108 protein-coding genes, 14 pseudogenes and 2 riboswitches (2 of these 124 running past the window's edge) are annotated in these 114,253 nt (G+C 71.8%); of the genes and pseudogenes, 89 read left to right on the top strand and 33 right to left on the bottom strand.

Features of this window, described 5'->3' with window-relative positions:
* From pdxS to Prum_RS08210, 4 genes are all read left to right on the top strand, one after another.
* Positions 1-156: the 3' portion of a pyridoxal 5'-phosphate synthase lyase subunit PdxS gene (gene pdxS / locus Prum_RS08225; protein WP_173075335.1), read on the top strand. Its footprint begins 756 nt before the window's first position; only the last 156 of its 912 coding nucleotides appear in the window; its start codon lies off the left edge, out of view; the stop codon is at positions 154-156.
* The gene (gene pdxT, locus Prum_RS08220) at positions 153-734 is read left to right on the top strand and encodes a pyridoxal 5'-phosphate synthase glutaminase subunit PdxT (protein WP_173075333.1); all 582 of its coding nucleotides are present in this window, start codon (positions 153-155) and stop codon (positions 732-734) included. The genes pdxS and pdxT overlap by 4 nt, the downstream gene beginning before the upstream one ends.
* Positions 735-743: 9 nt before the next feature.
* Positions 744-1,493, top strand: coding sequence for a YebC/PmpR family DNA-binding transcriptional regulator (locus tag Prum_RS08215; protein WP_173075331.1), 750 nt, complete (start codon positions 744-746; stop codon positions 1,491-1,493).
* 609 nt (positions 1,494-2,102) lie between these two features.
* On the top strand, positions 2,103-3,257 hold the full coding sequence (locus Prum_RS08210) for a YncE family protein (RefSeq protein ID WP_246277739.1): 1,155 nt from the start codon (positions 2,103-2,105) through the stop codon (positions 3,255-3,257).
* On the opposite strand, the gene Prum_RS51165 is transcribed toward Prum_RS08210, so the two are convergent.
* From Prum_RS51165 to Prum_RS08200, 3 genes are read right to left on the bottom strand one after another with little or no spacing between them, the layout of a single operon-like run.
* Positions 3,254-3,634, bottom strand: a complete 381-nt coding sequence (locus tag Prum_RS51165; protein ID WP_246277738.1) for a helix-turn-helix domain-containing protein — start codon at positions 3,632-3,634, stop codon at positions 3,254-3,256. The genes Prum_RS08210 and Prum_RS51165 overlap by 4 nt on opposite strands.
* Positions 3,631-3,927, bottom strand: coding sequence for a response regulator (locus Prum_RS51160; protein WP_246277737.1), 297 nt, complete (start codon positions 3,925-3,927; stop codon positions 3,631-3,633). Before Prum_RS51160 ends, Prum_RS51165 begins: the two co-directional genes overlap by 4 nt.
* Complete coding sequence (locus Prum_RS08200; RefSeq protein ID WP_173075329.1) at positions 3,924-5,504, bottom strand: sensor histidine kinase; 1,581 nt, start codon at positions 5,502-5,504, stop codon at positions 3,924-3,926. The genes Prum_RS51160 and Prum_RS08200 overlap by 4 nt, the downstream gene beginning before the upstream one ends.
* A gap of 147 nt (positions 5,505-5,651) precedes the next feature.
* On the opposite strand from Prum_RS08200, the gene Prum_RS08195 reads away from it, so the two are divergent.
* Positions 5,652-6,944 (top strand): cation:dicarboxylate symporter family transporter, encoded by a 1,293-nt coding sequence (locus Prum_RS08195; protein ID WP_246277736.1) that lies wholly within the window; start codon positions 5,652-5,654, stop codon positions 6,942-6,944.
* Between the two features lie 67 nt (positions 6,945-7,011).
* On the opposite strand, the gene Prum_RS08190 is transcribed toward Prum_RS08195, so the two are convergent.
* Positions 7,012-7,704 (bottom strand): GH12 family glycosyl hydrolase domain-containing protein, encoded by a 693-nt coding sequence (locus Prum_RS08190; RefSeq protein ID WP_173075327.1) that lies wholly within the window; start codon positions 7,702-7,704, stop codon positions 7,012-7,014.
* A 201-nt stretch (positions 7,705-7,905) separates the two neighbouring features.
* Between Prum_RS08190 and Prum_RS08185 the strand changes: the two genes are divergently transcribed.
* The 12 genes and pseudogenes from Prum_RS08185 to Prum_RS08135 form a co-directional block, all read left to right on the top strand.
* Positions 7,906-8,934: an aminotransferase class V-fold PLP-dependent enzyme gene (locus Prum_RS08185; RefSeq protein ID WP_173075325.1), complete on the top strand. Its 1,029-nt coding sequence runs from the start codon at positions 7,906-7,908 to the stop codon at positions 8,932-8,934.
* A gap of 153 nt (positions 8,935-9,087) precedes the next feature.
* Complete coding sequence (locus tag Prum_RS08180; RefSeq protein ID WP_503826923.1) at positions 9,088-10,431, top strand: MFS transporter; 1,344 nt, start codon at positions 9,088-9,090, stop codon at positions 10,429-10,431.
* Positions 10,428-10,604: a hypothetical protein gene (locus tag Prum_RS55865; RefSeq protein ID WP_503826922.1), complete on the top strand. Its 177-nt coding sequence runs from the start codon at positions 10,428-10,430 to the stop codon at positions 10,602-10,604. Before Prum_RS08180 ends, Prum_RS55865 begins: the two co-directional genes overlap by 4 nt.
* An 11-nt stretch (positions 10,605-10,615) precedes the next feature.
* Positions 10,616-11,230: a TetR/AcrR family transcriptional regulator gene (locus tag Prum_RS08175; protein ID WP_173075323.1), complete on the top strand. Its 615-nt coding sequence runs from the start codon at positions 10,616-10,618 to the stop codon at positions 11,228-11,230.
* Between the two features lie 69 nt (positions 11,231-11,299).
* Positions 11,300-11,824 (top strand): crossover junction endodeoxyribonuclease RuvC, encoded by a 525-nt coding sequence (gene ruvC, locus Prum_RS08170; RefSeq protein WP_173075321.1) that lies wholly within the window; start codon positions 11,300-11,302, stop codon positions 11,822-11,824.
* Positions 11,821-12,423 carry a Holliday junction branch migration protein RuvA gene (gene ruvA, locus Prum_RS08165; protein WP_173075319.1) on the top strand — a complete coding sequence of 201 codons (603 nt, stop codon included), beginning with the start codon at positions 11,821-11,823 and terminating at the stop codon, positions 12,421-12,423. Before ruvC ends, ruvA begins: the two co-directional genes overlap by 4 nt.
* Positions 12,420-13,478: a Holliday junction branch migration DNA helicase RuvB gene (gene ruvB, locus Prum_RS08160; protein ID WP_173075317.1), complete on the top strand. Its 1,059-nt coding sequence runs from the start codon at positions 12,420-12,422 to the stop codon at positions 13,476-13,478. The genes ruvA and ruvB overlap by 4 nt, the downstream gene beginning before the upstream one ends.
* Positions 13,479-13,643: 165 nt before the next feature.
* Entirely contained in the window at positions 13,644-13,949 is a 306-nt protein-coding gene (gene yajC, locus Prum_RS08155) for a preprotein translocase subunit YajC (RefSeq protein WP_218577702.1), read from the top strand.
* Between the two features lie 113 nt (positions 13,950-14,062).
* The gene (gene secD, locus Prum_RS08150; protein ID WP_173075315.1) at positions 14,063-15,958 is read left to right on the top strand and encodes a protein translocase subunit SecD; all 1,896 of its coding nucleotides are present in this window, start codon (positions 14,063-14,065) and stop codon (positions 15,956-15,958) included.
* A 4-nt stretch (positions 15,959-15,962) separates the two neighbouring features.
* A complete protein-coding gene (gene secF, locus Prum_RS08145; protein WP_173075313.1) occupies positions 15,963-17,141 on the top strand; it encodes a protein translocase subunit SecF in 1,179 nt (392 codons plus the stop codon).
* Positions 17,142-17,144: 3 nt separating this feature from the next.
* Positions 17,145-17,671, top strand: a pseudogene (locus Prum_RS08140) (adenine phosphoribosyltransferase).
* A 295-nt stretch (positions 17,672-17,966) separates the two neighbouring features.
* Positions 17,967-20,244 (top strand): annotated as a pseudogene (locus Prum_RS08135) (RelA/SpoT family protein); the annotation flags it as partial.
* A 421-nt stretch (positions 20,245-20,665) separates the two neighbouring features.
* On the opposite strand, the gene Prum_RS08130 reads toward Prum_RS08135, so the two are convergent.
* Positions 20,666-21,490, bottom strand: a complete 825-nt coding sequence (locus Prum_RS08130; protein ID WP_173075311.1) for a peptidylprolyl isomerase — start codon at positions 21,488-21,490, stop codon at positions 20,666-20,668.
* Between the two features lie 41 nt (positions 21,491-21,531).
* Positions 21,532-22,437 carry a peptidylprolyl isomerase gene (locus Prum_RS08125; RefSeq protein ID WP_173075310.1) on the bottom strand — a complete coding sequence of 302 codons (906 nt, stop codon included), beginning with the start codon at positions 22,435-22,437 and terminating at the stop codon, positions 21,532-21,534.
* 113 nt (positions 22,438-22,550) lie between these two features.
* Here Prum_RS08125 and Prum_RS08120 point away from each other — a divergent pair, with 113 nt between their 5' ends.
* On the top strand, positions 22,551-23,231 hold the full coding sequence (locus Prum_RS08120) for an MBL fold metallo-hydrolase (RefSeq protein WP_173075308.1): 681 nt from the start codon (positions 22,551-22,553) through the stop codon (positions 23,229-23,231).
* Positions 23,228-24,559 (top strand): histidine--tRNA ligase, encoded by a 1,332-nt coding sequence (gene hisS / locus Prum_RS08115; protein WP_173075306.1) that lies wholly within the window; start codon positions 23,228-23,230, stop codon positions 24,557-24,559. Before Prum_RS08120 ends, hisS begins: the two co-directional genes overlap by 4 nt.
* A gap of 206 nt (positions 24,560-24,765) precedes the next feature.
* Here the strand turns inward: hisS and Prum_RS51155 are convergent, their stop codons facing one another.
* Positions 24,766-24,960, bottom strand: a complete 195-nt coding sequence (locus Prum_RS51155; RefSeq protein WP_246277735.1) for a winged helix DNA-binding protein — start codon at positions 24,958-24,960, stop codon at positions 24,766-24,768.
* A gap of 75 nt (positions 24,961-25,035) precedes the next feature.
* Here Prum_RS51155 and Prum_RS08105 point away from each other — a divergent pair, with 75 nt between their 5' ends.
* The 6 genes and pseudogenes from Prum_RS08105 (at position 25,036) to urtE (ending at position 31,116) form a co-directional block, all read left to right on the top strand.
* A complete protein-coding gene (locus Prum_RS08105) occupies positions 25,036-26,094 on the top strand; it encodes a substrate-binding domain-containing protein (RefSeq protein WP_246277734.1) in 1,059 nt (352 codons plus the stop codon).
* A gap of 204 nt (positions 26,095-26,298) precedes the next feature.
* Positions 26,299-27,539, top strand: a pseudogene (gene urtA, locus Prum_RS54995) (urea ABC transporter substrate-binding protein).
* Between the two features lie 80 nt (positions 27,540-27,619).
* Entirely contained in the window at positions 27,620-28,507 is an 888-nt protein-coding gene (gene urtB / locus Prum_RS08095) for an urea ABC transporter permease subunit UrtB (RefSeq protein WP_173075304.1), read from the top strand.
* Complete coding sequence (urtC, locus tag Prum_RS08090; protein ID WP_173075302.1) at positions 28,504-29,598, top strand: urea ABC transporter permease subunit UrtC; 1,095 nt, start codon at positions 28,504-28,506, stop codon at positions 29,596-29,598. The genes urtB and urtC overlap by 4 nt, the downstream gene beginning before the upstream one ends.
* A 100-nt stretch (positions 29,599-29,698) precedes the next feature.
* A complete protein-coding gene (urtD, locus tag Prum_RS08085; protein WP_173075301.1) occupies positions 29,699-30,424 on the top strand; it encodes an urea ABC transporter ATP-binding protein UrtD in 726 nt (241 codons plus the stop codon).
* The gene (gene urtE / locus Prum_RS08080; RefSeq protein ID WP_173075299.1) at positions 30,424-31,116 is read left to right on the top strand and encodes an urea ABC transporter ATP-binding subunit UrtE; all 693 of its coding nucleotides are present in this window, start codon (positions 30,424-30,426) and stop codon (positions 31,114-31,116) included. Before urtD ends, urtE begins: the two co-directional genes overlap by 1 nt.
* A 43-nt stretch (positions 31,117-31,159) precedes the next feature.
* Here the strand turns inward: urtE and Prum_RS08075 are convergent, their stop codons facing one another.
* Positions 31,160-31,666, bottom strand: a complete 507-nt coding sequence (locus tag Prum_RS08075) for a PaaI family thioesterase (protein WP_173075297.1) — start codon at positions 31,664-31,666, stop codon at positions 31,160-31,162.
* 54 nt (positions 31,667-31,720) lie between these two features.
* Here Prum_RS08075 and Prum_RS08070 point away from each other — a divergent pair, with 54 nt between their 5' ends.
* The 3 genes from Prum_RS08070 to Prum_RS08060 all read left to right on the top strand — a co-directional run bounded on the left by Prum_RS08070 (position 31,721) and on the right by Prum_RS08060 (position 33,250).
* Positions 31,721-32,305, top strand: coding sequence for a winged helix-turn-helix transcriptional regulator (locus tag Prum_RS08070; protein ID WP_371871202.1), 585 nt, complete (start codon positions 31,721-31,723; stop codon positions 32,303-32,305).
* Positions 32,306-32,425: 120 nt separating this feature from the next.
* Complete coding sequence (locus tag Prum_RS08065; RefSeq protein WP_173075295.1) at positions 32,426-32,674, top strand: hypothetical protein; 249 nt, start codon at positions 32,426-32,428, stop codon at positions 32,672-32,674.
* A 6-nt stretch (positions 32,675-32,680) separates the two neighbouring features.
* Positions 32,681-33,250, top strand: a complete 570-nt coding sequence (locus Prum_RS08060; RefSeq protein WP_173075293.1) for a hypothetical protein — start codon at positions 32,681-32,683, stop codon at positions 33,248-33,250.
* Here Prum_RS08060 and Prum_RS08055 read toward each other — a convergent pair.
* The 13 genes and pseudogenes from Prum_RS08055 to Prum_RS07995 all read right to left on the bottom strand — a co-directional run bounded on the left by Prum_RS08055 (position 33,234) and on the right by Prum_RS07995 (position 44,416).
* Positions 33,234-34,013: a serine/threonine-protein kinase gene (locus tag Prum_RS08055; RefSeq protein WP_173075291.1), complete on the bottom strand. Its 780-nt coding sequence runs from the start codon at positions 34,011-34,013 to the stop codon at positions 33,234-33,236. The genes Prum_RS08060 and Prum_RS08055 overlap by 17 nt on opposite strands.
* 181 nt (positions 34,014-34,194) lie before the next feature.
* Positions 34,195-34,977 carry an ABC transporter ATP-binding protein gene (locus Prum_RS08050; protein ID WP_246277732.1) on the bottom strand — a complete coding sequence of 261 codons (783 nt, stop codon included), beginning with the start codon at positions 34,975-34,977 and terminating at the stop codon, positions 34,195-34,197.
* The gene (locus tag Prum_RS08045) at positions 34,974-35,813 is read right to left on the bottom strand and encodes an ABC transporter permease (RefSeq protein ID WP_173075287.1); all 840 of its coding nucleotides are present in this window, start codon (positions 35,811-35,813) and stop codon (positions 34,974-34,976) included. The genes Prum_RS08050 and Prum_RS08045 overlap by 4 nt, the downstream gene beginning before the upstream one ends.
* A complete protein-coding gene (locus Prum_RS08040; protein WP_173075285.1) occupies positions 35,810-36,802 on the bottom strand; it encodes an ABC transporter substrate-binding protein in 993 nt (330 codons plus the stop codon). Before Prum_RS08040 ends, Prum_RS08045 begins: the two co-directional genes overlap by 4 nt.
* Positions 36,799-37,914 (bottom strand): agmatinase family protein, encoded by a 1,116-nt coding sequence (locus Prum_RS08035; protein ID WP_173075283.1) that lies wholly within the window; start codon positions 37,912-37,914, stop codon positions 36,799-36,801. Before Prum_RS08035 ends, Prum_RS08040 begins: the two co-directional genes overlap by 4 nt.
* Before the next feature lie 114 nt (positions 37,915-38,028).
* A riboswitch (guanidine-I (ykkC/yxkD leader) is annotated at positions 38,029-38,145 on the bottom strand.
* Between the two features lie 84 nt (positions 38,146-38,229).
* On the bottom strand, positions 38,230-38,646 hold the full coding sequence (locus Prum_RS08030) for a DoxX family protein (RefSeq protein WP_173075281.1): 417 nt from the start codon (positions 38,644-38,646) through the stop codon (positions 38,230-38,232).
* A 586-nt stretch (positions 38,647-39,232) separates the two neighbouring features.
* Positions 39,233-40,017 (bottom strand): annotated as a pseudogene (locus Prum_RS08025) (urease accessory protein UreD).
* Positions 40,014-40,676, bottom strand: a complete 663-nt coding sequence (gene ureG / locus Prum_RS08020) for an urease accessory protein UreG (RefSeq protein ID WP_173075279.1) — start codon at positions 40,674-40,676, stop codon at positions 40,014-40,016. The pseudogene Prum_RS08025 and the gene ureG overlap by 4 nt, the downstream one beginning before the upstream one ends.
* Positions 40,666-41,292, bottom strand: coding sequence for an urease accessory protein UreF (locus Prum_RS08015; protein WP_173075277.1), 627 nt, complete (start codon positions 41,290-41,292; stop codon positions 40,666-40,668). The genes ureG and Prum_RS08015 overlap by 11 nt, the downstream gene beginning before the upstream one ends.
* Positions 41,292-42,992, bottom strand: a complete 1,701-nt coding sequence (locus Prum_RS08010; protein ID WP_173075275.1) for an urease subunit alpha — start codon at positions 42,990-42,992, stop codon at positions 41,292-41,294. The genes Prum_RS08015 and Prum_RS08010 overlap by 1 nt, the downstream gene beginning before the upstream one ends.
* A gap of 124 nt (positions 42,993-43,116) precedes the next feature.
* Entirely contained in the window at positions 43,117-43,422 is a 306-nt protein-coding gene (locus tag Prum_RS08005; protein ID WP_173075273.1) for an urease subunit beta, read from the bottom strand.
* Positions 43,419-43,721, bottom strand: coding sequence for an urease subunit gamma (locus tag Prum_RS08000; protein ID WP_173075265.1), 303 nt, complete (start codon positions 43,719-43,721; stop codon positions 43,419-43,421). Before Prum_RS08000 ends, Prum_RS08005 begins: the two co-directional genes overlap by 4 nt.
* A gap of 95 nt (positions 43,722-43,816) precedes the next feature.
* Positions 43,817-44,416 carry a hypothetical protein gene (locus Prum_RS07995; protein ID WP_173075263.1) on the bottom strand — a complete coding sequence of 200 codons (600 nt, stop codon included), beginning with the start codon at positions 44,414-44,416 and terminating at the stop codon, positions 43,817-43,819.
* Between the two features lie 96 nt (positions 44,417-44,512).
* Here Prum_RS07995 and Prum_RS07990 point away from each other — a divergent pair, with 96 nt between their 5' ends.
* The 4 genes and pseudogenes from Prum_RS07990 to Prum_RS07975 form a co-directional block, all read left to right on the top strand.
* A complete protein-coding gene (locus Prum_RS07990; protein WP_173075261.1) occupies positions 44,513-45,433 on the top strand; it encodes a hypothetical protein in 921 nt (306 codons plus the stop codon).
* A 77-nt stretch (positions 45,434-45,510) separates the two neighbouring features.
* On the top strand, positions 45,511-47,283 hold the full coding sequence (aspS, locus tag Prum_RS07985) for an aspartate--tRNA ligase (RefSeq protein ID WP_173075259.1): 1,773 nt from the start codon (positions 45,511-45,513) through the stop codon (positions 47,281-47,283).
* A gap of 58 nt (positions 47,284-47,341) precedes the next feature.
* Complete coding sequence (locus tag Prum_RS07980; protein WP_173075257.1) at positions 47,342-47,554, top strand: hypothetical protein; 213 nt, start codon at positions 47,342-47,344, stop codon at positions 47,552-47,554.
* Positions 47,555-47,579: 25 nt separating this feature from the next.
* Positions 47,580-48,937: pseudogene (locus Prum_RS07975) on the top strand (replication-associated recombination protein A); the annotation flags it as partial.
* Between the two features lie 20 nt (positions 48,938-48,957).
* Here Prum_RS07975 and Prum_RS07970 read toward each other — a convergent pair.
* A complete protein-coding gene (locus Prum_RS07970; RefSeq protein ID WP_173075255.1) occupies positions 48,958-50,880 on the bottom strand; it encodes a hypothetical protein in 1,923 nt (640 codons plus the stop codon).
* A 71-nt stretch (positions 50,881-50,951) separates the two neighbouring features.
* Between Prum_RS07970 and Prum_RS53660 the strand changes: the two genes are divergently transcribed.
* From Prum_RS53660 to Prum_RS07920, 10 genes and pseudogenes are all read left to right on the top strand, one after another.
* Entirely contained in the window at positions 50,952-51,860 is a 909-nt protein-coding gene (locus tag Prum_RS53660; RefSeq protein WP_173075253.1) for a hypothetical protein, read from the top strand.
* A gap of 514 nt (positions 51,861-52,374) precedes the next feature.
* The gene (locus Prum_RS54990; protein WP_173083520.1) at positions 52,375-53,061 is read left to right on the top strand and encodes a hypothetical protein; all 687 of its coding nucleotides are present in this window, start codon (positions 52,375-52,377) and stop codon (positions 53,059-53,061) included.
* Positions 53,062-53,118: 57 nt separating this feature from the next.
* A complete protein-coding gene (locus tag Prum_RS07955; protein WP_281368865.1) occupies positions 53,119-53,589 on the top strand; it encodes a DUF948 domain-containing protein in 471 nt (156 codons plus the stop codon).
* Between the two features lie 44 nt (positions 53,590-53,633).
* Positions 53,634-53,921, top strand: coding sequence for a hypothetical protein (locus tag Prum_RS07950; RefSeq protein ID WP_173075251.1), 288 nt, complete (start codon positions 53,634-53,636; stop codon positions 53,919-53,921).
* Positions 53,918-56,601, top strand: a pseudogene (gene alaS, locus Prum_RS07945) (alanine--tRNA ligase). Before Prum_RS07950 ends, alaS begins: the two are co-directional and overlap by 4 nt.
* 272 nt (positions 56,602-56,873) lie before the next feature.
* Complete coding sequence (ruvX, locus tag Prum_RS07940) at positions 56,874-57,305, top strand: Holliday junction resolvase RuvX (RefSeq protein ID WP_173075249.1); 432 nt, start codon at positions 56,874-56,876, stop codon at positions 57,303-57,305.
* Entirely contained in the window at positions 57,306-58,496 is a 1,191-nt protein-coding gene (mltG, locus tag Prum_RS07935) for an endolytic transglycosylase MltG (protein ID WP_173075247.1), read from the top strand.
* A gap of 20 nt (positions 58,497-58,516) precedes the next feature.
* Positions 58,517-59,303 (top strand): annotated as a pseudogene (locus Prum_RS07930) (shikimate dehydrogenase).
* A gap of 78 nt (positions 59,304-59,381) precedes the next feature.
* Positions 59,382-60,559 (top strand): annotated as a pseudogene (gene aroC, locus Prum_RS07925) (chorismate synthase).
* Positions 60,556-61,059 (top strand): shikimate kinase, encoded by a 504-nt coding sequence (locus Prum_RS07920; RefSeq protein ID WP_173075245.1) that lies wholly within the window; start codon positions 60,556-60,558, stop codon positions 61,057-61,059. The pseudogene aroC and the gene Prum_RS07920 overlap by 4 nt, the downstream one beginning before the upstream one ends.
* Here the strand turns inward: Prum_RS07920 and Prum_RS07915 are convergent.
* On the bottom strand, positions 61,049-61,774 hold the full coding sequence (locus Prum_RS07915; RefSeq protein WP_173075243.1) for an alpha/beta fold hydrolase: 726 nt from the start codon (positions 61,772-61,774) through the stop codon (positions 61,049-61,051). The two genes, Prum_RS07920 and Prum_RS07915, sit on opposite strands and share 11 nt — an antisense overlap.
* A gap of 56 nt (positions 61,775-61,830) precedes the next feature.
* On the opposite strand from Prum_RS07915, the gene Prum_RS07910 reads away from it, so the two are divergent.
* From Prum_RS07910 to aroQ, 5 genes are read left to right on the top strand one after another with little or no spacing between them, the layout of a single operon-like run.
* On the top strand, positions 61,831-62,802 hold the full coding sequence (locus Prum_RS07910) for a helix-turn-helix transcriptional regulator (protein WP_173075242.1): 972 nt from the start codon (positions 61,831-61,833) through the stop codon (positions 62,800-62,802).
* A gap of 33 nt (positions 62,803-62,835) precedes the next feature.
* Positions 62,836-63,141 (top strand): prevent-host-death family protein, encoded by a 306-nt coding sequence (locus tag Prum_RS07905; protein WP_173075240.1) that lies wholly within the window; start codon positions 62,836-62,838, stop codon positions 63,139-63,141.
* Positions 63,138-63,680, top strand: a complete 543-nt coding sequence (locus Prum_RS07900; protein ID WP_173075238.1) for a type II toxin-antitoxin system RelE family toxin — start codon at positions 63,138-63,140, stop codon at positions 63,678-63,680. Before Prum_RS07905 ends, Prum_RS07900 begins: the two co-directional genes overlap by 4 nt.
* Before the next feature lie 11 nt (positions 63,681-63,691).
* Positions 63,692-64,771 (top strand): 3-dehydroquinate synthase, encoded by a 1,080-nt coding sequence (gene aroB, locus Prum_RS07895; protein ID WP_173075236.1) that lies wholly within the window; start codon positions 63,692-63,694, stop codon positions 64,769-64,771.
* Positions 64,768-65,205 (top strand): type II 3-dehydroquinate dehydratase, encoded by a 438-nt coding sequence (gene aroQ / locus Prum_RS07890; protein WP_173075234.1) that lies wholly within the window; start codon positions 64,768-64,770, stop codon positions 65,203-65,205. The genes aroB and aroQ overlap by 4 nt, the downstream gene beginning before the upstream one ends.
* Positions 65,206-65,403: 198 nt before the next feature.
* Here aroQ and Prum_RS07885 read toward each other — a convergent pair.
* Both Prum_RS07885 and mptB read right to left on the bottom strand, forming a co-directional pair.
* Positions 65,404-66,258, bottom strand: a pseudogene (locus tag Prum_RS07885) (glycosyltransferase family 87 protein); the annotation flags it as partial.
* Positions 66,255-67,472, bottom strand: a complete 1,218-nt coding sequence (gene mptB / locus Prum_RS07880; RefSeq protein ID WP_218577137.1) for a polyprenol phosphomannose-dependent alpha 1,6 mannosyltransferase MptB — start codon at positions 67,470-67,472, stop codon at positions 66,255-66,257. The gene mptB and the pseudogene Prum_RS07885, both read right to left, overlap by 4 nt.
* Positions 67,473-67,711: 239 nt before the next feature.
* Between mptB and efp the strand changes: the two genes are divergently transcribed.
* From efp to Prum_RS07860, 4 genes are all read left to right on the top strand, one after another.
* Positions 67,712-68,269, top strand: coding sequence for an elongation factor P (gene efp / locus Prum_RS07875; protein WP_173075232.1), 558 nt, complete (start codon positions 67,712-67,714; stop codon positions 68,267-68,269).
* A gap of 16 nt (positions 68,270-68,285) precedes the next feature.
* Complete coding sequence (gene nusB / locus Prum_RS07870) at positions 68,286-68,696, top strand: transcription antitermination factor NusB (protein WP_173083516.1); 411 nt, start codon at positions 68,286-68,288, stop codon at positions 68,694-68,696.
* 267 nt (positions 68,697-68,963) lie between these two features.
* Entirely contained in the window at positions 68,964-69,299 is a 336-nt protein-coding gene (locus Prum_RS07865) for a hypothetical protein (RefSeq protein ID WP_173075230.1), read from the top strand.
* Positions 69,293-70,096, top strand: a complete 804-nt coding sequence (locus tag Prum_RS07860) for a hypothetical protein (RefSeq protein ID WP_173075228.1) — start codon at positions 69,293-69,295, stop codon at positions 70,094-70,096. Before Prum_RS07865 ends, Prum_RS07860 begins: the two co-directional genes overlap by 7 nt.
* 474 nt (positions 70,097-70,570) lie before the next feature.
* On the opposite strand, the gene bldD is transcribed toward Prum_RS07860, so the two are convergent.
* Positions 70,571-71,059, bottom strand: a complete 489-nt coding sequence (gene bldD, locus Prum_RS07855; protein ID WP_173075226.1) for a transcriptional regulator BldD — start codon at positions 71,057-71,059, stop codon at positions 70,571-70,573.
* 272 nt (positions 71,060-71,331) lie between these two features.
* Between bldD and pyrR the strand changes: the two are divergent.
* The 14 genes and pseudogenes from pyrR to Prum_RS07785 form a co-directional block, all read left to right on the top strand.
* A pseudogene (gene pyrR / locus Prum_RS07850) lies at positions 71,332-71,891 on the top strand (bifunctional pyr operon transcriptional regulator/uracil phosphoribosyltransferase PyrR).
* On the top strand, positions 71,888-72,790 hold the full coding sequence (locus Prum_RS07845; RefSeq protein ID WP_173075225.1) for an aspartate carbamoyltransferase catalytic subunit: 903 nt from the start codon (positions 71,888-71,890) through the stop codon (positions 72,788-72,790). Before pyrR ends, Prum_RS07845 begins: the two are co-directional and overlap by 4 nt.
* Positions 72,787-74,051 (top strand): annotated as a pseudogene (locus tag Prum_RS07840) (dihydroorotase). Before Prum_RS07845 ends, Prum_RS07840 begins: the two are co-directional and overlap by 4 nt.
* Positions 74,052-75,161, top strand: coding sequence for a glutamine-hydrolyzing carbamoyl-phosphate synthase small subunit (carA, locus tag Prum_RS07835; RefSeq protein WP_173075223.1), 1,110 nt, complete (start codon positions 74,052-74,054; stop codon positions 75,159-75,161).
* Entirely contained in the window at positions 75,154-78,468 is a 3,315-nt protein-coding gene (gene carB, locus Prum_RS07830) for a carbamoyl-phosphate synthase large subunit (protein WP_173075215.1), read from the top strand. Before carA ends, carB begins: the two co-directional genes overlap by 8 nt.
* Positions 78,465-79,445, top strand: coding sequence for a quinone-dependent dihydroorotate dehydrogenase (locus Prum_RS07825; protein WP_173075208.1), 981 nt, complete (start codon positions 78,465-78,467; stop codon positions 79,443-79,445). The genes carB and Prum_RS07825 overlap by 4 nt, the downstream gene beginning before the upstream one ends.
* 85 nt (positions 79,446-79,530) lie before the next feature.
* Positions 79,531-80,805 carry an adenosylmethionine--8-amino-7-oxononanoate transaminase gene (locus Prum_RS07820; protein WP_218577135.1) on the top strand — a complete coding sequence of 425 codons (1,275 nt, stop codon included), beginning with the start codon at positions 79,531-79,533 and terminating at the stop codon, positions 80,803-80,805.
* Between the two features lie 3 nt (positions 80,806-80,808).
* Positions 80,809-81,650, top strand: a pseudogene (gene pyrF, locus Prum_RS07815) (orotidine-5'-phosphate decarboxylase).
* Between the two features lie 169 nt (positions 81,651-81,819).
* Positions 81,820-82,137 (top strand): integration host factor, actinobacterial type, encoded by a 318-nt coding sequence (gene mihF / locus Prum_RS07810; protein ID WP_173033615.1) that lies wholly within the window; start codon positions 81,820-81,822, stop codon positions 82,135-82,137.
* Between the two features lie 32 nt (positions 82,138-82,169).
* Positions 82,170-82,775, top strand: a complete 606-nt coding sequence (gene gmk / locus Prum_RS07805; protein WP_173075206.1) for a guanylate kinase — start codon at positions 82,170-82,172, stop codon at positions 82,773-82,775.
* A gap of 15 nt (positions 82,776-82,790) precedes the next feature.
* Positions 82,791-83,054 carry a DNA-directed RNA polymerase subunit omega gene (gene rpoZ / locus Prum_RS07800; RefSeq protein WP_173075204.1) on the top strand — a complete coding sequence of 88 codons (264 nt, stop codon included), beginning with the start codon at positions 82,791-82,793 and terminating at the stop codon, positions 83,052-83,054.
* 4 nt (positions 83,055-83,058) lie between these two features.
* Positions 83,059-84,270 (top strand): bifunctional phosphopantothenoylcysteine decarboxylase/phosphopantothenate--cysteine ligase CoaBC, encoded by a 1,212-nt coding sequence (gene coaBC, locus Prum_RS07795; protein ID WP_173075202.1) that lies wholly within the window; start codon positions 83,059-83,061, stop codon positions 84,268-84,270.
* 63 nt (positions 84,271-84,333) lie between these two features.
* Positions 84,334-85,527 (top strand): methionine adenosyltransferase, encoded by a 1,194-nt coding sequence (gene metK, locus Prum_RS07790; protein ID WP_173075200.1) that lies wholly within the window; start codon positions 84,334-84,336, stop codon positions 85,525-85,527.
* 224 nt (positions 85,528-85,751) lie between these two features.
* Positions 85,752-87,634 (top strand): annotated as a pseudogene (locus Prum_RS07785) (primosomal protein N'); the annotation flags it as partial.
* Between the two features lie 15 nt (positions 87,635-87,649).
* Here the strand turns inward: Prum_RS07785 and Prum_RS07780 are convergent.
* Positions 87,650-88,843, bottom strand: coding sequence for an esterase-like activity of phytase family protein (locus Prum_RS07780; RefSeq protein WP_173083512.1), 1,194 nt, complete (start codon positions 88,841-88,843; stop codon positions 87,650-87,652).
* A gap of 35 nt (positions 88,844-88,878) precedes the next feature.
* Complete coding sequence (locus Prum_RS07775; RefSeq protein ID WP_173075198.1) at positions 88,879-89,199, bottom strand: NIPSNAP family protein; 321 nt, start codon at positions 89,197-89,199, stop codon at positions 88,879-88,881.
* A gap of 114 nt (positions 89,200-89,313) precedes the next feature.
* On the opposite strand from Prum_RS07775, the gene def reads away from it, so the two are divergent.
* The 3 genes from def (at position 89,314) to Prum_RS07760 (ending at position 92,170) form a co-directional block, all read left to right on the top strand.
* Positions 89,314-89,880, top strand: a complete 567-nt coding sequence (gene def / locus Prum_RS07770; RefSeq protein ID WP_173075196.1) for a peptide deformylase — start codon at positions 89,314-89,316, stop codon at positions 89,878-89,880.
* A gap of 131 nt (positions 89,881-90,011) precedes the next feature.
* A complete protein-coding gene (locus Prum_RS07765) occupies positions 90,012-90,830 on the top strand; it encodes a methionyl-tRNA formyltransferase (protein ID WP_371871361.1) in 819 nt (272 codons plus the stop codon).
* Positions 90,767-92,170, top strand: coding sequence for an RsmB/NOP family class I SAM-dependent RNA methyltransferase (locus tag Prum_RS07760; protein WP_173083510.1), 1,404 nt, complete (start codon positions 90,767-90,769; stop codon positions 92,168-92,170). Before Prum_RS07765 ends, Prum_RS07760 begins: the two co-directional genes overlap by 64 nt.
* Positions 92,171-92,174: 4 nt before the next feature.
* On the opposite strand, the gene Prum_RS07755 is transcribed toward Prum_RS07760, so the two are convergent.
* Positions 92,175-93,047 carry a septum formation family protein gene (locus tag Prum_RS07755; protein ID WP_173075194.1) on the bottom strand — a complete coding sequence of 291 codons (873 nt, stop codon included), beginning with the start codon at positions 93,045-93,047 and terminating at the stop codon, positions 92,175-92,177.
* Positions 93,048-93,119: 72 nt separating this feature from the next.
* On the opposite strand from Prum_RS07755, the gene rpe reads away from it, so the two are divergent.
* From rpe to ribH, 6 genes and pseudogenes are all read left to right on the top strand, one after another.
* Positions 93,120-93,803, top strand: coding sequence for a ribulose-phosphate 3-epimerase (gene rpe, locus Prum_RS07750; RefSeq protein ID WP_173075192.1), 684 nt, complete (start codon positions 93,120-93,122; stop codon positions 93,801-93,803).
* A pseudogene (locus Prum_RS07745) lies at positions 93,796-94,757 on the top strand (response regulator). The gene rpe and the pseudogene Prum_RS07745 overlap by 8 nt, the downstream one beginning before the upstream one ends.
* A 63-nt stretch (positions 94,758-94,820) precedes the next feature.
* Positions 94,821-94,971: riboswitch (FMN riboswitch) on the top strand.
* A 104-nt stretch (positions 94,972-95,075) separates the two neighbouring features.
* Positions 95,076-96,134 (top strand): bifunctional diaminohydroxyphosphoribosylaminopyrimidine deaminase/5-amino-6-(5-phosphoribosylamino)uracil reductase RibD, encoded by a 1,059-nt coding sequence (ribD, locus tag Prum_RS07740; protein ID WP_173075190.1) that lies wholly within the window; start codon positions 95,076-95,078, stop codon positions 96,132-96,134.
* A 2-nt stretch (positions 96,135-96,136) separates the two neighbouring features.
* The gene (locus tag Prum_RS07735) at positions 96,137-96,715 is read left to right on the top strand and encodes a riboflavin synthase (RefSeq protein ID WP_173075188.1); all 579 of its coding nucleotides are present in this window, start codon (positions 96,137-96,139) and stop codon (positions 96,713-96,715) included.
* A complete protein-coding gene (locus Prum_RS07730) occupies positions 96,712-97,902 on the top strand; it encodes a bifunctional 3,4-dihydroxy-2-butanone-4-phosphate synthase/GTP cyclohydrolase II (protein ID WP_173075186.1) in 1,191 nt (396 codons plus the stop codon). Before Prum_RS07735 ends, Prum_RS07730 begins: the two co-directional genes overlap by 4 nt.
* Entirely contained in the window at positions 97,902-98,372 is a 471-nt protein-coding gene (gene ribH, locus Prum_RS07725; RefSeq protein WP_173075184.1) for a 6,7-dimethyl-8-ribityllumazine synthase, read from the top strand. The genes Prum_RS07730 and ribH overlap by 1 nt, the downstream gene beginning before the upstream one ends.
* Here ribH and Prum_RS07720 read toward each other — a convergent pair whose 3' ends face one another.
* Genes Prum_RS07720 through Prum_RS07710 form a run of 3 tightly spaced genes read right to left on the bottom strand, consistent with a single transcriptional unit; the run spans position 98,373 to position 100,788 of the window.
* On the bottom strand, positions 98,373-99,113 hold the full coding sequence (locus tag Prum_RS07720; RefSeq protein ID WP_281368863.1) for an amino acid ABC transporter ATP-binding protein: 741 nt from the start codon (positions 99,111-99,113) through the stop codon (positions 98,373-98,375).
* The gene (locus tag Prum_RS07715) at positions 99,110-99,940 is read right to left on the bottom strand and encodes an amino acid ABC transporter permease (protein WP_173075182.1); all 831 of its coding nucleotides are present in this window, start codon (positions 99,938-99,940) and stop codon (positions 99,110-99,112) included. Before Prum_RS07715 ends, Prum_RS07720 begins: the two co-directional genes overlap by 4 nt.
* Positions 99,937-100,788 carry an ABC transporter substrate-binding protein gene (locus Prum_RS07710; RefSeq protein ID WP_246277730.1) on the bottom strand — a complete coding sequence of 284 codons (852 nt, stop codon included), beginning with the start codon at positions 100,786-100,788 and terminating at the stop codon, positions 99,937-99,939. Before Prum_RS07710 ends, Prum_RS07715 begins: the two co-directional genes overlap by 4 nt.
* A 42-nt stretch (positions 100,789-100,830) precedes the next feature.
* Between Prum_RS07710 and Prum_RS07705 the strand changes: the two genes are divergently transcribed.
* From Prum_RS07705 to Prum_RS07685, 5 genes are read left to right on the top strand one after another with little or no spacing between them, the layout of a single operon-like run.
* Complete coding sequence (locus tag Prum_RS07705) at positions 100,831-101,385, top strand: SigE family RNA polymerase sigma factor (RefSeq protein WP_173075179.1); 555 nt, start codon at positions 100,831-100,833, stop codon at positions 101,383-101,385.
* The gene (locus Prum_RS07700; protein WP_173075177.1) at positions 101,382-102,338 is read left to right on the top strand and encodes a Gmad2 immunoglobulin-like domain-containing protein; all 957 of its coding nucleotides are present in this window, start codon (positions 101,382-101,384) and stop codon (positions 102,336-102,338) included. The genes Prum_RS07705 and Prum_RS07700 overlap by 4 nt, the downstream gene beginning before the upstream one ends.
* A gap of 27 nt (positions 102,339-102,365) precedes the next feature.
* Complete coding sequence (locus tag Prum_RS07695; protein WP_173075175.1) at positions 102,366-102,629, top strand: phosphoribosyl-ATP diphosphatase; 264 nt, start codon at positions 102,366-102,368, stop codon at positions 102,627-102,629.
* A gap of 38 nt (positions 102,630-102,667) precedes the next feature.
* A complete protein-coding gene (gene hisG, locus Prum_RS07690) occupies positions 102,668-103,513 on the top strand; it encodes an ATP phosphoribosyltransferase (RefSeq protein ID WP_173075173.1) in 846 nt (281 codons plus the stop codon).
* Positions 103,510-104,394, top strand: a complete 885-nt coding sequence (locus Prum_RS07685) for a DMT family transporter (RefSeq protein WP_173075171.1) — start codon at positions 103,510-103,512, stop codon at positions 104,392-104,394. Before hisG ends, Prum_RS07685 begins: the two co-directional genes overlap by 4 nt.
* 92 nt (positions 104,395-104,486) lie before the next feature.
* Here the strand turns inward: Prum_RS07685 and Prum_RS07680 are convergent, their stop codons facing one another.
* On the bottom strand, positions 104,487-104,915 hold the full coding sequence (locus tag Prum_RS07680; protein ID WP_173075169.1) for an Hsp20/alpha crystallin family protein: 429 nt from the start codon (positions 104,913-104,915) through the stop codon (positions 104,487-104,489).
* Between the two features lie 103 nt (positions 104,916-105,018).
* Here Prum_RS07680 and Prum_RS07675 point away from each other — a divergent pair, with 103 nt between their 5' ends.
* The 10 genes from Prum_RS07675 to Prum_RS07630 all read left to right on the top strand — a co-directional run.
* Positions 105,019-105,501 carry a PH domain-containing protein gene (locus Prum_RS07675; protein ID WP_246277729.1) on the top strand — a complete coding sequence of 161 codons (483 nt, stop codon included), beginning with the start codon at positions 105,019-105,021 and terminating at the stop codon, positions 105,499-105,501.
* A 975-nt stretch (positions 105,502-106,476) separates the two neighbouring features.
* Positions 106,477-107,079: a translation initiation factor IF-3 gene (gene infC, locus Prum_RS07670; RefSeq protein ID WP_173075165.1), complete on the top strand. Its 603-nt coding sequence runs from the start codon at positions 106,477-106,479 to the stop codon at positions 107,077-107,079.
* 18 nt (positions 107,080-107,097) lie between these two features.
* Positions 107,098-107,292, top strand: a complete 195-nt coding sequence (rpmI, locus tag Prum_RS07665; RefSeq protein WP_173075163.1) for a 50S ribosomal protein L35 — start codon at positions 107,098-107,100, stop codon at positions 107,290-107,292.
* A 33-nt stretch (positions 107,293-107,325) separates the two neighbouring features.
* Entirely contained in the window at positions 107,326-107,712 is a 387-nt protein-coding gene (rplT, locus tag Prum_RS07660; protein ID WP_173075161.1) for a 50S ribosomal protein L20, read from the top strand.
* Positions 107,712-108,527: a TrmH family RNA methyltransferase gene (locus tag Prum_RS07655; RefSeq protein WP_371871360.1), complete on the top strand. Its 816-nt coding sequence runs from the start codon at positions 107,712-107,714 to the stop codon at positions 108,525-108,527. Before rplT ends, Prum_RS07655 begins: the two co-directional genes overlap by 1 nt.
* Positions 108,528-108,532: 5 nt before the next feature.
* A complete protein-coding gene (gene pheS, locus Prum_RS07650) occupies positions 108,533-109,594 on the top strand; it encodes a phenylalanine--tRNA ligase subunit alpha (RefSeq protein ID WP_173075159.1) in 1,062 nt (353 codons plus the stop codon).
* A 3-nt stretch (positions 109,595-109,597) separates the two neighbouring features.
* Positions 109,598-112,051: a phenylalanine--tRNA ligase subunit beta gene (gene pheT, locus Prum_RS07645; RefSeq protein ID WP_173075157.1), complete on the top strand. Its 2,454-nt coding sequence runs from the start codon at positions 109,598-109,600 to the stop codon at positions 112,049-112,051.
* Between the two features lie 40 nt (positions 112,052-112,091).
* Positions 112,092-113,273: a nucleotide sugar dehydrogenase gene (locus tag Prum_RS07640; protein ID WP_246277727.1), complete on the top strand. Its 1,182-nt coding sequence runs from the start codon at positions 112,092-112,094 to the stop codon at positions 113,271-113,273.
* Entirely contained in the window at positions 113,270-114,070 is an 801-nt protein-coding gene (locus tag Prum_RS07635; RefSeq protein WP_173075153.1) for a glycosyltransferase family 2 protein, read from the top strand. The genes Prum_RS07640 and Prum_RS07635 overlap by 4 nt, the downstream gene beginning before the upstream one ends.
* Positions 114,063-114,253, top strand: partial view of an NAD-dependent epimerase/dehydratase family protein gene (locus Prum_RS07630; protein ID WP_173075151.1) — the start only. It continues 835 nt past the right edge of the window; the window shows 191 of its 1,026 coding nt (coding positions 1-191); the start codon lies at positions 114,063-114,065; the stop codon falls past the right edge of the window. Before Prum_RS07635 ends, Prum_RS07630 begins: the two co-directional genes overlap by 8 nt.

Raw genomic sequence — 114,253 nt, 5'->3', positions numbered from 1 at the left:
CCGGCCCAGCGGGCGGCCGCGATCGTCAAGGCCACCACGTTCCACGACGACCCGGACGTGATCGCCAAGGTCTCCCGCGGCCTGGGCGAGGCCATGGTCGGCATCAACGTCGACGACATCCCGCAGCCGCACCGGTTGGCGGAGCGCGGTTGGTGAACATAGGGGTATTCGCCCTGCAGGGGGATGTGCGGGAGCACCTGCGGGCCCTGTCGTCGTGTGGCGCGACCGCCACTCCGGTCCGCCGCCCATCGGAGCTGGACTCGGTCGACGCGCTGGTCATCCCCGGCGGGGAGTCGACCACGATGAGCAAGCTGTCCGTCGAGTTCGGCCTGCTGGAGCCGATCCGCAAGCGGATCGCCGGGGGCATGCCGGTGTACGGCTCGTGCGCCGGCATGATCATGCTGGCCGACCGGATTCTTGACGGCCGCCCCGACCAGGAGTCCTTCGGCGGCATCGACATGACCGTGCGGCGCAACGCGTTCGGCCGGCAGGTCGACTCGTTCGAAGGGCCGGTGACGCTGGCCGATTTCGACGAACCGTTCCACGCGGTCTTCATCCGCGCGCCCTGGGTGGAGAGCGTGGGCGGGGAGGTGCGGGTGCTTGGTACCGCCGCCGGTAGGATCGTTGCGGTTCGGGAGGGCGGTCTGCTCGCCACGGCCTTCCATCCGGAGTTGACCGGAGACCTGCGGGTCCACCGTTACTTCGTGGAACTGGTGCGCGGGTTTCTGGGATAGGAGGGCTTGATGTCCGGCCACTCAAAGTGGGCGACGACCAAGCACAAGAAGGCGGTCATCGACGCCAAGCGGGGCAAGCTCTTCGCCCGGCTCATCAAGAACGTCGAGGTAGCGGCCCGTACGGGCGGCGGTGACCCGGCTGGTAACCCCACGCTCTACGACGCCATCCAAAAGGCCAAGAAGAACTCCGTACCCAACGACAACATCGACCGCGCGGTCAAGCGCGGCTCGGGCCTGGAGGCCGGCGGAGCCGACTACCAGACCGTCACGTACGAGGGCTACGGGCCCAACGGGGTGGCGATCCTGATCGAGTGCCTCACCGACAACCGCAACCGCGCCGCCACCGAGGTGCGGACGGCGCTGACCCGCAACGGCGGCAACCTGGCGGACGCGGGCTCGGTGGCGTACATGTTCACCCGCAAGGGCGTCGTGATCGTGCCGTCGTCCGGCGTCTCTGAGGATGACGTGCTGATGGCGGTGCTGGACGCGGGCGCGGAGGAGGTCAACAACCTCGGCGAGGCGTTCGAGGTGGTCAGCGAGCCGACCGACCTGGTCGCCGTCCGGACCGCGCTGCAGGACGCGGGCATCGAGTACGAGTCGGCCGAGTCGTCTTTCGTCCCGTCGGTGAACGTGCCGCTGGACGAGGAGGGCGCGCGCAAGGTGTTCAAGCTCATCGACGTGCTCGAAGACTGCGACGACGTGCAGAACGTCTACGCCAACTTCGACGTCTCCGACGAGATCATGGCCGCCGTCGGCTGACCTTGGTCCTTCCTCGCTCTTCCTCCCTGCGCCCTCCGCGCGCTCCCTCTCGTGCGTGCGCGCTCTCGTGCGTGCTCCCTCTCGTGCGTCGATCAAGGGCAAACGGTCGTGGTTTGATCTCCAATCCGCGGCCGTTTGCCCTTGATCGACGTAGAAATCCTTGATCGGCGGACCGTGGCGGTGCGTGGGTGCGGGCGGCGGCGCTCGGGGTGGCGGAGCGCGCCTTTCGAGCGCGCCCGAGCGGCTGGGTGGCGTCGGTGGAACACCAGTGCTGTCTTGGCCGCCGGGTAACAGCACTGGCGTTCCACTCACGCGGGTGGCGGGTGGCGGTGGCCGCACCAGTGGACTTGGTGGGGCAGGGCGGGATCTTGCGTCCGGACGTGTCCGACATAACCGGGCCCAAGATCCCGGCGAGCGATCGACGCCAGCCTGCGGTGATCATGAGGTTAGCGTGGGGGAGAGCGCTTGCCCTGACGCTAACTTCATGATCACCGCGGCTATCGGGCTACCCTGCCTTCGGGCGCGCCCTACTACGCGCGGGGTGGGTGGGGCTTGGGCGATCTTGGCGTTCGGGTCGGGCAAAAGGGGCATTTTGGCTAACGTCTGAGGGTGTTGACGCTCAGGCCGTTCATCGCCGGAACGCTCGCGCTGGTCCTCGTCGCCGGGTGCGGCGGCGAAGGGGACGCCAAGCCGCCCGCGTCCACCGTGACGCCCGCCGAGCCTGCCACCGCGGCGACCCCGGCGGCCGCCGCGCCGCTCAACGTGTACGCCGCGGCCGGGCCGGGGATGCTCAGCGAGACCGTGCGGGGCCACCGCGAGCTGGTCTACGTGCCCAACACGATGAGCGACGACGTGACGGTGATCGACCCGAAGACGTACAAGGTGGTGGACACCTTCTACGGTGGGCCGGAGCCGCAGCACGTCGTCCCGGGGTACGACCTGCGCACCCTCTACGTCGCCTCCAGCCGGGTGCCGACCGGCGGGCTGGTGCCGATCGACCCGCGTACCGGCAAGTCGGGCAAGTTGATCAACGTGCAGGACGTCTACAACCTGTATTTCACGCCGGACGGCAAGAGCGCGATCGTGGTGGCCGAGGCGTACCAGCGGCTGGACTTCTACGACCCGAAGACGTGGAAGCGGACGAAGTCGCTGCACTTTCCCGAGTGCGGCGGCATCAACCACATGGACTACTCGGCCGACGCCAAGACGATGCTGTTCAGCTGCGAGTTCGCCAACCGGATGATCGTGCTGGACGGCACCACACACAAGAAGTTGCGCCAGTTCGACCTCGACGTGGTGCCGCACGGGATGCCGCAGGACACCCGGCTGACCCCGGACGGCAAGCACTTCCTGGTCGCCGACATGCACGCCAACGGCGTCTACGTCTTCGACGGCGCCGCCACCAGGCGCACCGGCTTCATCAAGACCGGCAAGGGCACGCACGGCATCTACTTCAGCCGGGACGGCGCGCGGGCGTACGTGTCGAACCGGGGCGAGGGGACCATCACCGTGCTCGACACCGCCACCCTCAAGCCGGCCGCGACCTGGCGCATCCCGGGCGGCGGCAGCCCCGACATGGGTGGCGTCTCGGCGGACGGGACGGTGCTGTGGCTCTCCGGCCGGTACGACGGCGAGGTGTACGCGATCAGCACGGCGGACGGCAAGCTGCTGGCCCGCATCCCGGTCGGCGCCGGCCCGCACGGGCTGACCATCTGGCCCCAGCCCGGCCGCTACTCGCTAGGCCACACCGGCAACATCCGCTAGGCCGGGCGGTATTCGACTTCGGGGCGTCCGGGGGCGCCGTAGCGCGAGGCGCGGACCACGCGGCGCGCCTCGGCCAGGTGCTCCAGGTAGCGGCGGGCGGTCACCCGGGACGTGCCGGTGCGCGCCGCCACCTCGGCCGCCGACAGGCCGCTCGGGTCGGCCCGCAGGGCGGCCAGGACCAGGTCGAGCGTGCCCGCGTCCAGGCCCTTCGGCAGCGAGCCGGTCGACTCGCCGCGCAGCATCGCGAACACCCGGTCCACCTCGTGCTGGGCGGCCACCTCGCCGGCCGCGAGCACCTGGCTGCGGTACTGGGCGTACCGCATGAGCTTGTCCTGGAACGCCGCGAACGTGAACGGCTTGAGCAGGTAGTGCGTCACCCCAGGGCGACCGCGGCCCGGACCATCGCGATGTCCCGCGCGGACGTCACGGCTAGGACGTCGGTGCCGCTCCCGGCCGCGCGCAGCGCGCGGCACACGTCCAGGCCGTGCTTGTCGGGCAGATTCAGATCCAGGAGTACGAGGTCGACGGGCTCGCCCCGCAGCACGGCCATCGCGTCGCGGGCGGTGTGCGCGACGCCCACCACGGAAAAGCCGGTCACCCGCTCGGTATAGGCACGGTGCGCCTCGGCGATCAGCGGCTCGTCCTCGACGACGAGTACTCGGATGGTCATGAACTGTGCCTCTTGAGAACAGGCAACCAGACCGTGATGGCGGCGCCGGGGCCGGACGCCACCTCGTACCGGCCGCCGTACCGCTCGATGACCTGGCCGACCAGGGCGAGTCCGAGCCCGCGGCCCTCCCGCTGCTTGGTGGACCAGCCGCGGCGGAACGCGTCGGCGACGTGGTCGGCGGGCAGCCCGGGGCCGGTGTCGGTGACCCGGATGAGCACCTCCTCGGCGGAGGAGCGGACCAGCACGGTGACCTTGCGGGGCGGGTCGGTGCCGGCGACCGCCTCCAGGGCGTTGTCGACCAGGTTGCCGACCACGGTCAGCAGGTCGCGGCTGGGCAGCGGCTCGCCGTCCAGCCGGGAGTCCTCGTCGATCACCAGTTCGACGCCGCGCTCGCTGGCCTGCGCCGACTTGCCCAGCAGCAGCGCGGCGAGGGCCGGCTCGGTCACCGCGCCCACCACCTGGTCGGTGAGCTGCTGGGCGAGGGCCAGCTCGGCGGTGGCGAGGCGTACGGCCTCGTCGGAGCGGCCCAGCTCGACCAGGGTGAGGACGGTGTGCAGCCGGTTGGCGGCCTCGTGCGCCTGGGCCTGCAGGGCCTCGGTCAGCCCGCGTACGGAGTCCAGCTCGCCGGTCAGCGCGCGCAGCTCGGTGTGGTCGCGCAGGGTCAGCACGGTGCCCAGCGGCCGGCCGTCGAAGCGGGTGACCTGCTGGTTGGCCACCAGGACGCGGGTGCCGGCCAGCACCGGTTCGTCGGCGGCGGGGCGGCCGGAGGCGAGCAGCTCACCGACGGCGGGCGGCAGGTCCAGCTCGGTCACCTGGCGGTCGGTCACGCCGCCGTCGGGCAGGTCGAGCAGGCGCCGTCCCTCGTCGTTGACCAGCGCCACCCGACCGTCGCGGTCGACCACCACCAGACCCTCCCGTACCGAATGCAGGACGGCGTCGTAGTACTCGTACATCCGGGTCATCTCGGCGGGGCCGAGGCCGTGGGTCTGGCGGCGCAGCCGCCGGCTGAGCAGCCACGCGCCGGCGGCGGCGAGCAGCAGCGCGGCGGCGGTGGCGGTCGCGACGGTGGGTGCCTGGTGCAGCAGCTTGCGATTGATCGTCTCGGTCGTGATGCCGACCGAGACCAAGCCGACGATCTGGTTGCCGTCGTCGCGCACCGGGACCACCGCGCGCACCGACTCGCCCAGGCTGCCGGTGAACTCCTCGACGACCTCGCCGCCGGCCAGCGCCGCGTCGATCGTGCCGCTGAACTGCTTGTGGATCAGCGCCTGGGTGGGGTGCGTGTACCGGGTGCGGTCGGGCGCCATCACCACGACGAAGTCGGTCTCCGTCGCCAGCCGGGTGGCCTCCGCGTACGGCTGCAGCCGGCTGGTCGGATCGGGCGAGCGCAGCGCCTGCGCCACGAACGGTGCGTTGGCCACGGTGTACGCCACGGCCAGCACCTTTTCGCTCGCCGCGTCCCGGGCGTCGGCGCGCGCGAGCAGGACGGCGCCGGCCGTGCCGCCCGCCACGAGGAGGCTCACGACCAGCACCTGGAGGGCGAAGAGCTGCCCGGCGATGCTCCAACGACGTGTCATGTGCGTGTTTCCGTTCCAGGTCCCCGCGGTGAACTTAATGAACGCAACGGTGCTTTCCGATGAGACCCAGACCACAGTCTGCGGCATGGAGACCCAAAGCCCCTCCCGCGGGTCAGGCGGGACCGCACGCACTACCTTTACATCGCCGTGGTCGCCGCCGTCGCCGCCGGCATCCTGGTCGGCCTGGTCGCGCCGGACTTCGCCAAGGAGCTCCGGCCGATCGGCACCGGCTTCGTCAACCTGATCAAGATGATGATCAGTCCGGTCATCTTCTGCACGATCGTGCTCGGCGTCGGCTCCGTACGGCAGGCCGCCAAGGTCGGCAAGGTCGGCGGCCTGGCGCTCGGCTACTTCCTCGTGATGTCCACGGTCGCGCTGGCCATCGGGCTGGTCGTCGGCAACCTCATCCACCCCGGCTCGGGCCTGGACCTGGGCGCCTCGGTGGCCGAGGCCGGCCAGAAGGCGGCCAGCGGTGCGGTCCACGAGAGCACGGCCGACTTCCTGCTGGGCATCATCCCGACGTCGCTGGTGTCCGCGCTGACCGCCGGCGAGGTGCTGCAGACCCTGCTGGTGGCGCTGCTCGTCGGGTTCGCGGTGCAGGCCATGGGTACGCGGGGCGAGCCCGTGCTGCGTGCGGTCGGGACCATCCAGCGGCTGGTCTTCAAGATCCTCACGATGATCATGTGGCTGGCGCCGATCGGGGCGTTCGGGGCGATGGCCGCGGTCGTCGGCGCCACCGGCGTGGACGCGCTGAAGAGCCTGGCGCAGATCATGTTCGGCTTCTACGCGACCTGCTTCATCTTCGTCTTCGTGGTGCTCGGCCTGCTGCTGCGGACGGTCGCCGGGATCAACCTCTTCGCGCTGCTGCGCTACCTCGGCCGGGAGTTCCTGCTGATCCTGTCGACGTCGTCGTCCGAGTCGGCGCTGCCCCGACTGATCGCGAAGATGGAGCACTTCGGGGTCAGCAAGCCGGTCGTCGGCATCACGGTGCCGACCGGGTACTCGTTCAACCTGGACGGCACGGCCATCTACCTGACGATGGCGTCGCTGTTCGTGGCCCAGGCGATGGGCGACCCGCTGTCGGTGAGCGAACAGATCTCGCTGCTGGTCTTCATGATCATCGCTTCCAAGGGCGCGGCCGGGATCACCGGCGCCGGGCTGGCCACGCTGGCCGGCGGGCTGCAGAGCCACCGTCCGGAACTGGTCGACGGCGTGGGCCTGATCGTCGGCATCGACCGCTTCATGTCCGAGGCGCGCGCCCTGACCAACTTCGCCGGCAACGCGGTCGCCACCGTCCTCATCGGCACCTGGACCGGCGAGTTCGACAAGGACCAGGCCCGCGCGGTCCTGTCCGGCGAGTCCCCCTTCGACGAGACCACGATGCTCGACGAGCACGAGGACCCCGCCCCCGTCTCCCCGGCGGTCGCGGTCCGGGTCTAGCGGTTGATCATGAAGTTATCCCCCGTAGACCGGCGTGTCGCGGGGGATAACTTCATGATCACCGGGGCTAGCTGTAGGAGACGGAGAAGGAGTTGGTGCGGAAGTCCAGGCCGCCGCTCGAGCTGGTGATCTCGTAGCCGAATTGGACGGTGCTCAGGGTGACGTCGCCGAACCAGCCGCGGCCCCTGATCCAGTTCATCACCGCGCGGATGTCTACCGTGCCGGAACTGGTGTTGGAACTCCGGATGAACGAGAAGACCTGGTTGGAGCCGTTGGAGCCGCGGTAGACGGCCCAGCTGTGCCCGCCCACCGAGGCGTTGGTCTGGAACGAGCCGAGCGGCCCGACCGGACCGTACTTGTTCATCCACAGCATGATCTCGTACGTGTGGCCGTCGGCCCAGATGTCGTACGCGCTGGTGTAGGCGCCGGCGTTCGGCACGCTCACGTTGAAGCTGCTGCTGGCGCTGCCGAGCGAGCTGAGCCGGCGGTTCACCGCACGGGTGGCGTTCGGGTACGACTTGATCCCGCCGGTGTTGGGGTGGTTGGCCCAGACGCCCCAGTTGCTGTACGAGTTGGCCCAGATGGTCTGCGGGCCGTAGCCGCTGCCCCAGATGTTGTTGTAGAGCGTGTAGCCGCCGTTGTTCCAGGTGCCCCAGCGGTCGGTCGAGCTCCAGACGGCGGCCTGGGCGGGTGCGGCCGTGGCGCCGACGACGACCGCGAGCAGGAGAGCGGGGATCGCGAGCCGCGCTGCTCTGAACATGGTCTCTCCTTAGCTGAGAATGTCGAAAGCAGGGATCGAAGCGCTTCGACGAGCATTTCGACATCTATGGGATGAAACACCGCGGTAGCGCCCAGAATAAGTTCGACAACCGTGGATGTCTAGTCTGCGCGTTAGGAAGGGCCCCTGTTATGCAAAAAGCGCTAACAGGGGCCCTTCCTTGCAATTGTCTAGCCTGGGTGTATGGATCTTGTCGAGGCGCGGGAACTGTGGAATCCGGAGCCGGGCTGGCTCAACACGGCGAGCTACGGGCTGCCCCCTCGCCCCGCGTGGGACGCGCTCCAGTCCGCGCTCGCCGAGTGGCGCGCTGGGCGTACCTCATGGGAAGGCTGGGACGCGTCGACCGGGTTGGCCCGCGGCGCTTTCGCGCGGCTCGTGGCCGTGCCCACCACCGACGTGGCCGTGGGCGCGGCGGTGTCCCAGTTGCTCGCGCCCGTCGCCTCCGCCCTGGCGGACGGCGCCCGGGTGCTGGTGCCGGACGTCGAGTTCACCTCGAACCTCTTCCCGTGGCTGGTGCGGCCCGGCGTGAGCGTGCGCACCGTGCCCGCGGACCGGCTCGCCGAGGCGGTGGACGCGGGGACGGACCTGGTGGCGTTCTCCCTGGTGCAGTCGGCGGACGGGGCGGTGGCCCGGTACGACGACGTGGTGGACGCGGCCCGCGCGCACGGCGCCCTGGTGGTGGTCGACGCGACGCAGGGGTGCGGGTGGCTGCCGTTCGACGGGAGCCGGGCGGACGCGGTGGTGGTGGCGGCGTACAAGTGGCTGATGGCGCCGCGCGGCGTGGCCTTTGCCTACCTGGCGCCGGCGTTGCGCGAGCGGATGATCCCGTCGGCGGCCGGCTGGTACGCGGGGGAGGACATGCACGCGTCCTACTACGGCCCGCCGCTGCGGCTCGCGTCCGACGCGCGGCGGTTCGACATCTCGCCGGCGTGGTTCAGCTATGTGGGCGTGGCGCCGGCGATGGAGTTGCTGGAAAGCGTCGGCGTGCCGGCCATCCGGGCGCACAATGTGGGGCTGGCGAACCGCTTCCTGGCCGGGCTGGGCCAGCCGCCGCGGGACAGCGCGATCGTCACGGTCGACGTGCCGGACGCCGCGGCGAAGCTCGCCGCGGCCGGGGTACGGGCGGCGGTGCGGGCCGGGCGGGTCCGGGCCTCGTTCCATCTGTACTCGACGGAGGCGGACGTGGATATGGCCCTAGAAGCGCTCGTGTGACGGCCCTCACTTTTGAATACGAGACGGTTCCGTATCGCTCCGGGCCGGCGTAGCGTTCGCTGATGTAATACGAGACAGTTCCGTATCGGGGGAGCACGCGGAGTGCAACCACAAGAAAACACCGGACACCCCAGGCGCTGGATCATCCTGGGCGTGCTCGTCGTCAGCCTGCTCGTCGTCGTCCTCGACAACACCGTGCTCAACGTGGCGCTGCGTACGCTCGCCGACCCGGTGCACGGCCTGGGCGCCAGCCAGGGCGAGCTGGAATGGTCCATCAACTCGTACACGCTGGTCTTCGCCGGCCTGCTCTTCACCGCCGGCGTGCTGGGCGACCGCTACGGGCGCAAGCGCTTCCTGACGATCGGCCTGGCCCTCTTCGGGCTGGCGTCGCTGCTGTCCGCGTACGCCCAGAGCGCGGACCAGCTGATCTGGGCCCGGGCGCTGATGGGCGTCGGTGGCGCGGCCATCATGCCGGTCACCCTGTCGATCATCTCCAACGTCTTCGACCCGCGCGAGCGCGGCAAGGCGATCGCCATCTGGTCCGGCTCGGTGGGCATCGCCATCGCGATCGGCCCGATCCTGGGCGGCCTGCTGCTGGAGAACTTCTGGTGGGGATCGGTCTTCCTGATCAACGTGCCCGTGGTGGCGGCCGGCCTCGTCCTGGTGACCATGCTGGTGCCCGAGTCGCGTGACCCGAAGCCCGGCCGCATCGACGTCATCGGCGTCCTGCTGTCCGTCGTCGGCCTGGTCGCCCTGTCGTACGGCATCATCGACGGCGGCGAGCACGGCTTCGGCCGGCCGGTCGTCTGGGCGAGCATCGTCGGCGGCCTCGCGGTCCTCGGTGCCTTCATCGCGTACGAGCGGCGCGTCGAATTCCCGTCCCTGGACGTGCGCCTGTTCAAGGTGCCGCGGTTCGCGGCTCCGGTGGCGCTGATCGGGCTGGTCTTCTTCGCCGCCCTGGGCGTGTTCTTCTTCAGCGCCTTCTACCTGCAGCTTGTACGCGGGTACAGCCCGCTGGAGACCGGCCTGCTGCTGCTGCCGTTCGCGGTGGCGCAGATGGCGTTCGCGCCGCGCAGCGCCGCCATGGTCAAGAAGTACGGCGGGAAGGCCGTCTCCACGGTCGGGCTGGTGCTCACCGCGGTCGGCATGAGCGGCTTCATCTTCCTCGGCGTGGACACCCCGGTCTGGGTGATCCTGGCACTGTTCTTCATCCAGGGCGTCGGGATGGCCAACCTCATGCCGCCGGCGATGGAGTCCATCATGTCGTCGCTGCCCCGGGAGAAGGCGGGCGTCGGTTCGGCGGTCGCCAACACCGTCCGCCAGGTCGGTGGCGCCCTCGGCGTGGCGGTGCTCGGCTCGGTGCTGGCCAGCGTCTATCGGGGGAGGTCGACTCCGCCGCCGCGACGCTACCCGCACCGGCCCGCGACGCGGTCGAGGAGTCGATCTCCGGCGCGTACGGGGTGGCCGACCGGCTCGGCCCGGCTGGGGGTGGCGTGATCGACGCGGCGAACAACGCGTTCGTCACGGCGATGCACTGGACCGCCGGGATCGGCACGCTCGTCACGGCGTTCGGCGTGCTGATGGTGCTGAAGTGGATGCCGGGTAAGGCGGCAGCGCACCAGGTGGAGCCAACACCAGCCACCGCGCCCGAATTGGCAGAAGTCTCTTAGGATCGCATCCCATGAGTTCCGCCGTAGACAGTGCCTCTGTCGAGAGTGCTCCGCGGTCGCCCGGTCGACCGCGGAGCACCCGCGCCGATGAGGCGATCATCGAGGCGGTGCTCGACCTCCTCTCCACCGGCAGCACCGTCGAGTCGCTGTCGATCGAAGCCATCGCGGCCAAGGCCGGCGTCGGCAAGGCGACGATCTACCGCCGCTGGTCCGGCAAGGGCGCCCTGCTGGCCGACGCGCTCCGGACGCTGAAGGGCCAGCCGCCCGTCCCGTCCGGGGCGTCGGTCCGCGACGACCTGGTCCTGCTGGTCAGCGGCATCGGCCGCAACACCGACCCGCGCGCCACGAAGATCATGCCGTGCCTGATCCCCGAGGTGCACCGCAGCCCGCAGCAGTACGCCCTCTACCAGGAGCTGGTTCAGCCCCGGCGAGAGATCATGCGGGAGGTGCTCCGGCGCGGCGTACGCACCGGCGAGCTCCGGGACGACATCGACATCGAGCTGACCATGGCGCTGCTCACCGGGCCGGTGCTCATGCAGAAGCTGCTCAAGTGGCACCCCGACCTGGACGAGGGCAAGCTCCCCGAACGCGTGGTCGACGCCATCCTGGCGGGCATTGCGGCCTGAGCGTGTCGGCATGCCGGCCGCCAGCCCCGACCCAGTAGGGTGTCGAACATACGTATGGGAGGGGGCGGCGTGCGGGTGCTGGGCGTCGACCCGGGGCTGACCCGGTGCGGGGTCGGCGTCGTCGAGGGCGTCCCGGGCCGGCCGTGCACCCTGGTCGCGTACTACGTGATCCACACCGACCCCGCCGACGACCTGTCGCTGCGCCTGCTCCACCTGGACCGCACCCTCACCGACCTGGTCGCCGAGCACCAGCCGCGCAGCGTCGCCGTCGAGCGGGTCTTCAGCCAGCACAACGTGCGGACCGTCATGGGCACCGCGCAGGCCAGCGCCGTCGCGGTCCTGGCCGGGGCGCGCGCCGGACTGCCCGTCAGCACGTACACGCCGAGCGAGGTCAAGGCGGCCATCACCGGCTCGGGCCAGGCCGACAAGGCGCAGGTCACGTCGATGGTGACCCGGCTGCTGCGGCTGGACGCCCCGCCCCGCCCGGCGGACGCGGCCGACGCCCTCGCGCTGGCGATCTGTCACATCTGGCGCGGTGGCACCCAGTCCAAGCTGGCCGCCGCGGTGGCGAAGACCAGGGGAGGAGCACGATGATCGCGAGCGTACGAGGGCTGGTCGCGTCGGTGTCGCCGGACGGCGCGGTGATCGAGGTCGGCGGTGTCGGGCTCTCCGTGCACTGCGCGCCCGGCACGCTCGCCGGGCTGCGGCTGGGCGAGCAGGCGCGGCTCGCCACCAGCCTGATCGTGCGGGAGGACTCGCTCACCCTCTACGGTTTCGCCGACGACGACGAGAAGCAGCTCTTCGAGCTGCTGCAGACCGCGAGCGGCGTCGGGCCGCGGCTCGCGCAGGCGGTCCTGGCCGTGCACTCGCCCGACACGGTACGGCGGGCGATCGCCACCGCGGACACGGCGACGCTCACCCGCGTGCCCGGGATCGGCAAGAAGGGCGCCGAGCGCCTGGTCTTGGAACTGCGCGACCGGATCGGCCCGGTGGCCGTCGGCACCGACACCAGCGCCGGCGTGCTCGTGGGCGCCTGGCACGAGCAGGTGCGGCAGGGCCTGGTCGGGCTGGGCTGGTCGGCGGCGCAGGCCGACCAGGCGGTCGCCGCGGTCGCGGAGACCGTCGACGGCACGGTGCCGCCCGTGCCCGTATTGCTCAAGCAGGCCATCCGCCTGCTAGGAAAGACCCGATGAGCAGTGAAGAGCGCCTGATCTCCGCGTACGCGACCGAGGCCGAACTCGACGCGGAGGCCAGCGTCCGCCCGCGACGGCTGGCCGACTTCATCGCCCAGCACCGCGTACGCGACCAGCTCGACCTGCTCCTGCGCGGTGCGATGGGCCGCGGCTCCCCACCCGACCACATCCTCCTCTCGGGGCCGCCTGGCCTAGGTAAAACGACGCTCGCCAATATTGTGGCGGCGGAGCTGGGGTCGGGGATCCGGGTGACCAGCGGGCCGGCGATCGAGCGCTCCGGCGACCTGGCCGCGATCGTCACCAGCCTGGCCGAGGGCGACGTGCTCTTCATCGACGAGATCCACCGGATCGCCAAGCCGGCCGAGGAGCTGCTCTACAGCGCGATGGAGGACTTCCGGGTCGACGTCATCGTGGGCAAGGGGCCGGGCGCGACCGCGATTCCACTCGACGTCGAGCCGTTCACGCTGGTGGGCGCCACCACCCGGTCCGGGCTGCTGACCGGCCCGATGCGCGACCGGTTCGGGTTCGTCGCCCACCTGGACTTTTACTCGGCGGCCGACCTGCGGGCGCTGCTGCACCGCTCGGCGCGCATCCTGGGCGTACCGATCACCGACGAGGGCGCGACGGAGATCGCCGGGCGCTCGCGCGGAACGCCGCGCATCGCCAACCGCCTGCTGCGCCGGGTGCGCGACTTCGCCGAGGTCCGCGCGGACGGTGTGGTCAATCTGGAGACGGCCCGCGCGGCCCTTCAGGTGTACGACGTGGACGATCTCGGCCTCGACCGGCTCGACCGGGCGGTGCTGACGGCGCTGGTCGACTCGTTCCGCGGCGGGCCGGTCGGGCTGTCCACGCTCGCGGTCGCGGTGGGGGAGCAGCCGGACACCGTGGAAGAGGTGTGCGAGCCGTTCCTGGTGCGCGCCGGGCTGCTGGCCCGCACGCCGCGGGGACGCGTCGCCACCGAGGCGGCATGGCGTCATCTCGGAAGAAATCCCCCAAATGGTACGTTCAATAGCGGTACTGCGGGGGCGTCGGACCTGTTCAGCCAGGAGCCATAGGCAGCCCTGTATAGGCGTTCTCAGTCACAGCGACTAGACTCGCCGCGGTCCGCACAGGACGTGAGGTTACGCCTGCGCTCCGGTGCCTCCGTACCGCAACGCAGGTCAAATGGAAGGTCACTTACCGTGTTTCTTGCAGCGAGCTCCGGCGGCGCCGGCAGCTTCATGCCGATTCTTATGATCGTCCTGCTCTTCGGCGTCATGTACTTCATGATGATCCGGCCCCAGCAGAAGCGGCGCCGCGAGGCCGAGCAGATGCAGAACACGATTGGTCCGGGCGCCGAGGTTGTCACCATCGGCGGGCTCTACGGCACCGTCGTGAGCGTCGAGAACGAGACGGTCACCCTTGAGGTCGCCCCCGGCGTGCACACCCGCTACGCCCGCCCGGCGATCGCCCGCGTGGTCACCAAGGCGGAGCCGGTCGCCGTACCCGTGGAGAAGGCCGCAGACGAGGCGGACGTCAAGGACTAGCTTCACCCCGGCGGCGCCCACTTCGCCGGTACCCCTGCCCGCTGCCGGCACCCGCCGGCGCACGACCCCGCCGCACGTACCCTGCGGCCGACCGCACAGGAGACCCGACAGCCGTGGCACCACCTCAGGGACAGATGCGCCCCGGGCGGCAGCTCGCCGTGCTCGGCCTCATCTTCGTCATCCTCTACCTGATCGTCTTCCTGGGCGGCGACGGAAGCCTCAAGAATCGGCTGGAGCCCAAGCTCGGCCTGGACCTCATCGGCGGCAGCCGGGTGACGTACACGGCGACGACCACGGGGGGCCAGGCGCCCCAGGCCGACCAGCTCGAAGAGGCGCGGCAGATCATCGAGAGCCGGGCCAACGCGTACGGCGTGTCCGAGGCCGAGGTGGTCACCGAAGGCGACAGGAACATCGTCGTCTCGCTGGCCGGCAAGAGCGACGACGCGCTGGCCAACCTGGGGCAGGCCGCGGAGCTGCGGTTCCGTAAGGTCCTGAAGGTCACGGCGGACAGCTCGGGGGCGGTCGCGGCGACCCCGACGCCCAGCGCGTCCGGCAGTGCCACGCCGACGCCGTCGGCGACGGCGAGCGGCAGCGCCGCGGTGAGCCCCAGCGCGTCGGCGAGCCCCGGCGGCCAGGGCGGTGGCGTGGCGGCGACGCCCACCCCGACGCCCAGCGGCTCCGCGTCGGCGAGCCCGAGCCCGTCGGCCAGCGCGACCCCGGTCGCGCCGGGCACCACCCTGACCCGGGAGCAGATCCGCGCCGAGGTGCAGAAGAAGGTCGGCGCCGCGGCCTGGGCCGCGGCCAGCGCGCTGCAGGCCCCGCCGGACCTGAGCACCGACCCGACGGCGCTCACGACGCTTGAGGCGTTCGGCAAGCTGTCCCCCGCCGAGGTCGACTCCCTCGATCCGGCCATGCAGTTCAACGTGCCGACGATCGGCTGCGCGCAGCTCAACCTGCGCCAGCCCGGCTCGATCCGGGACATCTCCAAGCAGGCGGTGGCCTGCGAGGGCCCGGAGAAGATGCTGCTCGACGTGGCCAAGGTGGAGGGCACCGACGTCAGCGACGCGAGCGGCGTGCTCGACCAGCAGGGCGGCGGCTGGGTCGTCTCGCTCGACTTCACCGGCAGCGGGCAGGAGAAGTGGACCGCGCTGACCCGCGAGGCGTTCAACAACGAGGGCGGGGCGTGTGACGCGTCGGCCCTCGGCGACCAGGGCAAGTGCCGGGTCGCGGTGGTGCTGGACAACGAGATCATCTCGTCTCCGGAGATCCAGGGCGTGCTGACCGGCGACTCCCAGATCACCGGCAACTTCACCTCCAAGACGGCCAACGAGCTGGCCAGCAAGCTGCGCTACGGCGCGCTGCCGCTGACGTTCACCCAGTCCGCGGTCGAGAACGTCTCCGCGACGCTGGGCACCGAGTACCTGCAGGCGGGTCTGCTGGCCGCCGGCATCGGCATGCTGCTGGTCATCGTCTACGCGTTCTTCTACTACCGCCTGCTCGGCACGGTGATCTTCCTCAGCCTGATCCTGTCCGGCCTGCTGGTGTTCGGCGCGCTGATCGTGCTGGGCCGGCAGATCGGCTACACCCTCAACCTGGCCGGCATCTCCGGGTTCATCGTCTCGCTGGGTGTGGCCGCCGACTCGTTCGTCATCTACTTCGAGCGGCTCAAGGACGAGATACGCGAGGGCCGCAGTGCGCGCAGCGCCGTGCCACGGGCGTGGGTACGGGCCCGCCGCACGATCATCTCGGCCAACGCGATCACGATCATGGCGGCCGTGGTGCTCTACATCGTGTCGGTCGGCACGGTGAAGGGCTTCGCGTTCGCCCTCGGCCTCGCCACCATCCTCGACCTGGTCGTGGTGTTCCTGTTCCGGCATCCGATCATGACGATGTTCGCCCGTACCCGCGCGTTCCTGTCGCCGCGGGTCAGTGGGCTCGGCCGGGTCCTGGAGAAGGACACCGACACCGAGCCGGCCAAGCCCCGCACCCCGCGCGTGAAGGAGGCGTGACCACATGAGCGGTCTCGCTACCCGGCTCTACAAGGGCCAGGCCGACCTCAACATCATCGGCCGCCGCAAGATCTGGTTCACGGTGGCCGCCGTCGCGGTGGTCATCGCGCTGAGCAGCTTCCTCTGGCGCGGCTTCACACTGGGCATCGACTTCGCCGGTGGCAACGAGTTCCAGGTGCCGGCCTCGGTCGGCACGCTGCAGCACGCCGAAGACACCGTCGCGAAGGCGCTGGACGAGGCGCCCAACCCGGACGGCGAGGAGTTGGGGGTGGCGTCCGCGCAGCAGGTCGGCGGCGGCGACGGCACCTACCTGATCCGCACCTCGGAGTTGACGCCCGAGCAGGCCGCGGCGGTCAAGGCCGACCTGGTCGAGGCGTTCGGGATCCCGGCCGACGAGATCAGCAACAGCGCGGTCAGCGGGTCCTGGGGCCGCCAGGTCACCGACCGGGCGCTGCTCGGCCTGATCATCTTCATCGCGGTCGTGATGCTCTACCTGGTCGTCCGCTTCGAGTGGCGGATGGCGGTCGCCGCCGTGTCGTCGCTCTTCCTGGATCTGATCATCACCGCGGGCGTGTACTCGCTGGTGGGCTTCGAGATCACCCCGTCGACGGTCATCGGCTTCCTCACGATTCTCGGTTTCGCCCTGTACGACGTCGTGGTCGTGTTCGACAAGGTGCAGGAGAACACCCGCGGCATCACGGCGAGCAGCACCCAGACGTACACGGAAGCGGCCAACCTGGCGGTCAATCAGACGCTGATGCGTTCGATCAACACCGGCCTGGTCGCCCTGTTGCCGGTCGGCGGACTGCTCTTCATCGGCGCCTTCCTGCTCGGCGCCGGTACGCTGCGCGACCTGGGCCTGGTGCTCTTCGTCGGCATGGGCATCGCCGTGTACTCGTCGATCTTCTTCGCGACGCCGGTGCTGGCGACGCTGAAGGGGTACGAGCCGAAGTACCAGGCGCACTCCCAGCGGGTGCTGGCCCGGCGCGCCGCCATCGCCCGCGGGGACGTCACCCCGAAGGCGCCGCGGTCGCCGAAGCAGCCGGCCGAGCGCTCCGAGGCGGAGGTGGCCGCGCTGGCCGGCGCCGCCCCGAAGGTGGGCGCACGGCCGACCGCCAAGCGTCCGGCCGCCAACCGGAGCGGTCGTCCGGGCAACCGGCCCAGCCGCGGCAAGCGGCACTAGGGCGTGGCTGACCTGGCCGAGCTCGTCGCGAGCCGGATCGTCGACGTCCCGGACTTCCCGAAGGCGGGGATCCTGTTCAAGGACCTCACCCCGCTGTTCGCGGACGGCCCGGCGTTCCGGCAGGTGATCGACGGGATCGTCGAGCACCACGGGGCGGACTCGTTCGACGTCGTGGCCGGCATCGAGGCACGCGGGTTCGTTATCGCCGCCGCGATCGCGTACGCCACCGGTATCGGGGTGGTGCCGGTGCGCAAGGCCGGCAAGCTGCCCCGGGAGACGTACGCCGCCTCCTACGCCCTGGAGTACGGCGAGGCCGCCCTCGAACTGCACCGGGACGCGTTCACGCCCGGCCAGCGGGTGCTGGTGGTCGACGACGTGCTGGCCACCGGGGTACCGCGGCCACCACCCTCGATCTCGTGGAGCGGGCCGGGGGAAGGATCGCCGGGTTCACGGTGTTGCTGGAGCTGTCGTTCCTGCCGGGGAGGCAGAGGCTCGCGCCGCGCGACGTACACGCGGTGTTGACGGTCTAAAGATGGCCCGAAAGGGCCGTCGAGCAGGCCGGACGGGTACGATTGCGGTCCGCGACCAGCCAGGAACGGCGAGGCCCGGGTAGCGGAGGGTGGTGCCGGCCGGATACGGTCGGTTCATTCCCGGCGAAGTGTGAGGAGGCCGGTGTCTCAGGACGTGGCCCGTCCGGCGGAGGGCAGCGTGCACCCGACTGGCGAGGCGCAGCCCGACCAGGAGAAGGTCGTTGCCGCCGCCTCTGAAACTGGTACGGACGCCGCGGTCGTACCGTACCTGGAGCCTGGTGAGGAGTCGGCCGAGCCGGCGACGGGCTTCGGGCTGGCCGGCGCGCCCACCGGGCGCCGGGTGCGGGCCAGGCTGGCCCGCTTCAACGCGCCCTGGCAGACCCCGCAGGTCAGCGAGGTCCTGGAGCCGCTGATCGCCACCCACCGCGCCTGCCACCCCAAGGCGGACGCGCGGCTGCTGCAGCGCGCCTTCGACGTGGCCGCGCGCTGGCACTCCGGGCAGTACCGCAAGTCCGGCGACCCGTACATCACGCACCCGCTCGCGGTGGCGACGATCCTGGCCAACCTGGGCATGGACACCACCACGCTGGTGGCCGCGCTGCTGCACGACACGATCGAGGACACCGACTACGGCCTCGACGAGATGCGTACCGACTTCGGTGGTGAGGTCGCGCTGCTGGTCGACGGCGTGACCAAGCTCGACCGGGTCAAGCTGGGCGACGCCGCCAAGGCGGAGACCATCCGCAAGATGGTCGTCGCGATGGCCAAGGACCCGCGGGTGCTGGTCATCAAGCTGGCCGACCGGCTGCACAACATGCGCACCCTGACCTTCCTGCCCCGGCCCAAGCAGGAGCAGAAGGCCAAGGAGACCCTGGAGATCCTGGCCCCGCTGGCCCACCGCCTGGGTATGAACACGATCAAGTGGGAGCTGGAAGACCTCGCGTTCGGCACGCTGTTCCCCAAGCGGTTCGAGGAGATCAACCGGCTGATCGGCGAGCACCAGCCGCAGCGCGACACGCTGCTGCGCCAGGTGACGCAGAAGGTCCAGATGGACCTCAAGGCCGCGAAGATCAAGGCCGAGGTGACCGGGCGGCCCAAGCACCTGTACTCGATCTACCAGAAGATGATCGTGCGGGGCCGGGACTTCAACGACATCTACGACCTGATCGGCGTGCGGATCCTGGTCGACACGGTCCGGGACTGCTACGCGGCACTCGGTGTGATCCACGCGAACTGGCAGCCCGTGCCGGGCCGGTTCAAGGACTACATCGCGATGCCGAAGTTCAACATGTACCAGTCGCTGCACACCACCGTGATCGGCCCGACCGGCAAGCCGGTGGAGATGCAGATCCGCACGGTGAGCATGCACCGGACGGCCGAGTTCGGCATCGCGGCGCACTGGAAGTACAAGGAGCAAAAGGGCGCCACGATCGTCGGGCCGCCGGCCCACATCGACGAGATGACGTGGCTGCGGCAGCTGCTGGACTGGCAGCGTGAGGCCAGCGACCCCAGCGAGTTCCTGGACGCGCTGCGCTTCGACCTGTCCAGCCAAGAGGTGTACGTCTTCACCCCCAAGGGCGACGTCATCCCGCTGCCGACGGGCTCCACCCCGGTCGACTTCGCGTACGCCGTACACACCGAGGTCGGGCACAAGTGCATCGGCGCCCGGGTCAACGGCAAGCTCGTGCCGCTGGAGTCGACGCTGTCCAACGGCGACGTGATCGAGATCTTCACGTCGAAGTCCGAGACGGCCGGCCCGTCGCAGGACTGGCTCGGCTTCGTCAAGAGCCCCGGGCGCGCACCAAGATCCGGCAGTACTTCAACAAGGAGCGCCGCGAGGAGGCGATCGAGGCCGGCAAGGAGTCGATCGTCAAGGCGATGCGCCGGCAGGGCCTCCCGCTGACCCGGATGCTCACCACCGAAGCGCTCATGGCGATCGCCCGCGACCTGCACCTGGCCGACGTCGCCTCGCTGTACGCGGCGGTCGGCGAGTCGCAGGTGTCCGCCCAGTCGGTGGTCCAGCGTCTGGTCGCCGGGTACGGCGGCGAAGAGGGCGCGGTCGAGGACATCGCCGAGACCGCGGTCGCCACCCGGCCCCGCGGGCGCGTCAGGCGGCCCACGACCCGGGCGTGGTCGTCCGGGGCGTCAGCGACGTCTGGATCAAGCTGGCCCGCTGCTGTACGCCGGTGCCGGGTGACGCGGTGTTCGGGTTCGTGACCCGTTCCGGCGGGATCAGCGTGCACCGCGACGACTGCGCCAACGCCGAAGACCTCCAGGCACAGCCCGACCGCATCGTCGAGGTGACCTGGAAGCCGACGTCGGCGTCGACGTTCCTGGTGGCGATCCAGGTGGAGGCGCTGGACCGGCACAAGCTGCTGGCAGACGTGACCCGGGTGCTGTCCGACGAGCGGGTCAACATCCTCTCGGCGACGGTCACCACGACGCGCGACCGGGTGGCGGTGAGCCGCTTCTCGTTCGAGATGGCCGACCCGAAGCACCTTGGTCACCTGCTGGCCGCCGTACGCAAGGTAGACGGCGTCTTCGACGCCTACCGCGTAACCTCCGGCGCCTAGCCCCCTCTCGTGCCGCCCGCTAGTGCCGCCCGCTAATGCCGTCGATCAAGGGCGAATGGCCGTGGTTTGATCTCCGATCCACGACCGTTTGCCCTTGATCGACGCGGAATCCCTTGATCGACGCGGCGCCGGGTGGGCCCGGCGCCGGATAGGCCGGCGGGTGGTGGGGCGGGCCGGCGGGGTGTCGCCTGCCGGGCCGGCTTGGCGTGGGCGCGGGGCGCGTGGGCGCGGGCAGTTGCGAGTTGCGGCTGGCGTGCTCGCTACTCCCCAGTAGGGGACCCCCACTGGGCCCAACCCCGCCCCGCCAAACCGGCTGATCATGAAGTTGTCCCCGCGACACGCCGTATCGCGGGGGACAAGTTCATGATCACCGAGCTGAGTCGAGCCGAGCCGAGCTGAGCTGGCCTGAGGCCAGGCCGTCCTAGCTGACGGTTAGGGTGTTGATGTTGATGTCGTTCTTGGGGTGGCCGCCGCCGGGTTGGGGGTCGAAGGCGCCGTCGTGGCCCTTCTCGGTGGCCTTCTTGATGACGTCGAGGCCGGCCTGGTCGACCTTGCCGATGATGGTGTAGTCGGGCTGGAGCTCGACGTCCTGGTAGATGAAGAAGAACTGGCTGCCGTTGGAGTCGGGACCGCTGTTGGCGAGCGCGACGACCCCGGCCGGGTACGCGGGCCGCTCGTTCGCCGGCAGGTACTCGTTGGCGTACCGGTAGGTCGGGCCGCCGGTGCCGTCGCTTTCCCGGTAGCCCTTGCCCTTGGCGCTCGGGTCGCCGCACTGCAGCATGCCCGGGAACATCCGGTGGCACTTGGTGCCGTCGAAGAACTTCTTGCTCGCCAGGAAGCTGAAGCTCTCCGCGGCGCACGGCGACTTGGCCAGGTCGAGGTTGACGTTGACGACGCCGAAGTTGGTCGTCACGGCCATCGTCTTGGTGCCGGTGTTGGGCGGGGCGGTGGTCGGCGGCACGCCCACGTCCTTGGTGGTGGCCGTCCGCTGGTCTTTGGGCACCTCGTTCCAGATGCACAGGGGCGCGGTCGCGTTGGACGCCTCGGCGGCCGGGGTGTCCGAGTCGTCGTCACCGGCCGCGGCGACGATCCACACCACGCCGACCGCGACGATGAGCAGCGCCACCCCTGCGCCGATGCTCGCCTGCCACTGGCGACGCTTCTTGGCCGCGGCGGAGCGCTGGGCCATCTCCTTTTCGAGGCGGGCCCGCGCCGCGGCGCGCTGCCGCTCCTTTGTGGACGTCACTCTCTTTCCTCCTGGGGTGTGGTGCTCCTACCTAAAGCTTCTCAGGACTGGCTGGGCGTCGCAGCCGGAGTGGACGACGCGGTCGCGGACGGTGTCGCGTCGGGCGTGGCCGCGGTCGGGGAGGCGGCTGGCGCCTCGCCGACGGTCAGGCTCTGGATGGTCACGTCCTGCTCGGGCTTCACCTTCTGGCCGGCGTCGTTTTCCACCGTCTTGATCTTGCCGATCTTTTCGACCACGTCGATGCCCGTGTTCACATGCCCGACGATCGGGTACGCCGGTGCGTCGGTCGGCGTGTAGTCCTTGAAGAAGATCAGGAACTGGCTGCCGTTGCTGCCCGGCGGGTTGCCGATCAACGCCACGGTGCCCTTCGGGTACACGGCCGGCTGGGCCGGGTCCGGGGTGGCCGAGGGCGACGGGGTCGGGACGGACGGGACGTTCTCGTTGTAGAAGGCGTACGTCGGCCCGCCCTGGCCCGTACCGCTGGGGTCGCCGCAGCGGAGCGCGCCCTCGGCGGTGATCTCGTGGCACTTGGTGTTGTCGAAGAAGCCGTTGCCCGCCAGGTACGCGAAGCTGGCGCCGGCGCACGGCGCGCTGGCCAGGTCGAGGTCCACCGTGATCGGGGCGCCCTGGTTGGTGGTGATCGTCATCGTCCGCGTGCCGGTGGTGGTCAGGTCCTTCGTGGGCGGCGTGCCGACGTCCTTGAGGTTGGTGTTGGTGGTGGTGTCCTGCTTGGTCCAGGAGCACGTGTCGGCGGCCTCGGAGGTCGGCTCGGAGTCGAAGCCGCCGAGCAGCCAAACCGTGCCGAACACGATCAGCAGGAGGGCGACGGCGGAGCCGATGCCGGCCTGGATGCGCCGTTTGCGCCGGGTGGCGGCCGCGCGTCGGGCCATCTGCCGGTCGTACCGTTCCCGGGCCAGCTTGCGCTGCCGAGTCTTGCTGGTGGCCACCCGACCTACCCCTCCCTATGTTGTGCACGCCACACGCCCGCCAGAGTGTACGGGTAGTGCCTGGGAAGGTGGTGTGCGAGGTCGACAAGTGTCAACACCGATAGGCTGGGGACGTGTTGGTGAAGGGCTTCCCCGCGAATGCGTTCGGCACGAACTGTTACGTGGTCGCAACAGGACCAGGGGAGCAGTGTGTGGTGGTCGATCCCGGTATCGGGGTGATCGACCGGCTCGACGCGCTCATCGCCGAGCACCGGCTGCATCCGGTCGCGGTGCTGTTGACGCACGGTCACCTCGACCACACGTTCTCCGTGACGCCGGTGTGCGGCGCGCGCGGCGTGACCGCGTACATCCACCCGGACGACCGGGAGCTGCTCGCCGACCCGACCAAGGCGATCAACTCGATCGACCCGAAGGTGCTGCTGGGCGGGCTGGAGTGGAGCGAGCCGGACGACGTGGCCCCGCTGATCGACGGCGCCACGATCGGCCTCGCCGGGCTGGAGATCACCGTCGACCACGCGCCGGGCCACACCCGCGGCTCGGTGCTGCTTCGCGTGCCCGGCGACGAGGCGCCGCTCTGCCTGTCCGGTGACGTGCTCTTCGCCGGCTCGATCGGCCGCGTCGACCTGCCCGGCGGCAGCATGGCGGAAATGGTGGTGAGCCTGCGCGACAAGGTGCTTACCCTCGATGACGAGACGGTGGTGCTGCCCGGCCACGGGCCCGCCACCACCATCGGTCGCGAGCGCGCCACCAACCCGTACCTTCTCCAAGTCGCCGAGGCGGGAACCCGTTCATGAGCAAGCCCACGCCGATCTCCGGTTTTCCCGAGTGGCTGCCGCCGCAGCGGATGATCGAGCAGTACGTCGTGGACCGCATCCGGTCCACCTTCGAGCTCTACGGCTTCGCGCCGCTGGAGACGCGCGCCGTCGAGCCGCTCGACCAGTTGCTGCGCAAGGGCGAGACCTCCAAAGAGGTGTACGTCCTGCGCCGGCTCCAGGCGGCCGCGGACGAGCCGGACGACGCGCTGGGCCTGCACTTCGACCTGACCGTGCCGTTCGCCCGGTTTGTCCTTGAAAACGCCGGCAAGCTGACGTTCCCGTTCCGGCGCTACCAGATCCAGAAGGTGTGGCGCGGTGAGCGGCCGCAGGAGGGCCGCTACCGGGAGTTCCTGCAGGCCGACATCGACATCGTCGACCGGGACACGCTGCCGCCCCACTACGAGGCCGAGATCCCGCTGATCATCGGCGACGCCCTCGGCTCCCTGCCGATTCCTCCCATCAGGATCCAGGTCAACAACCGGAAGATCTTCGAGGGGTACTACCGGGGCCTGGGCCTGGCCGACCCGGAGGCGGCGCTGCGGGCCGTCGACAAGCTCGACAAGATCGGTCCGGACAAGGTGGCCGCGCTGCTGGCGGAGACCGCGGGCGCGAGCGACGCGCAGGCCAAGGCATGCCTGCGCCTCGCGGAGATCTCCGCGCCGGACGCCTCGTTCGCCGACGCCGTGCGCGCGCTGGGCGTCGAGGACCCACTGCTCGACGAGGGCCTGGCTGAGCTGGTACGCGTGATGGAGGCGGCCGCCGCGCACACGCCCGGCCTGTGTGTCGCCGACCTGAAGATCGCCCGCGGGCTCGACTACTACACCGGCACCGTCTACGAGACCCAACTGCGGGGGTACGAGCGCTTCGGCTCGATCTGCTCCGGCGGCCGGTACGACAACCTCGCCTCCTCCGGCGCCGACCGCTTCCCGGGCGTGGGGATCTCCATCGGGGTGTCCCGGCTGCTCGGGCTGCTCTTCGGCGCGGGTGCCCTCACCACGAGCCGGTCGGTGCCGACGTCCGTGCTGGTCGCGCTGCCGAGCGAGGAGCTGCGCGCCGACTGCGACCGCGCCGCCACGGCCCTGCGCCGGCGCGGCATCGCCACCGAGGTGTCGCCGACCGCGGCCAAGTACGGCAAGCAGATCCGGTTCGCGGAGCGGCGTGGCATCCCGTACGTCTGGTTCCCCGGCGTGGACGGCGCGGCCGACACGGTCAAGGACATCCGCTCGGGCGAGCAGGTCGAGGCGGCGCCGGACGCGTGGACGCCCCCGGCGCAGGACCTACACCCGCAGGTGAGCGGCGCCGGATAGCGCGTCCACCAGACGGGTCAGCAGCGCCGCGAGGAGTGCGTCGTCCGACGTACCCAAATCTGACCATGCGGCCCGGACGGCGCTGTCGATGCGGTCGTGCGTGGCGCGGCCGCGGGCCGTGAGGTACGCGCGGATCCGGCGCCGGTCGATCGGGTCGATCCGCCGGTAGACCAGGTTGTCGTCGACGAGGTGGTCGACCAGCTTGGTCAGGGTCGCCGGGGCAGGAAGGCGCGGTCGGCGAGCTCGGTCATGGTGTGGCCGGCGCCGTCGGACAGGGTGCTCAGCACCCGCCACGCGTCCGGTGAGTGGCCCAGCTCGTCGAGGACGGTCCTGACCCGGCGGGCCATCAGCCGCTCGGCGCGGGTCAGCAACAGCGACAGGTCCCCCGGCGGCGGTGCCATCGGCCCATGCTACAGATCGGCCGCAGGTAGCGGCAGAGCCTGGAGTTAGCCCGGGGTCCCCGGAATCATGACGCCATGTCGACTGTCGACCGTGCGGTGGTGAACATCGCGCTGGTCTACCCGATGCAGGGACCGGCCGGGATGTTCGGCCCGACCTGCGAGCTGTGCGCGCGGCTGGCCGTTGAGGAGATCAACGCGGCCGGTGGCGTGCTCGGCCGGGAGCTGCGGCTGGTGCCGGTTGACGGCGGAGCGCGTCCGGAGCGGGTGGCCGCGGAGGTCGAGGCGCTGGTCACGATGGGTGCGGTCGACGGGGTCACCGGCTGGCACATCTCGTCGGTGCGGCAGGCGGTGGCGCCGCGCGTCGCCCACCTGGTCCCGTACGTCTACACCGCGCTGTACGAGGGTGGCGAGCGCACCGAGGGCGTCTTCATGACCAGCGAGACGCCGGCCGATCAGCTCCTGCCCGCGATGCGGCTGCTGGCCCGCGAGCGGCGGATCCGCCGGTGGTACGTGGTGGGCAACGACTACGTGTGGCCGCGGCACACCGCCCGGAAGGCGCAGCGGTACGCGGTCGAGTGCGGTGGCCGGGTGTGCGGCGAGGCGTACCTGGCGCTGGGCACGCACGACTACCGCGCGGTGCTGCGCCGGATCGAGCAGTCCGGGGCGGACGCCGTGGTGATGCTGCTGGTGGGCAGCGACGCGGTCCGGTTCAACCGGGCCTTCGCGCGGGCCGGGCTGGACGCGCGCTGCCTGCGGTTGAGCACGCTGATGGACGAGAACATGCTGCTCGCCAGCGGGGCCAGGGCCACCGGTGGGCTCTACAGCACGGCCGGGTTCTTCGCCGGCCTGGTCACCCAGGAAAACCTCGACTTCCACGGCCGGTACGCCCACCGCTTCGGCGTCGAGGCGCCGCCGCTGGGCAGCCTGGGGGAGTCCTGCTACGAGGGGTACGCCTGCTCGCGGCGCTCATCGGCCAGGCGCGGTCGCTGGACGTTCGCGCGATCGGGGCGAGCGCCGAGTCGGTGTCGTACGAGGGGCCGCGCGGCCGGCTGTGGCTGCGCGACCGGCACCTGCGGCAGCGGATCTATCTGGCGCAGGCGGACGCGCTGGATTTCAACGTCGTCGCTGAATTGACCTCTTGACAGCCGGAAGCCCGCGCCGAGATACTTCCTGTGGGAAGTAACGCCCATTCGGTAATGTGCTGGCACGATTGTGCCGGCCTTTTTTTATGCCCGGCAAAGTGCTGTTTCGGAAACAGCCTCTTAAGGGCCGGGAAATGCATTCGCAACGATTCTCACAGACGCTGACCCCGCCGAATCCCCTGGTGCGGAGGTTCCGATGTTCGATATTCGTGGGCGCTGGAAAGGCGCCCTCCTCCCGCTCGCCGCGGCATTGGTGCTGTCGGCGTGTGGGAGCAAGACCGGCGAGAACGAATCTTCAAGCGGCGCGGTCGCCGACACGTCCGGCGACACCGTCAAGGTGGGCCTGCTCAACTCGCTGTCCGGCACGATGGCCATCAGCGAGGTGACCGTCCGCGACTCGATCAAGCTGGCCATCGAGGAGATCAACGCGTCCGGCGGCGTGCTCGGCAAGAAGCTCGAGCCGATCAGCGAGGACGGCGCCTCGGACTGGCCGACGTTCGCCGAGAAGGCCGAGAAGCTCATCAAGGAGGACAAGGTCGCCGCGGTCTTCGGCTGCTGGACCTCGGCGAGCCGCAAGGCCGTCAAGCCGGTCTTCGAGGAGAACAAGTCGCTGCTGTTCTACCCCGTGCAGTACGAGGGGCTGGAGCAGTCGCCGTACATCTTCTACACCGGCGCGACGACCAACCAGCAGATCGTGCCGGGTCTGGACTACCTCAAGGCGCAGGGAAAGACGTCCGTCTACCTCGTGGGCAGCGACTACGTGTTCCCGCGTACCGCGAATAAGATCATTAAGGCGTACGCCGCCGCCAACGGGATGACCGTGCTCGGGAGGACTACGCGCCGCTCGGGTCGGTCGAGTTCGGCACGATCGTCAACAAGGTCAAGGCGTCCAAGGCGTCGGCCGTGTTCAATACCCTCAACGGCGACAGCAACGTCGCGTTCTTCAAGGAGTACAAGTCCGCGGGCCTGACCGCCACCGGCATGCCGGTGGTCTCGGTGTCGATCGCCGAGGAGGAGGTCAAGAGCATCGGCACCCAGTACCTGGACGGCCAGCTCACCGCGTGGAACTACTACCAGACCACGCCGGGCGCCGCGAACGAGGCGTTCGTCAAGGCGTACAAGGCCAAGTACGGGCAGGACAAGCCGACCAGCGACCCGATGGAGGCCGCGTACGTCTCGGTCTACCTGTGGAAGGCGATGGTCGAGAAGGCCGGCTCGTTCGACGTGGAGAAGGTGAAGGCGGCCTCGGACGGGGTCACCTTCGACGCGCCCGAGGGCAAGGTCACCATCGACGGCGCCACGCAGCACATCTACAAGACCGCGCGCATCGGCAAGGTCGGCAGCGACGGCCTGATCACCGAGGTCTGGAACTCCGGCTCCCCGGTCAAGCCCGATCCCTACCTCAAGGCGTACCCCTGGGCCGCGGGCCTGAGCTGACAGATGCAAGGAAGGGCCCCTTGTTATCGCTTTTTGCATAGGAAGGGGCCCTTCCTTGCAAGATCTACGGAAGGGCACCCATGACGGTCATCGTCAGCCAACTCTTCACCGGCGTCAGCATCGGCGCCGTGCTGCTGCTCATCGCGCTCGGCCTGGCCCTGACCTTCGGCCAGATGGGTGTGATCAACATGGCCCACGGCGAGTTCATCATGGCCGGGGCCTACACCGTGTACGTCCTGCAGGACGTCATCACCGCCGCCGGCCTCTCGCTGCTGGTCGCTCTGCCGGTGGCGTTCGGCGTGGCCGGCGCGATGGGCGTACTTCTGGAGTTTCTGCTCATCCGGCGGCTGTACACCCGGCCGCTGGACACGCTGCTGGTCACCTGGGGCGTGTCGCTGATCCTGCAGCAGCTGGCCCGGGACATCTTCGGGGCGCCGAACGTGCAGACCCGCGCTCCGGACGCGTTGACCGGCAACATCAAGATCACCGACGAACTGGCGCTGGCCAACAACCGGCTCTTCATCCTGGCGCTGGCCGTCCTCGCGGTGATCGCGCTGACCCTGGTCCTGCGCTTCACCTCGCTCGGCCGGCGGATCCGCGCCGTCGTGCAGAACCGCGACCTCGCCGCCGTCTCCGGCATCCCCACCGGGCGGGTCGACCGGCTCACGTTCTTCATCGGCTCGGGGCTGGCCGGCGTGGCCGGCGTCGCGCTGACCCTGCTCGGGCCGATCGGGCCGACCATGGGCACCAACATCATCGTCGACGCGTTCCTGGTCGTCGTGGCCGGCGGCATCGGGCACCTCAAGGGCAGCGTGATCGTCGCGTTCGCGCTCGGCACGCTGCAGTCCCTCATCGAGTACTCCACCACGGTCAGCGTCGCGAAGGTGCTCGTCTTCGTCGCGATCGTGGCCTTCCTCCAGTGGCGGCCACAGGGGCTGTTCACCCTCCGGACGAGGAGCCTGGCATGAAGGCGTGGTCGTGGCGCGCGGGCGCCGGCTTCGCGGCCGGCGCGGTCGTCCTGTTCGCGGTCGCGCCGGTGGGGCTGTCCGACTTCCGGCTCAGCCTGCTGGCCAAGTACCTCTGCCTGGCGATGGTGGCCATCGGCATCGGCCTAGCCTGGGGGCGCGGCGGGCTGCTGACCCTCGGCCAGGGCGTGTTCTTCGGCCTCGGCGGCTACGCGATGGCCATGCACATGAAGCTCGCGGACGCGGGTCCCGGTGCGATGCCCGACTTCATGCAGCTGTACGGCCAGCTCGACGCGCTGCCATGGTGGTGGAAGCCGTTCGCCAACCCGTACTTCGCGCTGCCGGCCACCGTGCTGCTGCCGATGCTGGTGGCGTTCCTGCTCGGGTCGCTGGTCTTCCGGCGGCGGGTGCGCGGCGCGTACTTCGCGATCCTGAGCCAGGCCCTCGCGGCGGCGCTGGCGATCTTCCTGATCGGCCAGCAGGGCACCACCGGCGGCACCAACGGCCTCACCGACTTCCAGGGCTTTTTCGGGTACGACCTGGACGACCCGGTCAACCAGCGGATGGTCTACTTCATCGTGGCGGGGTGCCTGCTCCTGCTGATGGCCCTGGCCCGCCAGCTCATCCAGTCCCGGTACGGCGAGCTGCTCGTCGCCGTGCGGGACAGCGAGGAGCGGGTCCGGTTCCTCGGCTACAACCCGGCCAACGTCAAGCTCGTCGCGTACGTCTCGGCCGCCGGCATGGCCGGGCTGGCCGGGGCGCTCTTCGTGCCCGCGGTGGGCATCATCAACCCGGCGCTGATCGGGATCGTGCCGTCGATCGAGTTCGTCATCGGGGTCGCGGTCGGCGGGCGGGCGGCCCTGCTCGGCCCGGTGCTCGGCGCGGTCGCCGTGGCGTGGGCCAAGACCACCCTTTCCGAGGAGTTCCCGGCCGCGTGGACGTACCTGCAAGGGCTGCTCTTCGTGCTGGTCGTGGCGTTCCTTCCGGGCGGCCTGGCGTCGGTCGTGGGCCTGGTACGCCGAAGGCGCTCGCGGCCGCCGGACCCCGCGCCGGTGTCGCCGGCGCCGGTTGTGGCGCAGGAGGTGCCGGCATGAGCGAGCGAGCTGGCGCGGCGGCGTCTGGACTGAGGAGCGTAGCGACGAGGGAAGGCGTCGCCTTTAGCGCCGCGGGAGCGAGCGAATCAGGAGGAACAGCATGAGTGGGTTGTCCATCCGGGACCTGCGGGTGACCTTCGACGGGTTCGCCGCCGTGGACGGGGTGTCGCTGGACGTGGCGCCCGGCGACATCCGCTTCCTGATCGGGCCGAACGGCGCCGGCAAGACGACGCTGGTCGACGCCGTCACCGGGCTGGTGAAGGCGAGCGGCTCGGTGCGCTTCGGCGAGCAGGCGCTGCTGGGCAAGCCGGTGCACCAGATCGCGCGGCTGGGCATCGGGCGGACGTTCCAGACGGCCACGGTCTTCGAGGAGCTGACCGTGCTGCAGAACCTGGACATCGCCGCCGGGGCCGGGCGGGGACCGTGGACCATGCTGCGGCGGCGCCGGTCGGTGCCCGCCGCGGTGGCCGAGGCGCTGGAGACGATCGGCCTCGCCGACCAGCGGGACAAGCTGGCGGGCACGCTCGCGCACGGGCAGAAGCAGTGGCTGGAGATCGGCATGCTGCTCGTGCAGGACGTCAAGTTGCTGCTGCTCGACGAGCCGGTCGCCGGCATGAGCCACGAAGAGCGGGACGCCACCGGCGCGCTACTCGGCGTGGTCAGCGCCGACCGCACGGTCGTGGTCATCGAGCACGACATGGACTTCATGCGCAGCTTCGCCCGCACGGTGACGGTCCTGCACGCCGGCAAGGTGCTCAGCGAGGGCTCCGTGGCCGAGGTTCAGGCCGACCCTGCCGTCCAGCAGGTCTACCTAGGAGCCGCGTGATGCTCGAGATCGATGGTGTCCAGGCCGGGTACGGCCGCAGCCTGGTCCTGCACGGCGTCTCGCTGTCGGTGCCGGCGAACGGGGTGGCCGCGGTGATGGGCCACAACGGCGCCGGCAAGAGCACCTTGCTGCGGGTCGCGATCGGCCTGCTCAAGCCGCGTACCGGGGCGGTGCGCCTCGCCGGGGAGGACATCACCCGGCTGGCGCCGCACGAGCGGGTGGCCCGCGGCATGGCATACGTGCCGCAGGGGCAGCAGTGCTTCCCGCACCTGACCACACTGGAGAACCTGCGGCTCATCGCGGACTCCCGGCCGGACGGGCGGGCGGCCATCGACTCCGCCCTGGACCTGTTCCCGGCGCTGCGGGCGCTGCTGGGCCGGCGGGCCGGGCTGCTCTCCGGCGGCCAGCGCCAGCAGCTCGCGATCGCCCGCGCGCTGATCACGTCGCCCACGCTTCTGCTGCTGGACGAGCCCACCGAGGGCATCCAGCCGTCGGTGGTAGCCGAGATCGAGCAGACGATCCTCGCGCTCACCGAGCGGGGCGGCCTGTCCGTGCTCCTCGTCGAGCAGCACGTCGGCTTCGCCCTGCGCGCGGCCGAACGCTACTACGTGCTGGAGTCGGGCCGGGTCACGTCGTCGGGCGAGGGCGGCGCGGACGCCGAGCACTCGGTCCGGTCGGCGCTGGCGGTGTGAGTAGGGCGGGGTGGGCGTACACCACTCTCACCCCGCCCCACGCTCAGGGGATTTCAAACAGCAGGCACGAGCTGGTGGCGTGCGCGACCAGCCGGCCGCTCTCGTCCATCAGGCGCGCCTCGGCCAGCGCGGTGCGACGACCGCGCGAGATGACGGTGCCCTCGCAGCGCAGCACGCCCGAGTCGACGGTCACCGGCCGGAGGTACTTCACGTTCAGGTCCATGCTCGTGTAGCCGACCCCGGCCGGCAGCGTCGAGTGCACCGCGCACCCGGCCGCCGTGTCCAGCAGCGTCGACAGCACCCCGCCGTGCACCGTGCCGAGCGGGTTGTAGTGGAACTCCCGGGCCGGCATCTCCACGACCACCCGGCCCTCCTCGACCTCCAGCCGGGACATGTCGAGCAGGTGCATCACCGGCGGCGCGGGCAGATCGCCCGCGATCATCGCGCGGAGCAACTCCAGGCCGCTGCGCCGGCCGACCACCGCCGCGTTCCGCGCCGGGTCCTCCCACGAGTACGTCCGGCTGCGCGCCTCGGTCTGGGTCTGTGTCATAGACGCAGCCTCGCAGCGTTTGCTGGGTCTGTCAACGAGACCTAGGCTCGGGTTGTGAGACCTACGGCACTGGACTGGTCGGTGGACAATTGCACGATCGCCCGAGCGATGGAGATCCTCGGCGAGAAGTGGACGTTCGTCGTCCTGCGCGACATCTTCGCCGGCATCCGCCGGTTCGACGACATGCGCGAGCGCGCCGGCATCCCGCGGCAGGTGCTCGCCAACCGCCTCACCCAGCTCGTCGAGCACGGCGTGCTGCGCCGCGTGCCGTACCAGGAGCCCGGTGCCCGGGTCCGCCACGAGTACCGGCTCACCGACAAGGGCTTCGACCTCTACCCGATGCTGGTGGCGCTCGCCGAATGGGGAAACCGCTACCTCGCCGACCCGGAAGGCGCGCCGGTCGCCCTCGTACACCGCGACTGCGGCGAAGAGGTCCACGCCGTGATGCGCTGCGCCTCCGGCCACGAGTCGCTCAAGCCCCGCGAAGTGGCCACCGCCCCGGCCGAGGCGCCCACCGCCGTACCTGAACCCCGTTCCGCCCGCCGGGCCCGCGCCGCCCCGCGCCGATCAAGGATTTGTGCGTCGATCAAGGGCGAATGGTCGTGGTTTGGAGATCGAAGCACGGCCGTATGCCCTTGATCGACGCAGAAAGCCTTGATCGACGGGCGGAGAAGGGTGGGCGGAGAGGGGCTCGCGGAGCGGTAGCGGGTCAGGGGTGGGGGTGGGGTTTCGGCGGAGTCGGCGGGGGGTTGCTGGTCGGTGGGGCCGCGGACGTGGGGTCGGGTCGGGGACGAGGGTGGGGTCGTCGGCGCGGTGGGGTCGCAGGAGTCGGGCAGCGTGGCGCCGGCGCGCTGGGTGAGCGCGGTCGGGGACACGACCTCGACCTGGACCCACACCGGGCCGGCGGCGTGCGCCACGTTGGACGGTACGGCCAGGGCACCGCTGCCGGCGGCCGTGAACTCCGTGCTGGACGTGCCGCTGGAGCCGTCGGTCCAGGTCACCCGGTAGGTCACGGTGGTCGCCGCGGAGACGGTGACGGTGGCCGAGGCCGAGTACGTGCAGGCGGTCTCGTCGACGGACACGTTCACGGACAGGCCGGTGACCTCGGCGGCGGGTGGCGTTGCTTCCGTCGTACCCGTCTGGCCGCCGCCGCCGCCCCCGCTGGGCGCGGTGGACGTGCCGCCGGTCGGGGTGGTGCCGGCGACGGGGTCGGTCGCCAGGCCGCCGATCGGCCGGTCGGCGTCGTCGGGCGCGGTCGAGAACGTCGTCGAGACGACGTCGGGCCGGAGCGCGCGCCGGGCGCCGGGCGGGGCCGTGGCCGAGCCGGTGCCGGGCGGCGCGGGCTGCTGGATCGCGGCGTCGGCCCGGCCGATACCGGGGCCCGATCCGCCGCCGATGCTGGCGACGGCGGCGGCCAGCGGGACGAGCAGGGCGGCGCTGGCGGTCACGATGGCGACCCGCCGGCGCGACGGGCCGCGCGAGTTGCTCTCCGTGGCGATGGTCGGGGCCGCGACCGGCCACGGTGGAGTGGCCACCGCGCGGTACGGCATGTACGCCCGCCGGGAGTTCATCGGTACCCGGTAGACGCCGCGCGGGCGCGGGCGGGCCGCGTTGGCCAGCCCGACCCGGACGCCGGCCGAGTCAAGCCGGTCGTCCTCGTCCTTGGCCAGCAGGCCGTCGATGACGGCGGTGAGCGGGCCGGCGCGCAGCGGCCGGGGTGCGGCTCGCAGACGGTGGCGATGAGGCAGGCGAGCGCGTCGTTGCGGGCGAACGGCCCGATGCCCTCCACCGCGTAGAAGAGGGTGGCGCCGAGCCCGAAGAGGTCGGACGCGGTGCCGCCCTCCCTGCCGTGCAGCCGCTCGGGGGCGACGTACCCGGGGCTGCCCATCACCGCGCCGCCCCGGATGGGGACGCGGTCACCGACGACCGTGGCGATGGAGAAGTCGCTCAGCAGCGGCCGCCCGTCGGGGAGCATGAGCACGTTGGACGGCTTGACGTCGCGGTGCACTATGCCGGCGGCGTGCGCGGCGTCGAGCGCGTTGAGCAGGCCGAGGCCGAGTCGGGCCGCGGTCTGCGGGTCGAGCGGGCCGTCCTGGCTGATGGTGTCCCGCAGCGAGCGCCCCTCGACCAGGCGCATCACGACCCACGGCCGGTTGTCGTCGTCGACGGTGTCGTAGATCGCCACGACGTTGGGGTGGACGAGACGGCCGGCGCTGAGCGCCTCGAACATCGCCCGCTGCTTGACCTCTTCGCGCTCTTGCGACGTCATCGGCTGGTTGAAGCGGATCTCCTTGACCGCGACCCAGCGAGACAGGCGTTGGTCGAACGCGCGCCACACGACTCCCATGCCCCGGTGCCTAGCACCGAATGGAGCCGGTACCGCCCCCGACGACGTACCCCTCCGAACCCACGCTTTTCCTCCCGTGCTACCCCGCAGCATGACCACTCCACCATTTGTTCAGGAGGTGGGCCATCCCAGATCCGTACGGCGAGGCATCGGCCGATGCACCGATGACGACGGTTCGAGTTTAGAGTTTTTCCTGGTGGCGCAGGTGATATGCGCGTACCAGGTCCTCGATTTCGGCACGTAGGGAGAGGAATTCGGGGAGTCGTTTTGCCGACAGTTCACGTTCGGTTGGAATGTTGACGGGCAGATCCGCGGCGACCCGCCCCGGGTCGCTGGCGAGCACCACCACCCGCTGCCCGAGAAACACCGCCTCCTCCACGTCGTGCGTGACCATCAGGACGGTGGTGCCGGTGTCCTGCCACACCCGCCGGATGAACAGCTGCATGTCCTCCTTGGTCTGCACGTCGAGGGCGCCGAACGGCTCGTCCAGCAGCAGCACGTCCGGCTCGCAGGCCAGCGCGCGGGCGATCGCCACCCGCTGGCGCTGACCGCCGGACAGCTGCTTGGGCAGGGCGTGGCGCAGGTCGGTCAGGCCGGTCTCGGCGAGGTACCAGGCGATCCGGCGCTCCCGTTCGGCCCGGCCGATGGGGAGCAGTTCCAGGCCGAAGCCGATGTTGCGTTCGACGGTCCGCCACGGGTACACCGCACCCTGCTGGAAGACCAGGCCGCGGTCGGGGCCCGGGCCGGTGACCGGCTGCCCGTCGAGGCGTACCTCGCCGGTGGACGGCCGGGCCAGGCCGGCGACCAGGGACAGCAGCGTGGACTTGCCGGAGCCGCTGGCGCCGACCATGCACACGAACTGCCCGCGCGGCACGGTCAGGTCGATCCCCTCCAGGGCACGGACCGCGCCGCCGCGCCGCGCGAACTCCTTCCCGACGCCGGCGAGCTCCAGTACGGCGGTCACACCCACCTCCCCACCCGGTCGCGCGCCAGCCGCAACATCAGGTCGATCGTCAGTCCGATAAGAGCGATGACCACGAGTACGGCGAAGATGCGGTCGATCTGGTTGAACCGCTGCGCCCGGACGATGCGGTAGCCGAGCCCCGACTCGGAGGCGATCAGCTCGGCGACGACCACGAAGCTCCACGAGGCGGCCGCGTTGACGCGTACCGAGTCGATCATGCCGGGCAGGGCGTACGGGACGATGACCTTGCGCAGCACCTCGCCCCGCCGGGCGCCCAGCGTGTACGACACGTCGATCAGCGCGGCGGGCACCTGCCGTACGGCGTCGGCGGTCATCAGCGTGTTGAAGAAGAACGCGGCGAGGAAGAGCAGGGCCACCTTGGACGGCTCGCCCAGGCCCAGCCAGATGATCAGTAGCGGGATGAACGCGCTGGCCGGCAGGTAGCGCAGCAGCCCGACGAGCGGTTCGAGGGCGGCCTGCCCGGCCGGGAAGCTGCCCATCAGGATGCCCAGCGGCACCGACACCAGCACCGCCAGCCCGAAGCCCTCCAGCACCCGCCGCACGGTGGCCCACGCGTCGGTGAGCAGCTGCCCGTCGCGGGCCATCTCCACGCCCGCCGCGAACGCTTCGAGCGGGCCCGGCAGGAAGTCCGGCCGCCCGTCGATGACCATGCTGAGCACCTGCCAGGCGGCCAGCGGGACGGTCACCGACAGCACGGTCAGTGTCCACCGGGCGGGCCGCGAGATCGGCGTACGGATGCCCCACAGCCCGCCCGCCCGCGCCGGCCTGCGGCGCGGGAGCGAGCGGGGCGGAGCCGGGGCGGCCACGAGCGTCACGTAGCTGCCTTGACGAACGTGGCGTCGAGCAGGCCGTCCAGCGGCGGCTCCTCGTCGACCAGCTTGGCGTCGACCAGGAACTTGGCGATCGACTTGGCCTGGAAGTCGAGGTTGGCCGGCGTCTGACCGGACTCGAACGCGGCGAGGTTCTGCTCGCGCGTGAAGATCGTCGTACCCGCGTCGTAGCTCTTGTAGTCGGCGTCGCTGACGCCGCCCTTCTTGGCCATGATGCCGACGGCCGCGGCGGGGTTGTCCTTGATCCACGCGAGCGTGTCGAACCAGGTGTCCACCATCGCCTGGACCTCCTTCGGGTGGTCCTTGACGAAGTCGGCCTCGAAGACCAGGTGGTCGGGGATCGCGCCGGGGAAGTCGGCGGAGGTCGCGATCGCCTTGCTGCCGGCCAGCCCCAGCGCCGTCGTGGTGAACGGGGCGAACGCGCCCACCGCGTCCACCTGCCCGGCCAGGAACGCGGCGGCGGCCGCGTCGGTCAGCAGCGCCTTGACGGTGACGTCCTGTTCGGACAGTCCGGCCTTCTGCAGCGCGAGCAGCAGCAGGTAGTGGTCGACGGTGCCCTGCTCGACGGCCACCGTCTTGCCCTTCAGATCGGCCACCGAGTCGATGCCGGGCCGGGCGATGATCTGGTCGTTGCCGGTCGAGTTGTCGTTGACCAGCACGACGGTCTGCTTCGCGCCGCCGCTGACCGAGGAGAGCGTGTCGTTGAGGGTCTGGCTGTTGGCGTCCAGGTTGCCGGTGGACAGGGCGGTGAGGCTGTCGGTGTAGCTGTCGAAGTACTTCAGCTCGACCGTCACGCCGTTCTTGGCGAACAGGCCCTGCTCCTGGGCCACCTGCCAGGGAAACCAGCCCGGCCAGGCGCTGAAGCCCACCCGTACCGTCGTCGGCTGGCCGGCCTCGGCGGCGTCGTCGCCGTCCGACGAGCCGCATGCGGTCAGCAATGTGAGCGCCGCCGCGGCGGCGAGGAATCTCTTCATGACTTGCTCCTCTGGGGGAGGTGACCCGCCCGGACCAGGCAGCCGAGCGTGTCGCAGATGACCCGGGTGGCGATGAGGGAGGTGATCTCGGCGTTGTCGTACGGCGGCGAGCACTCCACGACCTCGATGCCGGCCAGCGGCTTCTCGGCGATGAGCTGGATGAACTTGAGCACCTCGCGGGGCAGGAAGCCGCCCGGCTCGGGCCAGCCGGTGCCGGGCACGAACGCGGCGTCCAGGCAGTCCACGTCGAACGACAACCACACCGCGTCGGCGCCGTCCCAGGCCACCTCGAGCGCCTTCTCAGCGGCGGCCTCGATGCCCATCTCCACGCAGTCGGTGACCGTCATGATGGTCGTGCCGCGCTCCCGGCCCACCTTGACGCCGGGGCGGGGCGCCTGCCAGCCGCCGATGCCGATCTGCACCAGGTTCTTCGCCGGGACGTTGGGGATGTCGGTGGCGTGGAACCACGGCGTGGTGTGCATCCGCTCGTCGAGGTCGGTCTCCTGGGTGTCGACGTGCCGGTCGAAGTGGATGATGCCCAGGTTGCCGTTCAGGTGCTGGGCCACGCCGCGCACGGTGGGATAGCCGATCGAGTGGTCGCCGCCGAGCACCACCGGGAACGCGCCCGAGGCGTACACGTGGGCGACCGCCTTGGAGATCTGGTCGAACGTCTTCTCGATGTTCGCCGGGATGGTGAAGACATCGCCGAGGTCGGCGATCGTGATCGACTCGCGCAGGTCGACACCCAATTCGAACGAGTACGGGCCGTAGAGCGCCGAGATCTTGCGGATCCCCTGCGGCCCGAAGCGCGTGCCTGAGCGGTACGTCGTGCCACCGTCGAACGGGGCGCCCAGCACCGCGACGTCGTACTCGCCGCAGCGGCGCACGTCCTCCACGTATGGCGCCTTGAGGAACGTGTTGATGCCGGCGAAGTGCGGCAGTTCGCCGCGTGAGAAGGTGGGGATGCGCTTGTCCACGATGGAGTCGGCGCCGGGCAGGCCGAGCTCCAGGCCGCGGGCGACCTCCTCCTCCCACTTGGTGGTGGGCAGCTCTGCCTCGCGCTCCACGGCGTAGCGGGCTTCGGGTCCGTAGTGATCGTGGTAAAGGCCCACGGGCAACCTCCGACAGGGGCCTGGCCGAGGAAGCCTCGCCGCTTCCGCATGTGCGGTGCTTGCGCTCGATGGCGCTGCGGAAGCGGCTGCAGCCAACACAGCCAGGTTGCGGCTGTCTCCCGGGCTTTTGTCCCGCCGTGGAACGCGACGACGCTTGCCGCCGCGCCTGCGCCTCTCGGACCAGCCCGCCCGTCGTACGTGACGGGCGGCGGAACCCTAGGCGCGCCTCACCGGTGGTGAGTCAGAGGCAGTAGACCCGCCACCGGTTGCCCTCGCTTTGCCCGATTGTTGCGAACGTGTGTCGATGTCCTCACTTCATGAGGCCGGGGCGGTCCGCCGCTGCGCGAGCACCCCGTCGACCGACCACTTGCCCGGACCGAGCACCGCGATCAGCAGGAACGACCAGCAGAAGAGCGCGGCCAACTCGCCGCCGTTGTTGAGCGGCAGCAGAGCATCAGGCTGGTGTACGACGAAGTACGCGTACGCCATGGAGCCGGAGCAGACGATCGCGGCGATCCGCGTACTCAGGCCGGCCAGCACCAGCACGCCGCCGGTGAACTGGATCAGCGCCGCCCACCAGCCGGGCCACGTGCCGACCGCGATGGCCGCGCCGGATCCGCGGCTGCCGCCGAAGACGCCGAACAGCGACGCGGCGCCATGGATCGCGAACAGCAGGCCGAGCACGAGCCGGAATAGGGTGGTCATGAGGTCGGTCAGACGGGCAGGGTTCATCGGAGAGCTCCTGAAAGGATCAGTTGACTGGTCCCACGGCCCAGAGATCCTAACCCGATCCATCCATGCTCGTCTATGTCTTGACTCCCTCTTCCCGCGCTGCTCTCCCGCCCCTCTCTCCCCGCGCGCCTTCCCCGTCGATCAAGGGCATACGGCCGTGCTTTGATCTCCAAACCACGACCCTTTGCCCTTGATCGACGCGAAAGTCCTTGATCGGTGAGGTGCTGGGGCGGACGGTCGGGCTGGACCCCGACTGCGGGACCTACGTGAAGGATTCGAGTCGCTCCAGCGACCCAGATCCTTCGCGTTGATGCGGGGGCAGGTCGCGCCGACAAGCGGCCCGTCCGAAGGGGGCCTCGCTTGGGTGTTGCGGCGTGAGTAGGGCGCCCCTGTACCCGCTCCGGCGTGAACAGGGGTGCCCTACTCACGCGTAGGCCCCCAACAGGGCAGCCCTACTGGGGCGTAGCGCGCGTCCACCTGACGCCCGACGAGCCCGAACCATCGTGAGCCCGAGCCCGACGCGCCCGGCGCCTCGCCGATCAAGGGAAACCCCGTCGATCAAGGGCAAACGGCCGCGGATTGGAGATCAAACCGCAGCCGTTTGCCCTTGATCGACGGGGAAAGCGGGCGCGGGGAGCGCGGCGGGGAGGGGGAGGGGGTGAGGTGGGTGTGGACGGTTTGGGGGTGCCGGTGGCGACGATGAGGAGGGCTGGGCCGGGGAGGGGCATTTGGGCGGCCGTGGGGCCGAGGATCGCGGGCGGTGGGGGTTGCCGGTCCACAGGGGATCGACGAGGAGTAGGGAGCCGGTGGCGCGGGCGCCGGCGAGGACCGCCGGGCCGTCCCAGGCGGGGGCACGCGGTCCCACCGCCAGTTCCTGGCGCAGGAGGGTACGTCCGCCGTGGCGCACCGTGCTGTCCAGCCGGGCGTCGCCGGGCTCCTCGCCGTGGCGGCCGCAGACGAGTTCCTCGCGCCACTCCAGCCGGGCGCCCTCCTCCAACTCCACAGTGGAGCGTGACACGTGGTCGCAGCCGCGGGCGGCGATGAGCGGCTCGGGCAGCCAGCGCAGGGTGCCCCGGCGGCCACGGTGGCGTGCACCTCCAGCAGGGACTGCTCGCCGCCGGCGCCGGGCAGCGCCAGGGAAGCGGCCACCGTGCGGACGCACAGCTGTGCCCCGGGACCGACCTCGATCTCGATCCGCAGGTGGTCGCCGCCGAGCGGCCCGGCGGCGCCGCCGACGAAGTGCACCTCGGTCTCCCCTCTCGCGTTCCGGGGACCCGTACGGCGTACCAGAAGGGGTGTCTGCGAGCGGAGGGTGACCAGGCGCGTGCGCCCGCAGTCCGCGACCGCCGCGACCCGGGCGGTGGCTTTCATGCCGCGCGGAGGCCGCGCACCCAGTCGGCGACCGCCTTGGCGGACGGGTCCTCGACGAGCGAGAGGAAGACGGTGGGCAGGTCGCCGCGGCGTGCGCCGGCGTCGCGGGCCATCACGGACAGGTCGGCGCCGACGAGGGGGGCGAGGTCGGTCTTGTTGATGACGAGCAGGTCGGCGGTGGTGACGCCGGGGCCGCCCTTGCGGGGGACCTTGTCGCCGCCGGCGACGTCGACCACGAAGATCTGCCGGTCGACCAGGCCCTTGCTGAACGTGGCGGTCAGGTTGTCGCCGCCGCTCTCAACGAGGACGAGGTCGAGGGGGCCGAGGTCGGCTTCGAGGTCTTCGACGGCGTCGAGGTTGGCGGAGATGTCGTCGCGGATCGCGGTGTGCGGGCAGCAGCCGGTCTCCACGGCCTTGATGCGGTCGGCGGGTAGGACGCCGTTGCGCAGCAGGAAGTCGGCGTCCTCGGTGGTGTAGATGTCGTTGGTGACGACGGCGAGGTTGAGTTCGCCGGCGAGGGTGCGGCAGAGGGCGGCGACGAGGGCGGTCTTGCCGGAGCCGACGGGGCCGCCGATACCGATCCGCAGCGCGCGTTCGCCGGCCTTGAGCGGGGCGTGCGGATCGTCGTGCGGGTGTGGGTGTTCGTGGTCAGCTGGCAAAGAGACGCACCTCCCAGGACGCGTGTATCTCGGATCCAATGTCCAGTATCGGTGCGGAGCAGGCGGGCAGCTCGTCCACGGTGGTCGCTTGCGCGGCGACCGCGTCGCACTCCGCGGCGAGCCCGGCGAGCAGGCCGTGTACGGCGTACGGGTCGAGGCCGAGCAGGCGCACGGCGGCGCTGGCCGGCCCGCTGACCGTGCCGTACGCGGCGGTGAGCGCGGCCTGTGCCGGGGTCAGCCCGGCCGCGGCGGCCACCACGCCGAGCGCGACCGGGTGGTGCGGGTCGCGGTCCACAGTGGGCAGTGACCAGATGGTGCGCCCGGCGCGCAGCAGCGCCCGCCCCTGGGCCCGGGAGGCGCGCCGCAGCGCGGGGGATGGGGTGCGGGCGTCCAGCTCGCCGTCGAGCCACCCGGTGTCCGCTCCGGCGCACGCCTGCGCGGCGAACGCGGCGCTCACCAGCCCCGCCGTGTGCAGCCGGCCGCGCAGGAACGCCGCCAGGTCCGGCAGCTCGCGCACCCGGCCCGCCGCGACGGCCGCCTCCAGGCCGCCCGAGTGCGCGTGGCCGCCGGCGGGAAACCGGCCGTCCGCGAGCAGGAGCAGGGTGTACGCGCTCATCAGAACAGAAAGTACCGCTGCGCCATGGGCAGTTCGGTGACCGGTCGCGCCTCGATGACCTCCCCGTCGATGCGGACCGTGAACGTGTCCGGCTCTACCTCGATGCGCGGTGTCGCGTCGTTGAGCGGCAGGTCGGCCTTGCCGCGCGCGCGGACGTCGGCGACCGGGGCCAGCCTGCGGGCCACGGCGAGGCGCGCCGCGAGGCCGTCCTCGATCGCGGCCGGCGCCACGAACGCCAGGCTGGTGGCGGCCGGCACCGCGCCGTACGCGCCGAACATGGGCCGGGGGAGCACCGGCTGCGGGGTGGGGATGGAGGCGTTCGCGTCGCCCATCTGCGCCCACGCGATCATGCCGCCCTTGATGACCAGGTGCGGGCGTACGCCGAAGAACGCCGGGTCCCACAGCACGAGGTCGGCGAGCTTGCCCGCCTCGACCGAGCCCACCTCGCCCTCGATGCCGTGCGCGACGGCGGGGCAGATCGTGTACTTGGCGACGTACCGGCGGGCCCGGACGTTGTCGGCGGCGCCGTCGCCGGGCAGCGCGCCGCGCCGGTCCTTCATCACGTGAGCGGTCTGCCAGGTACGCAGGACGACCTCGCCCACCCGCCCCATGGCCTGCGCGTCCGAGCCGATGATCGAGATCGCGCCGAGGTCGTGCAGCACGTCCTCGGCGGCCATCGTGCTCGGCCGGATGCGGCTCTCCGCGAACGCCAGGTCCTCCGGCACCGCCGGGTTGAGGTGGTGGCAGACCATCAGCATGTCGAGGTGCTCGTCGAGCGTGTTCCGGGTGTACGGCCGGGTCGGGTTGGTCGACGACGGGAGCACGTTGGGGTGCGCGGCGACGGTGATGATGTCCGGCGCGTGCCCGCCGCCGGCGCCCTCGGTGTGGTACGCGTGGATCGCGCGGCCGCCGATCGCCCGCAGGGTGTCCTCGACGAAGCCGGCCTCGTTCAGCGTGTCGGTGTGGATGTTGACCTGGACGCCGGACGCGTCCGCCACCCTCAGGCAGGCGTCGATGGCGGCCGGCGTGGTGCCCCAGTCCTCGTGCAGCTTGAAGCCGCCGGCGCCGGCCCGCAGCTGCTCCCACATGGACTCTTCGCTGACCGTGTTGCCCTTGCCGAGCAGCATCACGTTGACCGGCCAGGAGTCGATCGCCTCCAGCATCCGGGCCAGGTGCCAGGCGTTGGGCGTGACGGTGGTGGCCTTGGTGCCCTCGGCCGGGCCGGTGCCGCCGCCGATGACCGTGGTGATCCCGCTGGCCAGGGCCTCTTCCAGGATCTGCGGGCAGATGAAGTGGACGTGCGAGTCGATCGCGCCGGCGGTCAGGATCTTGCCGTTGCCGGCTATGATCTCGGTGCCCGGCCCGATGACCAGGTCGGGGTGGACGCCGTCCATGGTGTCCGGGTTGCCGGCCTTGCCGATCGCCACGATCCGGCCGTCGCGGATGCCGATGTCGGCCTTGACGATGCCCCAGTGGTCGAGGATCACCGCGCCGGTGATGACGGTGTCCGGCGTACCCTCCGCGCGGGTGGCGCGGGACTGGCCCATCGACTCGCGGATCACCTTGCCGCCGCCGAAGACCGCCTCGTCGCCGCCGGCGCAGTGGTCCTTTTCGACCTCGACGAGCAGGTTGGTGTCGGCCAGCCGGATCCGGTCGCCGGTGGTGGGCCCGTAGAGGGAGATGTACCGCTGGCGGTTCATAGTGCCTCCTGGTGACCGCGTGCAGCGGCGCCCGAAGGCGCCGCCTTCCCATCGGCGGCGGCGTTCAGGGCCGGGCACGGTTCGTGACGCCGCTGGGAAAACGGCGCCGCGCCGCTGCACGCGGTCACAGTGCGCCCCCTACCTCGCCACGGAGCCCCGGCACGATCCGGTTGCCGGCGAGCGGCACCAGGTCGACGTCGCGGGGCACGCCCGGCTCGAAGCGCACGCTCGTACCGGCCGGGACGGCGAGCCGGTGCCCGCGGGCCGCCGCGCGGTCGAAGTCGAGGGCCGGGTTGGCCTCGGCGAAGTGGTAGTGGGACCCGACCTGCACGGGCCGGTCGCCGGTGTTGGTGACGGCGAGCGTCAGCACGGGCCGCCCCACGTTGATCTCGACCTCCCCGGCGCCGGGGATGACCTCGCCGGGGATCATGAGATCGGCTCGTGGACGGTGACGAGCTTGGTCCCATCCGGGAACGTCGCCTCCACCTGCACCTCGGGCAGCATCTCCGGCACGCCGTCGAGCACGTCGTCGCGGGTGAGCACCTGCCGGCCGGCCTCCATCAGCTCCGCGACCGTGCGCCCGTCCCGGGCGGCCTCCAGCAGGAACGCGGTGATGATCGCGGTGGCCTCCGGGTGGTTGAGCCGCAGGCCCCGCTCGCGGCGGCGCCAGGCCACGTCGGCCGCCACGTGGATCAGCAGCCGGTCCTGCTCATGGCGGGTCAGGAACACGGGTCACCTCCAGGCCGGATGCTGGCATCCCAACATTTCCGGTGCGTTTCGACTGTGCGGTCACGCGGCCGGGGTGACCAGCGCCGCGGAGAACACTACGACCCCTCCGGGGACTCGCACTGCACCTGGATGGTCAGTTCCTCCGCGCCGTCCACCGTCGCGGCCAGCGTGGCCGGGGCGGCCATCGTCGCGGCGAACTGGGTGCCCCTGGTCTGCTGGGTCAGCGTCCCGTCGCGCTCCTTGACGCCGGTGACCGCGTGCACGTACGTGCGGGCGTCGCGCTCCGCCGAGTAGTACGGCCGCACGGTGGCGGAGAAGTCCAGGTACCGGCCGCGCAGCAGGTACGTGACCGAACGCGTCTTGTCGTCCGACTGATTGGTCGGGCACCGGACCACGATCGGGTGGTCGTAACCGTCCTTTCCCGTCAATGCCCTCGGCAACGACGTCATATTCGCGCCGCCGGAATGGGGAAAGAGGTCTGCCAGATAGGTTTTATTCTGGGTGGCCGGAACGGTCGCCGGGACGGTCCGCGGTGCCTCGGACGTCGTCGCGGCCGCCTCCTTCTCCCAAAGCGGCTCCTGCCGTACCGGCTGCGGCCACTGCCAGGCGACCAGGGCGATCGACGAGCTCACGACCAGCGTCGTCACGCCGATCCAGATTCCGATCTTTTCTGCTTTGGACATCTTCTTCAGCACGGTTTCCCATTATCGGGATCCGGTCGAATTGGTCATCACTCGATCGTGGACGGAAAAGCGACAGTGGGCGCTGCGTTCGTCTGCGATAAATGCGCCGTGACCGCACCAGACCCGAATTCCCCGGTACCCCCGCCCCGCCCGCCCGCGATGATTCCCACCGCGCCGATGTCGCCGCCGGGCGCGTACCCGCCGTTCCCGCCGGCGCCGCCGCAGGGCCGCGCGACGCCGCCCCCACCACCGGCGCCACCGCCGATCCTGTCCGCCCCGCTGTCGTCCCCGGCGGTGCCCTTCTCGGTGCCGCCGGCGCCGCCGGGCGGGCGGTCCCGGATGACGCTCGTCGCCCTCGGCGTGGCGGTGCTGGCGCTGCTGGTCGCGCTGGGCTCGCTGATGGCCGCGTGGCGGGCCGTGGACCAGGCGGCGGACGCGAAGCAGTTCGCGCTCGCCGGCGGGAGCGGGACGGCCCCGGGGGCCACGCAGCCGCTGCCGGTGTCCGCCGCGCCACCGTCGGACGCGGCGCCCGCGGACGCGGCGCCCACCGACGCCCCGGTCGATCCCGGTACGCCCAGCGGGACCGGCGCGCCGCCGCTCGACGAGCGCACGGTCTACACCGTCAAGTACGACAGTGAGACGCTGACGCTGAAGACGACCAATTGCAGCGACCAGATGTACGCCGACCTCGATGAGCCGCGGGCCAACGTCGGCAGCGCCGGCGCCGACCTCGTGCTGAACACCTCCTGCAGCGGGCCGTCCTTCCTGAAGCTGTGGAGCGGTGTGGAGGGCAGTACGTCGGCCAGCCCGGGGCGGACCCCGCATGACTGCGCCGAGGCCATCCGCACGTCGCCGCTCGGCGAGGCGCCGGTGCCGGCGCGCAAGGGCACCGCGATCTGCCTGACGACCTCGTTCGAGGCGGCCCAGGAGCGCGGTGACAACCAGCGCCTGGTGCTGGTGGAGATCACGGGGGTCGCGGACGACGGCGCGGTCACGATCAGGTCGCGGGCCTGGAACATCCCGCGCTAACCAGGGCGGGTGGCATCGGCGCTGCCGGGTAATGCTGACAGAATGTCCGCGGATACCCAGATGAAGGAGATGTACCCGTGATCCGTACCCATGACGCCGGAAGCCTGCGCGCCGCGGACGCCGGCACGACGGTGACGCTCGCCGGGTGGGTGGCCCGCCGGCGCGACCACGGGGGCGTCATCTTCGTCGACCTGCGCGACGCGTCCGGCGTGGTCCAGGTGGTCTTCCGGGAAGACATGCTGGTCGCGCACGCGCTGCGGAACGAGTTCTGCGTCGTGGTGACCGGCGCGGTCGAGCGCCGCCCGGCCGGCAACGAGAACCCCGAGCTGCCCACCGGCGAGGTCGAGGTCAACGCGGCCACCCTGGAGATCCTGTCCGAGGCGGCGCCGCTGCCGCTGCCGGTCGACGACCACGTCGACGCGGGCGACGACGTCCGGCTCAAGTACCGCTACCTGGACCTGCGCCGGTCCGGCCCGGCGCGGGCGGTCCGGCTGCGCTCGCGGGCCAACCAGATCGCCCGTACGGTGCTGCACGAGCGCGACTTCCTGGAGATCGAGACGCCGACGCTGACCCGGTCCACGCCGGAGGGCGCGCGCGACTTCCTGGTGCCGGTCCGGCTGCAGCCCGGCACCTGGTACGCCCTGCCGCAGTCCCCGCAGCTGTTCAAGCAGCTGCTGATGGTCGCCGGGATGGAGCGGTACTACCAGATCGCCCGCTGCTACCGGGACGAGGACTTCCGGGCCGACCGGCAGCCGGAGTTCACGCAGCTCGACATCGAGATGTCGTTCGTCACCCAGGACGACGTGATCGAGCTGGGCGAGTCGATCGTGCGCGCGCTGTGGCAGGACCTGGCCGGCCACGAGATCAGCGGGCCGATCCCGCGGATCACCTGGCACGACGCCATGTCCCGGTACGGCTCGGACAAGCCCGACCTGCGGTACGGCGTCGAGCTGACCGACCTGAGCGACTACCTGCGCGGCACCGAGTTCCGGGTGTTCGCGGGCGCGATCGAGGCCGGCGGGTACGTCGGCGCGGTCGTCATGCCGGGCGGGGCCGGGCAGAGCCGCAAGGAGCTCGACGGCTGGCAGGACTGGGCCAAGGCGCGCGGGGCGCGCGGCCTGGCGTACGTGGTGCTGGACGCGGAGACCGGTGAGGCCCGCGGCCCGGTCGCCAAGAACCTGAGCGAGGCGCACCTGGCCGGGCTCGCCGACGCGGTGGGAGCCAAGCCCGGCGACGCGGTCTTCTTCGCCGCCGGCGTCGACCGGCGCGGCGCCCAGGAGCTGCTCGGCGCGGCCCGGATCGAGATCGCCAAGCGCGCCGGCCTGGCCGATGAGGACGCCTGGGCGTTCTGCTGGGTGGTCGACGCGCCGATGTTCGAGGCCACCGAGGAGGGCGGCTGGACGGCGGTGCACCACCCGTTCACCTCGCCCAACGAGGAGTGGATGGACCGGTTCGAGCAGGCGCCCGACGAGGCCCTGGCGTACGCGTACGACATCGTCTGCAACGGCAACGAGATCGGCGGCGGCTCGGTCCGTATCCACCGGGGCGACGTGCAGCGCCGGGTGTTCGACCTGCTGGGCATCACGCCGGACGAGGCCAACGACAAGTTCGGCTTCCTGCTGGAGGCGTTCAAGTACGGCCCGCCGCCGCACGCCGGCATCGCGTTCGGCTGGGACCGGGTGTGCATGCTGCTGGCCGGGGCCGAGTCGATCCGCGAGGTCATCGCGTTCCCGAAGACCCGCGGCGGCTACGACCCGCTCACCGGCGCGCCGACCCCGATCACCCCGCAGCAGCGGACCGAGGCCGGCGTCGACGCCAAGCCCAAGTCCTCGCCGCCGCCGGCGGCCTAGGCGTGGCGTAGCGGCGCGTGGGGTATATCGAGGTCCCCCCGACACATAGGAGGACCTCATGCTCGCCATCGTCGCGGCGGCTGTCTTCGGCTTCGCCCTGCTACTCGACCTGCTCGACACCGATATGGGCGCACCGGACCTGTTCAACTGGAACACGCTGGTGCTGATCGGGCTGTTCCTGCTGGCCCTGTACTTCGCCGGCGTCGGGCGCGGCGGCACCACGGGCGGCGGCGGTAGATGGTATCGCGGCCGCCGTCCCGGCCGGGGGTGAGCGCCGGCCGGTACTGTCTTTGTTGATGGAGACCGACGGCCTGTTCTCGCTCGCCGACAGTGGCGTGCGCACCGCACCGGCCGGGAGCGGTGCCGTCGGCGGCTTCAGCCCGCCGGGCGCCGACTCCCCGCTGCCGGTGCGGATGCGCCCCGCCACCATCGACGAGCTGGTCGGCCAGGACCATCTGCTCGCGCCCGGTGCGCCGTTGCGGCAGCTCGTGGGCGGGTCCACGCCGATGTCGGTGATCCTGTGGGGCCCGCCCGGCAGCGGCAAGACCACGATCGCGCACCTGGTCGCCGCGGCGACCGACCGGCGGTTCGTGGCGATGTCCGCGCTGTCGGCCGGCGTCAAGGACGTACGGGCGGTGATCGACACGGCACGGCGGGAGCGCCGGGCGGGCGGCCCGCCGACCGTGCTCTTCATCGACGAGGTGCACCGCTTCAGCAAGACCCAGCAGGACTCGCTGCTCGCCGCGGTCGAGGACCGCACGGTCACGCTGCTCGCGGCCACCACCGAAAACCCGTACTTCTCGGTCATTTCACCGCTGCTGTCCCGGTGCGTGCTGCTCACCCTGCAACCGCTCGACGAGACCGCGGTGCGGCTGCTCGTCCGGCGCGCGATCACCGACGAGCGCGGGCTCGGCGCGGCCGTCACCCTTTCGCCGGACGCCGAGGATCATCTGGTACGCCTAGCGGGCGGCGACGTACGCAAGGCGCTCACGGCGCTGGAGGCGGCCGCCTCCTCGGCGAAGGCCCGTGAGGCCACCGAGATCGACCTGTCCACGGCCGAGCAGGCGGTCGACGTCGCCGCCGTCCGCTACGACCGCGACGCCCACTACGACGTGACCAGCGCGTTCATCAAGAGCATGCGCGGCTCGGACGTCGACGCGGCCCTGCACTGGCTGGCCCGGATGCTGGTGGCGGGCGAGGACGCCCGGTTCATCGCCCGCCGCATTGTCATCTTCGCCAGCGAAGACGTGGGCATGGCCGACCCGAGCGCCCTGTCGGTGGCGACCGCCGCCGCCCACGCGGTCGAGTACGTGGGGCTGCCCGAGGCGCAGCTCAACCTGGCCCAGGCCGTGATCCACCTGGCCACCGCGCCGAAGTCCAACTCGGCCACCACGGCGATCGGCGCGGCGGTCGCCGACGTACGGGCCGGGCGGGGCGGGGCCGTGCCACGCCATCTGCGTGACTCGCACTACCCCGGGTCCCGAGGGCTGGGGCACGGCACCGGATACCGCTATCCCCACGATGACCCGCGGGGGTCGTCACCCAGCAGTACCCGCCGGACGACCTGGCCGGCACCGACTACTACCGGCCCGGCGAGCACGGATCGGAGCGGGCCGTCGCCGCCCGCCTCCCCGTACTTCGCCGGATCGTGCGAGGTGAGGATGCTTAGGTCGGCTACTGCGTGCGCCGCTCGGCGGGGCGAGGCGCGATGGTGAAGCGGTGGGGAAAGGGCAAGGGCGAGGAACCACCCGCCGAGGAGCAGGTCAGCGGCGAGGAGACCGGCTGGCTGGACGACCTGCGTACGGCCAAGCAGGACCGCTCCGCCATCGGGCCCGGTGCCGACGGGCCGGGCGCCGCCGCGTACGCCAAGCTGCCCACCGCCGACGACGAGGCGGCGGAGGAGGGCTGGCCGGGGACCCCGGCGCCGCCCCGCCGCCCCGACACGTCGACCCCGCCCCCGCCCGGCGCGGGCCCCGCGACCCCGCTGCCCTCCGGACGCCGCCCGGAAACGTCGGCCTCGACGCCCCCACCTCCGGGGCGACGACCTGGTGTGGATGCGTCGACGCCGCCACCACCGGGGCGACGGCCCGGTGCCGATACGTCGACGCCGCCACCTCCCGGGCGCGGTTCCGGCGGTCCGGGGCGGCACGACGGTGGCCCGCCGGTCGTCGCCGGCCCGCCAGTGGTCGCCGGCCCGCCGGTCGTTCCCGGTGGGCCGCCCGTCATCCCCGGCGGCCCGTCCGGGATGGACTCGACCCCGCCGCCCGGCCGCCGTTCCGGTGGACCGGGCCCGGTGGGGCGGCACGAGGGCGGCGCCGTGGGCCGCCACGAGGGCGGTCCGCCCGTACCGCCGCGGCACGACGGTGGCCCGCCGGTCGTGGCGGGACCCGGGTCGCGCTTCACGCCGCCCGGCGGTGAACCACCGCACTCCCGGCATTCCGCGCCCCCGGAGGCGGGGCCGCCGCGCCACGGCGAGCCGGTCCGGTACGGCGAGCCGCTCCCGTCCCGCCACACTGAGCCGGGTCCGGCGCGCCACGGTGACCCTTCGGCCGGCCGGCATGGTGAGCCGCCCGCCGCCCGGCACGGCGACCCGCTCCCGCCCCGGCACGGCGACCCCGGGCCCCCGCGCTTCGGCGACGCGATGCCGCCCCGCCACGGTGAGCCGATCCCGGCGTCGCACGGCGAGCCGCCCGCGCCCCGGCACGGCGAGCCGGTCCCGTCGCGCCACGGCGAACCGGCCGCGCGCCATGGCGAGCCGATGCCCGCGCGCCACGGCGAGCCGCCGGCCACGCGGCGTGGCGAGCCGGCCCCGGTCCACCCCGGCGACCCCGGTCCGCGCCACGGCGACCCTTCGGCCGGCCGGCACGGCGACCAGCCGCTCTCCCGGCACGCCGAGCCGCCCGCGGTTCGGCCCGCCGACCCCGTCCCGCCGCGGCACGGCGAGGTCACCACGGTCCGGCGCGGTGCGAGCCCGAGCGGACCGCCGCTGCCACGCGGCGCCGAGCCGCCCCTGGGCGCACCGTCGCGCGGCCCCGAGCCGTCGATGGGCCCGCCGTCGCGCGGCCCCGAGCCGTCGATGGGCCCGCCGTCGCGCGGCCCCGAGCCGTCGATGGGCCCGCCGCCGCGTGGGCCCGAGCCGTCGATGGGCGCACCGTCGCGTGGGCCTGAGCCGTCGATGGGCCCGCCGCCGCGTGGGCCGCAGCCGCCGGGTGGCCCGCCGCCGTTCGGGTCGGCGCGGCCGGCGGAGCCGGTGGTGCCCATGTCCGGCAACGCTCCCGAGGTCCCCGTCGCGGCCGCCCCCGACCTCCCGGTCGCCGGCGCCGCACCGAACCTGCCGAGCCGCACCGACAGCGCGCCCGAGGCGGTGGCCGGCGCCGGCCCGGTCGACTCCGCCGACCCGACCGTGAGCAGCCGCGGCAGCCGCCGGGCCCGGTCCGGCGGTCCGCGCCAGGGCCGGAGCGACCAGGCCGGCGGGGGTGCCCGCGCCCGGTGGGTGGACACCGCAGCGCCGGCCGACGGCGCCGACCAGGCCCGGCCGTCGGACTGGGCCGAACGCGACGGGCAGCTGGCCGGGCCCGGTGCCCCGCCGCCACGCACGCCGATGCCGGGGCAGCCGCCCGCCGGTGGCCGGCAGTACCCGGACGAGCAGATGACGCAGCGCCGCCGCGGTGGACCGGCCGGGCGAGGCGTTCCCGCCGGCCCGGGCGACCCCGGCGGGACCGGTGACCTCGCCGGTCCGGGCGCCCGCGGTGTCCCCGGCGGCGGGCCGGGCCGCGGACGCCGGCAGGGTGGGCCGGGCGGACCGGCGGGTCCCGATGGGCCGGGCCTGCCACGCGAAGCAGCCGAACTGGGCGGGCCGCGCGGCGCCCACGGACCGGCCGGCCCGGGTGGGCCGGACGAGGGCCCGGCCGGGCCCGGTGGCGGACGTCCGCGCGCCGGTCGAGCGGCCCCGGGACGCCCCTTCCCCGACGACCCGATGGGGGTACGCGGAGTACGCGGCCCCGACGAAGACTCCGGCTCGATCCCGTCCGTGGCCCGATCCGCCCCGGTCGCACCGCCCGTCGTACCCGGCCGGCAGGGCGCGGTGCCGCCGGCCGGCCAAGGGCGTTCCCGTGGGGCCGCCCGCCCCGGCCGTCCACCCGCCGAGCCGGGCGGGCTGGGCGCACCTGGTGGTCCGGGCGTGCCCGCGGGACCTGCGGCGCCTGGCGGGTTCGACGGACCGGGCCGGCCCGGCGCCTCCGGCGGTCGCGGCCGGGCCGGCGTGCCGGGCGGACCTGGCGGACTCGGCGCACCTGGCGCACTCGCCGGACCCGGGGCAGCGGGCGGAGGCGGACCCGGCGCACCGGGCGGACGAGGTGGACCTGGCGGCCCGGCGGCACCGGGCGGGCCGGGCGGTTTTGACGGGCCTGGGGCACCCGGCCGCGGTGCACCGGGTGGCTTTGACGGGCCGGGGGCGCCCGGCGGGCGTAGCGGGCCGGGTGGTTTCGAGGGGCCGGGGGCGCCCGGCGGGCGTAGCGGGCCGGGTGGTTTTGACGGACCTGGGGCGCCTGGCGGAAGAAGCGGACCGGGGGCTTTGACGGACCGGGCGGACCGGGAGCCGCGGGTGGACCGGGGATGGCCGGGCCCGCGCGGGCGTCCGCCGCCGCTCCGGTCGCGCCGCCGGCGCCGCCGGGACGGGGCACGGTGCCCCTGCCGGGCCAGGGCCGCATACCGGGCCGGGTGCCGCCGGGCAGCCCGGCCGCCCCGCCCACCGGACCGCCGCCGCCGGGCGGGCCAGCCGGACCCATGCCCTCCGGACCCATGCAGCCCGGCGCGGCGATGGGCCGGAGCGCGACCGTCCCGCCGGGCGACATGGTGGCGCCGGGTGTGGCCATCCCGCCGGGTGTCGCTACGCCGCCGGGTGTGGCCATGCCGCCGGGTGCGCTTGCCGGGCCGCCGGGAAGTCCGGCCGTGCCGCCGGGGAGCCCCGCCGCCATGCCGGGCGGGCGGGACGGCGATGGGGTCGCGGTCGCCCGCGCCTCGGTCGCCCCGCCGGACGCCACCATCCGGGGGACCCGGCCGGCGGTTCCGGGCGGGGTCGGGGTCGACGTGCTGGACGGCGTACCCGATGAGCAGTCGGACCTCGACGGCCGGTCGGGGCCGACGGCGCGCGCGGAGGATCGGGAGCAGCGCCGCTGGCGCCTGGTCGCGCTCGTCGTGGCGACGCTGGTGGTGCTGGGCGCGCTGCCGCTCTACTTCGGAATCCGGACGGCCACCCGCGACCCGGTGCTGAACTCCCTGAACGCCCTCAACGTGCCGAGCTGGGCCGCGGTCGACGTGCAGGACGCGGTGAGCGGCAGCCGGTGGTGCCTGGTGGACTGCCGGTTCCGGGAGCGGACCGCGCAGTCGCAGCAGGGGCCGGCGGAGACCGCCAAGGTGTACGAGGCGGCGCTCGCCGAGGCCGGCTGGCAGCGCTGGAAGGCGGCCAAGCTGTGCCCGGAGGCACCGGTGGAGGGCAGCTACACCTGCTGGACCCGTGACGAGCTGACCCTCGACCTGTGGGTACGCCAGCCGGCGTGCGATCCGGCGGGCCAGCGACCGACGGTCGGGCCGACGCCGGAGGCCACGCCGGCGCCGAGCCAGTGCGAGGGCTCGGTGGTGTCGGTCAAGGTGCGCAACGCCATCGCCGACGACCGCGTGAAGTCCGGCCCGAGCACCGACCCGTCGCTCACCGGCGAGGACCCGGATCCGATCTTCACGGACGATCCGTTGCTGGAGCCGACACCGTCCCCGTCGTGAGGCCGGCGCCCGTCACTGACGGTAGGGTCTGCACGTTGGCCGTATGAGGAGGACACAGTGGAGATCGCGGCGCTGGTGGCGGCTGGTGCGTTCTTGATGCTCGTGCTCGTGCTGGCGGTGCCGATCCTGCGGCTCCGGCACACAGTGGACGCCGCGACGCGGGCGATCAACGACCTCAACGACCGGACCGCACCGTTGCTGGGCAACGTCAACAGCACGGTCGAGGGCGTCAACGTCGCGCTGGGCCAGGTGCACACCACGCTGGACGGCGTGAACGTCCAGCTCGCCAAGCTCGACACCATGACGGGCCACGCCCAGAGCGTGACGGCGAACGTCGCCAACCTGACCACCGTGGTGTCCGCCGCGGCGGCCAACCCGCTGGTGAAGGTCGCGGCGTTCGGGTACGGCGTGCGCCGCGCCACGGCCGCGCGCCGGCACGCCGACGAGGAGCGCGAGGTCCGGGCCAGCCTCAAGCAGCAGCGCAAGTCGGCCCGCGCGGCGCGCAAGTCGGGCCGGGTCGGCGGCTGACCCCGGCGCCCGGCACGGTAGGCAGAAGGGGAAGGATGAGAGCCATGAAGCGGTTGCTCTGGTTGGGTATCGGGATCGCGGTCGGCGCTCTCGTCGTGCGCAAGGTCTCGCAACGGGCCCAGTCCTACACTCCCGGCGGCATCGCCGCCTCGCTCTCGGAAACGGCTGGCGGGCTGGTCGAGTCCGTGCGTAGCTTCGTGGATGACGTCCGTGACGGCATGGCCGAGCGGGAGCGCGAGATCCACGCCGCATTCGACGAGGGTGTGGCGATCGAGGATTACGACAACGACTACGACTACGACGACATTTCTGAGGAAGGCACCATCAGATGAAGACGGCGGAGATCAAGCGGCGCTTCCTGGCCCACTTCGAGGCCAACGGGCACTCGGTGGTGCCCTCCGCTCCGCTGCCCGCCATCGACGACCCGAACCTGCTGTTCATCAACGCGGGCATGGTGCAGTTCGTACCGTACTTCCTGGGGCAGCGGACGCCGCCGTTCGAGCGGGCGACGAGCGTGCAGAAGTGCATCCGTACGCCGGACATCGACGAGGTCGGCAAGACGTCGCGGCACGGCACGTTCTTCCAGATGAACGGCAACTTCTCGTTCGGTGACTACTTCAAGGAAGGCGCCATCACGCTGGCGTGGGACCTGGCCACCAAGCCGGTGTCGGCGGGCGGCTTCGGCCTGGACGGCGACAAGATCTGGGCGACCGCGTATCTCGACGACGACGAGGCGATCGAGATCTGGCACAAGGTCGTCGGCCTGCCGATGGAGCGGATCGTCCGCCGGGGCAAGAAGGACAACTACTGGCACATGGGCATCCCCGGCCCGGCCGGCCCGTGTTCGGAGCTGTACCTGGACCGCGGCCCCGCGTACGGGCCGGATGGCGGGCCGGACGTGGACGAGGACCGGTTCCTGGAGTTCTGGAACCTGGTCTTCATGCAGTACGAGATCACCGACGTGCGCAGCAAGGAAGACTTCCAGATCGTCAGCCCGCTGCCGCAGAAGAACATCGACACCGGCATGGGCCTGGAGCGGGTCGCGTCGCTGCTGCAGGGCGTGGACAACCTGTACGAGATCGACGAGGTCCGGCCGATCCTGGACACCGCGGCGGAGCTGACCGGCAAGCGGTACGGCGCCCACTCCGGTCAAGCGGCGGGCCAGTCGCATCCGGACGACGTACGGCTGCGGGTGATCGCCGACCACGTGCGTACCGCGCTGATGCTGATCGGTGACGGGGTGACCCCGTCGAACGAGGGTCGCGGCTACGTCCTGCGGCGGATCATGCGCCGGGCGATCCGGTCGATGCGGCTGCTGGGCTGGCAGGAGCCGGCGCTGCCGCTGCTGCTGCCGGTGGCGCGGGACTGCATGGCGCCGTCGTACCCGGAGCTGGCGACCGACTTCGAGCGGATCTCCCAGTACGCGTACGCGGAGGAGGACGCGTTCCTGTCCACACTGCGGGCGGGCACGACGATCCTGGACACGGCCATCTCGTCCGCGAAGGACGCCGGCCGGGCGTCGCTGAGCGGCGACCAGGCGTTCCAGTTGCACGACACGTACGGCTTCCCGATCGACCTCACCCTGGAGATCGCGGCCGAGCAGGGTCTGCAGGTCGACCAGGAGGGCTTCCGGCGGCTGATGGCCGACCAGCGGGCCCGGGCCAAGGCCGACGCACACGCGCGCAAGACCGGCCACGCGGACCTGTCCGCGTACCGCGGGGCGCTGGACGACGGCGGTCCGGTCCAGTTCACCGGCTACGAGGAGGTCACCCGGGAGGCCCGGGTGCGGTCGCTGCTGAGCGCCGGGGGTACGCCGTTGCAGGCGGCCGGCGAGGGCGAGCAGATCGAGCTGGTGCTGGACGTGACCCCGTTCTACGCCGAGGGCGGCGGCCAGCAGCCCGACTACGGCCTGATCACCGTCGGCGACGGCCAGGTCGAGGTGTACGACGTCCAGCAGCCGATTCCCGGCCTGATCGTGCACAAGGCGCGGGTCGTGCGTGGCGAGGTCCGCAGCGGCGAGACCGGGTACGCGGAGATCGACGTGCGGCGACGCAAGGCGATCTCCCGGTCGCACACGGCCACCCACCTGGTGCACCAGACGATGCGTAACTTCCTCGGCGAGACGGCGACCCAGGCGGGCTCGCTGAACGCGCCGGGCCGGCTGCGCTTCGACTTCAACACCCCGGGCGCGGTCTCGGCGAGCGTGCTGCACGACGTGGAGCAGCAGGTCAACGAGGTGCTCCTCGGCGACCTGGAGGTGCACGCGTTCATCACTTCGCAGGCGGAGGCGCGGCGGCTGGGCGCGATGGCGCTCTTCGGCGAGAAGTACGGCGACGAGGTGCGCGTCGTCGAGGTCGGCGACTACGCCCGGGAGCTGTGCGGCGGTACGCACGTGGCCCGCTCCGGCCAGCTCGGCCTCGTGAAGATCCTCTCCGAGTCGTCGATCGGTTCCGGGGTACGCCGGGTCGAGGCGCTGGTGGGCATCGACGCGTTCGACTACCTGGCGCGCGAGCACCTGCTGGTGTCCCGCCTCGCGGAGCTCTACCGGGTGCCGAACGACCAGGTGGCCGAACGGGTCGAGCAGACCGTTACGCAGCTGCGCGACGCCGAGAAGGAGCTGGAGAAGCTGCGCGCCCAGCTCGTCCTGGGTGGAGCGGCGGCGCTGGCCTCGTCGGCGCGGGACGTGGGCGGCATCGCGTACGTGGGCACCGAGGCGCCGGAGGGCGCGGGCGGCAACGACGTACGCACGCTGGCGCAGGAGATCCGCGGCAAGATCGACGCGGCTCGGCCGGCGGTGGTCGCGGTGTCGGCCCGCGCGGGCGGCAAGGCGTCCCTTGTGGTGGCCGTGAACGCGGCGGCCCGCGGCCGGGGCGTGTCGGCGTCCGACCTGGTCAAGGCCGCGCTGTCCGGCCGTGGCGGGGCAGCCCCGACCTGGCCCAGGGTGGTGGCCTGCCCGCGTCGGAGGCGCCCGCGCTGCTGGTGGCGGTGGAAAAGTCCCTGTCGTCCGTATGACGCCCGGCGTCGGGCTCCCGGTTACGTGAGTAGGGCGCCCCTGTTCCCGCGATGGCGGGCATGGGGGCGCCCTACTCACGTCCGGGACGCCCGCCGCGGCGGTGCGCCGATCAAGGAAAACCGCGCCGATCAAGGGCAAATGGTTGCGGTTCGGAGATCAAAGCACGACCATTTGCCCTTGATCGGCGCGGAAATCCTTGATCGGCGCGGACAAAGCGCGCGGAGAGCGCGGAAAGCGGCTGCGGAGGGGACTGGTGGAGCGAGGGGTACGCATGGGTGTGGATGTGGGCACTGTGCGTGTTGGGGTGGCGATATGTGACCCCGACGGGATCCTCGCGACCCCGCTCGTGACCCTCAAGCGGGACCTGAATGCGGATATTGATGCCGTGCCTTCCGATATCTTTGAACTTGCGCGACTTGTAGATGCGTATCAAATCGTGGAGGTCGTAGTCGGGTTGCCGGTGACACTCGCCGGGAAGGAAGGACCCGCGGCGGTGCAGGTCAGGGCCTATGTCGAGCGCCTGGGTCGGGCGATCGCCCCGGTTCCGGTCCGGCTGGCCGACGAGAGGATGTCCACCGTTGCGGCAACCCGTAGGCTGGCCGAACGTGGCGTGCGGGGAAAGCGCCAACGCGCGGTGGTGGACCAGGCCGCCGCGGTGGAGATTCTGCAAGGCTGGCTAGACGCGCAGCGGAGGCGAGCGTAGATGATCGACGAGCTGGAGCTGGCGTTCGACGATGAACCCGTCGAACGGTGGCGCCATCGACGAGGACGCAAGCGCGGTACGCCCAAGAAACGCCGTAGCGGTGCGGGTAAGAGCGTGATCGCGATGTTCGTTGTGGTCCTGCTCCTCGGCGGTCTGGGTGCGGGCGTCTGGTACGGGTTTGACCGGGTACAGAGCTTTTTCACCACACCGGACTACGAAGGCGCCGGTTCGGGCGAAGTGACCATTCAAATCAAGCAGGGCGATACCGCGACCGACATCGGCAACACGCTGGTGACGGCGGGTGTGGTCAAGAGCGCCAAGGCGTTCATCGACGCGGCCCGGGAAAACTCCCGCAGCGAGAACATCCAGCCGGGCACGTACAAGGTGAAGCAGCAGATGAGCGGCGCCGCGGCCTTGGGGATGCTGCTCGACCTCAAGAACAAGGTGGTCAACGGCGTCCTCATCCGGGAAGGGCTCTCCGCGAAGGCCATCTTCGCCGAGCTGTCCAAGCAGACGAAGATCCCGGTGAAGGAGTTCCAGGCCGCCGCGAAGGACCCGCTGGAGCTGGGCATCCCGGACTGGTGGTTCACCCGTTCCGACGGCAAGAAGGTGACGCCGTCGATCGAGGGCTTCCTCTTCCCCGACACGTACGAGATCGATCCTAAGTGGACGGCCGTGGACATCGTGCGGACGATGGTCGACCGGTTCCTGACCGTGACCGGCGAGCTCAAGTTCGCCGACAAGGTGCAGGGGCTGAGCATCAGCCCGTACGAGGCGCTCATCGTGGCGTCGCTCGCCCAGGCCGAGGCGGGCATCCAGGAGGATCTGGGCAAGGTCGCCCGAGTGGCGTACAACCGGCTGTACAAGGACTTCCCGTGCAGCTGCCTGGAGATGGACGTCACCGTCAACTACTGGCGTGAGCTGAAGGGCTTGCCCATCAAGGCGTCCAAGGACATGACCGCGTCCGAACTGGACGATCCGAAGAACCCGTACAACCGCAAGCTCAAGGGCCTGATCCCGACGCCGATCAACAACCCGGGCAAGCACGCCCTCGAGGGCGCGATGGCGCCGCCGCAGGGCAACTGGCTGTACTTCGTGGCGATCGACAAGACCGGCAAATCGGCGTTCACCAACAGCATCGACCAGCACGAGAGAAACAAGGACATCGCCCGGGAGAACGGGGTTCTTTGACCGAGATCCATCGGGCGGCCGTGTTCGGCAAGCCGATCGCCCACTCGCTGTCGCCCGTGATCCACAACGCCGGGTACGCCGCGGCCGGTCTGACCGGCTGGGCGTACACGGCGGTGGAGTGCGCCGAGTCCGAGCTGGCCGGGCGCGTCGCCGCGCTCGGGCCGGAGTGGGCCGGGCTGTCGCTGACCATGCCCTTGAAAGAAGTGGCGTTGTCGGTGGCCGCCGCGGTCTCGCCGGTCGCGGCCGCGGTCGGTGCCGCCAATACTTTGGTACGCCGTGCGGACGGCTCGTGGTACGCCGATAACACCGACGTGCCGGGCATGGTGGACGTGCTGGCCGGCATCCCCGGCGATGCGCGGTTCACCGTCCTGGGCGCCGGTGGCACGGCCCGCGCCGCGATCGCCGCGGCCGCCCAGATGGGTGCCGCCGGCGTGACGGTGGTGGCGCGGCGGCCCGAGGCGGTCGAGGAGCTGCGCCCGGTCGCCGAGGCGGTCGGTGTGCCCTTCGCGGGCGTGCCCTGGTCCGATGCCGCGACGTACGCCGAAGCCGACGTGGTCGTCGCCACCGTGCCGAAGGGCGTGGCCGACCCGCTCGCCGTGACCGTCCGGTGGCGACCGTCCACTGTGCTCTTCGAGGCCCTCTACGACCCCTGGCCCACCCCCTGGCCGCCGCCGCCGCGAAGGCCGGCTGCCGGGTGGTCTCCGGCAAGGACCTGTTGTTGGCCCAGGCGATCGGCCAGTGGGAACTTTTCACGGGCGGGCCCCGGCTCCGCGTGAGGCGATGTCCGCCGCCCTGTTCGGCAAGTGATCATGAAGTTGTCCGCATCCTGGTAGCCGCTGGACGTGGACAAGTTCATGATCAACGGGGGGTGGCAGACTGGCGGGCGTGTTGCGGTGGTTGACTGCGGGTGAGTCTCATGGGCCTGCGCTGGTGGCGTTGCTTGAAGGGGTGCCTGCCGGGGTCGAGGTGACGTCGGCTGACATCGGGCTGGAGCTTGCGCGCCGGCGGCTCGGGTACGGGCGGGGCGCGCGGATGGCGTTCGAGCAGGACGTCGTGGAGATCATCGGCGGCGTCCGGCACGGCGTGACGCTGGGCAGCCCGGTTGCCGTACGGGTGGCCAACTCGGAGTGGCCCAAGTGGCAGACCGTGATGGCCGCCGACCCGGTCGACCCCGAGGAACTGGCCAGCCAGGCCCGCAACGCCCCGCTGACCCGGCCCGCCCCGGCCACGCCGACCTGGCCGGCATGCAGAAGTACGGGCACACCGACGCCCGGCCGATCCTGGAGCGGGCCAGCGCGCGGGAGACCGCCGCCCGGGTCGCCGTCGGCACCGTGGCCAAGGCCCTGGTCAAGCAGGCCCTCGGCATCGAGATCGTCTCGCACGTGGTCGAGCTCGGCTCGGTGGCCGCCAAGCCCGGGCTGCAGCCGCGCCCGGAGGACGCCGAGCGGGTCGACGCCGACCCGCTGCGCTGCCTGGACCCGGAGGCGAGCGCCCGGATGGTGGCCGAGGTCGACGCCGCGAAGAGGGACGCCGACACGCTGGGCGGCGTGGTCGAGGTGCTCGCGTACGGCGTACCGCCGGGCCTGGGCAGCCACGTGCAGTGGGACCGCAAGCTGGACGCCCGGCTCGCCACCGCGCTGATGTCGATCCAGGCCATCAAGGGCGTGGAGATCGGCGACGCGTGGCTGCAGGCGCGCTCGCGCGGTTCGGTGGCGCACGACGAGATCATCCCGACGGCCAGCGGCGTCAAGCGGGTCACCGACCGGGCCGGCGGCCTGGAGGGTGGCATCACCACCGGCGAGCCGCTGCGGGTCAAGGCCGCGATGAAGCCGATCTCGTCGCTCAACCGGGCGCTGTCGACGGTGGACGTCTCCACCGGCGAGCCGGCCACCGCCATCAACCAGCGTTCGGACGTGTGCGCCGTTCCGGCCGCCGCGGTGGTCGCCGAGGCGATGGTGGCGCTGGTGCTGGCCGAGGCCGCGACGGAGAAGTTCGGGGGCGACTCGGTGGCCGAGATCCGCCGCAACCTGGCCGGCTACCTGGACCACCTGGTGATCCGGTGAGACCCGCCTGCGTCCTCGTCGGCGTGATGGGGGCCGGCAAGACGACGGTCGGCGAGCTGCTGGCGGCCGAGTTGGGCACCCGGTTCCGGGACACGGACGCCGACGTCGAGGCGACCGCCGGCAAGCCTATCTCCGAGATCTTCATCGACGACGGCGAGGCGCACTTCCGTACCCTCGAAAAAGCCGCCGTGGTGACGGCGCTGGCGTCGTTCGACGGCGTGCTGGCGCTCGGCGGCGGCGCGATCCTGGCGGAGGAGACCCGCGCGGCGCTGGCCGGGCACGCGGTGGTCTACCTGTCCGTGGGCCTGGCCGACGCGGTCAAGCGGGTCGGGCTGGGCGCCGGGCGGCCGCTGCTCGCGATCAACCCACGGGCGACGCTGAAGCACCTGATGGATCAGCGCCGCCCGCTGTACGAGCAGGTCGCCACGTTTACCGTGTCGACCGACGGCCGGACCCCCGAAGAGATCGCCGCAGAGGTGCTGACTCTCCTCAAACCGTGAGCTCGTCGAGGATCTCGGCCAGTTGCTTGGGCTCGCTGAACATCGGCCAGTGCCCGGTCGGCAGTGCCCGGATCTGGGCGCCGCGCAGTTCGGCGAAGAACGGATGGCCCTGCGCGAGCATCGCCTCGACCTGCTCCAGCGGGATGGTGCACGCGATCAGCGCAGCCGGCACCCCCGTGCCGCCGGTGCGCTGGACGGGCTGGGTGGCCGCGCCGAGCGGATGCGGCGTGGCCCGCTCGCGCAGGGTGGCGAGCGTGGCGGCGTCGAGGCCGGCGAGGTTGACCGGGTCGGCCAGCGGGTCCCACGGCGGCGGCGGGAGCAGGTGCCCGTCGCCGAGCAGCGCGCGCAGGCGTTCCTGCTCCTCCGGCGGGTGGGTGTCGAACTGCGAGACGCCGTCCGGCAGGGGACCGCTGTCGACGTACACGACGCGGGCGACGCGTTCCGGGATCCGGTCCGCGGCCTGGGTGACCGGCATGCCACCGCCGGAGTGAGCAACCAGGACAACCTCCCGCAAATCATCACTTTCTATGAGCTGGACGATGTCCTGAGTGTGCCTTTCGAGATCAACCTCCGGCGTGGCGAGGTGCGCTTTCTCCGCGACTCCGGTCAAAGTGACGGGGTAGACGCGGTGTCCGGCCGCGCGCAGCGATGCGGCCACCTCGTCCCACGCCCACGCGCCGAGCCAGAACCCAGGTACCAGTACGAATGTCGTCATGCGGCCAACCTAAGATCGAATCCGGACGCTTTCCGCCCGATTAAGGAGTGTGACCCGTGTCACATCCTGCCTCGCGCGTGCTGGGCATGCTCGAGCTGCTCCAGACCCATCACCGGCTGACCGGCGCCGACCTGGGCGCGCGCCTCGGCGTGGATGAGCGCACCGTACGCCGGTACGCCGGCACCCTCGCCGAACTCGGCATCCCGGTGGCCGCCAACCGCGGCCGGTACGGCGGCTACCACCTGCGCCCCGGCTACAAGCTGCCGCCGCTGATGCTCACCGACGACGAGGCCGTCGCGGTCGTGCTCGGCCTCGTGGCCGCCGAGCAACTGGGGCTCGCCACCGAGGCGCCCGCCACCGGGGTCGCCCTCGCGAAGATCCAGCGGGTGCTGCCCGGCGTCCTCGCCTCGCGGCTGGAGGCCGTCCGGGAGAGCCTCGGCTTCACCCTGCGCTCCCGGCAGGAGGGCGCCGCCCGGCCCGCCACCGCCACGCTGCTGTCCCTCGGCGCCGCCACCCGGTCGCGGCACCGGGTGTCGCTGACGTACCGGTCCTGGCGCGGCGGGGTGTCGCTGCGCGACGTCGACCCGTACGGCCTGGTCTTCCACGCCGGCCGCTGGTACCTGACCGGGCACGACCACCGGCGCGGCGAGATCCGCAGCTTCCGGCTGGACCGGATCAGCGCCGTCGACGCGGGTACCGAGACGTTCGAGGTCCCCGAGGGCTTCGACCCGGTGGGGCACGTCACCCGCTCGCTGGCCGGCGTGCCGTACACCTGGGAGGTCGAAGTGCTCCTGGAGACGGACCTCGACCAGGCCCGGCGCCGCATCCCGCCCACCATCGCCGAGCTGAGCGAGTCGGCCGACGGCGTGCTGCTGCGCTGCCGCGCCAACAGCCTGGACGGCATGGCCCACATGCTGGCCGGGCTCGGCTGGCCGTTCACCGTGCTCCGCCCCGACGAGCTACGCGCCTCGGTCGCCGCCTACGCCACCCAACTCGCGGCCCTCGCCGATCGCCAACCCGCGGGCTGACGTTCTGGATAGAAAACCTGTATAGTTTTCCGCATGACGGTGCTGGATCATCCGCGGGAAGTGTCGGTCACCGAAGCGACCCAGCGCGGTGTCGCGGGCATCATCAGCGACGCCGAGGCCAATGACATCCTGGTCACCCGGCGCAATCAGCCGGTCGCCGCGATCGTGAGTATCCAGCGGATCAGGCGGATCGAGCGGGTGCTGGACGACGTGCGGGACCTCACGCTCGCCATGGCTCGTGCCGCCACGGACGACGGCGCCCGGATCTCCTTCGACGATGTGCTGGCGGCCTACGGACTTACCCGTGCCGACCTCGACGACGTGGAAGACGAGCCGTGACCGGCCGTCCGACGGTCGAGATCTACTTCGTACGGGCAGTAGCTGAGCAGGATCTCCGGCACATCGGCCGCCAGGACATCCGCCAGATCTTCAAGAAACTGACGCTTCTCGAAACGGATGTCCACGCGGGCATGCCGTTGGGAGGCGAGCTGACCGGCTTTCGCAAGCTCGTGGTCGGCCGCAACCCCTACCGCATCGTCTACCGCGTGCGCGACGAGGGAAGAGCCATCGAGGTGTGCGAGATCTGGGCCGTGGGTCACCGCCGTAACGACGAGGTCTATGCGGCGGCCACCCGCAGAGTCCAGGCGGCCGCCGCGGCGCGGCCCGACCTGGTCGGCCTCGCCGACCTCATGGCCTCGATCGTCGACCTTGACCGCTCGGCGTCGCCCGCGCCCACACTGCCGTCGAGTGATCCGGTGCCCGAGTGGCTGTACAAGCAACTCGTGCACACCGCTGGTCTCGAGCCGCACGAGATCGCTGCCATGACCGGCGAGGAGGCGTTCGCGGCCTGGAACGAGTGGATGTCGCGCCCCCGCTAGGCTGGGCCGCGATGAGCGAGAACGACGAGGTGACCCGGATCCCGGTCGGCGGGGAGCGGGCGTACGACGTATTGGTGGGCAGCGGGCTGCTCGGTGAGCTGCCGCGGCTGGTCGACGGGGCGGTCCGCGCGGCCGTGCTGTACGCGCCGCCGCTCAAGCCGCACGCGGACGAGATCGCCCACCTGCTCGCCGACGCGGGCGTGACCCCGCTGCCGATCGACATGCCCGACGCCGAGGCCGGCAAGACCGTCGACGTGGCCGCGCACTGCTGGGACCAGCTCGGCGCGGCCGGGTTCACCCGTACCGACGTGGTGGTGGGGGTCGGCGGCGGCGCGGTCACCGACCTGGCCGGGTTCGTCGCCGCGTGCTGGCTGCGCGGGGTGCGCTGGGTGCCGGTCTCGACCAGCCTGCTCGGCATGGTCGACGCGGCCGTGGGCGGCAAGACCGGCATCAACACGGCCGCCGGCAAGAACCTGGTCGGCGCGTTCCACCCGCCGGCCGGGGTGCTGTGCGACCTGGCGTTGCTGGACACGCTGCCGCACGTCGACCTGGTCGCCGGGCTGGCCGAGGTGGTCAAGTGCGGGTTCATCGCGGACCCGGCGATCCTCGACCTGATCGAAGGCGACCCGGTGACGGCCACGCACGCGCGGACCCTGCGGGAGCTGGTCGAGCGGGCGATCCGGGTCAAGGCGCACGTCGTCTCGAACGACCTGCGCGAGTCGGGGCTGCGCGAGATCCTCAACTACGGGCACACGCTCGCGCACGCCGTCGAGAAGGTGGAGAAGTACGGCTGGCGGCACGGTCACGCCGTCTCGGTGGGCCTGGTGTACGCGGCCGCGCTGGGCCGGCTGTCCGGGCGGCTGGACGAGGCGACCGCGGCCCGGCACCGGCGGGTGCTGGAGGCGCTGGGGCTGCCCACGTCGTACCGCGCCGACGCGTGGCCGGACCTGCTCGCCACGATGCGCGTGGACAAGAAGGCGCGCGGCTCGATGCTGCGCTTCGTCGTCCTCGACGGCCTGGCCAAACCGTCCACCCTGGACGGTCCGGACGACAGCCTGCTGGCAGCGGCGTACGCGGAGGTATCGGCGTGAAGGTCTACGTCCTCAATGGACCCAACCTGGGCCGGCTCGGCTCGCGGCAGGTCGACGTGTACGGGCTGACGTCGTACGCCGGGCTGGTCGAGCTGTGCGAGTCGACCGGCAAGGAGCTGGGCCTGGACGTCGAGGTGCGGCAGACCGACGCCGAGCACGAGATGCTGGGCTGGCTGCACGCCGCCGCCGACGAGCAGGCCGCCGTCGTGCTCAACCCGGCGGCCTGGTCACATTATTCGTACGCGGTGCGCGACGCCTGCGCCATGCTGCGCGCCCCGCTCGTCGAGGTGCACATCTCGAACATCCACGCCCGGGAGGAGTTCCGGCACCACTCGGTGGTGTCCGCGGTGGCCACCGGGGTGATCTGCGGCCTCGGCGTCGACGGGTACGTGCTGGCCCTGCAGCACCTCGCGCGCCGGCAGGGCGAGCAGTAGCGCCACGCAGATCCACACGTACGCGTTGGCGCCCAGGAACGCGCCCGGCGCCCGGCCGTCCCACCACAGCCAGACCACGCTGCTGCACAGCAGGACGTAGGCGGTCACGGCCCAGCGCCGCCGGTGGCGGTCGAAGAGCAGCACCAGCGCCGGCAGCACCCACACCAGGTGGTGCACCCAGGTGATCGGGCTGACCAGGCAGCCCACCACGCCGGTCAGCGCCGCCCCGGTCACCGGGTCGACGCGGCGCACCCGGTACCCCCACACGGCCAGCACCGCCGCGACGACGAGCAGCCAAGCCAGCCGGCTGGGCGCAGCCGGATCGAGCCGGGCCAGCACGCCCTGCAGCGACTGGTTCGACACGTACGCCAGGTTGCCGATCCGGTCGGTGTCCCACAGCGCCTCGGTCCAGAACGTGCGCGACGCGTCCGGCGCGACCGCCAGGGCCACGAAGGTCGCGGCGGCCGCCGTACCGGTCGCCACCGCCGCGGCCCGCCGCTGGCCGGTGACCAGCAGGTAGAGGACGAAGATGCCGGGGGTCAGCTTGATGGCGGTGGCCACGCCGATGCCCACGCCGTACCAGCGGGTCGTGCGCAGCAGCCGGGTGTCGGCCACCACCAGGGCCAGCAGCACGAGGTTGACCTGCCCGAAGCTGAACGTGTCGCGGACCGGCTCGAACACCGCCACCGCGCACGCCGCCACCGCGAACGCGAACCCGCGCGGCCAGCCGTTGCGGCGCGCGACCGGGTCGACGAGCAGGTACACCAGCGCCGCGCCGGCGCTCGCGTTGACCACCAGGCTGAGCGCGATCGCCGGATGCCAGTCCAGCAGCGCGAGCGGGCTGAGCACCAGCGCGGCGAACGGCGGGTACGTGAAGCCGTAGTTCGTCGGCGGGCGCAGGTAGTCGTACAGCTGGCCGCCGTCGCGCAGCCAGTAGTGCACCGCGCCGTGGTAGACGCCGACGTCGAAGAAGCCGCGGTGCGCCGGCACGTACGCGAGGAACAGCGCGGTGGCGACGGCGAGCCCCGCCACGATCAGCGCACGACGCGTCATGAGGTGGCCGGGATCAGCGGGCGGCGGGGGAGCAGGAGGGCGATCGCGACGGTGGCGCCGAGCAGCGCCTGCGCCACCTGCTCGGCACCCGGTGCGAAGCCGCTGGGCAGCACCACGACCGCGAGGCCCGCGCACGCCGCCGCGGCCACCTGCCGCACCCGACCGTCCGGCGCGGCGGCGGCGAGCGGCACCAGGCCCCACAGCAGGTACCACGGGCGCAGCGCCGGTCCGAACAGGACGATCGCGCCGAGGCCCAGCCCGACCGCGTACACCGGGCCCAGCTCGCGGCGGCGCAGCCACAGGACCGCGCTGACCGCCACGGCCGCCGCGAGACCGGTCCAGCGCCACAGGGGCACGGCGTGCGCGGTGCCCAGCAGGGCGCCGGTGAGCCGGCCGAGCACGCTCGTCGGCGACCAGTTCTCCGGGGACACCGGGGTATTCAGGGCACCGACCCAGCCGTACCCGAGACCGGAAACGGCGGTGACCGCGACGGTGGTGGCCGCGGCGACGGCGGCCGCGTGGATGGTGGCGCGCCACCGGGTGCCGCCGACGAAGAGCAACGCCAGCGCGGCCGGCGCCTTGACCAGCGCGGCGAGCGCGATGAGCGCGGCGCCCACGCCCGGCCGGCGCGCCTGCGCGGCGGCCAGGCCGGCGACGAGCAGGCCGAGCATCAGCGCGTCGTTGTGCGCGCCGGCGACGAGGTGGGCCAGCACGAGCGGGTTGAGCGCGCCCAGCCACAGGGCGGCGGCCGGGTCGACGCCGCAGCGGCGGGCGAGACCGGGCAGCACGGCGGTCAGCAGCGCCACGCCGAGCACCGCGATCAGCCGCATGCCGAGGACACCGACCGCGAGGTGCGCGCCCGCTGCCGCGGCCACGCCGGTCGCCACGAGCAGGAAGAGCGGCCCGTACGGCGTCGGGGTGTGCTGCCAGATGGCCGGTACCTCGGCGGCGAGCGGCCCGCCGTAGGAGGCCGGCCCGAGCTCGTACACGTCGAGGCCGGCGCCGACCATGGCGCCCTGCGCGAGGTAGCTGTAGACGTCGCGGCTGAACAGCGGGGGAGCCAGCAGCAGCGGTGCGGCCCAGAGCACGAGCGTCCGGATCAGGTCGCGCGGCGTCACGTCGGGCAGGAGCTTGCCCACGCGCCACCAGGCCGTGATCAGCAGGACCAGTCCCGTGTACGCGACGACGACGCCCCAGCCGGGGTGGCGGCGCATGATGCCGAACCCTTCCCGGGGAGGGCGCCGGCGGCCAGGCCACCCGCCGCGAGGAGAACCGAGCCCCCCAGGCCCAGAGCGCGGCACTTGGTCAACACGGGTGCAGGCTGTCAGCGGTGGGTGTCGTCGATGCGTCCGGCGGCTGGCCGGCTCGTTACCGGCGGGCGTCCGCCGCGTCCGCGCGCCGATACCAGTAGACTTGCTGGGTCAATCCCCACGAATGAAGAACAAGGCAGGAAATGGCCACCACCAACGACCTGAAGAACGGCCTGGTCCTCAACCTCGACGGCGAGCTGTGGTCCGTCGTGGAGTTCCAGCACGTCAAGCCGGGTAAGGGCGGGGCGTTCGTGCGCACCACGCTGAAGAACGTGCTGTCCGGCAAGGTGGTCGACAAGACGTTCAACGCGGGCACGAAGGTCGACACCGCGACCGTCGACAAGCGCACCATGCAGTACCTGTACGCCGACGGCGACGACTACGTCTTCATGGACCTGCAGACGTACGACCAGATCCACGTGCCCGGCGGCACCGTCGGCGAGGCGGCGAGCTACCTGCTGCCCGAGGCCGAGGCCACCGTGGCGACCCACGAGAACGTGCCGCTCTACATCGAGCTGCCCACCAGCGTGGTGCTGGAGGTCACCTACACCGAGCCGGGCCTGCAGGGCGACCGCTCCACCGGCGGCAACAAGCCGGCCACCGTGGAGACCGGCGCGACCGTGCAGGTGCCGCTGTTCATCACCACCGGCGAGAAGATCAAGGTAGACACGCGCGACGGGCGCTACCTCGGCCGTGCCTGAGGCCCCCAAGTCGCAGATGCCCGCCCGCCGCAAGGCGCGCAAGCGGGCGCTCGACGTCCTGTACGAGGCGGACATGCGCGACATGGCCCCGGGCGAGGTGCTCGACGCGTACGTGAAGCGCATCGAGCAGCCGCGTCCCGAGCACCTCGGGTACGCCATGGGTCTGGTCGAGGGCGTGGCGACACACCTGGACCGGATCGACGAGCTGATCGCCAGCTACGCCGAGGGCTGGACGCTCGACCGGATGCCCGTCGTCGACCGCAACCTGGCCCGCATCGCCGTCTACGAGCTGCTGTACGTCGAGGAGATCGACGACGCGGTGGCCATCACCGAGGCGGTCGAGCTGGCCAAGCAGATGTCCACCGACGACTCGCCCCGCTTCCTCAACGGCATGCTGGGCCGGATCGCAGAGTTCACCCACCACTAGGTCTCGCGCCGCCGTTCGCGCCGCCCTCCGCCGGGCCCTCTTCGCCGGGCCCTCTTCGCCGGGCCCTCTTCGCCGGGCCCTCTTGCCGGGCCCTCTTGCCGGGCCCTTTCTGCCGTCGATCAAGGGCGAATGGTCGTGCTTTGATCTCCAAACCACGACCATTCGCCCTTGATCGACGCGGAAGTCCTTGATCGGCGGAGGCGCGGCGGGCACGTGACCGCTGTTCGGGGTTGTCGGGTCATGACCGGGGGAGTACGGTCCTCGACCGTGCCTCCGCCCCCGCTTTCGCCCAGCGACGAGGAGATCCGGGTCGCGATCGAAGCCCTGCGGTCGGACGCCCGCGAGTGGCTCGACTGGGCCGACGCGCTCGCTCATGCGTCCACTGTGGTCGGTCGGCTGGACCTGACCGCCAACGAGATGTGCGCCCTCAGCGAGATCGTCGGCCTCCCGGAGACGTACGCGGCGCTCCAGCGGCGAGTGGCCGAGCTCGCGACGCAGGGCGCGGCCGGGTTCACGGCGATGGCGGGCGCGCTGATCGCGGCCGCTGACGGGTACGAGCGGGACGAGCGCAACGCCGTGCACCGCATGCTCGGGGCGTGGTAGCCGTGACGATGCCTATGCCGCTGCCCGCTTTCGACGAGTTGATGGCCCGCGTGTGGTGGCTGACCGAGCAGGTCCGGCGGGCCGCCCAGCGGGTGATCGACGGCGCGGTGCGGGCGGCCCGCGCGCTGGCGCCGTTCCTGGTCGACGGGGTGCTCGACCTCGTGCGCGCCTTCGGCGACCTGGTCCGGCGGCTGCTGTCGGCGATCGCCGAGCTGAGCGAGCCGATGGGCCGGCCGGAGCGGGTCTGGGAAACCGGCCGGCGCTGGGTCGAAGACTTCGCCGGCCCGCTCAGCGAACACATCGGCAAGATCGACCCAGACCACCTCGCCGCCGCGTACGAGTGGCAGGGGCGGGCGGCCGGCGCGTACGAGGCGGCCGCGGCCCGCCAGCGCGCCGCGCTCACCGCCCTGCGCGACATCGGCGCCGACGTCGACGTGGCCCTCGCCCGGCTCGCGATCGGCATCTGCGGCCTGTGGGCAGCCGTCGCGGCCGCGCTCGCCTCGGCGCTGGTCCAGCTGATCGGCGCCGGGATCGCCGTCGGCTCCGGCGTGGGCACGCCGGCCGCCGTCATCCTCGCGACCACCTGCGTGGCCACCGCGTGCGCGGGCGTCGCCGGTGGTGCGGCCGCCACGGCGGCGCTCATCGAGTGGGTCAGCGACACGATCACGACGCTGCGCGGCCGGCTGGAGGACCACGAAGCGTTCCCGGACGGTTGGTGGCCGGCGCCGGCGGTGACCCGCTTCGACGACGGCTCCATGTCCGACGGCACGCCCTCGCAGTGGCGCCTCCAGCCCTAACCCACCCACGCTTCGCACTCTCTGCGCCCTTGATCGACGGGGGAGACGGGTGCGGGCGGCCGAGGGCGCGGAGCGGAGGGGCGGGAGTGACTGTGGTGAGTAATTGCCCCGCCAGGGGCAATTACTCACCACGATCGTGCCGGCTATGCCGCGCACCGCGCGGGCTGAGCCCAGCATGCCGCCAGCCGGCCCCACCCAGCGTGCGCCGATCAAGGAATTCCGCGCCGATCAAGGGCAAACGGCCGCGGATCGGAGATCAAAGCACGACCATTCGCCCTTGATCGGCGCGGCGAGCCCTTGATCGGCGCGGCGAGCCCTTGATCGGCGCGGCGAGCCCTTGATCGGCGCGGCGAGCCCTTGATCGGCGCGAAGGGGCCCTTGATCGGGGTACGGCGCCGGGGGAGCGAAGGGGCGCGGGAACGCGAAAGGCACGTGGCCCGGCCGGCCACGTGCCTTTGGTGGTGCGGGGGTGGTTCAGGACGCGAAGAAGGCCCTCGGGTCGGCGACGAGTACGCCGGCCTCGGTCAGGCGCTCGATGAGGCCGGACGGCGAGATGTCGTACACGATGGCCAAGGCCCGCAGGTCGTCGGCGCGGATCGACAGGACCCGGCCGTTGTAGTCGCCCCGCTGCTGCTGGATCGCCCTGGCGTACCGGGCGACGTAGGCGAGCTCCTCGGACACCTCGTCGTAGAGCCGCTCCAGATCCAGGACGATCTTGTTCGTGGGCTCGTGCCGGACGCCGCTGCCGTCGGGCAGCAGTTCCGATACGGGCACGCGGTAGAAGTCCGCCAACTCGGCGAGGCGGGACACGGTGACCGCGCGGTCGCCGCGCTCGTACGAGCCGACGACGACGGCCTTCCAGCGCCCGTTCGACTTCTCCTCCACCCCCTGCAGGGACAGGCCCTGCTGTTGGCGGATGGAGCGCAGGCGGGCGCCCAACGACTTGGCGTACTCAGAGGGCATTCGGACACTCCCAGTGCTGTGGCCCGGGGTTCTCCCCAGCGATTTCGCTACGGAGCGTGACGGTACGGGGATTGAGACACAGCGTCAAGTCCCTGTTAACAGCCGACTGACGTGATCGTGTGCAGTTGCCCGGTTTTGCCGCACTGATTCGTGGCTCAGGGTTGCCCCTCAACGGGCCGGGAAGGAGATCGCTGGTAACGTAGCGTGCGGCCAAATCCGGTAATCGACACCCTTTAAGGCCCGTCCCGTGAGGCGGGAAGGAGTGACCGCCAGTGGCATTGTCGCAGGCTGCCCAGCCGCGCACGATCCTCTCCACCAGCGACGTCAAACGCGTGATCGACCGCATCGCCCACCAGATCCTGGAAAAGACCCAGGGGCGCAGGACACGGTCCTGTTCGGCATCCCGACCCGGGGTATCCCGCTCGCCCGGCGGCTCGCCGACCGCATCCGCACCTTCGAGGGCGTCGATGTCCCGGTGGGTGTGTTGGACATCACTCTCTACCGCGACGATCTGCGGCGCCAGGCGACCCGGGCGATCGGGCCGACCGAGGTGCCGCCCGCCGGCGTCGACGGCCGCCGCGTGATCCTGGTCGACGACGTCCTCTTCTCCGGCCGTACGGTCCGGGCCGCCCTCGACGCGCTCAGCGACATCGGGCGCCCGCGCTCGGTGCAGCTCGCCGTCCTCGTCGACCGCGGGCACCGGGAGCTGCCGATCCGCGCCGACTACGTCGGCAAGAACATCCCGACGGCGCTCAGCGAGAGCGTCAAGGTCGCCCTCGACGAGATCGACGGCGCGGACGAGGTCCGGCTCTACGGAGGGGCACCCCAATGAAGCACCTGCTGAGCGCCGCCGACCTCGACGCGGCCACCGCCACGCTCGTACTGGACACGGCCGCCGAGATGGCGACCCTGGCCGGCCGCGAGGTCAAGAAGCTGCCCACGCTGCGCGGCCGCACCGTGGTCAACCTGTTCTACGAGGACTCGACGCGCACCCGGATCTCGTTCGAGGCGGCCGCCAAGCGCCTGTCCGCCGACGTCATCAACTTCTCGGCCAAGGGGTCGAGCGTGTCCAAGGGGGAGAGCCTCAAGGACACCGCGCTCACCCTGCAGGCCATGGGCGCCGACGCGGTCGTCATCCGGCACTCCGCCTCGGGCGCGCCGTACCGGCTGGCCACCTGGGTCGACGGCTCGGTGGTCAACGCCGGCGACGGCACCCACGAGCACCCGACGCAGGCGCTGCTCGACGCGTACACGATGAGGTCCCGGCTGGGCCGGCTGGCCGGCCTGTCCGTCGCGGTCGTCGGGGACGTGCTGCACAGCCGGGTCGCCCGCTCGAACGTCCTGCTGCTGTCGACGCTCGGCGCCAAGGTGACCCTGGTGGGGCCGCCCACGCTGATCCCGGACGACCTCGGCACCGAGGTGTCGTACGACCTGGACGCGGTCCTGCCGGAGTCGGACGTCGTGATGATGCTGCGGGTCCAGCGGGAACGCATGGCGGACTCCTACTTCCCGTCGGCCCGCGAGTACGCCCGCCGGTACGGCCTGGACGGTCCGCGGATGCGCCGGCTGCCCGAGCACGCCATCGTTATGCACCCCGGCCCGATGAACCGCGGCATGGAGATCGCCCCGGAGGTCGCCGACTCGGCCCGCTCCACCATCGTCGAACAGGTCGCCAACGGGGTCTCCGTGCGGATGGCCGTCCTCTACCTGCTACTGGGAGGCAAATCGTGAAGCACCTCCTCAAGGGAGTCTCGGTCCTCGGCCGGCACCGGGCCGACCTGCTGATAAAGGACGGCAAGGTATCCGGCGACGGCGACGTCAAAGGCGCCGACGTCATCGACGCGGACGGGCTGATCGCGCTGCCCGGCCTGGTCGACCTGCACACGCATTTGCGCGAGCCGGGCCGGGAGGACGCCGAGACGGTGGAGACCGGCTCGCGGGCGGCCGCGCTGGGCGGCTACACGGCGGTGTGCGCGATGGCCAACACCTCGCCGGTCGCCGACACCGCGGGGTGGTCGAGCAGGTGTACCGGCTGGGCCGCGAGGCGGGGCTGGTGGACGTGCAGCCGATCGGGGCGGTCACGGTCGGGCTGGCCGGCGAGCGCCTCGCCGAGCTGGGCGCGATGGCCACCTCCGCCGCCGCGGTGCGGATCTTCTCCGACGACGGCCACTGCGTGTCCGACCCGCGGCTGATGCGCCGGGCGCTGGAGTACGTCAAGGCGTTCGACGGGGTGATCGCCCAGCACGCCGAGGAGCCCCGGCTCACCGAGGGCGCGCAGATGCACGAGGGGCAGGTGTCGATCCGGCTCGGGCTGGCCGGCTGGCCGGCGGTGGCCGAGGAGGCGATCATCGCCCGGGACGTGCTGCTCGCCGAGCACGTCGGCAGCCGCCTGCACGTCTGCCACGTGTCCACCGCGGGCAGCGTCGAGGTGCTGCGCCACGCCAAGGCGCGCGGCGTCCGCGTGACGGCCGAGGTCACCCCGCACCATCTGCTGTTGACCGACGAGCGGGCCACCAGCTACGACCCGGTTTTCAAGGTCAATCCCCCTTTGCGTACGTCTGCCGACGTCACCGCGCTGAGAGAGGCGCTGCGGGAGGGCGTCATCGACGTCGTCGCCACCGACCACGCCCCGCACGCCGTGGAGGACAAGGAGTGCGAGTGGGCGTACGCCCGGCCGGGCATGCTCGGGCTGGAGACGGCGCTGTCGATCGTGCTCGACGTGATCGGCGACGATTGGGACCTGATCGCGGAGCGGATGTCGCGCATGCCGGCCCGGATCGCCGGGCTGAGCGAGCACGGGCACGACCCGGCCCCCGGAGCGATGGCCAACCTGACGCTGGTCGACCCGGCCGCCCGCCGCACCATCGAACCGGCCGAGTCGGCGAGCCGCAGCCGCAACACCCCGTACGCCGGCATGACGCTGCCCGGCCGGATCGTCGCGACGTTCCTGCGCGGCGAGCCGACGGTGCTCGACGGAAAGGCGGTTCGGTAGATGCGGCGGCGACCAGCGATCCTCGTCCTGGAGGACGGGCGGACGTTCCACGGCGAGGCGTACGGCGCGGTCGGCGAGACGTTCGGCGAGGCGGTGTTCACCACCGGCATGACCGGCTACCAGGAGACGCTGACCGACCCGTCGTACCACCGGCAGGTCGTCGTGCAGACCGCCCCGCACATCGGCAACACCGGCGTGAACGGCGAGGACGACGAGTCCGACCGGATCTGGGTCGCCGGGTACGTCGTGCGCGACCCGGCCCGGATCGGCTCGAACTGGCGCGCCACCGGCGGGCTGGAGGACCGGCTCGCCGTCGAGGGCGTGGTCGGCATCTGCGGCATCGACACCCGGGCGCTGACCCGGCACCTGCGCGAGCGCGGCGCGATGCGGGTCGGTGTGTCCAGTGTGGAGACCGACCCGGCGGGGCTGCGCGAGCGGGTGCTCGCCTCGCCCGAGATGGTCGGTGCCGACCTGTCCGCCGAGGTCACCACGCGCGAGGCGTACACGGTGAAAGCCGACGGCCCGCACCGGCTCACGGTGGCCGCGCTGGACCTGGGCATCAAGCGCAACGTGCCGCGGCGGCTCGCCGCCCGCGGCGTCACCACGCACGTGCTGCCGGCGTCGTCCACGGTGGACGACCTGCTGGCGGTCGGCCCGGACGCGGTGTTCTTCTCGCCCGGTCCGGGCGACCCGGCCACCGCCGACCACCCGGTCGCGCTGGCCCGTGAGGTGATGCGGCGCCGGATCCCGCTGTTCGGCATCTGCTTCGGCAGCCAGATCCTCGGCCGGGCGCTGGGCTTCGGCACCTACAAGCTCCGGTACGGCCACCGCGGCATCAACCAGCCGGTGCTGGACCGGACCACCGGCAAGGTGGAGGTCACCTCGCACAACCACGGCTTCGCCGTGCAGGCGCCGCTGGACCAGGTGGTGGACACCGAGTTCGGCAAGATCGAGGTCTCCCACGTCTGCCTGAACGACAACGTGGTCGAAGGGCTGCGGGCGCTGGACGTGCCCGCGTTCACCGTGCAGTACCACCCCGAGGCGGCGGCCGGTACGCACGACGCCGACTACCTGTTCGATAGGTTCGTGGAGTTGACCAACAATGCCTAAGCGGACGGATATCCAGCACGTCCTCGTCATCGGGTCCGGGCCCATCGTCATCGGGCAGGCGTGCGAGTTCGACTATTCCGGCACCCAGGCGTGCCGGGTCCTGCGCGCCGAGGGGTTGCGGGTCAGCCTGGTCAACTCCAACCCGGCGACCATCATGACCGACCCCGAGTTCGCCGACGCCACGTACGTCGAGCCGATCACGCCGGAGTTCGTCGAGCTGGTCATCGCGCGGGAGAAGCCGGACGCGATCCTGCCCACGCTGGGCGGGCAGACCGCGCTCAACACCGCGGTGGCGTTGCACGAGTCCGGCGTGCTGGACAAGTACGGCGTGGAGCTGATCGGCGCGAACATCGACGCGATCCGCCGCGGCGAGGACCGGCAGCTGTTCAAGGAGATCGTGGCCCGCGCCGGTGGTGAGACCCCGCGCAGCCGGGTGTGCCGGTCCATGGACGAGGTGCGGGAGACCGCCGTCGAGCTGGGGCTGCCGGTGGTGATCCGGCCGTCGTTCACGATGGGTGGGCTGGGCTCGGGCATGGCGCACACCGACGAGGACCTGGAGCGCATCGCCGGCGCCGGCCTTTCCGCGTCGCCGGTGCACGAGGTGCTGATCGAGGAGAGTGTGCTCGGCTGGAAGGAGTACGAGCTGGAGCTGATGCGCGACCGGCACGACAACGTGGTGGTCGTCTGCTCCATCGAGAACGTCGACCCGATGGGCGTGCACACCGGCGACAGCGTCACGGTGGCGCCCGCGATGACGCTGACCGACCGGGAGTACCAGCGGCTGCGCGACCTCGGCATCGCGGTGCTGCGCGAGGTGGGTGTCGACACCGGTGGCTGCAACATCCAGTTCGCGGTGCAGCCGTCGACGGGGCGCCTGGTCGTCATCGAGATGAACCCGCGGGTGTCCCGTTCCTCGGCGCTGGCGTCCAAGGCGACCGGCTTCCCGATCGCCAAGATCGCGGCGAAGCTGGCCATCGGGTACACGCTCGACGAGATCCCCAACGACATCACCGCCGAGACGCCGGCCGCGTTCGAGCCGGCGCTCGACTACGTGGTGGTGAAGATCCCGCGGTTCGCGTTCGAGAAGTTCCCCGGCGCCGACCCCGAGCTGACCACGACGATGAAGTCGGTCGGCGAGGCGATGTCGCTGGGCCGCAACTTCACCGAGGCGCTGAACAAGGCGATGCGCTCGATGGAGACGAAGGCGGCCGGGTTCTGGACCGTGCCCGACCCGGTCCAGTCCTTGGACGAAACGCTGGCGGCCCTGCGCACCCCGCACGACGGCCGGCTCTACACGGTCGAGCGGGCGCTGCGGCTGGGCGCGACGGTGGCGCAGGTGGCGCAGGCCACGGGCGGGATCGATCCGTGGTTCCTGGACCAGATCGCCTCGCTCGTGGACCTGCGGGCGGAGATCGCCGCCGCCCCCGTACTCGATGAAGTGCTCCTGCGGCGGGCCAAGCGCGCCGGGCTGTCGGACCGGCAGCTCGCGGCGCTGCGGCCGGAGTTCGCCGGCGAGGACGGCATCCGGACGCTGCGGCACCGGCTCGGCCTGCGGCCGGTCTACAAGACGGTCGACACGTGCGCGGCCGAGTTCGCGGCGCGGACGCCGTACCACTACTCGTCGTACGACGAGGAGACCGAGGTGGCCCCGTCGGACCGGCCCAAGGTGCTGATCCTCGGCTCCGGGCCGAACCGGATCGGGCAGGGCATCGAGTTCGACTACTCGTGCGTGCACGCGGTCATGGCCCTGCGGGAGGCCGGCTACGAGACCGTCATGGTCAACTGCAACCCGGAGACGGTCTCCACCGACTACGACACCGCCGACCGGCTGTACTTCGAGCCGCTCACGTTCGAGGACGTGCTGGAGGTGTGGCACGCCGAGCAGGCGTCCGGCCTCGACGCGGGCGGTCCCGGGGTGGTCGGCGTGATCGTCCAGCTCGGCGGGCAGACCCCGCTCGGGCTCGCGCAGCGGCTCAAGGACGCCGGCGTGCCGATCGTCGGCACCAGTCCCGAGTCGATCCACCTGGCCGAGCACCGCGGCGCCTTCGGCGCGGTCCTGGGCAAGGCCGGCCTGCGGGCGCCCGCGCACGGCACCGCCACGTCGTTCGAGGAGGCGCGGGCGATCGCGGACGAGATCGGGTACCCGGTGCTCGTCCGCCCGTCCTACGTGCTCGGTGGGCGCGGCATGGAGATCGTGTACGACGAGCCGACGCTGCGCGACTACATCGGCCGGGCGACGGAGATCTCCCCGGACCACCCGGTGCTGGTCGACCGGTTCCTCGACGACGCGATCGAGATCGACGTGGACGCGCTCTGCGACGCGGACGGCGTCGTCTACATCGGCGGCGTGATGGAGCACATCGAGGAGGCCGGCATCCACTCCGGCGACTCGTCGTGCGCGCTGCCGCCGATCACCCTGGCGGGCTCGCACATCGCGCAGGTGCGCCGGTACACCGAACAGATCGCCCGGGGTGTCGGGGTGCGCGGGTTGCTCAACGTCCAGTACGCCCTCAAGGACGACGCCCTGTACGTCCTGGAGGCCAACCCGCGCGCCTCGCGTACCGTGCCGTTCGTCTCCAAGGCGACCGCGGTGCCGCTGGCCAAGGCGGCGAGCCGGATCATGCTCGGTGCCACCATCGCGGACCTGCGCCGGGAAGGGCTGTTGCCGCCCACCGGGGACGGCGCCGAGCTGCCCGACGGGGCGCCGATCGCGGTGAAGGAGGCGGTGCTGCCGTTCAAGCGGTTCCGCACCCCGTCCGGCAAGGGCGTGGACAACCTGCTCGGCCCGGAGATGAAGTCCACCGGCGAGGTGATGGGCATCGACGCCGGCTTCGGGCAGGCGTTCGCCAAGTCGCAGGCCGCGGCGTACGGGTCGCTGCCGACCAAGGGCCGGATCCTGGTCACCGTCGCCAACCGGGACAAGCGGGCCATGGTCTTCCCGGTCAAGCGCCTAGCCGACCTCGGCTTCGAGATCGTCGCCACCTCGGGCACCGGCGACGTGCTGCGCCGGTACGGCATCGCGGTCTCCGTCGTGCCCAAGCACTACGAGGCGACGGAGACGGACGCCGTCTCGCTCATCGCGGCCGGGGAGGTCGCGCTGGTCATCAACACCCCGCAGGGTTCGGGGGCCAGCGCCCGCTCCGACGGGTACGAGATCCGCAGCGCCGCCGTGACCGCGGACATCCCGTGCATCACCACCGTGCCGGGGGTGACCGCCGCGGTGATGGGCATCGAGGCGCTGATCCGCGGCGACATGACGGTGCGGCCCCTGCAGGAGTTGCATCTGGCTTTGCGGGCGGGTCGGTGATCTACGACCTCGCCCGCTCGGCGCTCTTCCGGATCGGCGGCGGGGACGCCGAGGCGGCGCACGAGTGGACCTTGCGCCGCCTCTCGACCCTGCCGCCGTGGGCGCTGTCGCTGCTGCGCCGCCGGTACTTCGTGCCGGCCCCGGTGCGGGTCTTCGGGGTGGACTTCCCCAACCCGGTGGGGCTCGCCGCCGGCATGGACAAGAACGGCGTGGCGCTGCCCGCGTGGGGTGCGCTGGGCTTCGGCTTCGTCGAGGTGGGGACGGTGACCGCGCACGCGCAGCCCGGCAACCCCCGTCCCCGGCTGTTCCGGGATCCGGCCAATCTGGCGGTGATCAACCGGATGGGTTTCAACAACCTGGGCGCGGCTTCCCTGGCTCAGCGGATTTCGGACTATTCGGGCGTGCCGCTGGGGATCTCGCTGGGCAAGTCGAAGGTGACCCCGCTGGAGTCCGCGGTCGACGACTACCTCGACTCGTACAAGGCGGTCCGGGACTACGCCTCGTACATCGCCGTGAACGTCTCCTCGCCCAACACGCCGGGCCTGCGGGAGTTGCAGGACCGTTCGCACCTGGACGGGCTGCTGGCGGCGCTCGTGGGCGGCCCGCCGGTGCTCGTGAAGATCGCCCCCGACCTGACCGAGCAGGCGATCGGCGAGGTGCTCCAGGTCTGCGCCGACCGGGGCGCCGCCGGCGTGATCGCGACGAACACCACGCTGTCCCGCGACGGCGTGCCACCGGGCGCCTTCGCGGACCAGGCCGGCGGGCTGTCCGGGCGGCCACTGACCGGGCGGGCCCGCGACGTGGTGGCCTTCGTGCACAAACAGACCGGGGGAAAGCTGCCGGTCATCGGCGTGGGCGGCATCCTGGACCCGGACGACGCCGTACGCCTCTTCGACGCGGGAGCCGCCCTCGTGCAGCTCTACACCGGCTTCATCTACCGCGGCCCAGCCCTGGTCCGCGCGATAGCCCGGTCATGATCGCGATGATCAGGGATCCGCTCTCGCGACACGCCGCGACACGCCCGAGCCACTCCCTGATCAACGGGGGATAAGGGGGACCGGGGTGGAGGAGTTGCTCGCGCTGGACAGGGCGCACGTGTGGCATCCGTACGCGCCGATGCCGGGGGTCAGCGAGCCGCTCGTCGTGGACAGCGCCAGCGGGGTGCGGATCCGGCTCGCGGACGGGCGGGAGCTTGTTGACGGGATGGCGTCTTGGTGGGCGGCCATTCATGGGTATCGGCATCCGGTGTTGGACGCGGCGGTCACCGACCAAGTGGGGCGGATGAGCCATGTGATGTTCGGCGGGCTTACCCACGAGCCGGCCGTGGCGCTGGCCAAGACCCTTGTGGACGTTTCGCCGGCCGGGTTGGAGCACGTGTTCCTGTGCGACTCCGGGTCGGTCAGCGTCGAGGTGGCGGTCAAGATGGCGCTGCAGTACCAGCGCTCCCGCGGCCGGCCCGAGAAGCACCGGCTGGCCACCTGGCGGGGCGGGTACCACGGGGACACGTTCCATCCGATGAGCGTGTGCGACCCGGTCGGCGGCATGCACCAGCTCTGGACCGACGTACTGCCCCGGCAGATCTTCGCGCCGGCGCCGCCCGACGGGTTCGATCATCCTAAAAGCGACGAATACGTAGAAATACTGCGAAGAGAACTGGAAGCACACGCCCACGAGATCGCCGCGGTCATCGTGGAGCCGGTCGTGCAGGGGGCCGGCGGGATGCGCTTCCACAGCCCGGCCTACCTGACCGCCCTGCGCGAGCTGACCACGGCGTACGACGTTCTGCTGATCTTCGACGAGATCGCGAGCGGCTTCGGGCGTACCGGTGCGTTTTTCGCCGCCGACCACGCCGGCGTGACCCCGGACATCATGTGCGTGGGCAAGGCGCTGACCGGCGGTTATCTGAGCCTGGCCGCGGCCCTGTGCACGGCGGAGGTCGCCGCCGGGATCTCCCGGGGTGCGGTGCCGGTGCTGGCGCACGGGCCGACGTTCATGGGCAACCCGCTCGCCTGTGCCGTCGCGAACGCCTCCATAGGGCTGCTCCGGGACGGGGACTGGGCGGGTGAGGTAAAGAGGATCGAGGCGGCGTTACGGGCCGGCCTGGCGCCTCTGGAGGGCGCTGCCGGGGTCCTTGACGTCCGGGTGCTCGGTGCGATCGGCGTCGTCCAGCTGGACCGGCCGGTGGACATGGCGGCGGCGACGGCCGCGGCGGTGGCCGAGGGCGTGTGGTTGCGGCCGTTCCGGGACCTGATCTACACGATGCCGCCGTACGTGGCGGACGACGACGACGTCGCCCGGATCACCCGGGCGATCGGGAAGGCGACCAGAGAGGCGTGAGGCGTGGAGAGCTTCGGTACGCGGCTGCGGCGGGCGATGGACGAGCGGGGGCCGCTGTGCGTGGGCGTGGACCCGCACCCGGGCTGCTGGAGCGGTGGGGCCTGCGGGACGACGCGGACGGGTTGGCGGCGTTCTGCGAGCGGGTCGTGGAGGCCCTCGGCGAGCGCGTGGCGGTGGTCAAGCCGCAATCGGCGTTTTTCGAACGGCACGGATCCCGAGGCGTGGCCATCCTTGAGTCAACTATCCGACAGTTTCGGAATTTTGGTTGTCTCGTTCTCCTCGACGTGAAGCGCGGAGATATCGGTTCCACGGTCCGCGCGTACGCCGACGCGTACCTGGATCCATCCAGCTCTTTATATGTCGACGCGATCACCGCGAGTCCCTACCTGGGAGTAGGTTCGCTGGCACCGATGTTCGAGACGGCGGCCGCGCACGGCGGTGGCGTCTTCGTCCTCGCGCTGACGTCCAACCCGGAAGGACCGTCCGTGCAGCACGCGGTCGGGCCGGACGGCCGGACCGTCGCGCAGACCGTCATCGACGAGATTTCCCAGCTCAACAGGGGTGCGCAGCCGCTGGGCAGCTTCGGATTGGTGGTCGGGGCGACGGTCGGGGCGACCGGACACGACCTCTCCGGGGTGGGCGGGCCACTGCTCGCGCCGGGGCTCGGCGCGCAGGGCGCCACGCCGGATGATCTACGAACGGTCTTTTCCGGGAACCTTCCGGCGGTCCTGCCGTCGTACTCTCGGGAGGTGCTCGCTCACGGTCCGGACACCGTGGCCCTGCAAGCTGCGGCGGAGCGGGCGCTGGCCGAGTGCCGGGCGGTCCTGACCGGTGCCGCAGGGTGATGCCGGTATCACGATTGCGTGATCATGGCGCGCCGACGTTGCCGAAAACGTCGCTGAACCGCTAGTTTTCCCGGCGCCGGGAATCACATGCCCCTTTGGTTCCGGGCCACACCATGTTTCACAGATGCGACGGTGGTATGCCGTCGCGATAGGGACCTGAGGAGAACTGGTGCCGCTCCCGTCACTGAGCCCCGAACAGCGTGCAGCCGCGCTGGAGAAGGCTGCGGAGATCCGCAAGGCCCGCGCTGAGCTGAAGGAGCAGCTCAAGCAGGGCAAGACCACCCTCGCCGCCGTACTCGAACGTGCCGAGTCCGACGACGTCGTAGGCAAGCTCAAGGTCTCGGCCGTGCTGCAGGCGCTCCCGGGTATCGGCAAGATTCGAGCGACCCAGATCATGGAGAAGCTCAAGATTGCCGACAGCCGGCGCCTGCGCGGACTCGGCGAGCAGCAGCGTAAGGCGCTGCTTGGGGAGTTCGCTTCGAACTGATCCACTGCACCGTGTAGAAACAAGCAGTGAGCATGGAAGACGACGCGCGCCCGGAAGCGGCTCGCCTCACCGTCCTGTCCGGCCCCTCTGGAGTCGGGAAGGACAGCGTGATCGAGTTGATCCGGGCGCGCTCGCCGTGGGTGTGGCTGTCCGTGTCCGTCACCACCCGGAAGATGCGTGACTACGAGGTCGACGGCGTGCACTACTTCTTCGTCGACCGGACCGAGTTCGAGCGGATGGCCGCCAGCGGACAGCTGCTGGAGTGGGCCGAGTTCGCCGGCAACCTGTACGGGACGCCGCGCGGCCCCGTCGAGGCGCGGCTGCACGAGGGCGAGCCGGTGCTCCTCAAGATCGACCTTCAGGGCGCCCGGCAGGTCCGGGCCGCGATGCCGGAGGCCCAGCTCGTCTTCCTCGCCCCGCCGAGCGTCGAGGAGCTCAAGCGGCGGCTCATCGGCCGCGGCACCGACGACGAGGAGACCATCCGGCGCCGGCTGGTCCACGCCGACGAGGAGCTGGCCGCCGAGCGCGAATTCGATGTGACGGTGGTCAACGACTACGTCGAGCGTGCCGCGGACGAACTGGTAAGCTTGCTCGGTTCATCCTTTCTGACCCCGGCACGTCCGGGTTCGACAAGCTGACACAGAAGGATCCACGTGGGTTCCGTCGCAAATCCCGAAGGCATCACCAACCCGCCTATCGACGAGCTGCTCGAAAAGACGTCGTCGAAGTACGCGCTGGTCATCTTCGCCGCCAAGCGCGCGCGTCAGGTCAACGCCTACTACAGCCAGCTCGGCGAGGGCCTGCTGGAGTACGTCGGCCCGCTGGTGGAGACCACGCCCCAGGAGAAGCCGCTCTCCATCGCCATGCGCGAGATCAACGCGGGGCTGCTCACCGCCGAGCCGACTGACAACCCGTAAGGCAGTGGCCGCGGTAGTCCTCGGGGTGGGCGGTGGTATCGCCGCCTACAAGTCCTGCGAGCTGCTGCGGCTTTTCACGGAATCGGGCCACGCGGTCCGCGTCGTGCCGACCGCGTCCGCCCTCCGTTTCGTCGGGGCACCCACCTGGGCCGCGTTGTCCGGCCAGCCGGTCGCCGACGACGTGTGGGCGCAGGTGCACGAGGTGCCACACGTGCGGATCGGCCAAAACGCCGACTTGGTCGTGGTCGCGCCGGCCACCGCCGACCTGCTCGCCAAGGCGGCCCACGGGCTCGCCGACGACCTGCTCACCAACACGCTGCTCACCGCCCGGTGCCCGGTCGTGTACGCGCCGGCCATGCACACCGAGATGTGGGAGCACGCCGCCACCGCGGCCAACGTCGCCACCCTCCGCGCCCGCGGCGCGATCGTCATCGAGCCCGCCGTCGGGCGCCTGACCGGCGCCGACTCCGGCAAGGGCCGCCTGCCCGAGCCGGCCGAGATCTTCGCGCTGGCACGCCGGGTGCTCGCGCGCGGCGGCGTCCACGCGGATCTGGCCGGCCGCCACGTCGTCGTCACCGCCGGGGGTACGCGCGAGCCGCTCGACCCGGTCCGGTTCCTGGGCAACCGTTCCTCCGGCAAGCAGGGGTACGCGTTCGCGCGTACCGCCGCGGCCCGGGGTGCCCGGGTCACGCTGATCAGCGCCAACGTGGCCCTGCCCGACCCGGCCGGCGTCGACGTGGTGCGGATCGGCACCACCGAGGACCTGCGCAAGGCGGCCGTGGAAGCCGCCGCCGGGGCCGACGCGGTCGTCATGGCCGCCGCGCCCGCCGACTTCCGCCCGGCCGTCTACTCCGACTCGAAGATCAAGAAGTCGGACGACGGCGGTGCGCCGGTGATCGAGCTGGTCACGAACCCCGACGTGGCCGCCGAGCTGGGCGAGCGCAAGCGTCCCGGCCAGGTGCTGGTGGCGTTCGCCGCCGAGACCGGGGAGGGCGACGAGGCGCTCGCCAACGCCCGCGCCAAGCTGGCCCGCAAGCGCGCCGACCTCATCGTGCTCAACCGGGTGGGCGTCGACCGGGTGTTCGGCGCGGACGCGAATGCCGCTACGGTTATCGGGGCCGATGGGTCCCTCACCGATCTGCCCGAACAGCCGAAGGACGATCTCGCCGACGCCGTCTGGGATCTCGTAATAACCCACTTAACCCATACGTCATAAGCGGTAGCGAGGCTGTTGGCCTAGACTCTCGCGACAAAGGATTTCGACCCTTTAAGGAGCACCGTGGCACGCCGCCTGTTCACCTCCGAGTCGGTCACGGAGGGCCACCCCGACAAGATCGCTGACCAGATCAGCGACGGCATCCTCGACGCGCTGCTCGCACAGGACCCGCGCAGCCGGGTCGCGGTGGAGACCCTCATCACGACCGGCCAGGTGCACGTGGCCGGCGAGGTGACCACGCAGGCGTACGCGGACATCCCGGCGATCGTCCGCGAGACCATCCTGGGCATCGGGTACGACTCGTCCAAGAAGGGCTTCGACGGCGCGTCCTGCGGCGTGAGCGTGTCGATCGGGTCCCAGTCGCCCGACATCGCCCAGGGCGTCGACAGCGCCATCGAGCTGCGCAGCGGCTCGTCGGAGAGCGCGCTGGACGCGCAGGGCGCCGGCGACCAGGGCATGATGTTCGGCTTCGCGTGCAGCGAGACGCCCGAGCTGATGCCGCTGCCGATCGCGCTCGCGCACCGGCTGGCCCGGCGGCTGTCGGCGACCCGCAAGGACGGCACGATCCCGTACCTGCGGCCGGACGGCAAGACCCAGGTGACGGTGGAGTACGACGGGCTGCGGCCGGTCCGGCTCGACACGGTCGTCGTGTCCAGCCAGCACGCCGCCGACATCTCGCTGGAGTCGCTGCTCACCCCGGACGTGCGCGAGCACGTGATCGCCCCCGAGCTGGAGGGCCTGGGCCTGGACACCGAGGGCTACCGGCTGCTGGTCAACCCGACCGGGCGCTTCGAGATCGGCGGCCCGATGGGCGACGCCGGCCTCACCGGCCGGAAGATCATCGTGGACACCTACGGCGGGTACGCCCGGCACGGCGGCGGCGCGTTCTCCGGCAAGGACCCGTCGAAGGTCGACCGCTCCGCGGCGTACGCGATGCGCTGGGTCGCCAAGAACGTCGTGGCGGCCGGCCTGGCCGAGCGGGTCGAGGCGCAGGTCGCGTACGCGATCGGCAAGGCCCAGCCGGTGAGCCTGTTCGTCGAGACGTTCGGCACCGAGAACGTCCCCGTGGACCGCATCGAAAAGGCCATCAAGGAGGTCTTCGACCTGAGGCCCGCAGCGATCATCCGCGACCTGGACCTCCTCCGCCCGATCTACCAGCAAACCGCCGCCTACGGCCACTTCGGCCGAGACCTCCCCGACCTCACCTGGGAACGAGTAGACCGCGCCGCCGACCTCAAGAGCGCCGCCGGCGCGTAGCGCCCCGCGCCCCGCGCTCGCCGCGCGCCCCGCGCTCGCCGCGCGCCCCGCGCCGCGCTCGCCCCGTTGATCAGGGAGTAGCTCGGGCGTGTTGCGGCGCGCCAGGGGAGGTGGTCCCTGATCATCGCGATCTTGGCGGTGCCGCACGGCAGAATGGCGCGGTGACGACGCGCAAGCAGAGCGACCGGCAGCCCAGTGCGCGGCTGCCGGTCGCGCGCGTCTGCGTGGACGTGCCGCTGGCGCACCTGGACCGGCCGTTCGACTACCTGGTGCCGGCGGAGCTGGACGAGGGCGCCCAGCCCGGCACCCGGGTCAAGGTGCGCTTCTCCGGCCAGCTGGTGGACGGCTGGCTGCTGGAGCGCGCCGAGGAGTCCGGGCACGACGGCCGGCTGGCGTACGTGGAGCGGCTCGTCTCCCCCGAAGTGGTCCTCAGTCCGGAGATAGCCCGGCTGGCCCGCGCGGTGGCCGACCGCTACGCCGGCAACCTCGCCGACGTGCTCCGATCGGCGGTGCCACCGCGCCACGCGCGTGCCGAGGCCGCCGGGCCCGCGCCCGCCGCGCCCGCGCCCGCCGACGTCAAGATCGACAGCGACGGGTGGGCCGTCTACCACGCCGCCGGGTTCCTCACCGCGCTCGGCGAGGGCCGCCCGGCGCGCGCCGTATGGTCGGCGCTGCCCGGGGAGGACTGGGCGCGGCGTTTCGCCGAGGCGATGGCCGCCGCCGTTAGCGCGGGGAAAGGCGCCGTCGCCGTCGTCGCCGACGCGCGGGACCTGGATCGGCTGGACGCCGCCCTCACCAGCACGCTCGGGCCGGGCCGGCACGTGGCGCTGTCCGCGGCGCTGGGGCCGGCCAAGCGGTACCGGGCGTTCCTGGCCGCCAGCCGAGGGCAGGTGCCGGTCGTGGTGGGCACCCGGGCGGCCATGTTCGCCCCGGTCGCCGACCTCGGCCTGGTGGCGATCTGGGACGACGGGGACGACCTGCACGCCGAGCCCCGGGCGCCGTACCCGCACGCCCGGGACGTGCTGCTCACCCGCGCCCAGCTGGCCGGCGCCGCGGCCCTGCTCGGCGGGTACGCGCGCACCGGTGAGGCCCAGCAGCTCGTCGAGACCGGCTGGGCGAAGGAGATCGTGGCACCCCGGGAGACCGTGCGCGCGCGTACCCCCGCGGTGTCCCCGACCGGCGACGACCCGCAGCTGGCCCGCGACCCGGCGGCGGAAACGGCGCGGCTGCCCAGCGTGGCCTGGGAGGCCGCCCGCGCCGCGCTCAAGGCCGACGCCCCGGTGCTCGTGCAGGTCCCGCGCCGGGGCTACCTGCCGTCGATCGCGTGCGCCGCCTGCCGTACCCCGGCTCGGTGCCCGCACTGCGCGGGGCCCCTCGCGCTGCGCTCGTCGCACGCGGTGCCGAGCTGCCAGTGGTGCGGCCGGGTGTCGGCCGCGTATTCGTGCCCGCAGTGCGGCGGGCGGCGGCTGCGCGCCTCGGTCGTGGGCGCCCGGCGCACGGCGGAGGAGTTGGGCCGGGCGTTCCCGGGGGTGCCGGTGCGCACGTCCGGGCGCGACGAGGTGCTGGCCGAGGTGCCGGACGCCGCGGCGGTCGTGGTCGCCACGCCGGGGGCCGAGCCGATCGCGGCCGGCGGCTACGGCGCGGTGCTGCTGCTGGACACCTGGGCCCTGCTGACCCGCGCCGACCTGCGGGCCACCGAGGAGGCGCTGCGCCGCTGGATGAACGCCGCCGGGCTGGCGCGGCCGAGCGGCCGCGTCGTCATCGCCGCCGACGGCTCGCTGCCGCCGGTCCAGGCGCTGCTGCGGTGGGACCCTTCCTGGTACGCGGGGCGCGAGCTGGCCGAGCGCCGGGAGCTGGGCTTCCCGCCGGCCGCCCGGATGGCGAGCCTCACCGGGGTGCCGGAGGCGGTGGCGGACCTGCTGGCGATCGCCCACCTGCCCGACGGGGCGGAGGTGCTCGGGCCGGTGCCGGCGGGGAGAAGCAGGAACGCATGCTGATCCGGGTCGCGCGCGGAAAGGCGGCCGCCCTGGCCAAGGCGCTGCACGAGGCCGCCGGGGTGCGCACCGCCCGCAAGGCCGCGCAGGCGGTGCGCATCCAGGTCGACCCCTGGACCTGCTGTGACTCAGCGCAGGGCGCGGGGGTCCGGGTGCAGGGACTGCGGCAGGCGGATCGTGATGAACTCGTTGTTGTCCGGCTGGCCCGGCGTGCGGCCCGACGAGGACGGGTAGTTGTTGTCGTTGAGGACCGCGATCGTGCGCTCGTCGAGCAGCAGGACGTCCTCGATCGTCACGAACGGGAAGCGGAAGACCTCGCCGAAGCCGCCCAGCCGGCGCGGGTTCGCGATGTTGAGCAGGTCGACGAGCAGCGTCTTGTCCAGCGCGCCGTCGCCGTCCTTGTCCCGGCGGTCGGCCAGGTAGATCTTCTTGACCAGGGCGGCGTCGCCCTGCCCGCCGTCGCGCTCGATGATCAGGAACCGGTTGGCGTCGACCGCGATCGCGTCGCCGATCGCGTGGTTGGGCGCGTCGAGCCGGTAGACCCACCGCTGGCCGGTGTACGCGCCGGCGCGCGTGTCGAACTCGTACAGGCGCAGCGAGCCGGCCGGGTCGCCGGTGACCGTCCCCTCCAGCAGCGGGTACAGGTAGCGGCCGTCGGGCGAGGTGGCCATGCCCTCGTACCCCTTGCTGCTGGGCAGGTTCGGCGTGCCGCCGGCCAGGTACGGGTTCTCCGGCGCGCGTACGTCGGGCAGCGGCACCGGGGCGGACAGCAGCCGGCCGGCGCGGTCGGTGTGCAGCAGGAACGGGCCGAACTCGTCCCCGAACCAGTACGTGCCGTCGACCGCCCGGACGATCGACTCCACGTCGAAGTCCTGGCCGGTCAGCACCCGGTCCGGGCGGACGAGCGGGAACGGCACCTTGCCGTCCGGGTCGGTGAGGTTGAATCCGCCCAGCACGTCGACCGCGCCGGTGCGGAACACCGGAGCGATGCGCTGCACCCGCAGGGCGAAGTCGGCGCTGTTGGCCTTGGTGCCGTAGCCGTTGTCGGAGAGCACCTCGTACGTGCCGGCACCGGCGCGCAGGATGCCCGAGAAGCCCTGGACCGGCTGGTCGGCGAACGGCGGCTGCACGCCGTTGATCGGCGCCGTGCCCAGCGCCGCGCCGGACGGCTCGCTGGCCGGCACGTACGTCTGCGCGGGCAGCGAGGCGAACCCGGTGAGCGTGGGCTGGCGCACGTCGGGATGGGAGGTGGCCGCCGCGGGGGTCGCGGCGACGGTGAGCGCGAGCGCGATCGCCCCTACGCGGATGGATGTCTGTCGCATGAGGGCGGACGGTAGGCGCCCGTGGTTAACGCTGTCTAGAACGCGTCGGTCTGCTCTTCGAACTCGTCGCGGAGCAGGACGTCCAGGTTGACGAAGCGTGGCGGCGCCTTGCACAGCTCCGCCATGCGGGTCGCGAACTCGTGCGTCTCCGGCCGGCCGCTGTTGGCCATCGCCGACTCGTACGAGGTGAACTCCACCACGGTCACGTAGCGGTCCGGGTGGTCCCGGTCGTGGCAGACGGTCACCCGGGTGGGCCCGCCGTCGAGGGTGCGACCCCTGGCCCGGAACTCCTCGCCGAGGGCGCGGACCTCGTCGGCGCGGTCGGTCTCGTACTGGATGATCTGCACGAACTCCATGGCGTACACCTCCGGGCGTTATCTGTCCGGAACGTACCATTTACCCGGGGGGCCGGGCGTCGGTTCGGGACTCCGTAGACTGGGACGATCCCTCTTTCGAAGGAGCTCTCGCACGTGACCGTCCAGTCCATCCGCCTCTTCGGAGACCCGGTGCTCCGCACGCCCGCCGAGGCGGTCGTCGACTTCGACGCCGAGCTGCGCAAGCTCGTCGCCGACCTCACCGACACCATGCTGGAGGCCAGCGGCGTCGGCCTCGCCGCGCCGCAGCTCGGCGTCGGCCTGCGGGTATTCAGCTTCGACGTCGACGACGTGGTCGGCCACCTGGTCAACCCGGTGCTCAGCTTCCCCGACGAGGAGGAGCAGGACGGCCAGGAGGGCTGCCTGTCCATCCCCGGGCTCTACTTCGACACCAAGCGGCGGCTCAACGTCGTGGCCAAGGGCTTCAACATGTACGGCGACCCGATCCAGATCGTCGGCACCGAGCTGATGGCCCGCTGTATCCAGCACGAGACCGACCACCTCGACGGCGTGCTCTTCCTGGACCGGCTGGACGCGACAGCGCGCAAGGAGGCGATGAAGGCGGTCCGGGCGGCGGAGTGGTACGACGCGTCCGCGCCGCCCGTCGTCAAGGTCAGCCCGCACGCCAGCCCCGGGGCCAGCCCTCTCGGCCTGGGTCGGTGACGGCGGGTGCGCCTCGTCTTCGCCGGTACGCCGGCCGTCGCCCTGCCCGCCCTGGACGCGATCGCGGCGTCCCGGCATGAGCTCGTCGCCGTGGTGACCCGGCCGGATGCCCCGCCGGGCGGGGCCGTCACCTGGTCCGCTCGCCCGCCGGCGCGTGGGCCGACGAGCGCGGCGTCGAGGTGCTCACCCCGGCCAAGCCCCGCGGGCCGGAGTTCCAGGCCCGCCTGCGCGATCTGGCGGCCGACTGCGTGCCCGTGGTGGCGTACGGCGCCCTGGTGCCGCCGTCCGCGCTGGAGATCCCCAAGCACGGCTGGATCAACCTGCACTTCTCGCTGCTGCCGGCCTGGCGCGGGGCGGCCCCCGTGCAGCACGCCGTCCTGCACGGCGACGCCATCACCGGCGCGAGCGTGTTCCAGCTGGAGCAGGGGCTCGACACCGGACCGGTGTACGGCACGCTGACCGAGGAGGTCCGGCCCACCGACACGTCCGGCGACCTGCTGGCGCGGCTCGCCGATTCGGGCGCCGGGCTGCTGGTGGCCGTGCTGGACGCGATCGAGGCGGGCACCGCGCGGGCCGAGCCGCAGCCGGCCGACGGGGTCACGCTCGCCCCGAAGGTCACCGTGGCCGACGCCGAGGTGCGGTGGAACGAGCCGATGTTCGCCGTCGACCGGCGCGTCCGGGCCTGCACGCCGGCCCCGGGCGCCTGGACGACGTTCCGGGGCGACCGGGTCAAGCTGGGCCCGGTGCGGCCGGTGCCGTACGGGCCCGAGCTGCGCCCCGGCGACCTGCTGGTGGAGAAACACCGCGTGCTCGCCGGCACCGCCACCGACCCGGTGGCGCTCGGCGATGTGCGCGCGGCCGGCAAGAAGGCGATGCCGGCCCTGGACTGGGCCCGCGGCGCGCGGGTCGGGTCGGAGTCGTTCGTCTTCGGGGCGGAGCCGGGCGCGTGAGGGTCACCGACTACCCGCGGCGGGCCGCGTACGAGGCCGTCGCCGCCGTGCACCGCGACGGCGCGTACGCCAACCTGGTCCTCCCGCACGTCCTGCGCGACCTGCGGCTGCACGGCCGGGACGCGGCGTTCGCCACCGAGCTGACCTACGGCACGCTGCGCCACCAGGGCACGCTCGACGCGATCGTGGGCGCGGCCGCCAACCGCGACATGACCCGCATCGACCCGCCGGCCCGCGACGCGCTGCGGCTCGGGGCGTACCAGGTGCTGCACACCCGGGTGCCCGCCCACGCCGCGGTCTCCGCCACCGTCGACCTGGTCCGCTCGGTCGCGCCCGGGGCGACCGGGTTCGCCAACGCCGTCCTGCGCGAGGTGGCCGCCCACGACCTGGACGCCTGGATCGCGCGCGTCGCCCCGCCGTACGACCAGGACCCGGTCGCGCACCTCGCCGTCTCCGACAGCCATCCACAGTGGATCGTCCGGGCGTTCGCGGAGGCGCTCGGCGGCGACCTCGACGAGGTCACCCGGCTGCTGATCGAAGACAACCAGCGCCCGCCCGTGCACCTGTGCGCCCGGCCCGGTCGCATCGACGCCGTCGAGCTGGCCGACCAGGCGGGCGGGGCGCCCGGCGCGTTCTCGCCGTACGCCGTCTACCTGCCCGGCGGCGCCCCCGGCGACCTGCCGGCCATCCTGGACGGGCGGGCACACGTGCAGGACGAGGGCTCCCAACTGGTGGCCCTGGCCCTCGCCGACGCGCCGCTCGACGGCACCGACGAGCGGTGGCTGGACCTGTGCGCCGGCCCCGGCGGCAAGGCCGGCCTGCTGGGCGCCATCGCCGCCGAGCGCGGGGCGCACCTGACCGCCATCGAGGTCGCCGAGCACCGCGCCCGCCTGGTCGAGCAGGCCGTACGCGGGCTGCCGGTGACGGTGCTGCACCAGGACGGCCGCTCCGACCTGCCCGGGGAGTTCGACCGGATCCTGGTCGACGCCCCGTGCACCGGCCTGGGCTCGCTGCGCCGCCGGCCCGAAGCGCGGTGGCGCCGGCAGCCGTCCGACCTGCCGCCGCTGACCCGGCTGCAGCGGGAGTTGCTGACGGCGGCCCTGCGCGCGGCCCGGCCGGGCGGCGTGGTGGCGTACGTGACGTGCTCCCCGCACCTGGTGGAGACGCAGGTCACGGTCACCGAGGCGGCGCGGCGCAGCGGCGTCGCGGTCGACTTCGTGGACGCCCGGCCGGTGCTGCCGGCGGGGATGCCGGGCCTGGGCTCGGGGCCGACCGTGCAGCTCTGGCCGCACCGGCACGGCACCGACGCCATGTTCCTGGCGCTGCTGCGCCGCGGCTAGCCGGTCAGCCCTTCAGGGAGCGGGTGGCTTCCTTGCCGTAGACCCAGAGGAAGCACTGCACGCCCCGGTCGCCCGCTTTCCAGCGCTCCTCGATCGGGTAGTAGAAGATCGTCGTGAAGCGGGACGCGAGGGCGCTGTCGTTGGGCGCCTTCACGTACGCGGCCATGAGCTTCTGGCAGCCCGCCTCGGCGCCCTTCTGGTTTTTCACGAAGTCGGCGTGGGAGGTGTCCGGCGCGGTCCAGATCCCGACGAACTCGGTGCGGTGGGCCTTGGTGCAGGCGACCTGGTTCATCTGGGAGACCTGCCGCTCGTCGGCCGACAGCACCACCTTGAAACAGTTGTACGCCAGCGGCGACGCCGCCTTGAGCACGTCCCGCAGCGGCCCGGACCGGGCCTGCGTCTCGGCGGAGTGGATCGCGTCGATCTCCGAGAGGTCGCAGCGGAACCAGCGACCGCCGCCGTCCCAGGTTTGCAGGCTCGGCAGCAGCAGGTGCAGGTTCAGCCGGGCGGCCCGCCAGTCACCGCCCAGGTACTCCTCGGCCTTGGCGTCGCATTGGGCGAACGCCGCCTCGACGGCGGGCGAGCCGAGCTCCGGCGCCGTGGCGCTGCTGGCGTCCGCACCGGTGAACTGTCCGACGTGGATCGTCTCGAAGCCGTGCTCGCCGGCGCAGTCCAGCGGGAGGTAGAGGCCGAGGGACGTCCGGGTCACCGGGCGGGTGCCGGCGTGGCAGACGCCGGTCGCGGGCACGAACGGCGCCGGCTCGGGGACCGCCTTCCAGTCGTCGGTCAGCGACCCGTCCACGCCGGCGGGGTTGCACCCGGTCAGCAGCGCCGTGATCAGGCCACCCAACAGCACCGCTCGCAGCCAGCCTCGCATGTCACCCTCCCCAGGGCCCCCGTGTGTGGCGGGCGCAGCATACGACACCGGTGAGTACGTACACTGGCGCAGGTGAGCGCAGCATCGCCGGTCATCGCGCCGAGCATCCTCGCCGCCGACTTCGCCCGCCTCGCCGAGGAGGCCCGGGCGGTCGAGGACGCCGCGGACTGGCTGCACGTCGATGTCATGGACAACCACTTCGTGCCCAACCTGACCATCGGGCTGCCCGTGGTGCAGAGCCTGCGGGCCGCGACGAGCCTGCCGTTCGACGTGCACCTCATGATCGAGGATCCGCGCCGCTGGGCCCCGGGGTACGCGGACGCGGGCGCGTACAACGTCACGTTCCACGCCGAGGCGTCGGACAACCCGGTGTCTCTGGCGAAGGACCTGCGCGCCGCGGGTGCCAAGGCGGGGCTGGCCATCGACCGGGACACGCCGATCGAGCCGTACCTGGAGCTGTTGCCGAGCTTCGACACCCTGCTGATCATGACGATCAAGGCGGGGTTCGGCGGGCAGAAGTTCATCCCCGCGATGCTCGACAAGGTGGCCCTGGCCCGGCGGCACGCCAACGCCGGCCACCTGGAGCTGCGGATCGAGGTCGATGGCGGGATCGCCGACGACACGATCGCCCAGGCGGCCGAGGCGGGGGCGGACGCGTTCGTGGCCGGCACCGCGGTCTACAGCGCGCAGGACCCGGCCGAGGCGGTACACCGGCTGCGGCGGCTGGCCGAGAAGGCCACGCTCCGGCATGACTGAGCCGGCGGAGCGGCCCGACCTCATTCTGGTCGTCGACGACGACCAGGACATCGCGCGGTTCGTCCAGGTCAACCTGAAGATCCACGGGTTCGACGTGCTGGTCGCGGGGACGGGCAGGAGGCGCTGGACCTGGTCGAGCACCACCGCCCCGACCTGGCCGTGGTCGACCTGATGATGCCCCGGATGGACGGGCTGGAGCTGACCCGGCGGCTGCGCGCCAACCCGATGACCTCCGCCCTGCCGGTGATCATGCTGACCGCCAAGGGGATGACCGTCGACAAGGTGGTCGGGCTGACCGCGGGCGCCGACGACTACCTGGTCAAGCCGTTCGACACGCTGGAGCTGATCGCCCGGGTGCGCTCGACGCTGCGGCGCAACCAGGAGTTCCGGGAGGTGTCGCCGCTGACCGGGTTGCCGGGCAACACCCGGGTACGGCGGGAGATCCTGGACCGGATGCGCGGCGGCACCGACTACGCGGTCGGCTACGTCGACATCGACCGGTTCAAGAGCGTCAACGACGTGTACGGCTTCGAGCGCGGCGACGAGTTCATCACCGCGCTGGCCCGCAGCATGCACCGGGCGGTGGTGGCGGCGGGGCTGCCGCCGGCGTTCCTGGGGCACATCGGCGGCGACGACTTCGTGATCGTGTGCCACCCGGACCAGATCCTGCCGCTGACCCAGCAGGCGGTGGTCGACTTCGAGCAGGCCGCCGACGAGCTGTACGACCCGGAGCACGCCGCGCGCGGCTACATCGAGGTGCCCGACCGGCGCGGCAACCTGCTCAAGGCCCAGCTCGTCACGCTGTCGATCGGGGTGGCGCAGTCGATCGCCACCGGCCGCAAGTACGCCGACCCGCGCGAGGTGATCGCCGTCGCCTCGGAGATGAAGAAGGTCGCCAAGAACCAGCCAGGTTCGTACATCGCGGTCGATCGTCGCAAAGCGGAGAGTGTGTGAACTAAGTCGCGTCCGATAGGCCGGTCGGGCCGTGGACGTGTAAGACTCAATGGGTAACCCACCACGCGCTGGCGGGGCTCGGTGAAATTCCGAACCGGCGGTGATCCGGGGGCATGACGCCTCGGAGAGCCCGCGACCCGGTCGTATCCAACGGCCGGTGGACCTGGTGTAAATCCAGGGCCGACGGTCAAAGTCCGGATGGGAGTTGGCGCGAGACGGAGGGCACCCCTGGGCAGGGGTCGGTTTACCGACGCCGCCACCGTCGCTCATCCTCCCATCGTCGCCCCGCCGCGCGCGCCAGCACGCGGGAGAGGGGCCATGGCGAGCGTTGACGAAGCGATGCTCCGCGCGATCGCGCTGGCCGCTCGCGGCCTCGGCACCACCAGCCCCAACCCCGTCGTCGGCTGCGTCATCCTGGACGCCTCCGGCGCCGTCGTGGGCGAGGGCTTCCACGCGTACGCCGGCGGCCCACACGCCGAGATCGTCGCGCTGGCCCAGGCGGGGGACCGGGCCCGGGGCGGCACCGCCGTCGTCACCCTCGAACCGTGCGACCACATCGGCCGTACCGGCCCGTGCACGCACGCGCTCGTGCGGGCCGGGGTGGCGCGGGTCGTGGTCGCCGTGGCCGACCCCAACCCGGTCGCCGGGGGCGGCGCGCAGACGCTGCGCCAGGCCGGCGTCGAGGTGGAGTTCGGGGTGCGCGGGGCGGAGGCCGAGGCCGGCAACGTCGCGTGGCTGACCTCGGTGCGCCGGGGCTCGCCGTACGTGATCTGGAAGTACGCGGCGACCCTGGACGGCCGGTCCGCCGCGGCCGACGGCACCAGCATGTGGATCACGTCGGAGGCGGCCCGGATGGACGTGCACGCGCTGCGCGGCACGGCCGACGCGGTCGTCGTCGGGGTCGGCACCGTGCTCGCCGACGACCCGCGGCTCACCGCCCGCAACCTGCGCGACGGCACGCTGGCCATCCGGCAGCCGCTCCGCGTCGTCGTGGACTCCGCTGGGCGTACCCCTGCGGAAGCCCGCGTGCGTGACGGCGCCGCGCCCACCTGGATCGCCACCGCCGCGGACGTGGGTGCCGGCCCGCAGGGCCGGGTCGACCTGCGCGCGCTGCTGGCGGCGCTGTACCGGCGCGGCGTCCGCGCGGCGCTGCTGGAGGGCGGGCCGACGCTCGCGGGCGCGTTCCTCGCCGCCGGACTGATCGACAAGATCATCGGGTACGTCGCACCGAAGCTCCTCGGCGCCGGACCGCCCGCCCTGGCGGACGCGGGCGTGCACACCATCGCCGAGGTCATCGACCTGGAGTACGCCGAGATCACCCAGGTGGGGCCGGATCTGAAGTTCACCGCGTACCCACGCAAGAGAGAAGAGGGCTGAGCATGTTCACCGGGATCGTCGAGGAGTTGGGGGAGTTCGTCGGGCTGATGTGGCACGGCGACGGCGGGGTGGTGACCGTGCGCGGCCCGCTGGTGACGTCGGACGCCCGGCCCGGCGACTCGATCGCGGTCAACGGCGTGTGCCTGACGGTGGTGTCCGTGGCGGGCGACCGGTTCACGGTGGACGTGGTCAAGGAGACGCTCGACCGCAGCTCGCTCGGCGGGTTGAGCGCGGGCGACCCGGTCAACCTGGAGCGCGCGGCGACGCCGGCGACCCGGCTCGGCGGGCACCTGGTGCAGGGGCACGTGGACGGGGTAGGCACGATCTTGGAAGGCGCCCCCGAGCTGAGCGTGGCCCTGCCGCCCGGAATGTCCCGGTACGTGGTTGAAAAGGGCTCGATCACCGTGGATGGGGTGTCCCTGACGGTGGTGTCGGTGACGGACCGGGCGTTCTCGGTGAGCCTCATCCCCACCACGCTTGAGCTCACCACACTGGGGCATAAGGGCGTCGGTGACCTGGTCAACCTGGAGGTAGACGTGATCGCCAAGTATGTCGAGAAGTTGGTGGGGGTCGCGTCATGAACACCATCGAGGAAGCCGTCGCCGACATCGCCGCGGGCCGTCCGGTGATCGTGGTGGACGACGAGGACCGGGAGAACGAGGGCGACCTGATCTTCGCGGCCGAGCTGGCGACGCCGGAGCTGATGGCGTTCATGGTCCGCTACACCTCCGGGTACGTCTGCGCGCCGCTGACCGAGGTCGACTGCGACCGGCTCGGCCTGCCGCCCATGTACCACGTCAACCAGGACCGGCGGGGCACCGCGTACACGGTGACGGTGGACGCGCGGGACGGCGTCGACACCGGCATCTCGGCCGCCGACCGGGCGCACACGATCCGGCTGCTGGCCGACCCGGCCACGGTGCCCGGCGACCTGAACCGGCCCGGTCACGTCGTGCCGCTGCGGGCCCGCGAGGGCGGGGTGCTGCACCGGGCCGGGCACACCGAGGCGGCCGTCGACCTGGCCGTGCTGGCCGGGCTGCGGCCCGCCGCCGTGCTGTGCGAGCTGGTCAACGACGACGGCACCATGATGCGCCTGCCCGATCTGGAGAAGTTCGGCGCCGAGCACGGGCTGTCGCTGATCACGATCGCGGACCTGATCGCGCACCGGCGGCGCGCGGATCGGGTGGTGCAGACGCGCATGCCCACCCGGCACGGCGTGTTCCGGGCGGTCGGCTACCGGGCCGGTACGGCCGAGCACGTGGCCCTCGTGTACGGCGACCTCGGCGAGGGCGCGGACGTCCTGGTGCGGGTGCACTCCGAGTGCCTGACCGGCGACGTGTTCGGCTCGCTGCGCTGCGACTGCGGTCCCCAGCTCGACGCGGCCCTGGCCCGGGTCGCCCGGGAGGGGCGCGGGGTGGTCCTCTACATGCGCGGGCACGAGGGGCGCGGCATCGGGCTGCTGCACAAGCTGCGCGCGTACGAGCTGCAGGACCAGGGGCGGGACACCGTCGACGCCAACCTGGAGCTGGGCCTGCCCGCCGACGCCCGGGACTACGGCGCGGGCGCCCAGATCCTGTACGACCTGGGGGTGCGCTCGATGCGGCTGCTCACCAACAACCCGGCCAAGCGGGACGGTCTGTCCGGGTATGGCATGCGGATCGTCGGCCGCGAGGCGCTGCACATCCGCCCGCACCCGGAGAACGTGCGCTACCTACGTACCAAGCGGGACCGGATGGGGCACCTGATCGAGCTCGAGGAGTTGGCCTGATGGCGGGGTTTGGCGAGCCCGGTGTATCCACCGTGGATGCGGGAGGGCTGTCCGTGGGCGTGGTGGCGGCCCGGTGGCACGGCGAGCTGACCGACCACATGCTGGCGCGCGCGGTGGAGGCGGCCAAGGCGTGCGGCGCCGCCGACGTGGTGGTGGCCCGGGTGGCCGGCTCGGTGGAGCTGCCGGTGGTCGCCCAGGCGCTGGCCCGCCGGTGCGACGTCGTGGTGGCGCTCGGCGTGGTCGTACGCGGTGCGACGGCCCACTTCGACTACGTCTGCAAGGCGGTGACCGAGGGGCTGACCCGGGTGGCCCTGGACGAGTCCACGCCGGTGGCGCACGGCGTCCTGACGGTCAACACGATCGAGCAGGCCCGCGACCGCGCCGGACTGCCCGGCTCGGCGGAGGACAAGGGCTGGTCCGCCACGGTGGCCGCCCTGGACGCGGCACTGGCGGTCCGCGCCATCCAGTGATCAGAGTCGGCCCGCCTCGATGATGCGGGCGAGGAACTGGCGGGTGCGGGGCTCAGCGGGGTCGCCGAAGAGCTGATCGGGAGGACCCTGCTCCAGCACCCGGCCGCCGTCGATGAAGCAGACCCGGTCGGCCACCTGCCGCGCGAAGCCCATCTCATGCGTTGCCAGCACCATGGTCATGCCCTCGCCCTTGAGGTCGCGGATCATCGTGAGCACCTCGCCGACCAGCTCCGGGTCGAGGGCCGAGGTGACCTCGTCGAGCAGCAGCAGCCGCGGCGAGTTGACCAGCGCCCGGACGATCGCCACCCGCTGCTGCTGGCCGCCGGACAGGCGATCCGGGTACTCGCCGGCCTTGTCCGCCAGCCCGACCCGGGCCAGCCACTCCCGCGCCTGGGCCGCCGCCTGCTTGGCCGGGCGTTTGTGCACCCGCACCGGCGCGAGCGTGATGTTGTCCAGCACCGTCATGTGCGGGAAGAGGTTGTACGACTGGAACACGATCCCGATCCGCTGCCGCACCTTGTCCTGGTTGACCCGCGGGTCGGTGATGTGCTGCCCGTCGAGGTGGATCGTGCCGTCGTCGATCTCCTCCAGCAGGTTGACGCAGCGCAACAGCGTGGACTTGCCCGAACCGGAGGCGCCGATCAGCGCCACCACCTCGTGCTCGGCCACCTCGAGGTCGAGCCCGTCGAGGACGACGTTGGGGCCGAAGACCTTCCGCAGCCCGCGACAGGACAGGATCATGACTGCCTCCGTGCCGCCCGCAGCGTCACCCAGTCGGTCACCGCGATCAGCGGGATCGCGAGCAGCACGAAGAGCGCGCCGGCCACGATGTACGGCGTGTAGTTGAACGTCTCGGCGGTGTGGATCTGCGCGGCGCGTACCGCGTCGATGGGGCCGGCCAGCGATACCAGGCCGACGTCCTTCTGCAGCGCGACGGTGTCGTTGAGCAGCGGCGGCGCGACCCGGCGCACCGCCTGCGGGAGCACCACGTGCCGCATCGTCTGCCGGTACGTCAGCCCGAGCGACCGGGCCGCGGCCAGCTGGGAGGGGTGCACCGACTCGATGCCGGCCCGGAAGACCTCGGCCAGGTACCCGCTGTACGTGATCACCAGCGCGATCCCGCCCAGCACCAGCACGCTGGGCATCCCGCGCAGCCGCAGCCCCGGCACGCCCAGCGTCAGCACGTACAGCACGATGATGAGCGGCAGCCCGCGAAACGTGTACGTGTACCCGGTGGCCAGCGCCCGTACCGGGAAGAAGACCGGACCGCGCAGGGTGCGCAGCAGGGCCACCAGGAGCCCGAGGGCGAGTGAGCCGATGGCGCAGAAGAACAGCAGCCGGATGTTGAGCCAGAGCCCTTCGGCGATGTCCGGCAGCGCGTCCCACGCCACCGACGGGTCCAGGAAGGACTCCCGGACCCGGTCCCACCCCGGCGCGCCGGTGACCCCGACGACCAGCAGTACGCCCACCACGAAGGTGGACGCGGCGGCGATCAGGACGGAGATGACCGTCTGCCGCCGCCGGTACCGGATCCGGTCGAGCTGGGCGGGGCTGACCTGCCCGCTCACGTCAGCTCGCGCGCGCCGGCCGCCTGGGCCAGCCACTCCTTCTCCAGCGAGCTGAGGGTGCCGGCCGAGCGCAGCTGGTCGACCGCCTGGGTGATGCAGCCGGTCAGCGCCGAGCCCTTGTCCAGCACGATGCCGAACTGCTCCGGCACGCCCACCTGCGGCAGCTGCCCCACGATGACCGAGTCCTTGATCTCGGCCGCGGTCATGTAGAACGCGGTCGGCAGGTCCACCACGAGCCCGTCGATCTGGCCGTTCTGCAGGGCCTTCTTGGCGTCGTCGTTGCTGTTGTAGACGGCCGGCTTGGCGGTGGGCTTGACGAGGTCGGTGATCGCCTGGTAGCTGGTGGTGCCCACCTGGGCGCCCAGCTTGGCGCCTTGCAGCGCGGAAACGGAGGTGGCGCCCGCGATCTTCGAGGACTTCAGCGCGATCACGGTCTGCCGGACCAGGTAGTACGGTCCGGAGAAGTCGACCGCCTGCTTGCGCTCGTCGGTGATCGAGAACTGGTTGATGTCGATGTCGAAGTCCTTCGGCCCGGGTGCGATCGCGTTGTTGAACGTCACCCGGATCCACTTCACGTCGGCCGGCCCGTACCCGAGCTTGCCGGCCACCGCGTAGGCCACGGCCGACTCGAAGCCCTGCCCGTTGTCCGGCTTGTTGTCCTTGAACCACGGCTCGTACGCCGGGTCGTCGGTGCCGATGGTGAGCTTGCCGGGGGTCTTGGTGGTGAGCTGGTCCTTGGAGCAGTTCGTCAGCCCGGTGGCGGCGGGAGCGGGCGCCTGTTCGTCGGCGGGGGCGCAGCCGGCCGCGGCGACCAGCAAGAGCGCGACAGGGATCAATCGGCGAGCCATGCGCGACAGCATATTGCCCGGACCGGTAAACCTGATGGTGGGATGGGGCGTCGTACCGGCGTGGTGACAGGGAGCGTGGTGGTCGTGGCGCCGACGGTGTGGGCGGCCGACGAGGCGGTGACGCACCTCTTCGCGGCCCACTACCGGTCGCTGGTGCGCCTGGCCACGCTCCTGCTGCACGACTCGGGCCGGGCCGAAGAGGTCGTCCAGGACGCGTACGTGGCGCTGCACGGCCACTGGCGCCGGCTGCGCGACGCCGACAAGGCCCTGGCGTACCTGCGGGCCAGCGTCGTCAACCGCTCCCGGTCGGCGCTGCGCCACCGCAAGGTCGTCGACCGGCACCTGGCCCTGGCCCGCCCCGACCCGGATGTCCCGAGCGCCGAATCGGGCGCCCTGGACACACTGCGGCACGACACCGTCGTCGCCGCGCTACGCGCCCTGCCGACCCGGCAGCGGGAGGCGCTGGTGCTGCGCTACTACCTCGACCTGTCCGAGGCGGACATCGCCATCACCATGGGGTGCAGCCGGGGCGCCGTGAAGAGCCACTGTTCGCGGGGCATGGCGGCCCTGCGGGAGACGCTGGAGCGAGACTCATGACCCGCGACGAGGAAGTGCTCCGGCGCGTACTCGAATCCGAGGCCGCGAAGGTCGAGGTCCGTCCGGACGCGCTGAGCGCGATCCGGGCCCGCACCGCGCGGCGGCGGCGCTGGCTGCCGTTCGGCGCGGTCGTGTTCACCGCCGCCACCGCGACCGCCGCGACGCTCGTCGTGGTCGGCCTGGTCGCGCGACCGGCGCCGCGGCAGGTCGCGCCCGACCCGGGCGCGGTCACCGCGCCGGCGTCGCCACCGCCGGCCACCCCCTCCCCATCGGGGTCCGACTCCTTCTCTGGTACGCCGTCCGCCGCCCTGGCGATCTACTACGTTGCCGGCGAGCGGCTCTACCGGGAGTTCCACCGGCTGCCGGCCGGCGACGGGTCCGCGCCGGACAAGATCCGCGCGGCCGTGCGGGAGATGCTCGAGCCGGAGACCGCGTCCGACCCGGACTACACGAGCGACTGGCCCGCCGGGGTGCGCGTGCGGGACGTCTCGGTGGACGGTTCGGCCGTCACCGTCGACCTGAGCGCCGCGCCGCCGAACGACCTGGCCGCCCAGCAGCTCGTCTGGACCGTGGCCGCGGTGGTGGGCGGGGATCCGTCGGTCCGGGTCCGGCGCGACGGCCAGTCCGTGGACACGTTGCGCAAGGCCCCGGCGGTGGACACGCTCGCCGCGGTCTGGCTGATCGAGCCGCAGCACGGCAGCACGGTCGCCAAGACGTTCGAGGCGCACGTCGCCGGCGCGGTCTTCGAGGCGACCGCCCACCTGCGGGTGCGCATGGGCGACACGGTCGTCACCGAGAAGGTGCTGACCCTCTCCCAGGGCGCCCCGTCGCGGGGTGAGGCGAAGGTCACGCTCACCCTCGCCCCCGGCACGTACACCGTGGAGGCGTACGAGATCTCGGCCCGGGACGGCAGCGTCCAGCATCTGGACGGCCACACGGTCACGGTGCGCTGAGCTGGCCGGGTGACACAATCACTGGTCGTGAAGACCTTCGAGGAGCTGTTCGCCGAGTTGCAGGCCAAGGCGGCCGCCCGTACCCCCGGGTCCGGCACCGTCGCGGCGCTGGAGCGCGGCGTGCACGGCATCGGCAAGAAGGTCGTCGAAGAGGCGGCCGAAGCCTGGATGGCGGCCGAGCATGAGGGGCCCGAGCGGGCGGCCGAGGAGATCTCGCAGCTGCTCTACCAGACCCAGGTGCTCATGCTCGCCACCGGACTGGAGCTCAAAGACGTGTACCGACATCTCTGATCCGTCCCCGTTGTCTTCCGCCTGAAAGGACCCCAGAGATGTTGCGAATCGCCGTGCCCAACAAGGGCACCCTCTCCGCGCCCGCCGCCGCGATGCTGCGGGAGGCCGGCTACCGCCAGCGCACCGATCCGAAAGACCTCGCCTGCCGGGACGACGCCAACGGCGTCGAGTTCTTCTACCTGCGCGCCCGGGACATCGCCACGTACGTCGGCTCCGGCGACCTCGACCTCGGCATCACCGGCCGGGATCTGCTCGTCGACGCCGGCAGCCCGGCCGAGGAGGTCCTCGACCTGGACTTCGGCGGTGCCACGTTCCGGTTCGCCGCCCGCCCGGAGACGCTGTCCTCGGTGGACGAGATCGGCGGCCGGCGGATCGCCACCGCGTACCCCGGCGTGGTCGAGCGCCACCTGGCCGAGCGCGGTCTCAAGGCCGACGTCGTCCGGCTGGAAGGCGCGGTCGAGAACGCCGTACGCCTCGGCGTCGCCGACGTGATCGCGGACGTGGTGGAGACCGGCGCGACGCTGCGCCAGGCCGGCCTGGTGACCGTCGGCGAGCCGATCCTGAAGTCGTCCGCGCTGCTGATCCGGCGGGTCGGCGCCCCCGCCAACGGGCAGGTCGGCCAGCTGGTCCGCCGCCTGCAAGGCGTCCTGGTGGCCCGCCGGTACGTGATGCTGGCGTACGACGTGCGCGCCGACCTGCTGGAGGCGGCCAGCGCGCTGACCCCAGGCATCGAGTCGCCGACCATCTCCCCGCTGCACCGCGAGGGCTGGGTGGCCGTGCAGGCGATGGTGCTGCGCGGCGAGGTGCACCGGGTCATGGACGAGCTGTACGACCTGGGCGCCCGCGCGATCCTGGTGACGGACATCCACGCCTGCCGGTTGTGAAGCGGCTTCCGGCCTGGGCGGCGCTCGGCGTCGCCTCGGTCGGCGGCGTGGCGTCCGCTTTGCAGAGCGCGGCCAACGCCGAGTTGGGCGAGCGGGTCGGCAACGCCTCCTTCGGGGCCGCCCTCAACGTGGCCAGCGGCAGCGTCATCGTGCTGGTCGGCCTGCTGGTGCTGCCGTCGATGCGGCTGGGCCTGCGGGCGCTGCGCGGCTCCGGGCTGCCCTGGTGGGCATACCTGGGCGGGCTCGGTGGCGGACTGTTCGTGACCGTGGCGACGTACGCCGTACCGGTCGTCGGGGTGGCCGTCTTCACGATCGCCCAGGTGACCGGCAACAGCCTCGGCGGGCTGGCCGTCGACCGGGCCGGGCTGGCCCCGGCCGGGCGGCTCCCGCTGACCCGCCCCCGGGTGGCCGGCGCGGTCCTCGGCGTCACCGCGGTGGCCCTCGCCCAGGTGGACCGCCCGATCGGCGACCTGGCCGTGGGCATGCTGGCGCTGGGCGTGCTCGGCGGAGCCGCGGTCGCCATCCAGGGCGCGCTCAACGGCCGCGTCTCGGTCGCCAGTACGACATCGGCCGGCACGGCGGTGAACTTCGCCACCGCCGCACCGGCCGTCCTGACCGCCGCCACCCTGCTCGGCGCGTTCGCCTCCGGCTGGTCGTCCCGCCTCCCACACCACTGGTACCTCTACGTGGGCGGCACCCTGGGCGTGATCATCGTGGTGTGCCTGCTGGTCAGCGTCCGCACCGTAGGCGTGTTGCGCACCGGCCTGTCCGTGGTGGCCGGCCAGCTAGCCACCGCCCTCTTCCTGGACGGCATCCACGCCCCCGTCGTGGCCGCCGCGGCCCTAACGGTGGCCGCCGTAGCGATCACCTCGAGGCGTTGATCCATCCCGCCTCGGGATGTTGATCAGGGAACGGCTCGGGCGTGTCGCGGCGTGCCGAGAGAGCCGGTCCCTGATCACCGCGATCTTGGGCGTTACTTCTGCGCGATAGCGACCCGGCGCGGCTCGGTGCCCGTGTAGGCGGCCGCCACGCGGAGGGTCAGCACACCGGCCTCGTACGAGCCGGTCACGGCGTCGGCCGTCACGTGCTGCGGCAGGGCGAACGACCGCCGGAACGAGCCGTACCGCACCTCACGCAGGCTCCGGCCGTCCCGCTCGTCGGTGCGCTCGTCGCGCCGCTCCCCGCGTACGACCAGCCGGCCCCGGTCCACCTCGACGGTGACGTCCTTCTCGACGTCCAAGCCGGGCAGCTCCACCCGGACAACCGCGTCCTCGCCGTCTCGCGTCACCTCGGCCGCCGGCACGAAGCCCCGCCGAGCCGCCACCGGGCTGAAGGCGCTACGCACGAGCGCGTCAAACTCCGCGAACGGGTCCCGCCGGGTCCACAACGACACAGTGCTCATCAGATCTCCTCAAGTGTGTCCATCCACTGCAACACTTTTTGTAACTTGAGTCCACCCGACTCAATTCCCACGGCCGCGAATGGAGGTGGCAGACTCGGTAGCCGTGAGCACACCTCAGGTCGTACGCCTCCGTCCGCGCCGGGCCCGGGTCGTGGCGTGGATCCTCGCGGCCGCAGTACTGGTGGTCTTCACGCTGGTCGGCACGGGGTTGCGCGGCTCGACCGGCGACGGCTACGGAAGCTTCCAGCGTGGCGACCAGTTCGCCATGATCGGGCTTGGCGTGCTCTTCGCGCTCGGCATCCTGCTCTTCACCCGGCTCCGGGTCGAGGCCGACGCCGACGGGATCCGGGTGCGCAACCTCATCGGCGGGTACGACCTGCCCTGGGACGTCGTACGGGCGGTGCGCTTCAACCGCGGCACCCCGTGGGCGACCCTGGAACTGCAGGACGAGGAGCTCGTGCCGATGATGGCGTTGCAGGCCGCCGACAAGCAGCACGCCGTCAACGGCGTCCGTGCCCTCCGCGCGATGCTAGAAGCCTCCCAGCAGCGGACCACCCAACCCGAGCCCACCCCCGACCCCGCCTGACCCTTTCGCCTCGCGCCCAAGCGTAAGTAGGGCGCCCCGGCTGAGGGCTTCGCGCTGACCGCTCGGGCGGATCTTGGTGCTATCGGTCGGCGTCGCTTGAATGACTGTGGCGAGATCATGGATTAGCGCGTGAACGTGAAGGATGTGGGTCGTTGGGGCGACTCGGATCCTTCGCGCAGATCCCGATCGCTTGCCAGCGCTGGAGCCGCCGAATCGATCTAGGAGTCATCGTGGGTATAAATCGGACTCGATACCCACGATTCTTCCTAGATCGACACCAGCCCGCGGCGATCATGGCACTGGCCCCATGATCAGCGCCGTAGTGGGGTAGCCGTCCGGGTGGTCAGGGCGCGGCGCGGCCCGGCGGCGCATCTGGCGCTGTCTGCTTGAAATGGACGACTACCCGGTCTTGGGGGCATCCCTACTCCGCTCATGGCGGCAGCAGGGTGCCCGAGCCCGCCCGCCGATCAAGGATTTCCTCGCCGATCAAGGGCAAACGGCCGCAGTTTAGAGATCAAAGCACGACCGTTTGCCCTTGATCGACGCGGCGAGGCGCCCCGGCGACGCGGCGAGGCGCGGAGGGGCGCGGCCGCGGGACTGGGCAGGGCGGGGGCAGGGCGGGGAGTGGCGATGGTGGAGGGGCACCCCCGCGTTCGCAAAAGGTGGTTACGGCTGGTAGCCTTGCTGCGTCGACCAGGCTGTCACTGCACGTGCAGCGGTAGCTACGAAGCGGAGCGCCTGCTCCCACCCGCGTCGCCCCCACGAGGTGGCCGGGTCCGGTCAACCGGTGTCGGGGGAATCCCCGTCTCCGGTGGTGCGTTGCTGTAGTGACGTGCCTGACCGGTCGAGCGGGCCCTGGCATGCGCCGGGGCCTTCTGCTTTTCGGTCGACAGGCAGGCAACACAAACGTCCGCCGCGCCCGCGACCGGACGGTAGAAACGCAAATGAGGAGGCCCCATCAGCGTCGAACCACGCGTGAACGAGCAGATCCGGGCACGTGAGGTCCGACTGGTCGGCCCGGAGGGTGAGCAGGTGGGCATCGTCCCACTCGAGCGCGCTCTGCAGTTGGCCGCGGACGTCGACCTGGACCTGGTCGAGGTTGCGCCGATGGCGCGCCCGCCGGTGTGCAAGCTCATGGACTTTGGCAAGTACAAGTACGAGAGCGCACTCAAGGCGCGCGAAGCGCGGCGTAACCAGCAACAGACCGTCATCAAGGAGATGAAGCTCCGGCCGAAGATCGATCCCCACGACTACGAGACCAAAAAGGGTCACGTCGTGCGGTTCCTGAAGGCGGGCGACAAGGTCAAGGTGACGATCATGTTCCGAGGTCGCGAGCAGAGCCGACCGGAGTTGGGTTACCGGCTCCTGCGGCGGCTCGAGTCGGAGATCTCGGACCTGGGGTACGTCGAGGCCGCCCCCAAGCAGGACGGCCGCAACATGATCATGGTTTTGGCTCCGCACCGGGCCACCAAGGCCGCCGCGACGGCGGCCAAGGGCGGCGGCGGGCGCGAGCGGGAGCCCGGTGCCGCGGAGGCACCGCCGGCCACGGCCGGACCCGCCGGACAGTCCGGCGAGTAGCAGGGGAGAGACGTTTCAATGCCGAAGATGAAGAGCCACACCGGAGCGGGCAAGCGGGTCAGGGTGACCGGCAGCGGCAAGCTGGTGAAGCAGCAAGCCGGTCTGCGTCACAACTTCGAGGGCAAGCCCTCCACCCGTACCCGCCGGCTGAGCGGCACGGTCGAGGTGGCCAAGGCTGACGTCAAGCGAGTGAAGAAGTTGCTGGGCCGCTGACGCGCGCCACTTGACAACAAAGAAGGAGTTGAGATGGCACGCGTCAAGCGGGCTGTGAACGCCCAGAAGAAGCGCCGTACCCTGCTGGAGACGGCCAGCGGCTACCGCGGGCAGCGCTCGCGGCTGTACCGCAAGGCCAAGGAGCAGGTGCTGCACTCGATGCAGTACGCCTACCGGGACCGTCGCGACCGCAAGGGCGACTTCCGGCAGCTGTGGATCACCCGCATCAACGCGGGCGCCCGCGCGAACGGGATGACCTACAACCGGCTCATCCAGGGCCTGCGCCTGGCCGGCGTCGAGGTCGACCGCAAGATCCTGGCGGACCTCGCGGTCAACGACGCGCCGGCGTTCGCCGCGCTCGTCGAGGTCGCCCGCGCGGCCGTCGCGGCGGAGGGCACCGGCGGCGCTCAGGCCGCGTGATCCAGCAATCCCGACCCGGGGAAGGTCCGTACACCGTGCGGACACCCCGGGTCATTGCTGCCCGAGGGCTGCGGCGCCGCCGGGACCGCGACGCCACCGGCCTGTTCCTCGCCGAGGGGCCGCAAGCGGTCCGCGAGGCCACGGGCATTCAAGAGCTCTTTGGTACGCCGTCGGCGCTGGAGCGTTACGGAGATCTGACCGAGTCGGCGCGGCGTGCGGGTGCCCGGATCTCTCCGGTCACCGAGGACGCCCTGGAGGCGCTCGCGGAGACCGTGCATCCGCAGGGTCTGGTAGCGGTGTGTGAGCAGCCTGGCGTACCCCTGGAGGAGGCCCTGGCGCGCGGACCGCGACTGGCGGCGGTGCTGGCGGAGATCCGTGATCCGGGAAACGCCGGGACCGTGCTGCGGACCGCGGACGCCGCGGGCGCGGACGCCGTGGTCTTCGCGGGCGACGCCGTGGACCCCTACAACGGCAAGTGCGTGCGCGCGTCCGCCGGCAGCCTCTTCCACGTGGACGTGGTGCGCGCGCCCGAACCGGCCGCCGTGGTCAAGGCGGCCCGGGACAGCGGCCTGACCGTGCTCGCCGCCACCGGCTACGGCGACACCGACCTGGACGAGCTCGCCGACGCGGGCGGGCTGGCCCGGCCCACGGCCTGGCTTTTCGGCTCGGAGGCGCACGGTTTGCCGGCCGACCTGCTGGCGTTGGCCGACGCCCGGGTGCGTGTCCCGCTGTACGGCCGGGCCGAGAGCCTGAACCTCGCCGCCGCCGCGGCGGTATGCCTTTACGCGTCCGCTAGGGCCCTCCGTAGACTCTGATGGCTGTGACGTACCGCAACGATCCGTACGACCCGAAGCAGGTCGCGCTGCTCGATCCGCAGGCGCTCGATGACGCCGTCTCCGCGGCTTCGCGGGCGTTCGGAGAAGCAAAGACTCCGGACGACCTGACCGGGGTCAAGCACCTGCACCTGGGCGACCGGGCGCCGGTGTCGCTGGCCCGCCGGGAGATCGGCGCGCTGCCGCCGGCGGCCAAGTCCGACGCCGGCAAGCGGGTCAACCAGGCCCGCGCCGCGATCCAGGCGGCGTTCGACGCGCGGCTGGTGGAGCTGGAGGCGTCGCAGGCGCAACGGATCCTGGCCGAGGAACGCGTCGACGTGAGCCTGCCGTGGGACCGCCGCCCGCGCGGCGCCCGGCACCCGCTGACCACGCTGATGGAGCGGATCGGCGACCTGTTCGTCGGCATGGGGTACGAGATCGCCGAAGGCCCCGAGCTGGAGCTGGAGTGGGCCAACTTCGACGCGCTCAACATCCCGCCGGACCACCCGGCGCGCGGGCTGATGGACACCTTCCACGTCGACGTCCCCGGCCTCGTCCTGCGGACGCACACGTCGCCGGTGCAGGCGCGCACGATGCTGACCCGCCAGCCGCCCATCTACGTGGTGGTGCCCGGCCGGGTCTACCGCACCGACGAGCTGGACGCCACCCACACGCCGGTCTTCCACCAGGTCGAGGGCCTGGTCGTCGACGAGGGCATCACGATGGCCCACCTGCGCGGCACGCTCGACCACTTCGCGCGGGCGATGTTCGGCGCCGAGGCGAAGACCCGGTGGCGGCCGCACTACTTCCCGTTCACCGAGCCGTCGGCGGAGTTCGACGTGTGGTTCCCGCAGCACCGCGACGGTCCACAGTGGGTGGAGTGGGGCGGCTGCGGCATGGTCAACCCGCGGGTGCTGCGGGCCTGCGGCATCGACCCGGACCGGTACTCCGGGTTCGCGTTCGGGATGGGCATCGAGCGGTCGCTGATGTTCCGGCATGGGGTGAGCGACATGCGTGACATGGTCGAGGGCGACGTGCGGTTCACCCGTGCGTTCGGCGTGGAGGTGTAAGGCGTGCGCGTCGGACTGTCGTGGCTGAGGGAGTATGTCGACCTGCCGGCCGGTGTCGGCGGCGTCGAGGTGGAGCAGGCGCTGGTCGACCTCGGCATCGAGGTGGACGCCGTCATCGATCAAGGCGCCACGGTGCGCGGCGACCTGGTGGTCGGGCGGGTGCTGGAGGTCGAGGAGCTGACCGGCTTCAAGAAGCCGATCCGCTTCTGCCGGGTGGAGATCGGGCGGGACGCGCCGCAGGAGATCGTGTGCGGCGCCAGCAACTTCGCCGCGGGTGATCTGGTGCCGGTGATCCTGCCGGGCGGTGTGCTGCCGGGCGGGTTCGAGATCGGAGCGCGCAAGACGTACGGCCGGATGTCGGCGGGCATGATCGTGTCGGCGCGCGAGCTGGGCATCAGCGACGAGCATGCCGGCATCATCGTCCTGCCCTCTGACATTTCCGCCAAGCCCGGCGACGACGCACGGCCGTACGTCGGGCTCGACGACGTCATCTTCGAGCTGGAGATCACTCCGGACCGCGGGTACGCCATGTCGGTGCGCGGCATCGCCCGGGAGCTGTCGCACGCGTTCGGGGTGTCCTTCACGGACCCCGGTCTCGCGCCGGCCCCGGGTGCCACGGCCGAGCCGGCGTACCCGGTGATCGTGGAGGACACCGTCGGCTGTGACCGGTTCGCGGCGCGGGCGGTGCGCGGGATCGACCCGCAGGCGCCGTCGCCGGAGTTCATGCGCCGCCGGCTGACCGTGGCCGGCATCCGCACGCTCGGGCTCGCCGTCGACATCACCAACTACCTGATGGTGGAGCTGGGCCAGCCGATGCACGCGTTCGACCTGGCGCGGCTGCGTGGGTCGATGGTGGTCCGCCGGGCCAAGGCGGGGGAGAAGCTGACCACACTGGACGGTGTGGCCCGCGTGCTCGACGCCGAGGACATGGTGATCTGCGACGACACCGGACCGATCTCGCTCGCGGCCGTGATGGGCGGCGAGACGAGCGAGGTCGCACCGGACACAGTGGACGTTCTATTCGAGGCGGCGCACTGGGACCCGGTGATGGTGAGCCGCACCGCCCGCCGGCACAAGCTCTTCAGCGAGGCGGCCAAGCGGTGGGAGCGCGGGGTCGACCCCGCCGTCCCGCTGGTCGCCCTGGACCGGGCGGTCGCGCTGCTCGTCGAGTACGGCGGCGGCGCGACCGACGGCACCGTGCTCGACATCGACCACGTGGTGCCGCCCAAGCCCGTCAGCATGCCCGTGGACCTGCCCGCCCGGCGCGCCGGCGTGGCGTACCCGGACTCGACCGTGGTGTCCTCTTTGGCGGCCGTCGGCTGCCGGGTGTCCACTGGGGACGTCCTGACGGTGACGCCGCCGACCTGGCGGCCCGACCTGACCGAGCCGGCCGACCTGGTCGAGGAGGTGATCCGGCTCGACGGGTACGGCAACGTGCCCAGCGTGCTGCCGGTCGCCCCGCCCGGCAACGGGCTCACCCCGACCCAGCGCCGGCGCCGTTCGATCGCCCGCGCGCTCGCCGAGAGCGGGTACGTCGAGGTGCTGTCGTACCCCTTCGTGGGGCCTGCCGACGTCGATGGGCCGGCGGTGCGGCTGGCCAACCCGCTGTCCGACGAGGAGCCGTTCCTGCGCACCTCGCTGCTGCCGCCGCTGCTGGCCACCTTGCGCCGCAACCTCGGCCGGGGCCACCGCGACGCCGCCCTGTACGAGCTGGGCTCGGTCTTCCTGCCCCGGCCGGGCGCCGGCAGCCCGCCGGAGATGGGCGTCGAGCGGCGTCCCAGCGACGAGCAGCTCGCCGCCGCCGACGCGACCGTGCCGCACCAGCCGTGGCACGCGGCCGTCGTGCTGGCCGGCGAGGTGGAGCCGGCCGGCTGGTGGGGTGCGGGCCGCCCGGCCGGTTGGGCCGACGCGGTCGAGGCCGCCCGGGTGACCGTCGCGGCGGCGGGCATCGCCGCCGACCGGGTGCGCGTGCGGGCCGCCGAGCGGGCGCCGTGGCACCCCGGCAGGTGCGCCGAGATCGCCGTGGACGGCGTCGTCGTCGGGCACGCGGGTGAGCTGCACCCGGCCGCGCTCGCGGCGCTGGAGCTGCCCCGGCGTACCAGTGCGATGGAACTGGACCTGGACGCGCTGCCGGAGGCCGGCGTCGCGCCGGCGCCGCGGATTTCCGGCTTCCCGCCCGCGCTGATCGACGTGGCGCTGGTCGTGGACGCCGGGGTGGCCGCCGCCGACGTCCAGGACGCGCTGGTCGCCGGCGCGGGTGAACTGCTGGAGTCGGTACGCCTCTTCGACGTCTACGAGTCCGCCCAGCAGCTCGGCGCGGGCCGCAAATCGCTGGCGTACAAACTGACGTTCCGGGCGCCGGACCGGACGCTGACGGTGGAGGAAGCGGTAACGGCGCGTGACGCCGCTGTTGCCGAGGCCGCTGCTCGTGTGGGCGCCGTGCTCCGCGGAGCGTGACGGTGCATAATGCCGTCCTATGGTTCACGCAACGGGGTTCGTGACTGACGTCTGCATCGTCGGCGGATGTGGCCGGGTCGGTCTTCCATTGGGCATCGCGCTGGCCTCTCGGGGCCTGTCCGTCACGCTGTACGACATCAACGCCGCCGCGGTTTCCACGGTGAACGCGGGCGTCCTGCCGTTTGACGAGCCGGGTGCCGGCCCGGTGCTCGCGGAAGTGGTGGCCGCCGGGCGGCTGCGCGCCTCCACCGAGCCGTCCACGGTGGCCGGCGCCGAGCACCTCGTCGTGGTTGTCGGCACACCGGTCGACGAGCACCTCAACCCCGACCTCGGCGCGGTGCCGCGGGCCCTGGAACGGTGCGCCGAGCACCTGCGGCCGGGGCAGCTCGTGGTGCTGCGCTCCACCGTGTACCCGGGCGTCACCGCGTTGACCGAAAAGCTGTTGCACAGCAAGGGCCTGGACGTGGACGTGGCGTTCTGCCCGGAGCGGATCGCCGAGGGCAAGGCGATGACCGAGCTGTTCGAGCTGCCGCAGATCGTCGCGGCGCGTACCCCGCAGGCCCTGGCGCGGGCGGAGAAGCTCTTCCGTAACCTGACCGACAACGTCGTGCCGCTGGAGCCGGAAGAGGCCGAGCTGGCCAAGCTCTTCACGAACACCTGGCGCTACATCAAGTTCGCCACGGCCAACCAGTTCTGGATGATGGCCAACGACTTCGGGCTGGACTTCGCGAAGATCCGGCACGCCATCACGTACGACTACCCGCGCGCGGCCGACCTGCCGATGCCGGGGTTCGCGGCCGGGCCGTGCCTGTTCAAGGACACCATGCAGCTGGCCGCGTTCAACCGGAACAACTTCGTGCTCGGCCACTCCGCGATGCTGATCAACGAAGGGCTGCCGCTGTACGTGGTGTCCCGCCTGGAGGAGAAGTACGACCTGTCCACGATGTCCGTGGGCATCCTCGGCATGGCGTTCAAGGGCGGCAGCGACGACCCGCGCGAGTCCCTGGCGTACAAGCTGCGCAAGATCTTGTCGATGAAGGCGCGCGAGACGCTGTGCACCGACCCGCACATCAAGGACGAGCGCTTCCTGCCGCTGCCCGAGGTGCTGGACCGGGCCGACCTGCTGGTGATCGCCTGCCCGCACGCCGAGTACGCCGCGCTGGCCACCGCCACGCCGGTCGTGGACATGTGGGGGCTGACCGGCCAGGGCGTGCTGATATGACGATCACGCCCCGGGTCTCGGTGGTCATCCCGGTCTACAACGAGGGCGAGTCGATCGTCCGCTGCCTCGATCGGATCCTGCGCGAGGTGCTGCTGCCCGCCGAGGTCCTCGTCGTGCACGACATGCCCGAGGACACCACCGTGCCGTACGCCCAGGAGGTGGCCCGCACCGACCCGCGCGTGCGCACCGTCCTCAACACGTACGGCCGGGGGCCGGCGAACGCGATCCGGTTCGGCATCGACACCGCCCGCGCGCCGGTGGCCGTGGTGACGATGGCCGACGGCTCCGACGACCCGCGCCAGATCGACGACCTGGCCCGCCTGGTCGACCGGGGCGTCGTGGTGGCGGCCGCCTCCCGGTACATGCCCGGCGGGCAGCAGGTCGGCGGCCCGCGGTTCAAGCGGATGCTGTCCCGCTGGGCCGGCCGCACGCTGCGCTGGTTCGCCCGGGTCGGCACCCGGGACGCGACCAACAGCTTCAAGGCGTACGACACCGAGTTCGTCCGGCAGGTGGGCATCGAGTCCCGCACCGGCTTCGAGATCGGGCTGGAGCTGACCGCCAAGGCGGCCCGGCTGCGCCGCCCGGTGGCCGAGATCCCGACCATCTGGCTGGACCGCCAGCTCGGCGAGTCCCGCTTCGACGTGGGCCGGTTCATGCCGTCGTACCTCAAGTGGTACTTCTTCGCGTTCGGCCGTCGGCTGACGCTGGAGCAGGTCGCGTCCCGCCGTCCGGCGGTCGCGCCCATTCCTATGCAGAGTGAAAAGTCCCCGGAGAAAGAGAGCAGCGCAAGTGGCTAAGGTCCTGGTAACCGGTTCGGCCGGCTTCATCGGCGGGTACGTCGTCGAGGAGCTGTTGGGCCGTGGCCACGAGGTGGTCGGGCTGGACAACTTCTCGAAGTACGGTCCGGTCACGCACAGCTACGACGACAACCCGCGGTACCACTTCGTCGAGGGCGACGCGCGGGACACCGAGCTGCTGAC

Origin of the sequence: Phytohabitans rumicis, assembly GCF_011764445.1 — a bacterium.
In the GTDB taxonomy this organism is placed as follows: domain Bacteria; phylum Actinomycetota; class Actinomycetes; order Mycobacteriales; family Micromonosporaceae; genus Phytohabitans; species Phytohabitans rumicis.
This window is presented reverse-complemented; position numbering and strand designations above follow the sequence as displayed.

Coding starts and splice junctions, on each gene's coding strand:
- Prum_RS07735 (WP_173075188.1), top strand. CDS start 96,137: ATGTTCACCGGGATCGTCGAGGAGTTGGGGGAGTTCGTCGGGCTGATG.
- Prum_RS07775 (WP_173075198.1), bottom strand. CDS start 89,199: ATGGAGTTCGTGCAGATCATCCAGTACGAGACCGACCGCGCCGACGAG.
- Prum_RS08030 (WP_173075281.1), bottom strand. CDS start 38,646: ATGAACCCTGCCCGTCTGACCGACCTCATGACCACCCTATTCCGGCTC.
- urtC (WP_173075302.1), top strand. CDS start 28,504: ATGAAGGCGTGGTCGTGGCGCGCGGGCGCCGGCTTCGCGGCCGGCGCG.
- secF (WP_173075313.1), top strand. CDS start 15,963: ATGAGCGGTCTCGCTACCCGGCTCTACAAGGGCCAGGCCGACCTCAAC.
- Prum_RS08075 (WP_173075297.1), bottom strand. CDS start 31,666: ATGACACAGACCCAGACCGAGGCGCGCAGCCGGACGTACTCGTGGGAG.
- urtD (WP_173075301.1), top strand. CDS start 29,699: ATGAGTGGGTTGTCCATCCGGGACCTGCGGGTGACCTTCGACGGGTTC.
- Prum_RS07730 (WP_173075186.1), top strand. CDS start 96,712: ATGAACACCATCGAGGAAGCCGTCGCCGACATCGCCGCGGGCCGTCCG.
- ribD (WP_173075190.1), top strand. CDS start 95,076: ATGGCGAGCGTTGACGAAGCGATGCTCCGCGCGATCGCGCTGGCCGCT.
- carA (WP_173075223.1), top strand. CDS start 74,052: ATGCGGCGGCGACCAGCGATCCTCGTCCTGGAGGACGGGCGGACGTTC.
- Prum_RS07905 (WP_173075240.1), top strand. CDS start 62,836: ATGACGGTGCTGGATCATCCGCGGGAAGTGTCGGTCACCGAAGCGACC.
- Prum_RS08200 (WP_173075329.1), bottom strand. CDS start 5,504: ATGACACGTCGTTGGAGCATCGCCGGGCAGCTCTTCGCCCTCCAGGTG.
- Prum_RS07705 (WP_173075179.1), top strand. CDS start 100,831: ATGGGGCGTCGTACCGGCGTGGTGACAGGGAGCGTGGTGGTCGTGGCG.
- Prum_RS08010 (WP_173075275.1), bottom strand. CDS start 42,992: ATGAACCGCCAGCGGTACATCTCCCTCTACGGGCCCACCACCGGCGAC.
- hisS (WP_173075306.1), top strand. CDS start 23,228: ATGAGCAAGCCCACGCCGATCTCCGGTTTTCCCGAGTGGCTGCCGCCG.
- mltG (WP_173075247.1), top strand. CDS start 57,306: ATGATCGACGAGCTGGAGCTGGCGTTCGACGATGAACCCGTCGAACGG.
- urtE (WP_173075299.1), top strand. CDS start 30,424: ATGCTCGAGATCGATGGTGTCCAGGCCGGGTACGGCCGCAGCCTGGTC.
- Prum_RS07635 (WP_173075153.1), top strand. CDS start 113,270: ATGACGATCACGCCCCGGGTCTCGGTGGTCATCCCGGTCTACAACGAG.
- Prum_RS07915 (WP_173075243.1), bottom strand. CDS start 61,774: ATGACGACATTCGTACTGGTACCTGGGTTCTGGCTCGGCGCGTGGGCG.
- Prum_RS08005 (WP_173075273.1), bottom strand. CDS start 43,422: ATGATCCCCGGCGAGGTCATCCCCGGCGCCGGGGAGGTCGAGATCAAC.
- Prum_RS08190 (WP_173075327.1), bottom strand. CDS start 7,704: ATGTTCAGAGCAGCGCGGCTCGCGATCCCCGCTCTCCTGCTCGCGGTC.
- Prum_RS07980 (WP_173075257.1), top strand. CDS start 47,342: ATGCTCGCCATCGTCGCGGCGGCTGTCTTCGGCTTCGCCCTGCTACTC.
- efp (WP_173075232.1), top strand. CDS start 67,712: ATGGCCACCACCAACGACCTGAAGAACGGCCTGGTCCTCAACCTCGAC.
- Prum_RS07710 (WP_246277730.1), bottom strand. CDS start 100,788: ATGGCTCGCCGATTGATCCCTGTCGCGCTCTTGCTGGTCGCCGCGGCC.
- ribH (WP_173075184.1), top strand. CDS start 97,902: ATGGCGGGGTTTGGCGAGCCCGGTGTATCCACCGTGGATGCGGGAGGG.
- rplT (WP_173075161.1), top strand. CDS start 107,326: ATGGCACGCGTCAAGCGGGCTGTGAACGCCCAGAAGAAGCGCCGTACC.
- mptB (WP_218577137.1), bottom strand. CDS start 67,472: ATGCGCCGCCACCCCGGCTGGGGCGTCGTCGTCGCGTACACGGGACTG.
- Prum_RS07700 (WP_173075177.1), top strand. CDS start 101,382: ATGACCCGCGACGAGGAAGTGCTCCGGCGCGTACTCGAATCCGAGGCC.
- Prum_RS07680 (WP_173075169.1), bottom strand. CDS start 104,915: ATGAGCACTGTGTCGTTGTGGACCCGGCGGGACCCGTTCGCGGAGTTT.
- Prum_RS07720 (WP_281368863.1), bottom strand. CDS start 99,113: ATGATCCTGTCCTGTCGCGGGCTGCGGAAGGTCTTCGGCCCCAACGTC.
- carB (WP_173075215.1), top strand. CDS start 75,154: ATGCCTAAGCGGACGGATATCCAGCACGTCCTCGTCATCGGGTCCGGG.
- gmk (WP_173075206.1), top strand. CDS start 82,170: ATGGAAGACGACGCGCGCCCGGAAGCGGCTCGCCTCACCGTCCTGTCC.
- ruvB (WP_173075317.1), top strand. CDS start 12,420: ATGAGCAGTGAAGAGCGCCTGATCTCCGCGTACGCGACCGAGGCCGAA.
- urtB (WP_173075304.1), top strand. CDS start 27,620: ATGACGGTCATCGTCAGCCAACTCTTCACCGGCGTCAGCATCGGCGCC.
- Prum_RS08185 (WP_173075325.1), top strand. CDS start 7,906: ATGGATCTTGTCGAGGCGCGGGAACTGTGGAATCCGGAGCCGGGCTGG.
- Prum_RS08175 (WP_173075323.1), top strand. CDS start 10,616: ATGAGTTCCGCCGTAGACAGTGCCTCTGTCGAGAGTGCTCCGCGGTCG.
- hisG (WP_173075173.1), top strand. CDS start 102,668: ATGTTGCGAATCGCCGTGCCCAACAAGGGCACCCTCTCCGCGCCCGCC.
- bldD (WP_173075226.1), bottom strand. CDS start 71,059: ATGCCCTCTGAGTACGCCAAGTCGTTGGGCGCCCGCCTGCGCTCCATC.
- Prum_RS07755 (WP_173075194.1), bottom strand. CDS start 93,047: ATGCGAGGCTGGCTGCGAGCGGTGCTGTTGGGTGGCCTGATCACGGCG.
- Prum_RS08040 (WP_173075285.1), bottom strand. CDS start 36,802: ATGAAGAGATTCCTCGCCGCCGCGGCGGCGCTCACATTGCTGACCGCA.
- Prum_RS07950 (WP_173075251.1), top strand. CDS start 53,634: ATGAAGCGGTTGCTCTGGTTGGGTATCGGGATCGCGGTCGGCGCTCTC.
- ruvA (WP_173075319.1), top strand. CDS start 11,821: ATGATCGCGAGCGTACGAGGGCTGGTCGCGTCGGTGTCGCCGGACGGC.
- Prum_RS51155 (WP_246277735.1), bottom strand. CDS start 24,960: ATGGCACCGCCGCCGGGGGACCTGTCGCTGTTGCTGACCCGCGCCGAG.
- aroB (WP_173075236.1), top strand. CDS start 63,692: ATGAGCGAGAACGACGAGGTGACCCGGATCCCGGTCGGCGGGGAGCGG.
- Prum_RS07845 (WP_173075225.1), top strand. CDS start 71,888: ATGAAGCACCTGCTGAGCGCCGCCGACCTCGACGCGGCCACCGCCACG.
- Prum_RS07780 (WP_173083512.1), bottom strand. CDS start 88,843: ATGCGACAGACATCCATCCGCGTAGGGGCGATCGCGCTCGCGCTCACC.
- Prum_RS08105 (WP_246277734.1), top strand. CDS start 25,036: ATGTCGACTGTCGACCGTGCGGTGGTGAACATCGCGCTGGTCTACCCG.
- Prum_RS08055 (WP_173075291.1), bottom strand. CDS start 34,013: ATGGGAGTCGTGTGGCGCGCGTTCGACCAACGCCTGTCTCGCTGGGTC.
- Prum_RS08015 (WP_173075277.1), bottom strand. CDS start 41,292: ATGAGCGCGTACACCCTGCTCCTGCTCGCGGACGGCCGGTTTCCCGCC.
- nusB (WP_173083516.1), top strand. CDS start 68,286: ATGCCCGCCCGCCGCAAGGCGCGCAAGCGGGCGCTCGACGTCCTGTAC.
- Prum_RS51160 (WP_246277737.1), bottom strand. CDS start 3,927: ATGACCATCCGAGTACTCGTCGTCGAGGACGAGCCGCTGATCGCCGAG.
- ruvX (WP_173075249.1), top strand. CDS start 56,874: ATGGGTGTGGATGTGGGCACTGTGCGTGTTGGGGTGGCGATATGTGAC.
- rpmI (WP_173075163.1), top strand. CDS start 107,098: ATGCCGAAGATGAAGAGCCACACCGGAGCGGGCAAGCGGGTCAGGGTG.
- yajC (WP_218577702.1), top strand. CDS start 13,644: ATGCCGATTCTTATGATCGTCCTGCTCTTCGGCGTCATGTACTTCATG.
- Prum_RS08215 (WP_173075331.1), top strand. CDS start 744: ATGTCCGGCCACTCAAAGTGGGCGACGACCAAGCACAAGAAGGCGGTC.